Source organism: Clostridium sp. UMB9555A (genome assembly GCF_030222355.1).
In the GTDB taxonomy this organism is placed as follows: domain Bacteria; phylum Bacillota; class Clostridia; order Clostridiales; family Clostridiaceae; genus Sarcina; species Sarcina perfringens.
In genome coordinates, this window is the sequence record NZ_JASORQ010000002.1 from 807058 (window position 1) to 922400 (window position 115343).

At 26.8% G+C, this 115343-nt stretch carries 101 protein-coding genes and 2 other annotated features (2 of these 103 only partly in view); of the genes, 21 read left to right on the plus strand and 80 right to left on the minus strand.

Annotated features, from left to right (window positions below; all coding sequences use genetic code 11):
- The 7 genes from QP548_RS09005 to ahpC form a co-directional block, all read right to left on the minus strand.
- Positions 1 to 122, minus strand: partial view of a MarR family winged helix-turn-helix transcriptional regulator gene (locus tag QP548_RS09005; RefSeq protein ID WP_003480535.1) — the start only. It extends 322 nt beyond the left edge of the window; the window shows 122 of its 444 coding nt (coding positions 1–122); its start codon is at positions 120 to 122; its stop codon lies off the left edge, out of view.
- 102 nt (positions 123 to 224) lie between these two features.
- Positions 225 to 728: a hypothetical protein gene (locus QP548_RS09010; protein WP_061426756.1), complete on the minus strand. Its 504-nt coding sequence runs from the start codon at positions 726 to 728 to the stop codon at positions 225 to 227.
- A gap of 225 nt (positions 729 to 953) precedes the next feature.
- Entirely contained in the window at positions 954 to 1379 is a 426-nt protein-coding gene (locus QP548_RS09015) for a MarR family winged helix-turn-helix transcriptional regulator (RefSeq protein ID WP_003480533.1), read from the minus strand.
- A 261-nt stretch (positions 1380 to 1640) separates the two neighbouring features.
- Positions 1641 to 2570 (minus strand): 2-dehydropantoate 2-reductase, encoded by a 930-nt coding sequence (locus QP548_RS09020; protein ID WP_061426754.1) that lies wholly within the window; start codon positions 2568 to 2570, stop codon positions 1641 to 1643.
- A gap of 35 nt (positions 2571 to 2605) precedes the next feature.
- Entirely contained in the window at positions 2606 to 3664 is a 1059-nt protein-coding gene (locus QP548_RS09025) for a PTS transporter subunit IIC (protein WP_061426752.1), read from the minus strand.
- 496 nt (positions 3665 to 4160) lie between these two features.
- Positions 4161 to 5831, minus strand: coding sequence for an FAD-dependent oxidoreductase (locus QP548_RS09030; RefSeq protein ID WP_075837468.1), 1671 nt, complete (start codon positions 5829 to 5831; stop codon positions 4161 to 4163).
- 356 nt (positions 5832 to 6187) lie between these two features.
- The gene (gene ahpC / locus QP548_RS09035) at positions 6188 to 6751 is read right to left on the minus strand and encodes an alkyl hydroperoxide reductase subunit C (protein WP_061426749.1); all 564 of its coding nucleotides are present in this window, start codon (positions 6749 to 6751) and stop codon (positions 6188 to 6190) included.
- A 215-nt stretch (positions 6752 to 6966) separates the two neighbouring features.
- Here ahpC and QP548_RS09040 point away from each other — a divergent pair, with 215 nt between their 5' ends.
- Positions 6967 to 8187 carry an FprA family A-type flavoprotein gene (locus tag QP548_RS09040; protein WP_003453014.1) on the plus strand — a complete coding sequence of 407 codons (1221 nt, stop codon included), beginning with the start codon at positions 6967 to 6969 and terminating at the stop codon, positions 8185 to 8187.
- Positions 8188 to 8213: 26 nt separating this feature from the next.
- The gene (rd, locus tag QP548_RS09045; RefSeq protein ID WP_003452884.1) at positions 8214 to 8375 is read left to right on the plus strand and encodes a rubredoxin; all 162 of its coding nucleotides are present in this window, start codon (positions 8214 to 8216) and stop codon (positions 8373 to 8375) included.
- Between the two features lie 54 nt (positions 8376 to 8429).
- Here rd and QP548_RS09050 read toward each other — a convergent pair whose 3' ends face one another.
- Together QP548_RS09050 and QP548_RS09055 are read right to left on the minus strand one after the other, a co-directional pair.
- A complete protein-coding gene (locus tag QP548_RS09050; protein WP_061426747.1) occupies positions 8430 to 9140 on the minus strand; it encodes a Crp/Fnr family transcriptional regulator in 711 nt (236 codons plus the stop codon).
- Positions 9141 to 9358: 218 nt separating this feature from the next.
- Positions 9359 to 10105: an FAD-binding oxidoreductase gene (locus QP548_RS09055; protein WP_003461568.1), complete on the minus strand. Its 747-nt coding sequence runs from the start codon at positions 10103 to 10105 to the stop codon at positions 9359 to 9361.
- Positions 10106 to 10697: 592 nt separating this feature from the next.
- Here QP548_RS09055 and QP548_RS09060 point away from each other — a divergent pair.
- On the plus strand, positions 10698 to 10859 hold the full coding sequence (locus QP548_RS09060; protein ID WP_003453030.1) for a rubredoxin: 162 nt from the start codon (positions 10698 to 10700) through the stop codon (positions 10857 to 10859).
- 252 nt (positions 10860 to 11111) lie between these two features.
- Here QP548_RS09060 and QP548_RS09065 read toward each other — a convergent pair whose 3' ends face one another.
- The 6 genes from QP548_RS09065 to QP548_RS09090 form a co-directional block, all read right to left on the minus strand.
- Positions 11112 to 11822, minus strand: a complete 711-nt coding sequence (locus tag QP548_RS09065; protein WP_061426744.1) for a Crp/Fnr family transcriptional regulator — start codon at positions 11820 to 11822, stop codon at positions 11112 to 11114.
- Between the two features lie 152 nt (positions 11823 to 11974).
- Positions 11975 to 12673, minus strand: a complete 699-nt coding sequence (gene ric / locus QP548_RS09070; protein WP_061426742.1) for an iron-sulfur cluster repair di-iron protein — start codon at positions 12671 to 12673, stop codon at positions 11975 to 11977.
- Between the two features lie 41 nt (positions 12674 to 12714).
- Positions 12715 to 13527, minus strand: a complete 813-nt coding sequence (locus QP548_RS09075) for a DUF438 domain-containing protein (RefSeq protein ID WP_061426740.1) — start codon at positions 13525 to 13527, stop codon at positions 12715 to 12717.
- Between the two features lie 204 nt (positions 13528 to 13731).
- Positions 13732 to 14847: a helix-turn-helix domain-containing protein gene (locus QP548_RS09080; RefSeq protein WP_061426738.1), complete on the minus strand. Its 1116-nt coding sequence runs from the start codon at positions 14845 to 14847 to the stop codon at positions 13732 to 13734.
- A 165-nt stretch (positions 14848 to 15012) separates the two neighbouring features.
- A complete protein-coding gene (gene aspS / locus QP548_RS09085) occupies positions 15013 to 16302 on the minus strand; it encodes an aspartate--tRNA(Asn) ligase (protein WP_061426736.1) in 1290 nt (429 codons plus the stop codon).
- A 155-nt stretch (positions 16303 to 16457) separates the two neighbouring features.
- Positions 16458 to 16682, minus strand: a binding site (T-box leader).
- Between the two features lie 70 nt (positions 16683 to 16752).
- On the minus strand, positions 16753 to 17535 hold the full coding sequence (locus QP548_RS09090; protein WP_061426734.1) for an alpha/beta fold hydrolase: 783 nt from the start codon (positions 17533 to 17535) through the stop codon (positions 16753 to 16755).
- Between the two features lie 413 nt (positions 17536 to 17948).
- On the opposite strand from QP548_RS09090, the gene QP548_RS09095 reads away from it, so the two are divergent.
- Positions 17949 to 19328 (plus strand): GntP family permease, encoded by a 1380-nt coding sequence (locus tag QP548_RS09095; protein ID WP_061426733.1) that lies wholly within the window; start codon positions 17949 to 17951, stop codon positions 19326 to 19328.
- Between the two features lie 299 nt (positions 19329 to 19627).
- Here the strand turns inward: QP548_RS09095 and QP548_RS09100 are convergent, their stop codons facing one another.
- Positions 19628 to 21067, minus strand: a complete 1440-nt coding sequence (locus tag QP548_RS09100; RefSeq protein ID WP_061426732.1) for an FAD-dependent oxidoreductase — start codon at positions 21065 to 21067, stop codon at positions 19628 to 19630.
- 210 nt (positions 21068 to 21277) lie between these two features.
- Complete coding sequence (locus QP548_RS09105) at positions 21278 to 24316, minus strand: glycoside hydrolase family 2 TIM barrel-domain containing protein (RefSeq protein ID WP_061426731.1); 3039 nt, start codon at positions 24314 to 24316, stop codon at positions 21278 to 21280.
- 364 nt (positions 24317 to 24680) lie between these two features.
- Here QP548_RS09105 and QP548_RS09110 point away from each other — a divergent pair, with 364 nt between their 5' ends.
- Positions 24681 to 25520, plus strand: a complete 840-nt coding sequence (locus tag QP548_RS09110; protein ID WP_061426730.1) for an AraC family transcriptional regulator — start codon at positions 24681 to 24683, stop codon at positions 25518 to 25520.
- Between the two features lie 94 nt (positions 25521 to 25614).
- Here the strand turns inward: QP548_RS09110 and QP548_RS09115 are convergent, their stop codons facing one another.
- Both QP548_RS09115 and QP548_RS09120 read right to left on the minus strand, forming a co-directional pair.
- Positions 25615 to 26979: an MFS transporter gene (locus QP548_RS09115; RefSeq protein WP_061426729.1), complete on the minus strand. Its 1365-nt coding sequence runs from the start codon at positions 26977 to 26979 to the stop codon at positions 25615 to 25617.
- Between the two features lie 338 nt (positions 26980 to 27317).
- On the minus strand, positions 27318 to 27473 hold the full coding sequence (locus QP548_RS09120; protein ID WP_061426727.1) for a zinc-ribbon domain-containing protein: 156 nt from the start codon (positions 27471 to 27473) through the stop codon (positions 27318 to 27320).
- A gap of 307 nt (positions 27474 to 27780) precedes the next feature.
- On the opposite strand from QP548_RS09120, the gene QP548_RS09125 reads away from it, so the two are divergent.
- The gene (locus QP548_RS09125) at positions 27781 to 29136 is read left to right on the plus strand and encodes a DUF4317 domain-containing protein (RefSeq protein WP_075808118.1); all 1356 of its coding nucleotides are present in this window, start codon (positions 27781 to 27783) and stop codon (positions 29134 to 29136) included.
- A gap of 164 nt (positions 29137 to 29300) precedes the next feature.
- Here the strand turns inward: QP548_RS09125 and QP548_RS09130 are convergent, their stop codons facing one another.
- Entirely contained in the window at positions 29301 to 30104 is an 804-nt protein-coding gene (locus QP548_RS09130) for a MerR family transcriptional regulator (RefSeq protein WP_061426722.1), read from the minus strand.
- Positions 30105 to 30257: 153 nt separating this feature from the next.
- Here QP548_RS09130 and QP548_RS09135 point away from each other — a divergent pair, with 153 nt between their 5' ends.
- Positions 30258 to 30887, plus strand: a complete 630-nt coding sequence (locus QP548_RS09135; protein ID WP_061426720.1) for a GNAT family N-acetyltransferase — start codon at positions 30258 to 30260, stop codon at positions 30885 to 30887.
- Between the two features lie 234 nt (positions 30888 to 31121).
- Here QP548_RS09135 and QP548_RS09140 read toward each other — a convergent pair whose 3' ends face one another.
- Positions 31122 to 32075, minus strand: a complete 954-nt coding sequence (locus tag QP548_RS09140) for a hypothetical protein (RefSeq protein ID WP_061426718.1) — start codon at positions 32073 to 32075, stop codon at positions 31122 to 31124.
- 226 nt (positions 32076 to 32301) lie between these two features.
- Here QP548_RS09140 and QP548_RS09145 point away from each other — a divergent pair, with 226 nt between their 5' ends.
- Both QP548_RS09145 and QP548_RS09150 read left to right on the plus strand, forming a co-directional pair.
- Positions 32302 to 32997, plus strand: a complete 696-nt coding sequence (locus QP548_RS09145; RefSeq protein ID WP_061426716.1) for a YjjG family noncanonical pyrimidine nucleotidase — start codon at positions 32302 to 32304, stop codon at positions 32995 to 32997.
- Between the two features lie 202 nt (positions 32998 to 33199).
- Positions 33200 to 34579: a DUF2812 domain-containing protein gene (locus tag QP548_RS09150; protein ID WP_061426714.1), complete on the plus strand. Its 1380-nt coding sequence runs from the start codon at positions 33200 to 33202 to the stop codon at positions 34577 to 34579.
- A gap of 286 nt (positions 34580 to 34865) precedes the next feature.
- Here the strand turns inward: QP548_RS09150 and QP548_RS09155 are convergent, their stop codons facing one another.
- Positions 34866 to 35276: a peptide deformylase gene (locus QP548_RS09155; RefSeq protein ID WP_061426712.1), complete on the minus strand. Its 411-nt coding sequence runs from the start codon at positions 35274 to 35276 to the stop codon at positions 34866 to 34868.
- A 219-nt stretch (positions 35277 to 35495) separates the two neighbouring features.
- Entirely contained in the window at positions 35496 to 36074 is a 579-nt protein-coding gene (locus tag QP548_RS09160) for a hypothetical protein (RefSeq protein WP_061426710.1), read from the minus strand.
- 772 nt (positions 36075 to 36846) lie between these two features.
- Here QP548_RS09160 and QP548_RS09165 point away from each other — a divergent pair.
- On the plus strand, positions 36847 to 38046 hold the full coding sequence (locus QP548_RS09165) for a PucR family transcriptional regulator (RefSeq protein WP_061426708.1): 1200 nt from the start codon (positions 36847 to 36849) through the stop codon (positions 38044 to 38046).
- 109 nt (positions 38047 to 38155) lie between these two features.
- Here the strand turns inward: QP548_RS09165 and QP548_RS09170 are convergent, their stop codons facing one another.
- On the minus strand, positions 38156 to 39082 hold the full coding sequence (locus QP548_RS09170; RefSeq protein ID WP_003457034.1) for a DMT family transporter: 927 nt from the start codon (positions 39080 to 39082) through the stop codon (positions 38156 to 38158).
- A 48-nt stretch (positions 39083 to 39130) separates the two neighbouring features.
- Positions 39131 to 39886, minus strand: coding sequence for a creatininase (locus QP548_RS09175; RefSeq protein WP_003453056.1), 756 nt, complete (start codon positions 39884 to 39886; stop codon positions 39131 to 39133).
- 447 nt (positions 39887 to 40333) lie between these two features.
- Here QP548_RS09175 and codA point away from each other — a divergent pair, with 447 nt between their 5' ends.
- A complete protein-coding gene (codA, locus tag QP548_RS09180) occupies positions 40334 to 41596 on the plus strand; it encodes a cytosine deaminase (protein WP_061426706.1) in 1263 nt (420 codons plus the stop codon).
- Positions 41597 to 41688: 92 nt separating this feature from the next.
- On the opposite strand, the gene QP548_RS09185 is transcribed toward codA, so the two are convergent.
- A complete protein-coding gene (locus QP548_RS09185) occupies positions 41689 to 42183 on the minus strand; it encodes an NAD(+) diphosphatase (protein WP_061426703.1) in 495 nt (164 codons plus the stop codon).
- A 168-nt stretch (positions 42184 to 42351) separates the two neighbouring features.
- Entirely contained in the window at positions 42352 to 42786 is a 435-nt protein-coding gene (locus tag QP548_RS09190) for a helix-turn-helix transcriptional regulator (protein WP_224387240.1), read from the minus strand.
- A gap of 647 nt (positions 42787 to 43433) precedes the next feature.
- Here QP548_RS09190 and QP548_RS09195 point away from each other — a divergent pair.
- Both QP548_RS09195 and cls read left to right on the plus strand, forming a co-directional pair.
- Positions 43434 to 43616 carry a hypothetical protein gene (locus QP548_RS09195; RefSeq protein WP_242945111.1) on the plus strand — a complete coding sequence of 61 codons (183 nt, stop codon included), beginning with the start codon at positions 43434 to 43436 and terminating at the stop codon, positions 43614 to 43616.
- A 46-nt stretch (positions 43617 to 43662) separates the two neighbouring features.
- Positions 43663 to 45120, plus strand: coding sequence for a cardiolipin synthase (gene cls / locus QP548_RS09200; protein ID WP_061426697.1), 1458 nt, complete (start codon positions 43663 to 43665; stop codon positions 45118 to 45120).
- A gap of 135 nt (positions 45121 to 45255) precedes the next feature.
- Here cls and QP548_RS09205 read toward each other — a convergent pair whose 3' ends face one another.
- The 7 genes from QP548_RS09205 to QP548_RS09235 all read right to left on the minus strand — a co-directional run bounded on the left by QP548_RS09205 (position 45256) and on the right by QP548_RS09235 (position 52513).
- Positions 45256 to 45606 carry a hypothetical protein gene (locus QP548_RS09205; protein WP_236907334.1) on the minus strand — a complete coding sequence of 117 codons (351 nt, stop codon included), beginning with the start codon at positions 45604 to 45606 and terminating at the stop codon, positions 45256 to 45258.
- A gap of 26 nt (positions 45607 to 45632) precedes the next feature.
- Entirely contained in the window at positions 45633 to 46199 is a 567-nt protein-coding gene (locus QP548_RS09210) for a hypothetical protein (RefSeq protein ID WP_236907333.1), read from the minus strand.
- 51 nt (positions 46200 to 46250) lie between these two features.
- Positions 46251 to 46589 (minus strand): bacteriocin immunity protein, encoded by a 339-nt coding sequence (locus QP548_RS09215; RefSeq protein WP_003457030.1) that lies wholly within the window; start codon positions 46587 to 46589, stop codon positions 46251 to 46253.
- Between the two features lie 247 nt (positions 46590 to 46836).
- Entirely contained in the window at positions 46837 to 47358 is a 522-nt protein-coding gene (locus tag QP548_RS09220) for a GNAT family N-acetyltransferase (protein ID WP_003477060.1), read from the minus strand.
- 161 nt (positions 47359 to 47519) lie between these two features.
- Positions 47520 to 47885 carry a DUF6483 family protein gene (locus QP548_RS09225; RefSeq protein ID WP_061426695.1) on the minus strand — a complete coding sequence of 122 codons (366 nt, stop codon included), beginning with the start codon at positions 47883 to 47885 and terminating at the stop codon, positions 47520 to 47522.
- A 511-nt stretch (positions 47886 to 48396) separates the two neighbouring features.
- Complete coding sequence (locus QP548_RS09230; RefSeq protein ID WP_061426693.1) at positions 48397 to 51795, minus strand: FtsX-like permease family protein; 3399 nt, start codon at positions 51793 to 51795, stop codon at positions 48397 to 48399.
- 16 nt (positions 51796 to 51811) lie between these two features.
- Positions 51812 to 52513: an ABC transporter ATP-binding protein gene (locus QP548_RS09235; protein WP_003457044.1), complete on the minus strand. Its 702-nt coding sequence runs from the start codon at positions 52511 to 52513 to the stop codon at positions 51812 to 51814.
- Positions 52514 to 52909: 396 nt separating this feature from the next.
- On the opposite strand from QP548_RS09235, the gene QP548_RS09240 reads away from it, so the two are divergent.
- Positions 52910 to 53464 carry a TetR/AcrR family transcriptional regulator gene (locus QP548_RS09240; RefSeq protein ID WP_061426690.1) on the plus strand — a complete coding sequence of 185 codons (555 nt, stop codon included), beginning with the start codon at positions 52910 to 52912 and terminating at the stop codon, positions 53462 to 53464.
- A gap of 87 nt (positions 53465 to 53551) precedes the next feature.
- On the opposite strand, the gene QP548_RS09245 is transcribed toward QP548_RS09240, so the two are convergent.
- The 5 genes from QP548_RS09245 to trxA all read right to left on the minus strand — a co-directional run bounded on the left by QP548_RS09245 (position 53552) and on the right by trxA (position 58487).
- Positions 53552 to 53854: a hypothetical protein gene (locus QP548_RS09245; RefSeq protein WP_061426688.1), complete on the minus strand. Its 303-nt coding sequence runs from the start codon at positions 53852 to 53854 to the stop codon at positions 53552 to 53554.
- A 173-nt stretch (positions 53855 to 54027) separates the two neighbouring features.
- Positions 54028 to 55761 (minus strand): alpha/beta hydrolase fold domain-containing protein, encoded by a 1734-nt coding sequence (locus tag QP548_RS09250; protein WP_061426686.1) that lies wholly within the window; start codon positions 55759 to 55761, stop codon positions 54028 to 54030.
- Positions 55762 to 56293: 532 nt separating this feature from the next.
- On the minus strand, positions 56294 to 57505 hold the full coding sequence (locus QP548_RS09255; RefSeq protein ID WP_061426678.1) for a cytochrome c biogenesis protein/redoxin: 1212 nt from the start codon (positions 57503 to 57505) through the stop codon (positions 56294 to 56296).
- A 26-nt stretch (positions 57506 to 57531) separates the two neighbouring features.
- Entirely contained in the window at positions 57532 to 57864 is a 333-nt protein-coding gene (locus QP548_RS09260) for a winged helix-turn-helix transcriptional regulator (RefSeq protein ID WP_003457093.1), read from the minus strand.
- A gap of 308 nt (positions 57865 to 58172) precedes the next feature.
- Positions 58173 to 58487 carry a thioredoxin gene (trxA, locus tag QP548_RS09265; protein WP_042266153.1) on the minus strand — a complete coding sequence of 105 codons (315 nt, stop codon included), beginning with the start codon at positions 58485 to 58487 and terminating at the stop codon, positions 58173 to 58175.
- A 347-nt stretch (positions 58488 to 58834) separates the two neighbouring features.
- On the opposite strand from trxA, the gene QP548_RS09270 reads away from it, so the two are divergent.
- Together QP548_RS09270 and QP548_RS09275 are read left to right on the plus strand one after the other, a co-directional pair.
- The gene (locus tag QP548_RS09270; protein ID WP_003461479.1) at positions 58835 to 59113 is read left to right on the plus strand and encodes a CD3324 family protein; all 279 of its coding nucleotides are present in this window, start codon (positions 58835 to 58837) and stop codon (positions 59111 to 59113) included.
- 273 nt (positions 59114 to 59386) lie between these two features.
- Complete coding sequence (locus QP548_RS09275; RefSeq protein WP_003453093.1) at positions 59387 to 60049, plus strand: FusB/FusC family EF-G-binding protein; 663 nt, start codon at positions 59387 to 59389, stop codon at positions 60047 to 60049.
- Between the two features lie 158 nt (positions 60050 to 60207).
- Here QP548_RS09275 and QP548_RS09280 read toward each other — a convergent pair whose 3' ends face one another.
- The 3 genes from QP548_RS09280 to QP548_RS09290 form a co-directional block, all read right to left on the minus strand.
- Complete coding sequence (locus QP548_RS09280; RefSeq protein ID WP_061426676.1) at positions 60208 to 61539, minus strand: APC family permease; 1332 nt, start codon at positions 61537 to 61539, stop codon at positions 60208 to 60210.
- An 87-nt stretch (positions 61540 to 61626) separates the two neighbouring features.
- Positions 61627 to 62913, minus strand: coding sequence for a YeeE/YedE family protein (locus tag QP548_RS09285; protein ID WP_061426674.1), 1287 nt, complete (start codon positions 62911 to 62913; stop codon positions 61627 to 61629).
- Between the two features lie 105 nt (positions 62914 to 63018).
- Positions 63019 to 64719, minus strand: coding sequence for an FAD-dependent oxidoreductase (locus tag QP548_RS09290; RefSeq protein WP_061426672.1), 1701 nt, complete (start codon positions 64717 to 64719; stop codon positions 63019 to 63021).
- A 349-nt stretch (positions 64720 to 65068) separates the two neighbouring features.
- Here QP548_RS09290 and QP548_RS09295 point away from each other — a divergent pair, with 349 nt between their 5' ends.
- On the plus strand, positions 65069 to 65965 hold the full coding sequence (locus QP548_RS09295; protein ID WP_003457094.1) for a LysR family transcriptional regulator: 897 nt from the start codon (positions 65069 to 65071) through the stop codon (positions 65963 to 65965).
- A 214-nt stretch (positions 65966 to 66179) separates the two neighbouring features.
- On the opposite strand, the gene QP548_RS09300 is transcribed toward QP548_RS09295, so the two are convergent.
- From QP548_RS09300 to QP548_RS09380, 17 genes are all read right to left on the minus strand, one after another.
- Positions 66180 to 66878, minus strand: coding sequence for a diphthine--ammonia ligase (locus QP548_RS09300; RefSeq protein WP_061426670.1), 699 nt, complete (start codon positions 66876 to 66878; stop codon positions 66180 to 66182).
- A gap of 127 nt (positions 66879 to 67005) precedes the next feature.
- Positions 67006 to 67182, minus strand: coding sequence for a hypothetical protein (locus QP548_RS09305; protein ID WP_003452895.1), 177 nt, complete (start codon positions 67180 to 67182; stop codon positions 67006 to 67008).
- A gap of 355 nt (positions 67183 to 67537) precedes the next feature.
- Positions 67538 to 68002, minus strand: coding sequence for an N-acetyltransferase (locus tag QP548_RS09310; RefSeq protein ID WP_061415091.1), 465 nt, complete (start codon positions 68000 to 68002; stop codon positions 67538 to 67540).
- A 104-nt stretch (positions 68003 to 68106) separates the two neighbouring features.
- The gene (locus tag QP548_RS09315; protein WP_061426668.1) at positions 68107 to 68934 is read right to left on the minus strand and encodes an SDR family oxidoreductase; all 828 of its coding nucleotides are present in this window, start codon (positions 68932 to 68934) and stop codon (positions 68107 to 68109) included.
- A gap of 164 nt (positions 68935 to 69098) precedes the next feature.
- Entirely contained in the window at positions 69099 to 69905 is an 807-nt protein-coding gene (locus tag QP548_RS09320) for a helix-turn-helix domain-containing protein (protein ID WP_061426667.1), read from the minus strand.
- A gap of 409 nt (positions 69906 to 70314) precedes the next feature.
- Complete coding sequence (locus QP548_RS09325; protein ID WP_061426665.1) at positions 70315 to 71469, minus strand: cyclically-permuted mutarotase family protein; 1155 nt, start codon at positions 71467 to 71469, stop codon at positions 70315 to 70317.
- Positions 71470 to 71516: 47 nt separating this feature from the next.
- Complete coding sequence (gene nanI / locus QP548_RS09330) at positions 71517 to 73601, minus strand: exo-alpha-sialidase NanI (protein WP_061426663.1); 2085 nt, start codon at positions 73599 to 73601, stop codon at positions 71517 to 71519.
- Positions 73602 to 74266: 665 nt separating this feature from the next.
- Positions 74267 to 75289 (minus strand): spore photoproduct lyase, encoded by a 1023-nt coding sequence (gene splB / locus QP548_RS09335; RefSeq protein ID WP_061426661.1) that lies wholly within the window; start codon positions 75287 to 75289, stop codon positions 74267 to 74269.
- Between the two features lie 203 nt (positions 75290 to 75492).
- Positions 75493 to 76281: a Cof-type HAD-IIB family hydrolase gene (locus tag QP548_RS09340; RefSeq protein WP_061426659.1), complete on the minus strand. Its 789-nt coding sequence runs from the start codon at positions 76279 to 76281 to the stop codon at positions 75493 to 75495.
- A 132-nt stretch (positions 76282 to 76413) separates the two neighbouring features.
- Positions 76414 to 77178, minus strand: coding sequence for a DeoR/GlpR family DNA-binding transcription regulator (locus QP548_RS09345; protein WP_061426657.1), 765 nt, complete (start codon positions 77176 to 77178; stop codon positions 76414 to 76416).
- 187 nt (positions 77179 to 77365) lie between these two features.
- On the minus strand, positions 77366 to 78205 hold the full coding sequence (gene zupT / locus QP548_RS09350) for a zinc transporter ZupT (protein WP_061426655.1): 840 nt from the start codon (positions 78203 to 78205) through the stop codon (positions 77366 to 77368).
- A gap of 442 nt (positions 78206 to 78647) precedes the next feature.
- Positions 78648 to 79823: an AI-2E family transporter gene (locus QP548_RS09355; protein WP_061426653.1), complete on the minus strand. Its 1176-nt coding sequence runs from the start codon at positions 79821 to 79823 to the stop codon at positions 78648 to 78650.
- Positions 79824 to 79975: 152 nt separating this feature from the next.
- On the minus strand, positions 79976 to 80980 hold the full coding sequence (locus QP548_RS09360; RefSeq protein ID WP_061426651.1) for a glycosyltransferase family 2 protein: 1005 nt from the start codon (positions 80978 to 80980) through the stop codon (positions 79976 to 79978).
- A 54-nt stretch (positions 80981 to 81034) separates the two neighbouring features.
- A complete protein-coding gene (locus QP548_RS09365) occupies positions 81035 to 82237 on the minus strand; it encodes an alanyl-tRNA editing protein (protein ID WP_003477009.1) in 1203 nt (400 codons plus the stop codon).
- Between the two features lie 219 nt (positions 82238 to 82456).
- Positions 82457 to 83869, minus strand: coding sequence for a DUF4179 domain-containing protein (locus QP548_RS09370; protein ID WP_061426648.1), 1413 nt, complete (start codon positions 83867 to 83869; stop codon positions 82457 to 82459).
- A gap of 75 nt (positions 83870 to 83944) precedes the next feature.
- The gene (locus QP548_RS09375; protein WP_061426646.1) at positions 83945 to 84463 is read right to left on the minus strand and encodes an RNA polymerase sigma factor; all 519 of its coding nucleotides are present in this window, start codon (positions 84461 to 84463) and stop codon (positions 83945 to 83947) included.
- Between the two features lie 220 nt (positions 84464 to 84683).
- On the minus strand, positions 84684 to 85187 hold the full coding sequence (locus QP548_RS09380) for a GNAT family N-acetyltransferase (protein ID WP_061426644.1): 504 nt from the start codon (positions 85185 to 85187) through the stop codon (positions 84684 to 84686).
- 490 nt (positions 85188 to 85677) lie between these two features.
- Here QP548_RS09380 and QP548_RS09385 point away from each other — a divergent pair, with 490 nt between their 5' ends.
- Positions 85678 to 86820 carry an MGDG synthase family glycosyltransferase gene (locus QP548_RS09385; RefSeq protein WP_061426642.1) on the plus strand — a complete coding sequence of 381 codons (1143 nt, stop codon included), beginning with the start codon at positions 85678 to 85680 and terminating at the stop codon, positions 86818 to 86820.
- A 49-nt stretch (positions 86821 to 86869) separates the two neighbouring features.
- The gene (locus QP548_RS09390) at positions 86870 to 87343 is read left to right on the plus strand and encodes a hypothetical protein (protein WP_236907331.1); all 474 of its coding nucleotides are present in this window, start codon (positions 86870 to 86872) and stop codon (positions 87341 to 87343) included.
- Between the two features lie 56 nt (positions 87344 to 87399).
- Here QP548_RS09390 and QP548_RS09395 read toward each other — a convergent pair whose 3' ends face one another.
- From QP548_RS09395 to fsa, 21 genes are all read right to left on the minus strand, one after another.
- Positions 87400 to 88425 carry a phospholipase C gene (locus QP548_RS09395; RefSeq protein WP_061426638.1) on the minus strand — a complete coding sequence of 342 codons (1026 nt, stop codon included), beginning with the start codon at positions 88423 to 88425 and terminating at the stop codon, positions 87400 to 87402.
- A gap of 114 nt (positions 88426 to 88539) precedes the next feature.
- Positions 88540 to 89718 (minus strand): aminotransferase class I/II-fold pyridoxal phosphate-dependent enzyme, encoded by a 1179-nt coding sequence (locus QP548_RS09400; RefSeq protein WP_061426636.1) that lies wholly within the window; start codon positions 89716 to 89718, stop codon positions 88540 to 88542.
- Positions 89715 to 90197: an Lrp/AsnC family transcriptional regulator gene (locus tag QP548_RS09405; RefSeq protein WP_003453052.1), complete on the minus strand. Its 483-nt coding sequence runs from the start codon at positions 90195 to 90197 to the stop codon at positions 89715 to 89717. The genes QP548_RS09400 and QP548_RS09405 overlap by 4 nt, the downstream gene beginning before the upstream one ends.
- A gap of 92 nt (positions 90198 to 90289) precedes the next feature.
- Positions 90290 to 90631: a binding site (T-box leader), on the minus strand.
- 348 nt (positions 90632 to 90979) lie between these two features.
- The gene (gene bsh, locus QP548_RS09410) at positions 90980 to 91969 is read right to left on the minus strand and encodes a choloylglycine hydrolase (protein WP_061426634.1); all 990 of its coding nucleotides are present in this window, start codon (positions 91967 to 91969) and stop codon (positions 90980 to 90982) included.
- A 112-nt stretch (positions 91970 to 92081) separates the two neighbouring features.
- Positions 92082 to 93293 (minus strand): ABC transporter permease, encoded by a 1212-nt coding sequence (locus QP548_RS09415; protein ID WP_061426632.1) that lies wholly within the window; start codon positions 93291 to 93293, stop codon positions 92082 to 92084.
- 1 nt (position 93294) lies between these two features.
- Complete coding sequence (locus QP548_RS09420) at positions 93295 to 94185, minus strand: ABC transporter ATP-binding protein (RefSeq protein ID WP_061426629.1); 891 nt, start codon at positions 94183 to 94185, stop codon at positions 93295 to 93297.
- Between the two features lie 124 nt (positions 94186 to 94309).
- Positions 94310 to 95152, minus strand: coding sequence for a hypothetical protein (locus QP548_RS09425; RefSeq protein ID WP_061426627.1), 843 nt, complete (start codon positions 95150 to 95152; stop codon positions 94310 to 94312).
- Between the two features lie 227 nt (positions 95153 to 95379).
- Entirely contained in the window at positions 95380 to 96237 is an 858-nt protein-coding gene (locus QP548_RS09430; RefSeq protein WP_061426625.1) for a permease prefix domain 1-containing protein, read from the minus strand.
- Between the two features lies 1 nt (position 96238).
- A complete protein-coding gene (locus QP548_RS09435; RefSeq protein ID WP_049039995.1) occupies positions 96239 to 96571 on the minus strand; it encodes a PadR family transcriptional regulator in 333 nt (110 codons plus the stop codon).
- A 125-nt stretch (positions 96572 to 96696) separates the two neighbouring features.
- Complete coding sequence (locus QP548_RS09440) at positions 96697 to 97212, minus strand: hypothetical protein (protein ID WP_061426623.1); 516 nt, start codon at positions 97210 to 97212, stop codon at positions 96697 to 96699.
- A gap of 77 nt (positions 97213 to 97289) precedes the next feature.
- Entirely contained in the window at positions 97290 to 97730 is a 441-nt protein-coding gene (aroQ, locus tag QP548_RS09445; protein ID WP_003453023.1) for a type II 3-dehydroquinate dehydratase, read from the minus strand.
- A gap of 98 nt (positions 97731 to 97828) precedes the next feature.
- Positions 97829 to 98344 carry a shikimate kinase gene (locus tag QP548_RS09450; RefSeq protein ID WP_061426621.1) on the minus strand — a complete coding sequence of 172 codons (516 nt, stop codon included), beginning with the start codon at positions 98342 to 98344 and terminating at the stop codon, positions 97829 to 97831.
- Positions 98345 to 98597: 253 nt separating this feature from the next.
- Positions 98598 to 99413, minus strand: a complete 816-nt coding sequence (gene aroE, locus QP548_RS09455; protein WP_061426619.1) for a shikimate dehydrogenase — start codon at positions 99411 to 99413, stop codon at positions 98598 to 98600.
- Between the two features lie 833 nt (positions 99414 to 100246).
- On the minus strand, positions 100247 to 100540 hold the full coding sequence (locus tag QP548_RS09460) for a chorismate mutase (RefSeq protein ID WP_061426617.1): 294 nt from the start codon (positions 100538 to 100540) through the stop codon (positions 100247 to 100249).
- Positions 100541 to 100709: 169 nt separating this feature from the next.
- Entirely contained in the window at positions 100710 to 101783 is a 1074-nt protein-coding gene (aroC, locus tag QP548_RS09465; protein WP_061426615.1) for a chorismate synthase, read from the minus strand.
- 63 nt (positions 101784 to 101846) lie between these two features.
- The gene (gene aroA, locus QP548_RS09470) at positions 101847 to 103121 is read right to left on the minus strand and encodes a 3-phosphoshikimate 1-carboxyvinyltransferase (RefSeq protein WP_061426608.1); all 1275 of its coding nucleotides are present in this window, start codon (positions 103119 to 103121) and stop codon (positions 101847 to 101849) included.
- A gap of 248 nt (positions 103122 to 103369) precedes the next feature.
- The gene (gene aroB, locus QP548_RS09475; protein ID WP_061426606.1) at positions 103370 to 104422 is read right to left on the minus strand and encodes a 3-dehydroquinate synthase; all 1053 of its coding nucleotides are present in this window, start codon (positions 104420 to 104422) and stop codon (positions 103370 to 103372) included.
- A 120-nt stretch (positions 104423 to 104542) separates the two neighbouring features.
- A complete protein-coding gene (aroF, locus tag QP548_RS09480; protein ID WP_003476979.1) occupies positions 104543 to 105556 on the minus strand; it encodes a 3-deoxy-7-phosphoheptulonate synthase in 1014 nt (337 codons plus the stop codon).
- A gap of 165 nt (positions 105557 to 105721) precedes the next feature.
- Positions 105722 to 105853: a hypothetical protein gene (locus QP548_RS09485; RefSeq protein ID WP_003452864.1), complete on the minus strand. Its 132-nt coding sequence runs from the start codon at positions 105851 to 105853 to the stop codon at positions 105722 to 105724.
- Positions 105854 to 106027: 174 nt separating this feature from the next.
- Positions 106028 to 111085, minus strand: a complete 5058-nt coding sequence (locus tag QP548_RS09490) for an endo-alpha-N-acetylgalactosaminidase family protein (protein WP_061426604.1) — start codon at positions 111083 to 111085, stop codon at positions 106028 to 106030.
- 401 nt (positions 111086 to 111486) lie between these two features.
- Positions 111487 to 112134 carry a fructose-6-phosphate aldolase gene (gene fsa / locus QP548_RS09495; protein WP_003453088.1) on the minus strand — a complete coding sequence of 216 codons (648 nt, stop codon included), beginning with the start codon at positions 112132 to 112134 and terminating at the stop codon, positions 111487 to 111489.
- 608 nt (positions 112135 to 112742) lie between these two features.
- Between fsa and QP548_RS09500 the strand changes: the two genes are divergently transcribed.
- Both QP548_RS09500 and argH read left to right on the plus strand, forming a co-directional pair.
- Positions 112743 to 113954, plus strand: a complete 1212-nt coding sequence (locus QP548_RS09500; protein WP_061426602.1) for an argininosuccinate synthase — start codon at positions 112743 to 112745, stop codon at positions 113952 to 113954.
- Positions 113955 to 114045: 91 nt separating this feature from the next.
- Positions 114046 to 115343 carry the 5' portion of an argininosuccinate lyase gene (gene argH, locus QP548_RS09505; RefSeq protein ID WP_061426600.1) on the plus strand. The gene runs 103 nt beyond the window's last position, so 1298 of the gene's 1401 nt are visible here — the first part of the coding sequence; it begins with the start codon at positions 114046 to 114048; the stop codon falls past the right edge of the window.

The following is a 115343-nucleotide window of genomic DNA, read 5'->3' on the forward strand; positions in this document are numbered from 1 at the left end:
AATCCACTTTCCTTGATTGTCTGAAATTCTTTTTTATGAATAGTATGCTCTGCTCTTGTAAAGACAACCAATGTTGATAATTCTAATTCATTTTCTTTAATTAAATCTTTTATCTTATCCATGTTTTAAATTTATCACTAATTAGTGATATTGTCAACATTAAATATAATTATTTAAATAAAAAAGCTATATCAAACCAAGTAAAGATTTGATATAGCTTTCTCTTATAATCCGCAGTCTATTTCTACTTCATTTTCAAAATTATATTCTTCATTACCAAATATACCATTTAAGAAGTCTGGCATAAAATATTTTTTACTCATTTTCTTTAATTGGTCTTTATCAATTATATTATGTCTATTTAAGATTTCTTTAGCTGATTTTATATTATTATTCATTGCAACTTGAATAGATCTAGCCTCTTCTGAATCTAATTTTCCATTTCCATGATATAAAAACTCTCTTAAGCTTATTAAAGAATCTCTAAATTCTTCATTTAATTTTTCTATAGTTTCAATATCCTCTCTAGAAAGTTCTCCTTCCCCTATAGCTTCCTTTGGCTCAGCATATAATTTATCTTCAATTAAGAAATAAACCTCTTCAGATGAATTCTCAAAAAGATTTCCTAATTCACTTATTTCATAAGCTGAAATATTTTCTATATTATCTAAGTTAAACTTATTTTTAAATTCGTCTACAGTAAATTTCTTTATTCTTAATTCTTTCATATATGTATATCTCCTTTTTGAATATTTTAAATCATTAAATCAATATTCTAATCTCTTATTAAAAATAATAAGTTTATTATATCATTATTAATCTAAAATAAGTACTTATATATATAATAATGCACAGCTTGTTATAATTAAAATTGTAAGAAGTTGTGCATTACTACTTGTTTTAAAATAAATTGAAACTATAAGAACTTACTTTTTATTTTTTAAGGATATGTTTTATTCAGACTCTAATATTCTTGCAGAGTCATTTGTTAGTTTAGTTAAAAAATTATATTCCTCTTCTCCAAGTATCTCTTTATAACGATTATGTAACTTTAATCTGTATTTTTTAATATCCTCTTGTATATTTTCTCCACTTTCAGTTAGATATATATGAGATAATTTTCCCTCTGATCTTCTTTCCACCAATCCATTTATAACAAGTTTATCTATAAGTCTAGTTATTGTAGAAGGCTTCAAATGAAGTTCCTCACATAATTCTTTTTGAGTTATTCCTGGTTTAAATTTTACCCCAAGAAGTATATATACATATGTTGGAGACATTCCTAATGGTTTTAATTCATCTTCAGCTATTTTAGCTGCTATTTTTTTCAATCTGGTTACAGTAAAAAACAAGCACTGGCAAAAATTTTCTTCAAGCATTATATCAGTCCTAACCTCTTAAAATTTTGTCTATATATTATATTAAATATATATTTTTAAATTTGCAACTGAGTTCATTACATCATTTTTAAACAAATAAGGTTTTACTACGCTAATATTTAATAATGTATCTATAAAATATAAAAGATTGTTTTCTATATTAGAATAAGTATTTATACCAAGTTAAGTTATAAAATATAAAAAGTTGATTCTTATAAAACATAAAAATCAACTTTAAAATACTATATTTATTACATATTCTTATTTAATAAGTAATTGCTCTTTTGCATGAACAAGAGTAGTAAGTAAGTCATTATATGGTGTATTTATATTAAACTCTTTACCTTTTCTTGATACATAACCATTTATATAATCTATTTCTGTAAGACGATGATTTTGTATTAAATCTTGATGCATTGATGGATAGTGAGCGCCAGCTTGGCTTGGATCATATATTGCCTCTATTCCCCTTGCAACCTCTTCAACATCTAACTTTACTCCATATTTAGATGCAACATCAGCAAATTCTTTTATGATATTACGTATAAGCTCTGGAGCTTCTTTTAATTCACCAAATTCTTTAATATTACAATCTAAAATTGTACATCCACTATTTAAAGTTCCATTTACGCAAGCTTTACGCCATATTGAAAATAATACATTTTCACTATAGTGAGCTTTTAATCCAGCATTACTTAATATATCGCAAATTTCTTTTGCCTCTTTTTCCATACTTGGATCAATATTTTGAACTTCTAGGCTTCCGCTTCCTGTTAATACAACATGTCCTGGACCTTTTAACCCAGCTGTCCATAAAGTTACTCCCATAAGTATGTTTTTGCTATCAACATATTTTGCTACAGTTTCATTATGTCCTAATCCATTTAATAAGCATAATACCTTTGTATTTTTTCCTAATATATCTTTTATAGATTCTAACATTGGTTCTAATCCCATAGATTTAGTAAATAATATTATTAACTCTGGAATTTCTTTAGCATCTTGAGGTAGCATTGCTGGTATCTTTACTTTTTTAATTTCTCCATTTTCCTCAACAGTTAATCCCTCTTTGTTTATAGTATCTACATGATCCTTCCACCCATCTATTAACATAACTTCATTTCCAGCTTCATGTAACATATATCCATAACGTGAGCCCATTGCTCCTGCTCCAACAATTGCGATTTTCATTTAAATCAACTCTCCTCTTTTATCTTTTTTGTAAATTAAATATATTTAAAAATATTTTCATCATATAAATGTATAACTTTTCTACAGAACCATTCAATAATAAATGCTCCTACAAAAGGTATTACAAAGAATGCCATTATTACTCCAAATATAGCATTTGTAGCCCCTGGAGTATTTATAGCCGCTAAAGGTCCAACTAATCCAACTATACCAAATCCTGCACTATTAGGTGTACCTAATATATTAAATAAATAAGCTCCTATTCCACTTAGGATTCCATTTGCTATTATTGGTACTGCTATTATTGGGTATTTTACTAGGTTTGGCATCATCATTTTCATAGCTCCTAATAATACTGATAAAGTAACTCCACTTTGATTTACTCTTCTTGATCCTGCAACTAAAACTGCTGTACAAGCAGTAACTCCTATGGCAGCTGCCCCAGCTCCTAAGCCAGTTATTCCAATAGCTATACCTATTGCCACAGTTGAAATTGGTGAAATAATTAATATTGAGAATGAAACACTTATTAAAATACACATTAATAATGGCTGTAAAGTAGTAAAGTTATTCATTATATCTCCAATTACTATGGTAATTTGTCTTACATAAGGTAACATAAACATTCCTATTATACCAACTCCAGCGCCAGCTATAATTGGTAGTAATAATATAGTTAAAGATCCTAATTTATTTCCTATTAATCTAATAATAAATACAGCTATACAAGAAACTAACATTATATTTATTAAGTCTCCAATACCAACCATTTGTACTCCAGCTTCAGTAACCTTAAATGCCCCTGAACCTAAGAATACTGCTGCTCCAACTATAACTGATTGCATAGCATTTAATTCAAACTGTAATCCAACTAAGACTCCCACAAGCACAGGTACTATAAACTGCATAATATTCACGGCATTATAAAAAGTAGAAAATATAGGTGAAACCCCTATTAGCCCTTTAAAAATTGATCCTAATATTGCATTAGGAATTAACCCTACAACTATCCCTGTTGCAGTTCCTGCCAAAACTTTATTTAAATAATCTTTTGGTGTTAACTTATCTTTCTTTGAAACATTCTTTTGTGACATACCTCTCACTTCTTCCTATTTATAAAAATTTTTTGTTAGTTAAAATCTATAACAATACAAAATTCATTAAATATTATTTCTCTAAAAAGATTTATTATTCCAAGGCTTTGTTTATTTTTTATCATTTATATTTTTATAGATTTTTATTTCAAACTTCAAATTTTTATAAACTTCTAGCAATTCTCTGAGAATTAATTGTTTCAAAATATAAATACACACAAAAGTTAAGTTCATTTGTATATACAACTATTTTTCCTGCTATCAATATATCACAGTATAGGTATAAATTACAATACATTTAAGACATAGAGGTTAAAAATATAACAAATTATTTTACAAAATTCATATTTTAAAAATATTTTCTGAACTTTATATAATATTTATAACAAATTACCAAATCTATATAAATATAGAAATCAATTAAAAATATAGCTGTATGAAATCAACTTATAAAGCAATTTCATACAGCTTCTTTTTGTGGTGTTTTATAATAAAATTATTTTATTATCTCTAAAATTTCTTCTATTTTTTTGCTTCCAAAGTAAACATCTTTATTGTTTACTATTAGAGCTGGTACACTCATTATTTTAAATTCATCTTTTATATCTTTAAAATTAGCTAAATCAATCATTTCAGCTTCTATATTTTTATTTTCTTTTGCTATTCTTTGTGCACTAGCTACAACATCAGGGCATAAATGACATGATAGTGATACACAAACCTTAATATTAGTCTTTTTATCTAATTTCTTTATTTCATCAAGCACTTCTTTATCAATACCTTGACCTGGACCACCTAAGTTATATATAGCTAAAATAAATGAATTTAACTCATGTCCTCCTGGAACACCATGAAACTTAATTCCACTATAATTTTCATTCTCGTCTAAAAGTGCAACTATTGGATATTTATCAGCATTTATCTTCTCTTCAACATCTTTATTTTCGCCTCCATTAAATATCTTAGCATTTATTTTTTCTCCTAAATCTGATATATCTAGTACTAAGTCTCTAAGTTCTATAGATTTTGTATTATTTCTATCAACTATAGAAACTAAAGTTACTTCATCTTCTATTTTGCTTAAAATTCCTTTTAGCTGAGCTCTTAATCCATCATTTAATAGTGAACTTTTTCTTGATATATTTCCTAAATCATTATTTTCATCACTATTTTTTTCTTCTTGAATATTTTCCTCTTCTTCTAAATATTCATCTTCTATACCAAGCTTTTCTTTTAGCTCTTTAACGTATCTCTCTGCTGTAGTGGCAGCAATAGCCCCATCTGATACAGCTGTAACTATTTGTCTTAAAGATTTTGGACGTAAATCTCCAGCAACATAAACCCCATTAATATTAGTTTCCATATCTTCATTAGTTATAATATATCCTTGCTTGTCTAACTCTAAAATATCTTTAAACAATTCACTTTTAGGGGCATAACCAACGAATACAAATATTCCAAAGGCTCCATCCTCTTTTTTTGCTCTGTATTCAAAAATTTCTCCTGTTACATTATTCTTGAACTTAGCATAGTTTACCATATCTTTGCCCTTAGCTTCAATTATTTCAGTATTAAATTTCACCTCAATTTTAGGGTTAGAAAGAACCTTATCTGCTATAGATTTTGCACAAGTAAATTCTGGTTCTCTAGCTATTACAGTTACCTTTGATGCAAATCTAGTTAAGAATATTGCTTCCTCAGCTGCTGCAAAACCAGCTCCTATTACAAATACCTCTAATCCTTCAAAAAACTGACCATCACAAGTTGCACAATATGCAACTCCTCTTCCTGTAAATTCTTCTTCCCCTTTAAATCCAAGTTGTCTAGGTGCTGCCCCAGTAGCAATTATTACAGATCTTCCCTGAACTAAACCTTTATCAGTTTTTATTTCCTTAATATCTTCATATAAACTTACTTCAAGGACTTCTCCATTCATAAACTTAACTTTAAAATCCTCTGCCTGAGCTTTCATTTCACTCATAAGTTTAGTACCATTTGTATTTCTAGATCCAGGGTAATTAGATATATCGAAGGTTTTATTGACTTGTCCTCCTAATTCTCCCTTTTCTATTATCAAGGTATTCATCTTAGCTCTTCCTGCATATATACCTGCTGAAAGTCCTGCAGGCCCTCCCCCAATAATAACCAAATCATATATTTTACTCATAAATTTACGCCTCCTCCTTAGTCCTTACTATTCAAAATATTTTTAAACTATCTACTTTGAAATAACTTAAAAATGTTTTAACTTCAATTGATTAGCATTGAAAATTTGCCTAAAACAAATTCTTATAAAACTTACAAACAATATGAAGAGAATATCTAGATAAGCTTTAGAATTTAAATTATTACGGAGAAGATATTACGTTAAGAAGCTGAGACTGTTCGAAGCGAAGCAAGTTTCGAAGCTTTAGTAATATCTTCGGAGTAATAATTATAAATTCTTAGCGAAATCTAGTAATTCTCTGAATATGTTTGTAAGTTTATTGTTATATTTTTACAAAACCACTTTATTTATTTTTATTAAAGTTTTCCTATTAAATCTAAACTTGGTGCTAATGTTTCTTCACCTGGTTTCCATTTAGCTGGACAAACTTGATCTCCATGTTCTGCAACAAACTGAGCTGCTTGAACCTTTCTTAATAATTCTTCAGCATTTCTTCCAATTCCGTTATCATGGATTTCATATGCTTTTATCTCTCCTTCTGGGTTAATTACGAAAGATCCTCTTAATGCTAATCCTTCTTCTTCTATCATAACTTCAAAATCTCTTGCTAATTTTCCTGTTGGATCTGCTAACATTGGATATTTAATCTTTCCTATAGTATCTGAAGCATCTGCCCATGCTTTGTGAACAAAGTGAGTATCTGTTGATATTGAGTAAACTTCACATCCTATTTCTTTAAAGCTTTCATAATTGTTTGCTAACTCCCCTAACTCAGTTGGACAAACAAAAGTAAAATCTGCTGGATAGAATACGAATACTGACCAGTGTCCTTTTAAATCCTCTGATGTAACTTCTTTAAATTCTCCATTTTCATATGCTTGCACTTTAAAATCTGAAACTTTTTTGTTTATTAATGACATTTGCATTTCCTCCTTGATATTTATTTTCAATTGATTTTATTTATCATTTAATTCTTATAATTAATAATAATTATTATTTAATAAAAAGTCAATACTTTTTAGAAAAATTTTTATATTATTTTTATCATGTGTGTGCAATCACATTCAGATATTTTATTATGTTTTAAACTAAGGTTGTAGATTTTCACAAAAGAAATTTAATAAGGAGGGTACTTATGAATAAAGAAATTAAACTAAGAAATGATATTTACTCAGTAGGAGTAATTGACAATAGACCTGTTCCATTTCACAGATTAATATTAGAAAAAGGAACTACATACAATAGTTATTTATTAAAAACTAAAAAGCCAACAGTTATTGATACTGTAGATTTAATATATACAAAAGATTTTTTAAATAATTTAAAAGAGATTATTGATTTAAAAGATATAAGTTACATAGTTATTAATCATACAGAACCAGATCATTCAGGTGCATTAGGTGGACTAGCTAGACAAGCTACTAATGCTAAAATAGTTTGCAGTGAAAAAGCCGTATATCATCTAAAAGAATTATATAAATTACATGATAGAGATTTTATAGTAGTAAATGATGGGGATACCCTTGATATAGGAGGAAAAACATTATTATTTAAAATGACTCCTTATCTTCATACTGAGGAAACAATGATTACATATGATGTAGAAGATAAAATATTATTCCCTTGTGATATTTTTAGTACTCATCTTACTGCCAAGGAACATTTCTCAAGTAAATCAAATGAAGATATTACAGAGGACTTTTTAACTTACTATAAACTTATAATGGAACCACATAGAAAATACATTAGGCCACTGATTGATATATTAAAAGATTTAGATATAGAAGTTATTGCTCCATCACATGGTTATATACTAGATGAAAATATTCAGTCATATATTGATATATATGATAAATATAGTAAAGAAACTAAAAAAGGGAAAAAAGCTACTATAGTTTACACTACAATGAGAAATGCAACAAAAAAAATAGCTGAAAAATTCAAATCTGAATTAGAAAATGAGGATATTGAAGTTTATATATTTAATGCAGATAAAAGTACTAAAGAAGATATATTAGCTTCAATAAAAGAATCAGATTCAATACTATTTGGTACTTCAACTAAATATGGAGATTTAATAGGTTCTATTGAAGATATATTAAAAGAATTACCTAAATTAGATTTAAGCAATAAACTTTTAGGTGCTTTTGGTTCATTTGGATGGAGTGGTGAACCTATAGAAATAATTCAGGATTACTTAAACTCTACAAATGGTAATGTTTTAAATACCTCATCAATAATAAAATCTACTGGTATGATTGATGTTCATTTCCCAGTAAGAATTAGATTCTCACTAAATGAAGAATCAGAAAAAGAAGTTGTAAGAGCTGCTGATTATATCAGTTCAATAATATAATCGTTAAATTTTAGGAGGAATTAATTATGAAAAAATTTATATGTGATGTTTGTGGATACATTTATGATCCAGCTGTAGGAGATCCTGATAATGGTGTTGAACCTGGAACTGAATTTAAGGATATACCTGATGATTGGGTTTGTCCTCTTTGTGGAGTAGATAAATCTCAATTCTCTGAAACTGAATAATATTATATTAGTAAAAAGCCTAATAAATCATATAGATTTATTAGGCTTTTTACTTTACTCTGCTAAATCTAATAAAGCTTCTATATCCTTAATTATGATTGCCTTATTTCCATGTAAATTTATTATTCCTGTTTTATCAAATTTAGATAGTTTCCTACTTACAGTTTCTCTAGTAACACCACAGTAGTTTGCCATTTGTTCTCTATTAAGTGGTAACTTTACATATATTCCTTCTTCCTTTTCAATTCCATATCTATTCACAAATTCTACCAACACTGATGCTATTCTCACTTCTACATCCTTAGTTGCTAAATTTTGTGCTAAATTCTCTGCTAAGTTTATTCTATTAGCCATCTCTTCTATTATTTTTATTGATATTTCTGGATTTTCTAAAAGTATTTTATCTAAACTTTTTTTATTTAATACACACATCTTACCTGAAGTTATTGCATAAGCTGAAAAATTACTAATATTACTGTTAACAAAAAGATTATTTTCTCCAAAGAAATCTCCTTTAGATAGTATATATACTATTTGCTCTTTTCCTTCTTTAGTAATTTTACATATTTTCACTTCTCCCTCTCTAATTAAAAAAAGCTTGTCTGATATTTCACCTTCCCTACATAATGTATCATTTTCATCAAATTCCTTATGTTCTGTCATATGGACTATTTTGAATAGTTCCTCATCTGATAATGATGAGAAAATAGCTATATTCCTAGCACATGGTCCTTTATCTGATGCACAATTACATAATCTAATCACAAATTTATACGCTCCTTTTATCTTTTGGTATTTCATATCAATTTTAACAAATGCTATTAATAACTATCAATACATCATAAGTTTTTAAAAATATATGCATATAATATTATTAAAAACAAAAGTAGTTAATTCTTAAGAATTAACTACTTTTTATAACATTTTAAATCTAAATTTTTAATATACTAAGTGTTATTATATTAAAATCTAAAAAATAATTATTAAAACTCTTCTTTTCCAAAGAATTCAAAATTAATATTATCTTCTTTAACGCCTAAATCTTTTAAACTATTTCTTATACTTTTCATAAATAAAGTTGGTCCACAAAAGAAAAATTCTCCATTTAAAGGCAAGTTATTTTTTATCCATTCTTTTGTTATAAATCCCTCTTCATCAAAATCTTTACCTTTTATATCACTTTCTAATGGCTCACTAAATATCTTTATTTCCTTAAAATTCTTTACTTTTTTAATTCCTTGAACATCTAAATTTAAAGCTAGATTATCTGAGTTTAATACAGCCTCCACAAAGTATACATCTCTGCTTTGTTCCTTAGCTCCATATAGCATTGATAAAATAGGTGTTATTCCTATACCTCCTGATAGTAAAACTAAAGGCTTATTACTATCTTCTGTTAATGTAAATTTCCCAAATGGAGGCATTGCTAATATTGTATCACCTACATTAATAGATTCATGAAAATATCCACTTACCTTTCCATTAGGCACCCTCTTTATTGTTAATCTATAATAATCCTTTTTGGGATCACCTGATAAACTATATCTTCTCATTTCTTTTTTTATAACTTCATCATCAGTTTCTATTTTAAGAGGTAAAAATTGACCACATTTATATTCTTTTAATGGTTTACCATCAGTAGCTCTTAGGTAAAATGATTTTATATCCTTTGCCTCTTCTTCTATTTTAAATATTTCTAATTGTCTAAATCCATTCCAAACATTTTCCATATTATCACCTCATTACACTTATCATAAGTTTATAATTATTAAATAAGTAACAATATATGACTTAAATTAATACTTAATAAAACTTCATATATTGTTACTTACAGTTAAACCTATAATTTTTAATTTATAAATTTAATAGAGTAAGTAGAAACTAATTTATATTTGTACATCGAAATTCTTAATTTATAGGTTTTATATATTACTTTAGGGTTTTATAAAAATAAAAACGAAAATTATAAGTTTATTTAAATATTATATATATCAAGCTATTAATATGTGTTTATATGCTATTAATATTAACATCTTAGTCTTTACTTCTCTATTATAAAGTTATTATATCTACAATAATTGCTCTAAAATATGACTGGCATCACATTTAAAAATTATATTTACCCAAAACAAATCTTTGACTTTAATAATATACTATCCAAATACAAAAATTCTAATTCTTCTATACTCATTGGGATTTTTTAAATTAAATATATTATAATTTCTAATAAATCTAATACCAATTAATATTTTTAGACATAATTTATTTAATAATTAAACATAATAAAATAACATATCTATTAATTCTAAGGAGGTTTTAATAATGGAAAAGTTTGTATGTGATGTTTGCGGATATATTTATGATCCAGTTGTAGGAGATCCTGATAATGGTGTGGCTTCTGGTACCGAATTTAAAGATATTCCAGATACTTGGGTATGTCCACTTTGTAAACTAGATAAAACTCATTTTTCTAAAGTTGAATAATTTAGAAGTCTATATAAGACTTAAGAATACATTCTTAGACTAAAACAGTATATCTAATTAGTTCTATTATAAAAATCAAAAGCTTTATAAAGATTATTATTTATTTAAAGGCTATATTTTAAAGTAAATTTGATTGAAGCTATAAACCACTTATTAATAACTAAATCATTAAGTGAGTCTAAAATCAAATCCGACTTAAAAATATAGCCTTGTTAAAAATTTTCAACTTACTAATATATAATCTCCTTTTAACTATTCAGCTAAACTAAATAAAGCTTCTTTGTCCTTAACAATAAGACCCTTATTCCCCTGTAACTTTATTATTCCTAACTTATCAAATTTTGAAAGTCTTCTACTTACAGTTTCTCTTGTTATACCACAATAATTTGCTATCTGTTCTCTATTTAGAGGTAAACTTATGTATATTCCTTCTTTATTTTTCTCACCATACTTATCCATAAATTCTATTAATACAGTGGCTAATCTTGCTTCTACATCCCTAGTAGCTAAAGTTTGTGCCAAATTCTCAGCAGAATTTATTCTATCTGCCATCTCTTGTATTATTTTTAATGATATCTCTGGATTTTTTATGAGTATTTTTTCTAAATTCTCCTTTTTTAAAATACATAACTTTGCATCTGTTATTGCATAAGCTGAAAAGTTGCTAATATTATTACTAGTAAAAAGATTATTTTCTCCAAAGAAATCACCTTCAGATAATACGTAAACTATCTGTTCTTTTCCCTCTTTAGTTATTTTGCATATCTTTACTCTTCCTTCTCTAATTAAGAAAAGCTTATCTGATTTTTCTCCTTCTCTACATAAAACATCATTTTCTTCAAAACTTTTATGTTCAGTCATATTAACTATTTTCAACAACTCCTCAGTGGATAATGTTGAGAAAATAGATATATTTTTAGCACAAGGTTCTTTACATGATCCACATGTACATGTTTTTTCCATTTCTATCTTCCTCCTTACTATTTTATTTATCCTTTTTCTTTATTTAATATTCTACTATAAAACTTAACATTTAATAAAAAAAGAAACATAAAATAGTTTCTATGTTTCTTTCAAACTTAAAATTTATAAAATTATAATAATGTTTATAACTATTAATATCTTGGGAATAATATATTATTTTCTTTATGAATATGTATGAATAAATCTTTTTCTAAGTCGTGTAAATAATCATATAGTAGTTTAAAACTTATGCATCCCCATTCTGGAACTTTATAATCATCGGTTACTTCTGCTAATTCTTTTAATATATCACCAGCAGATTCATGTTCATTAACTATGATTCTTATATCCTCTTCTATTTCTTTCTTTTCTTCTTTATCTTTTGCTTGGTCATACTTAATCATTAATGGGAATAAAATATTCTCTTCTTTAAGTAAATGTTCTTCTAATTCACATTTTAGCTTTCCAAAAAGGCTATGAACTTTCATTAAAAGTTCTGGATCATGTGAAAAATGTACTCTAAATACCTTAACCATCAATGAATCTATTTCTTTTAATAATCTGAAAGTCTCTGCATGATGAGTTTCAACTATATGACTTATTAACTCTTCTGAAGATTTTTCTCTCCAATCTACATATTGAGAGTTTTCAAATTTAAACTCTTTGAATTCTTTATTTAAATCTTCAACAAATTTATCAACATCAACACCTTTTTCTTTAAGTGCTAATTCTAAACTTTTACTTCCACCACAGCAATAATCTAATTCCATATTATTAAATTTCTTAACAACGGCTGGGTAAATAGTAACAACCTCTCCTAAACTATAATCTTTTCTAATTAATTTTTCCATAGTGATTTCCTCCTAATTTTTAATTACATATTTATAACAAACTATTTTTCTATACATTCTTTTGGAGTAAATGGACAATATCCTATGTCATCACATTTCTCTCTCATATTCTCCCAAAGTTTTTCATCTTTTATAGCCTCTAAAGCTGTTGGATATAGAATATAATTTTCTTTAAATATATGATCCTTAAGCTCAAAGCAAATCTCTTTAGATAAAGATTGAAGATTATCTTTAAAGTCTTCAAAATCAAGATATTCAACTACTTTTATTAATTCCTTTAATCTTCTCTTTTTTTCTCTTAATTGATCATGTTCTAATCTCATTATTCTTGTTGGACCAGTAATCTCTCTCTTTTCTAACTCTGGAAATAATACATCTTCTTCTCTCTTATGATGAAGTTCTGCATCTAAAATACCTTGTACTATTTCTAAAGCCTTTGAAAATTCTTCCTTTTCCTTATTATACTTATCCATTTTTACTATCTCATTAGTAACTGCTTCAAGATCTTCTAATAATGCTAATATCTTTGTATGCTCTTCAACTAAAGTATCTAAGACATGCCCCCTTGATATATTGCTTTTTAATTTTTCAAGTTCATCCTTAAGAATCTCCATATGTATATCACATAAATGTCTTAATTCACTAGGCTCCATACCATCATCTATTAAGTTTTGCTCTGCAATTGATAATTCTAAGGGATCAATTGACTTTACAATATCTAATCCTTCTTCTCTTAATTCTGGAGTTATACCTTCTTTATTTATTCTTCTTAAAAAGTCAGTTAACATTTTGATTCTTTCAGAATCAATAACCTTTGCTTGTCCATTTTTTAATATTACTTTTTTATTTTCCATATATAAATTTCAATAGCATAATAAATTTATGCTAACTACTTCCTCCTATAAATAAAAATTTCTTATTATTTATTTGGCTTGTTGCCTCTCTCTTATGATGCTATTATAATTTCAAAGTGCTTATCTTAAATATGACCGGGGTCACATTGAAAAAATTAAATAAAAAAACTGTAGAATATTTAATCTACAGTTTTACCTTTTATCTTATTTTCGTCCATACGTAATAAATAATGATGGAACCTTCAAAAATGATTTTCTTAAATTATCCTCTTTAAAAAATTCTGATATTTTTGATTGAATTTTTATATAATTCTCTGCATCAACTCTATTAATCCCCCTATTCATAAATAAAGCTATTATTTTTTCTTTATTTTCATCACTAATATATTTGTTCCATCCATTTATTGTTTTAAAATCCTCTAGTTTTTTACAATAATCATTCATATTAGGATTTACATATATTACTTTATCATTCATTCGAATATTTATGTCCTTTAATCCTAACTTTTCCATGTAGAAAGGTAGTTTTATTCCTATAGAGTAATCTCTTCCTTCACACTCTAATTCCTTTTCCCATAATTTATGAAAATCAAAAGATGTACAAATTTCACTATAACTAATTCCATCAATAAATAACCCTTTTTCTTCAAATTCACGATTAACTTCTATACATATAATTAATCCATTAATCTTCACAGAATCAATCATATTCTTTAATATACATATTGGATTATTCATATGTCTTAATGCAGTTTGACAAATAGCTAAATCATATTTTTTATTTTCTTTAAAATTATACAAATTTAATTCTATAAATTTAAAACTAATATTTTCAGCTTTGATATTTTCTTTAGCTTTTTGAACAAAATACTTATTATCAACTCCAGTATATGTACTTCCCTCTGGTAAAAGTTTCATCAAATCCCTACCAAAAGAACCATCTCCACACCTAAAATCAATAATATCAATAGGTCTACTTATATTCCAAACATTATCAATAAGAAACTTCAAATAATCCTTATTCCAAAAATATTTCTTACTTATATCCACTGCATTAGAATTTTCATTCCAATACTCCCTATGATCTGTATTTCTTCTTATATATTCTTCACTTTCTAATGGTTTTAATCCTAATAATTGATCTACAGAAACATTAAAAATTTGAGCTATTTTAGGTAATAATATAATATCAGGCATACTAATCCCATTCTCCCACTTGCTTATCGACTGAAATGATATTCCTAATATATTAGCTAATTCAAGTTGAGATATTCCTTTCATCTTTCTTAATTCTAAAACTTTAAGATTTATATCACTCATATATACCCCTCCCTTAAATTCAATATCCTAATAATATCATTATTAATTCATCATACCAATAAACTAATAGTAGAATTAATTCTACTATTAGTTGAATGTATTTAATTATTTTATATACTTAACTCTTATAGTAATCTTAGTGATAAAATAATGTTTTTATTATATCTATGGAACAAGCCTTTTTCTATCCCTAGTAATTAAGGTTGCTTCTCTAACATTTTCTAACCCTAAAATTCTTGCTGTTATTCTTTCTAGACCAATAGCCAATCCACCATGTTTAGGCATTCCTAATTTAAATAACTCTAAATAACTTTCATAACTATTAGGGTTAAGCCCCTTATATTTCATATTTTCTACTAGCATTTCATAGTCATGTATTCTTTGTCCACCTGTTGTTATCTCTATTCCCCTAAACAATAGATCAAAACTATGAGTTCCCTCCTCTCCTTTAGGCATTGTGTACATTGGTCTTTTTTTTCTTGGATAATTAGTCAAAAATAGAAAATCGCTATTTAGTTTTTCTTTTGCATACTTATATAAAAGTTTTTCTGCTTCTGGGTCTAAGTCACCATCTAAGTCATTTTTATTATACTGTTCTTTTAATATCTCTATTGCCTCATTAAATTCTATTTTAGGTATTTCCTCATATATAACAGGCAATTCAACTTGTAATAACTCTATATATTCTTTTCCTTTAATTCTTAAAGAGTTTAATATAAATTTAAGTAAATTTTCTTCTAAATTCATAATGTCAAACTCATTTTCAATAAATCCCATTTCTAAGTCCATACTTACATATTCATTAAGGTGTCTATTGGTATTATGCTCCTCAGCTCTATATGCATGACCAATCTCAAAAACTCTTTCAAAACCTGCACCAACCATCATTTGCTTATAGAATTGAGGACTTTGTGCTAAATATGCTTTATTTTCAAAATATTTCACTTCAAAAACTTCTGTTCCACCTTCAGCTCCCTCTTTAACAATCTTAGGGGTATGAATTTCTGTAAAACCTTCTTTATTTAAAAACTCTCTGAATGAGTCTGTTATTATATTTTGAACTTTAAAAATAGCATTTATCTTTTTATGCCTTAAACTTAACATTCTGTTATTAAGCATAGTATCTAAAGTTATATCTAAAGTTTCTTTATTTACTTCTATTTTTAGCTCTTCTTTTGCCTTATTTATAATCTCTATATTTTCTATCTGTATTTCAAAGGAATTTAATGAATTTTTACTCTCTTTTAATGTTCCTTCAATAGAAACTACAGATTCTACAGTTAAATTTGATAAATCAAGTTTTTCATTTTCAGCAACACACTGAACTAATCCAGACCTATCTCTTATAATAATAAACGTTATAAATTTTAATCTTCTAATTTTATATATCCATCCCTTAATACACACATTTTCATTCAAATGATTTTTTAATTCATTTATTAAACTTCTTTTCATAATTTTTACCTCCAAAAAAATATCCCCTTGAGTAAAAACTCAAGGGGCAAAATAATTTCGCGGTACCACCCTTTTTAATAATGTTTAATTGAATTAAAATAAAAGCACTATATAGAATGAGCTCTTTTCTATATAAAAAAAGCACTCACTCCCATAATAGGAGCGAATGCATATATTCACGATGCCATCCTAATTCAACAATGTATTAATACATTATCATCTCAGATCCCTTTAACGGAGGAAAACCGTCTCATCCTACTTGACACTTCAGATAAGCTTCTCCAGAATGTCTTTCAATATTACCTTTCTCATAGGCTCACACCAACCCTACTCGCTTTGCATACTAAGTATATATTTACTCTTTCTTTCAAAGAATTTACTTTTTTGTATATTTTATTAGAATAATTTCAATTTGTCAATATTTATTTTTCTACTAAATATATATTAATTTTATTTAATATTTACTTTATTATTATAAAAAAATTCTTTGCTTATTTTAATGAACTTCTCATAATTTGAAAACATTGCAGGATGTCCACCTTTTTCAAAAATGTAATATTGACCATTTCCTATCTTTTTAATAAGATCTTTATATACATTCTCAAAAAAGTCTTTATTATTTAAGCTTAAAATATCATCTTCTCGACTTCTAGTCATAAGTATTTCAGCTTTTAATTCATTTAAAGGTTTATGAAAAAACTTACCTATTTTCTTTTCATGCTCTAAAGTCATTTCAGTATCTTTATCCACTATGCTTTCCCAATCATCTCCATTCATGTATTCATAAAATCCTCTAGCGTTTTCATCATTTTTAGAAAGTTCTCTTTCTTTGACTATGTTTTCAGTATATGCTTTTAAAGGTACTTCTCCTTCAAAGCTATCAGTAATCAATTTATCAACTAGATCTGGTGCCTCTAAAGCAACATTAATTGCTGCTAAAGCTCCACCACTACTCCCTATTATGTAAACATCTTTATATTTCTTTTGTCTTAAAAACTCAATAACTTGCTCCCCTTGATCATACCAAAAATCTATTGGAAATTTATCAAGTCTATCTGATTTTCCATGTCCTAAAAAGTCTAATAAAATCACCTTATAATCTGATGAATACTTATCAACAATAAAAGAAAACATCTTTGAAGAAGCTGTATTACCATGCAAAAATAATAACGGTCTTCCTTCTCCTATTTCTTCATAATAACAAGATTGATTTTTATATTTAAAATATGCCACACTTAAACACCCTTTATAATACTTTCTTTAAAAATAAATCGCTTATAAATAACTTTTATACAATAATATTATAACACATCTTAGTAAACGATTAATAAAGAAGCTATTTGCCATTATTCACCTCTTAACCTTATTTAATACAAATTATTATATGATATAATATTTTAACTAATTAAAATTATTGAATTAATTTTATGAATTTATAAATATAAAATAGAAAAAATAATAAATGAATTTAACTAAAGAAAGGAGATAGGGCTGTATAAAAATATAACAAAAAAAATCATAAAAAGTATGAAGAGAATATATAGATGAGCTTTAGAATTTAAATTCTTGGTAAAATCTAGTAATTATCTTAATATGTTTATTAGTTTTATAATAATTTATTTTTTAGATGCAGCTATTTAATCATAATGACAAATATCTTAGGTTTAATATTATCCTTAATACTTATAATGTATCTTGCTTATAAAGGGTACTCAACAATAATAACAGCTCCCATTGTAGCATTGGTAACTATACTTCTTACTACTGGATTAAATGGACATTTAATGGCTAGTTATACTGAAATATATATGTCTGGCTTTGCAAGTTTTATAAAAAATTATTTCCCTCTTTTTATGACAGGAGCAATTTTTGCAAAGTTAATGGAAGAGGTAGGTTATGCTAAATCTATAGCTCACTTTATAACTAAAAAACTTGGAAAAGAAAAATCAATATTAGCCGTTGTTCTTTCTGGAGCATTGCTTACTTATGGTGGTGTTTCCTTATTTGTAGTAGCATTTATTCTTTATCCAATTGCCTCTACATTATTTAGAGAAGCTGATATTCCTAAAAGACTTATACCTGGAACAATTGCTCTTGGAGCATTTACTTTTACAATGACTGCTCTGCCAGGTTCACCAGAAATTCAAAATGTTATACCAATGAAATATTTTGGTACAGATACTTTTGCAGCACCACTTATAGGATTATTAGCAAGTATTATGATGCTAACTCTTGGCATGATATGGCTTACACGACGTGCAAAATCAGCTAAAGCTAAGGGTGAGGGATATGGAAATCATAATGATTCAATGGTTAATGAAAACTACGAAAACTTACCTAGTATATTTAAAGCAATAATTCCTATAATAATAATTTTTATAGTTAACTTATTCTTTTCAAAAGTTTATTATGAAAATATAGATGGAAGTTACCTTAAAGAATTTAATACCACTTTAAGTAATGTTTCTGGAACTTGGAGTGTAATAATTGCTATAGTTTTAGCAGACTTATTTTTAATAATAACTAACTTTAAAAAAATAAAAAACTTAAAATCAGTATTAGATAAAGGAGTTACTAACTCATTTAAACCACTATTAAATTCTAGTGCCATAGTTGGATATGGAAGTGTAATAAAGTCACTAGCTGTGTTCACTCTTATACAATCAGTTATATTTGGAGTTTCATCAAACCCAATAATCTCTGAAGCTTTATCGGTTAACTTAATATGTGGACTTACAGCCTCAGCCTCTGGAGGACTTGGAATCTCTTTAGATGCTCTTGCTCCAACATACTTACAAATGAGTCAGGCTATGAATATTTCTCCAGAAATCCTTCATAGAATAGCTTCTCTATCTTCTGGAGGGTTAGATACTCTTCCTCATAATGGAGCAGTTATTACTACTTTAGCCATTTGTAGTTTAACTCACAAAGAAGCCTATAAGGATATGTTTGTAACCTCTGTCCTTATTCCTATATTTACAACAGCTATAATAGTCTTATTAGTTTCTATGAAATTTGCTGTTTAATACTAAAAATTTAAATATTAATTTTTTAAAACTTACAAATATATTTTTAAAATTACTAGCTTCATATAATAATTATATTAATTTACATATATTCATAAATCATAGCTAGAAATTCTATTTATCATATTTGTAAGTTTTATTTTAATCTCAATTATAATATTGATTCAAAGTCTTTTACTATTAGCCATAATAGTTTTCAATTAGTTAAATATTAACCAATTGAAAACTATCTTGAACTTATCTAGCCCTTGAAGTAGTACCTTCTTGGTTAGTATTCTTATTTACATTCATAATATTTATTAATCCTCTACAAGGTCTTTAGTAGCTGGACTTCCTATTAACCTTCCTTTATAATCAAATCTTGACCCATGACAAGGACAATCCCATGTTAATTCATCTGCATTCCAACTAAGTTGGCATCCTAAATGGGTACACTTTGTTGATACAAAAAACTCTTTTCCCTCTTTATTTTTATAAATCCCAACCTTCTCACCATTATATTCAATAATTCCACCATGCCCATTTTTAATATGCTCTATTTCGCTACTTGGAATAGATACTTTTTGAGCAATAAAATTCTTAGCTGTTTCAATTAAATCATTAGCAATATTGTTTATTGATAAAGATAAATCAAATCTTCTTGGAGAAAATATTTCTGAAAAATCATTCTCTTTTTCTAATATCATATCTGATATTATCATTGCTGAAACCATAGAACTTGTCATTCCCCATTTATTAAATCCTGTAGCAACATATATATTTGGAGTTTCACTAGAATATCTTCCTATGTAAGGTATTCCATCTATAGTCATACAATCTTGAGCTGACCAATAATATTTTTCCTTTGCCTTTGGATATAACTTTTTAGCAACTTTTCTTAATTCATCATAACTTCCACCCTCTTCATTTTCTCCTGTCCTATGACTTATTCCTCCAAGTAATAATAAATTATTATAAGTTCTGAAAGAATAGCCCTCTTTATTAAGGTCTATATACATTCCATCAATTTCACTTGTATTTTCTAAGGCTAAAACATAGGATCTTTCTTGATGCATTTTCATAAAATAATATCCAGGAGCATTCATTATTGGATAATGAGTGGCTACTACTATATTATTCGCAGTTATGTTTCCTCCACTTGTAACTACTAAATTTTCTTTTATTTCTAAAGCTCTAGTATTTTCATAAATAATTAATTCATTTGAAATACCTTTTAAAAATTTAAGTGGATTAAATTGTGCTTGATTATTAAATTTAACAGCTCCATTAATCTTAAAAGGTAAATTTGCCTCATCAACAAATTCAGCATCAATTCCAAGATTTTTAGCAGCTTCCACCTCTTCTTTAAGAACATCTATTTCATTTAAAGAATAAATATATGCTGGTTTTTCTTCAAAATCACATTCTATTCTCTTATCTTCAATGATTTCTTTATATTTTTTTATAGCAAGCTCATTTGCCTTTGCATACTGTCTAGCTTTTTCTTCTCCAAACTCTGCTATTAATTTACTGTAAATTAAATCATGTTGAGATGTAATCTTCGCTGTGGTATTTTTTGTATTACCACTTGCTATTTCAGCTGCATCAATTACAACTGCCTCTCTCCCATTTTGCTTTAACATATATGCTGTCAATCCCCCTGCTATTCCAGCTCCAATAACTAAAACATCAGTTTTTATATCTTTATTTAAAGCTTCTCTCTTTCTAAATTTACAACTTTCACTCCATACAGATTTCATAAGTTCACCTCATTTATTTTTATAATATATAAGATATATTTTGCATATTTACATAAATATATTTAAAATCCCACAAAAATTTAATAAGATATTCAAAACCTATATACGGAAATAAATTTAAATTTGGTATTAAGACTAAAATAAAAAATGCTATCTTATATAGTGTTTTCAAGCACTATATAAGACAGCAATTAATTTAAAACATTATATTTAATTATCCTTTATATTATCTTTTACAAATTTTAAGTAAAAATCATAAGAAAATTCTTTTTCATTTAGTCTATATTCTTCATCTAAATCAGGGCCACAACTATTTGATCCTATACCACTTTGTTTGTAATCTACAATTAAATAAGTTGCATCCTCTTCATGAAGCTCAAAATTATGATTTGCATTAGTTAATTGATTTAGAGAAAAGTGTGAAACATTAAAGGCAAAGTCATTTTCTGATAAAACATAAACCTTTCCTTTTTCATTATTAATAGCTACTTCTCTACAATAATGATGTGCCCCATTTTCTTGAGGTCTTATATAGTCTTCATGCATTTCAGAAACCTTAGAATTAAATCTTCCTAAATAACAAGATGAATTTTTATCTACGTAATTTTCATATGGTCCAAATCCAAAGTAACTTACCCCTTCATAGTATTTATTCAGCTTAAGCTCTACACCAAACCTTGGTAAATAAGGTGTTTTCATATTTTTATCCCCTTTAACATGGCACTTAATTAACCCCTCTGAATAAATACTCCATGTTACATTAATATCAAGGACTCTTTCTCTATATGGTGGTATCAAGCTTAAATCACTAGTTATCTCCACCCTATTTGAAAACTCTTTAATTTTACTATTATACACTCTTGTAGTAATTTGATTAAAGCCAGCTTCAATCCACAGATTTTTAATCTTTCTATCATTATCTGTAGGTGCTCTCCAAATAATAAATTTCATTGGATCATCTATAAACGTTTCTCCTAATGACTGAATAAAATCAAAGGAACCTGTATTTTTATTATAATTATAAATAAACTCATTATTTATAACTTTAATCTTGTTAACTGTTTCTTCTACATAAAATTTTTGTTCATCAATAGTACTTTTTATGATTTTATCAACAGATGAGATATTATCTACCCCATTTTTTATAATAAAATTGTCAAAGCCTAGAACTTCACCTTTTTCATACAGATGATTATTATTTTTTACTTTATACTGAAATAATATAGTTATAATTCCCTTTGGCAATTCTGGCATACTTAAATCATACCATTTTTCTTCTTTTGCTTTTAAGCTTTCTAAATCTATATCATCTCCGAAAATTATTTCTCCATCTAAAAACAATTTATAAGTAACATCTAAGAATTCACCAGCATCCCTAAAATCAAGCATATTTTTAAGCTTAACTCTTTTCTCAACTTTATCAAATTCTATGGCTCTTATAGGTCTATTGATATTTTTATATTCTAATAATCCAGTATGAGGAGTTCTATCTGGGTAAACTAAACCATCTACACAGAAGTTTCCATCATGATTTTCCTCTTCAAAATCTCCTCCATATCCATATGCTTTTTTACCATTAACATCTTCCTTAATAAGTATTGCATGGTCACACCATTCCCAAACATATGCCCCTGCAAACTGGTCATACTTTTGTATCATTTCATCATAGTCTTGTAATCCACCAGGACCATTTCCCATAGCATGTGCATACTCACATAATATTAATGGCTTGTCTATTCCTTTTTCAAAATAATCTTTGATTTCCTCTATACTTATATACATACGACTAATAACATCAATATTTGTAAAGTCATTTTCTCTTTCTTTGCTAGCATAATGAGCACCTTCATAATGAAGTGGACGTGTAGGATCTAAATTTCTAGCATATTCTAATCCTCTTTCAAAGTTACATCCAAATCCTGACTCATTTCCAAGAGACCACATGAAAATACAAGATTTATTCTTAAAAGGAACTATAGATGAATTAACTCTATCAATAATAACCTTTTCATAAACTTTATCATCAGCTATCATATTATAATTATCTAAATATCCTAATCCATATAGTTCAACAACCCCATGAATTTCAATATCAGCCTCACTCATAACATAAAAACCATATTCATCACATAACTCATAAAAAATCGGAGATTTAGGATAATGAGCTGTTCTTATAGAGTTAACATTACACTCTTTCATTATTTTTAAATCTAGAATCATATCATCATATGTCATAACATATCCCTTAGTTGGATTACTATCATGATGATTAACTCCTCTTAACTTTATTGTTTTATTATTAATTTTTAAAATAGAATTTTCTATTTTAATTTCTCTCATACCTATTCTTTCTTTTATAACCTCATGCTCTGTTTCAACTAATAAAGTATATAAATTAGGTATTTCTGCACTCCAAAGTTCTACATTTTTAATATTGATTTGGACTTTATTATTATCTATATTTCCAGATGCTATCATATGATTATTAGGATTTAACAAATAATATTTTCCTTTTGGATTTCCTATATTAGATAAAACTTCAAGGTCTAACTTTCCTTCTTTAGCTGAAAAATCTATACTTTGAGTTATTTTATAGTCAACTATTCTTTTCTTTGCTCTTCTTAGTATATATACATCTCTAAAAATTCCAGACATTCTAAACTTGTCTTGATCTTCAAAATAAGTTCCATCACACCATTTTAAAACTAAGACTGTAATTGTATTTTTACCCTTTACTAAAAATTCTGTAATATCAAACTCAGATATGCTATGAGATATTTGGCTATACCCAACAAAGTTATCATTTATCCAAAAATAAAAGCAGGAATCAACGCCTTCAAAGTTTATATTATAATCATAATTTTCAGGAAGTATTTCAATTTCAAAATCTCTCTTATAAATTCCACATGGATTGTTTATAGGAACAAAAGGTGGATCAAAAGGAATTGGATATTTTACATTAGTATATTGATTATAATCATATCCATTTAATTGCCAAAGAGATGGCACATCAATATTATCTGAAAAACTAATTTGATTTATATCATCAAACTCTTTCACTTTTTGTAAGCTATCAAAGTAATTAAATTCCCATTTACCATTAAGTGAAAAGAAGTTAACTTGCTTACTTCTATCTTTAATATTTAAAGCTTCATCAGTATCCACAAAGGGAACATAATAACTTCTTCTTGGCATCATATTTACATGTAGTTTAGAAATATCTTCATGGTATTCATTTTTTAATATCATTTTACCCTCCCAATACGTTTAAAATAATTATGCATTCATGAAACATGATTATATATTTAAGAAACATAATTCCATATAAATCATTTTTCAAAATAGTTTTCACCCATAATTAAATGTTAATATGTAAATTAATCTTTTAAAATAGTTAAAAGGTTCTAAAATATGTTATAATGTTTCTTATAATCTTATAGATTTTAATAACTAATATATAAAAATGTTTCTTTGAAATATTCTTATAGTTAGAAGAATTTATTTTAAAATAAAAAAGATTTTATATGGATAGATTAATTTGAAAAGCTCTCATGTAAATGTTTAATATAAGACTAATATAAAATTAATTAATTTTATAGGTTAGGAGGTACAAATGCAAATATTATGGAAAAAATATATAAAAGAAAACTTTGAAATGAATGTAGATGAATGTGGTATAGAACAAGGCATACCAGGATTAGGATATAAATATGAAGTATTAAAAAATGCTGTCATTCATTACGTAACTAAGGGATATGGAACTTTTAAATTTAATGGTAAAGTATATACCTTAAAACAAGGTGATATTTTTATACTACTAAAAGGTATGAAAGTTGAGTATGTGGCTTCTATTGATGACCCTTGGGAATATTACTGGATAGGATTTAGTGGCTCAAATGCTAATGAATATTTAAATAGAACTTCTATTACTAACTCTTATGTTGCTAATTGTGAAAAAAACTCAAAAATTCCACAGATAATATTAAATATGTGTGAAATCTCAAAGACTTATAATCCCTCAAGCTCTGATGACATACTATTACTAAAGGAACTTTACTCATTATTGTACACACTTATAGAAGAATTCCCAAAACCTTTTGATTACAAAGATAAGGAATTACATACATATATTCAAGATGCTCTTAATTTCATTAATTCTAATTACATGAATAGTATAACTGTTCAAGAAATTGCTGATTATGTAAACTTAAGTAGAAGTTATTTATATAAAATGTTCATAAAAAACCTTGGAATTTCTCCTCAAAGATATTTAATAAATCTTAGAATGTACAAAGCTACCCTTTTATTGAAAGGCACTAAACTTCCTATAGGAGAAGTTGCAAGTCGTATTGGTTATAGTGACTCCCTGTTATTTTCAAAAACTTTTTCAAAACATTTTTCAATGTCTCCATTAAATTACAGAAATAATCAAGTAAATAAACCAAGTATATAACTTTAAAATCCCTCTTTAAAACAAAAAAATTTAAAAAATAAAAAGTATAACAGAGGTTTTAATTTACGTCTCTGTTATACTTTTTATATTAATATTAACCTACTCTTGTAACACCATTTTTCAAGTCATCAACTATAGCTTCATATTCTGCCTCAGATAAATTATATCTTCTTAGTAGCATAAAGCTTATTATTACAATTGCACATGGAACTAAAGTCTGTATTAAATGAATTCCGTTTAATGTAAAAGTAGATTGACTTTCGTTTGCTGTATAACCAATATACGCTAAGATATATCCACATAAGGATCCCCCAATAGCACTGGCAATCTTACTTTTAAATATATTTAATGAGAATATCATTCCTTCTGATCTCTTTCCAGTTTTCCATTCACCATATTCAACACAATCTGCAACCATTGAAGTTAATGTAATATAACCTGCTCCATCAAAGATTCCACTTATAAAGTTTATAACTATCATTAAAGGTAGTGAAGAGTATGATAGTAAAAATACTAAAAATGATCCCGCTGCACCAGCTAATAATCCTAAAAGGGCAGTATTTCTTTTTCCTAATCTTTTTGTTAAAAATGGTGACATTACTCCACCTAATATACTTGCTCCCATACCAACTGAACTAACTACTGGAATCATCATTTCTGCATTAAAATTATATTTTACATAATATATAGCTATTGTATTTTTTATTGCTCCACTTAATTCTAAAACTAACATTGATAATAAAACTATTCTTAAAGGCTTATTTGTCTTTAATAGATTTATAAATTGTTTAAACCCTTGCTTTTCCTTTTTCTTTGCCACATTATCCTTAATTTCTCTAATTCCAAAGGCTGTAACCCAAGTAAATATAGTAGCAAAGCAAACATATATTATAGCCACAGTTTGCCAGTTTCCAATTATTGATACAAGAGGAATTGTTGAAGTTAAAATTATAAAATTACCTACATAGGCTACTGTTCTTGCTGATGTAACAATCTTAGTTTTTCCTGACGAAGATCTTGTAATATTTGCAGATAATGACCAATATGGTATATCCATTGCAGTAAAGGATATTCCCCAGAAAATATATGCTATGTATATCCATATTATTTTACCACTATAACTTAAATCTGGTGCTGAAAAACACATGATTGTTGCTATTCCCATAAAGATAGGAACGATAAATAAATAGGGTCTACTCTTTCCAATTTTAGTATTAGTGTTATCAACTATAACCCCCATTATAGGATCTGTTATTGCATCTATAATTCTTGCAACCAAAAACAATGTTCCTATGGCAGCTGCCCCTACTTTAAAACTATCTGTTAAAAAAATTAAAAGGTAAGAACTAATCAATGCATATATCATATTGTTTCCTAAACTTCCCATACTATAAGTAATTAAAGTTTTTATAGAAACATCATCACTTTTTTCTACTTTTTTATCTCTTAATGTATTCAAACCATCACCTCTATATTCCAATAATAAAATCTTATAAATACCCGTTTAATTAAACTATTAAAAAGAAATCGATTTCTTAATCTTCGTTTATATTATTACAAAATTTTTCTATTAATCAAATAGAATTAAGTTTCTAAAATATTGATTTATATTTCCTAATTAATTTACTTTTTGAAGTTTTCACACAATTATTTTTAATATAGACCTTTGTAAGATTTGTTTTTAGAAATGTATTTAAAAATCAATTAAATAATGATAAGTGTATTGTTAATGAAGCTTAACTTATTAAAATATAAAAAAGGCTGTAGTTTAAAACTACAGCCTATAACACTTCAAAATTATCTTCTATTTTGTTGTTGTTTCTTAGCTCTTCTACAAGACATACATCTTGTTGGCTCGTTATCGAATCCTTTTTCTTTGTAGAATTCTTGCTCTCCTACTGAAAATACGAATTCACTTCCACAATCTCTACATGTTATTATTTTATCTGTCATAAATATTCCTCCTGAAATTAAAGATTCTAAATCGATATAATAATCTCTAATTTACGAGAAACTATTTACCTAAATGAAACTTTTTTTGTTAGCATCTTTGCTACTCTCTTATAGTAACACACTATTTACTTTAATGCAATTGTTTTTTAAAAATAATTATTAATAAAAAGTTTTTTGCCATTTTATATTTATCTAATATGTTGTAATCTACATAGAATTCATTTAATAAAATCTTTAATTAATGTATAAAAAATACTATACTTAATAATGAAAATATATTAATTAGTTTAGATTGAGGAGTTTATATATGCGAAAAAAAGATATACTTGAATTAAAAAAACGTCTTAAAAAAGACCATTGCACTTTTACTAAAATGTGTGGATGCTATGTCAATGGAGAAAAAAATATTATTTTAAACTTTAGGGAAACTTTTCTTAACTTAGATGAAGATGAATACTTTAAGTATTTAGAAATTGCTAAAAAAGTAATATCTGGAACTATTGGAAACAATATTTTAGAACTTAACTTTCCACTAAATGATTATCTTGTTAATGAGAGACAAGTTTCTCTTATGCAATTAAAAAATAGTCAATTAAAGGATGATGAACTTCTTAATGATTTTTATAAATTAGTCATAGATAATTATGATTACACAGGTAACTTTTTAATACTTCTTTTCCATGATGCTTATGATGTTATCACTAAAACTAAGGATAACCTTAAGGTAGATGAATCTGAAGAAGTATATGAATATATTTTATGTGCAGTATGTCCAGTTTCTCTTTCTGGTCCTGGTCTTAGATATTTTGAAGAAGAAAATCAGATAAAAGCACGTATTAGAGATTGGGTGGTTGAAGCCCCTGCTAATGGATTTGTATTCCCTGCTTTTATAGATCGTAGCTCAGATGTAAATTCTGTTATGTATTATACTAAAAATGCTAAGGATACTCATCCAGAATTAATGGAGAATGTATTAGGTTGTACTTCAAAACAAACTGCTACTATTCAAAAGCAAACCTTCCAATCAATTATTAAGGATTCTTTCTTAGATGAAGAAAAAGCAGAAAAAATATTTATGGAAGTACAAGAAAATTTAAATAATATGATAGAAGAACATAACTCTATGTACGAAGATACTCCTGACTGTGAACCTATATCTTTAACAGATAAGGATGTTCAAAATATATTAATAGAAAGTGGAATTCCTGAAGATATTACTAGCCAGATTGAAAAATCTTATGTGGAAAGCTTTGGAGAAGATCTTCCTTTAGCTGAAAACTTAATTGATAACAAAACTCTAAAAGCAAATGAACAGAGAAAAAAAGAGGAACATCTTGAAAAGCAAGTGGCAATACTAAAAACTAGACTTGAAGAAGTGAAAAAAGAAGCTGCCATGGACAAGGAAGAAGATGCTCTTACAGAAAATGATGATTTAGTTTCTGATGAAACTTCAGAAAGTAACTCAGAAGAAATTTTAGAAAGTAATTTAGAAGAATCTAAAGATAATACTGATATTAATAGTGAATATGATATCATACTTCAAGTAAAACCTGAAAAAATACCTGAAATAAAATCTCAAATAATTGATGGTAAAAAGTGCATAGTTATTCCTATTAATGAGGATGAACAAACTACAGTTAATGGATTAGATGATTTAATTTAGGTTAGTTGAGAATAATGTGATATGAATTTAATACCCTAATATTGGTTATATAACTGGAATTTTATTTCCAGTTATATTTTTATCCTTTTTTTCAACTATCATTTTTTACTGTAAATAATGTCATATATCAAAAGTTATTTTAAAATAGCCAATAATTCACTATCCTATAAACTTAAGTATATTCTTACAAAGTACTTTACTTCCTCTCTTTTTTTAGGCAAGTAAAATTCATATTCTATAAAGGCATAATTATTTTTATTCCCTTTAAAATATTCATTAATACTAAGTATATAATTATCAATTTCTTCTACAGTTCCATAAAAATCTACTAAAGCAAACTTTCCCTGTATATTTTTAAAGGTAATTTTATCTTTATTCTTTGATTTTTCTAAAAATCTTTCTATCTTTTCATTAGATTTTATAAAAAGTAAGTTTTCTTCTTCTATAATGTATTTATTATCCTTTATTTCATAGAAATATAAATATGCTTCATCTTTTAATTCTATTAATTTTTTCTCCACCTTAGATTCATTCTCTAAATCTAAAGCACTTCTTACCTTAACTTCATAGAGTTTTAAATCTAAATTTTCTACATTGAGTTTAGAAAAATCATACTGATTTTTAAAATTCATTATTCTATTTATTACTTGTCCACTATTATCTAAGGATTCTTCTAATTTCTTTAGCTCTAGAATCCTCTCTTTTATTATATTCTTTTGCTTTTGCATCAAATAATAATAATCCTCTATATCCCCATCTTCTGTAATCTCCTTGATTTCACTTAATGAAATTCCTAAATATTTTATTCCTAATATTAATCCTAATTGCTCTAAATGTCTTATATCATAGAATCTATAACCATTTTCTTTATTAACCTCTGGTGTTAAAATTCCTATTTTATCATAGTATCTTAATGTATCTTTACTTATATTAAATAATCTAGCTACCTCACCTATAGATAACTTCATATTCCCACCTCTTATACTCATTATATATTTAATTATATCTCATTAAATTATTCATATGAATATATTTTCAAAATAGGCATTGACATTGGAGTTACTCCATTCTTTATACTTTCTTATTGTAGATAATATTTAATTGGAAAGGATGATGTATTTATGAAAGATGTAATATATAGAGATGTAAAAAAAGAGGATTTAAATCAGTTTGAAAACTTAATTAAAAATGTCTTTAACTTTGATAAGTTTATTCATAATAAAGCACTTTTGAAGATAATAACCAACTCTTATCTTAAGGAAAGTATTTGTGAAAGCTCATTTATTAAAGTTGCTTCTAAGGATGATAAAGTTTTAGGATTTATATTATGTAAAGCTAATGGAGATTCAACTAATTATAACCATCTTTTTAATCCTTTAGAGGAAGAAAAATATCCAACTACTCTTCCTATAGAAAATATTAGAGATGAAAATGAAATCGGTGAATTTATTAAAATAAAAGAAGCCTACTCTGAATTATTAAATGGGAAAGAAAATCTTTTTGATAGTTGCATTAATTTATTTATTGTATCTGAAGAAGCTAGAGGTCTTGGAATTGGAAAAACTTTATTAAATTATTCTTTAAAATATATGCAATCTATGAAATCCTCCTCTCTTTATTTATTTACAGATGATAGATGTAATTATGGATTTTATAAGAGCCAAGGTTTTAATTGTTTAAATGAAGTAGATGTTTATTTAAAAACTGTAGACTCAAATTTAAAAACATTTTTATATACCTATTCCTATTAAAAGTTCTCTTAAAAATAAAAAAATACAAATGAGGTTAAATCCATTAAATATCTGATTTAAAGTCAAATAAATCCACCTTAAAATTTAGTGATGACTTATAAAAATTTCTTAAAATAAGGTGAAAGAAAAAATTTTATTAAATCAAAACTTACTAAAAAATCTCATTTGTATTTATATTTTTATATAAATCATATTTTAATAAGTTAAATAATTTTTATTTACTAAGTATAAACCTTAATCTACATCTTCAAAATTATTATTTAAATATTTAACTGAAGTAACTATGCCATTATCATTAAGAACTAAAGTCGTGTTATAATAAGATATGCTATACTCTTCTTTAGTGTTAAATCTATACTTACTACCAATTCTAACATTCCTATTACCTTTTTCATCTAAAAATTCCTCATATATAGTACTGCCATCATAATCTCTTTTTAATTTACTTATATTTTCTTTAATAGTCTCAATATTTTCACCTATTATATTTACATCATCATACTTAACTATATTTCTTTCTATAGAAGCTTCTTTCACCCATGTTTCTTTTTTATTAAATTTAATTACTATACCACCAAAATCGTAAGTTTGATTTCCTAAATAATTAAACACTTCATGGCTAAATTTTTCCTTTGCACTCCATGGTTTTAAATCCTCATAATTAGATTCTTCCCTTATATCAAAATCAGGATTTTCTAAAAAGTTAGATTTTCCATAATAATAACAATTGTTAGGAGCATTATGATGTACATCCTCAATATCACTATTCTTCATAACAATAGAATTTATAGGTTCATAAAAACTTATCCTTGAATCATGTAATCCATCACTAGAAGCAGCTACTACTAATCTTCCTTCTTTATATGCTAAAGCTTCCACTCTTGAAATTAAAATATATGGTGCTAAAACAAAAATAAACGTTATAATAGCACTTATAAAAAAAGATATAAGAGTAAAAAACAACTTCATTTCTTTTCCTATCTTTTTTCTCTTCATAATTATTCTAATAATTAATATATTCAACATTATTACAAATACAAACTTATCCCACGCAATAAATTCTATAACACTTTCTCTAAACTCCATACCATAGTTTAATAAAATATTGCTTGAAACCAAATAAACAATATAAATTAAAAAACTTATTATTAAAATAACTCCTGAAACACTTAATTTCTTCCCCTTCATGTAACTCCTCCCCCATAAAAATATAAATAACTTAATATAGCTTAAGTGTTATATTTTACAAATATATTATTTTATTTATATAAATTTGTAAATAGATATAAATAAAAAACTACTTTAATAATCATTCCTTTTAATGTAAAATATCATAAAAAGATAAATAAAAAATCTTTGATTCAATTAATAATGAAACTATTTATATAAAAATACAAAAGCTGGAGGATATATTATGAAATATGAAGTTATACTATTTGATGCAGATGAAACCCTATTTGATTTTAAAAAATCTGAAAAGGAAGCCTTTAAAAATGCTATGCTTGACTTTAATATAGCATATGACGAAAACTACCATTTAAAAGTATATAAAGAAATAAATACTGCTATATGGAAAGAGTTTGAGCAAGGACTTATTACGCAAAAGAAATTAAAAATAGAAAGATTTAAAAGATTATCAGATAAATTAAATATAAATTTTGATGCAGCTAACTTTGCTAAATCATATATGAATCATTTAGCTGATGCTTCTTTTTTATATGAGGATAGTACTGACCTTATAGAAAATCTTAATAAATCTTATAAACTTTCTATAATAACTAATGGTCTTATTTCTGTTCAAGATAAAAGAATAAGACAATCTACTATAGCAAAATATTTTGACCCTATAGTAATTTCTGAAGAAATACTAATATCAAAACCTGATCCAAAAGTCTTTGAGCACACTCTAAAACATATGAATTTTTCTGATAAGAGTAAAGTATTAATGGTTGGAGATAGCTTAACTTCTGATATACAAGGTGGTATAAACTTTGGTATAGACACTTGTTGGTACAACCCTAACAAGATAAAAAACGAAACCTCAATAAAACCTACTTATGAAATTTCTAGCTTTGATGAATTAAAGACTTTACTATTAAACAATAAATAAATCTAAGAAATTTATGGTATTTATACTATAAAAATTTCTATAGTGTTTTAGTTAACTAAAAAAAATATTCATAGCAATATTAATAAAAGTAATCATAGTAATTTATATAAAAATTAGTTATAAAAAATATTTTTACATTAAGAATACAAAAGATTAAATATAATATTTGAAAATTAGTAATTATTTATTTAGGGGGTAAACTATGATAAATAAAGATAAAAAAAGTAAATACTTTGTATTCTTTAGCTATGAATATAATTCTATTAGAGAGTACTTAGAGGAAATGGCACTGAAAGGTTGGCTATTAAAATCTATAATGGGATATAGCTTTAAATTTATAAAGACTGAACCTAAAAAACTAAAATATTTAGTAGAGCCAATTGATAAAAATTCTTCATCAGAAACTCAAAATTTAAGTTCTTCTATTCCAAGTAGAGAATACTATGAAAGTGCTGGTTGGAAATATATATGTGAAAAAGGCAATTTAAATATTTTCTATTCAGAAGAAAGTTCTAGTTTATTACCAATTAACAGAGATGAAAATGAAAAATTTAAATGTCTTTTTAAATCATCATTATTTGAAATCTTTCCTAATTTGCTAATTATATTGATTTTATCTTTTAACATATATAATCAAATTTCTAATGGAAGTATAGTATATCTACTAACATCTAATTTAAGTTTACTATCAATAATTGCATTAATCCTCTTTACTATAACTAATGTTATTGAAATTATATTCTTTATTTCTTGGAGCATAAAAGTTAAAAAAGCAATAAATAATGGACTAGCTATTCCCTGCTCTTCATTTAAGAAATTCAAAAGAAAAAATCTAATAAAGAAAGTAATCAATATAAGCATTATATCTTTGATTTTAATATTTTTATTTGCAGATATTATAGGAAAAAATAATTCTTTAAATGAACCTATATCAATATTATTAGCTATATTAATGTTTTTTGTAATATTCTTAGTAGATATTTTCACTAGAAAATTGATAGAAAAAAATAAGTACTCAAAAAGAACAAATATTATTATAAGATCTATAAGTATTGTGTTCTCTTTTTTCTTAGTTATTTTTGTTACATTAAACACCATTACAGGCATAGCAGGTGATGGATTTATAGGTAATATTCATATGTCAGAAACTACACTTCCTTTAACTTTAAATGATTTTAAAATATATAATAATGAATCTAATGACATATATGTAAATGAAAACAGTAGTATCTTAGCAAAACAAATATATTATTCTAATTACATAGATGTTGATAATACCTTAAATTATTTATTTTTTGAAAGTGACTATAAATTTCTAATATCTGCTGTTGAAAAATCTTTAATTGACTTTAAAACTAAACTTAACCTAGAACATAATCCAAACTTTGTTATTAAAGAACCCTTAATAGTAGATGGAATAAAGATATACTCACTTGAAAATCCTATAAATAGATTTACTTTTGTTTCAAACAATAAAATCATTGACATTGAAAACTCTTTTAAAGACATTAATAATGAAGATTTTATACAAATAATTCTAAAAAATATCTTCAATAAAAATGTAACTCTACCTAATAATTAATATATTAAAAACAATAATCTATTTTATAAGAATATTTTCATTATAAGTATTCATTAAAAACTAAATTTAATAATTAAAAAGTAGATGATTCTATGTAAAAATAAAATCATCTACTTTTTTATATCTTTTAAACTTATTATCCTTTACTATTAAAACTAGCTAAATCATTATGAAAATATTTAGATTTTTAGTTTTTAAGTTTTAAAAAAATAAGCTCAATCTGATACAATAAAAAATGCTGAACTTAAAATACCAAATTCATATTAGCCTTTTATTACTCATCTTACTATATTATTATGCCCTCAAAATGATCAACTTCATGTTGAATAATCTGTGCAGTAAATCCTGAAAATGTTTCTTTGTGTTTCTTGAAATTTCTATCAAGATATTCCACCTCAATTATTTCATATCTTGTTGTTTTTCTGAAGCCAGTTAAAGATAAGCAACTCTCTTCAGTTTCATAACTTTTCTCTTTTTTTAGTATAACTGGATTAACCATAGGAACTATAATATTTCCTATACTAAATACAAGTATGCGCTTTTTCACCCCTATCATATTGGCAGCCATACCAACACAACTCTCTAAATTTGCTCTTAGGGTATCAACTAAATCATCAATAATTCCTATATCTTCTTTAGTTGCAAGTTCTGATTTTTGCCTTAAAAATAATACATCCTTAACAATGGGTCTTATCATATTTATTCCAACCTTTCTATATATATCAATACACTTTTATTTTACTAACTTTACACATAGACTACATATAATTTATCTAATCTATAATGAAATTATTTTATGATTATAATTATCACACAATTTCTTTGAATTGCGTACTAAAAAATACCGCATATTCTTTTGAATAATACAGTATCTTCATTAATTAATATTTGATTTTATGTCAGTGATATATTAATATTACGACTTACTTTCTTTAGTTTTGCACTCATAATTTATTTTTATTATATCCATGATTTGTTTGACAATTTCAGCTAACTGCATACTGCCATCTATAACATAATCTGAATTTGGAAGAATAGTATTTAACATTTCTTCATATGCAATTCTCGCATATTTCAAATAAAAACTCATGTCTTCCCTGATTTCATCCCCAGTACTATTATGCATATCACGTAATACACGTCTTGCCATTGCTATATCTAATGGAGTATTAATAAAAATCGTACAATCTATAAATGGTTTAATCAAATTATTTTTATATGCAAATGGATAATCTAATAAAATGTATTGAGTCTCATTATCTCCTTTAAATTTCAATATATCTTCTTTTAGTGGTTCTAAATTCCATACATTATAATCTGCTCCATTAATCACCCATTGATAAAAATCTTCAACTTCTCCTTCAAAATCATAATCATCAAAATGAAGTGATTTAGCACTTTTTATATTTTTTTTAAGTTCGTTTATAATAGTTGTTTTTCCACTTGCTGTAACACCTGACACTGCTATTATTACTGTTTTATTTATAATAATCACCTTCTCATATACACTAATATTTACTTCGCATAGTAATACTATTAGGAATCAATTATAACATATCTTCCCAATACCATACTATTCAATTTTCAAAGAACATTTTTATTGCTTAATACACAATATAATCAAATTGTGTATATTACATTTTTTCATATAACTTACCTATAAGGATTTCTAATTGTTCTTTAAGTTTTTTATTTTCTTCTACTAATTGTATAGCTTGTTGTTTTAAACTATCTTCAATTAACTTCTCCAGCTATAGCCTAACGTAACATCTTTACTTATTCTTCAGTTAAATATGGTATTTTTTCTAAAAGTAATTTATCGAAATAATCTGCTTTTGATTTTGCTAAGTCTTTTATGTTATCTTTTATACTATATTTTTCCTCAACAATATTCTATATTTGTTTAGCTGTTTTAATTTCTTCTTCATGCTGATCTAGCTTTAGTTTTTGTTCTACCATTTCTTTTTTCTTAGCTATATATTGAATAATAACATCTTCAACACTTTTAATAATAGCTAAAATAACTCCAACTATTCCTAAAGTTAAAGCTGTTAATATTGGTTCTATTATCTTTTCAATTTTAATATCATACTCTCTTAATTATTAGCCCTAATAAGGTCTAAAATTAACAATCTTTTAAAAAAATCATACTTAAAATACAAATGTAATAAACAAATATGTAAATATATTAATTAATATTTAATATATTTATAAAAAATGGTAAAATAAATAAGATGGAATGAAATGGGATTAAAAGGAGTGACTTTATGAGTTTTTGTTGCAAAGATTTATTTCAACTTAAGTATTTTTCAAAAGCAAAATTGTTAGCTGGAGAAAGTGGACTAAATAACCAAATTTCTTTGCCCTATGTAAGGACAACAGAATCTATTTCAAATTGGCTTTATGGAGGAGAGTTACTCTTTGTTATTTATAAAGATAATGATGAAAATCTCTCACTTTTACTAGAAGAATGTATTCAAAAGAAACTTGCAGGTATTGTTATTTTAATTGATGATAAAAATATAGATAAAATAACAGATACCATGATTGATAGAGCAAATAATGAGGCTCTTCCCCTATTTATAATGCCTTGGGATATAAAATTAATTGATATTATACAGGAAATTTTTCTAAAAATAGAACAAAAAAGAGAAGAGTCAAAAAATGGTAAGCATTTTCTTGAATCACTTCTTTTTTCACAAGATCAATTAAGTGATGATATAAACGCCCTGGCGGAATTTTATAATATAAAGTTAAGACCCTTTCATTATATTTGCATACTGAAAATGAGAAAATCCTCAAATATTCCTTATGATACAGAGAATATTAGCAAGCACATAACTAATTCCTTAGATGATGGCTTAAAAGGGAAAAATTATACTTTAATCCATATGGAGTATGCAAATTATCTATTGAGTTTGGTATTTGCTAATGATTATGAAGAAGCAAAAAAATCCTTAGAATATATTGAATCTGGTTTTAACCTTATGTGTTCTAGATATTCAGAAAATATTGAAATGAACTTAGGTTTTAGCCGTATAAGAAAAACTAATTCTGATATTAAAGCAAGTTATAAAGAGGCCTTTAAAGCTTTATCCATGATTGACATGTATGATAACGATTCAAAAGTTATTAAATATAACGAACTAGGCATTATAAGATTGTTTATTGAGTTAGCTGAAATTAAGGACGTTGAACAATATTGCTATGAAAACATAGGTCCTATTTTAGAATATGATAAAAGTCATGGAATGAATTTATTAGAAACTTTAAAATGCTATTTTAAAAATAATAGACATTTACTAAAAACTTCTCAAGAACTTTTTATTCATAGGAATACTTTACTTTATAGATTATCCACAATAAAAAATCTTTTACAAAGGGATTTAGATGATGCTATGACTGACTTAGAACTTTTTAATAGCATATTGATTTTTGAATTTCTTAATTTACAAAATAAATTATAAATGTGGACTACCCTTTAAATAAAGATTAATAATTATATATTTAAAATATTAAAATGGACTATATAAAAATTCTACAAACAATTTTTATATAGTCCATAGTTTATTGCAATTAATTGGTAACTGATTCTTTTATTTTTATATTAGACTTTGACTTTTCTTTTGCAAAGGATAGTATTAATACTCCTGCAAATATTAATGAACATGCAATTATTTTCATTAATGTTATTTCTTCACCTAAAAGTATTGCTCCAAAGATAACACTTGTTATAGGTTCAAATGTACTTATAACCGCAGCTTCACTAGCACCAATATATTTTATACCCACTTGTAATAATGATAATGCTACAACTGTACATAAAAAAGCAAATATTGCTGATAATCCCCATGCTTTATGTGTCAATGAAGATAATACAAGTTCCTTTGTAAGCATTCCATAGATAAACATACCTACTGTTGAAGCTATTGCTACATAGAATGTTATTTTAAAAGGTGGCTCACTTTTTAAACCACTTTTATCCATAAATATAATATAGAATGCATAGAACATTCCAGATGCAACGGCTAAAATTAATCCTAACAATGTACTTTTTCCAAAAGATGCTGAATTTAACGCTGTAATAAAGAAACATCCTATACCTGACATAGCAATAATTAATGCAAAGACTTTTTGTTTACTTAATTTTTCGTGGAAGAATATTACACAACCTAATGTTACAAATATTGGGTAAGTAAAATGTATAGGTGTAACTATTCCAACATCTATGCAAGCAAATGCCATATTTAACATTAAAGTTGTTATTGCATTCCCAACGAAACCAAGTATTATTAGATCTCTAAGTTGTTTCTTTGTTACTCTTAAATCTATTTTTAAAAGTAAAATAATTACTAATAAAAATGGCAAACTTAAAAAGTTTCTTAAAAAAGTTAATGTCACAGGGTTGCTTCCTTCAAGACCATAGGTCATTGGCCCAAGTGTAAAGGCAAAACCAAAGGTAATTGAAGATAGCATAGTTAAAATAATTCCTTTTAATTTCATAGTATCCCCTACTTTTTCTGCTTAAATTTATCAAATACTAATTTAATATTATTTAAAAGCTTTGTCAATAATTTCGATAATGTTTGGAATAACATCATCAACTATTATTTTTCCTCTTTCAGCTGATGAAGATTTAGCTGATGCAAGTATTCCAGTTTCAGGAACAATATCTTTTTCTATTGGGTATCTATAATAAGTTGCAGGGCTAGCATTTTCTGTATCCATGATCTTATCTTCTCTAACAAGTTCTGGTGCAAAATACATCATTAATGATGTTTCTGTAACTGCAGCATGTTCTAAAGCCCAACCTGGGAATGGTACTTCATCAAATACCTTATCAATTACGTCAGGTGACATTGGATCCCACCAGTTAGTAAGAAGTAATTGTACTTTATCTCCATATTTTGCGGAACATAAATCCATAGCTTCTACTATGAATGCTTCATTTTCAAAGTGAGCACTTAATATAAATATTTTTGTAAATCCATCACGAACAAATTCGTCTATTATATCCATTACTAAAGCTTGTAATGTAGCTCCATTTAAATCTATAGTTCCTGGGAATAATGGGCCACCACCACTTAATGGTTTTGATTTATATCCATATGATAAAGCAGGAGCAACTACCCCATTTATTTTTTCAGCAATTCTATAAGCAAATCCATTTGCTATTACAGTATCTACACAAGTTGGAAGATGAGGTCCATGTTGTTCTGTAGATCCTATTGGTAATATAATTACATCATCTTTTTTCTTCGCAAATTCTCTCCATGTCATGTTTTCCATTTTTACATTTTCATACATAATAAATTCCCCTTTTCTTGTCTTATTATTCAGCTTATCTTTATTAAAGATTGATTTTTAGCTAGAACTATAAGAAGCATTTCTACAAAAGTAATCCTTTGCAAAATTAAACACACCTAAAGATCTAGCTAAAAATCAAAACTTCATTAAATGTAGCTTTAATTGAAAATTCTTTATGTGAATTTTGCTATGCTCTCAGTATACAATGAGTATTTTTTGGTGACAATGTACTAAAAATACAAATCTATTTACCAAAATATGTTCTTTATGTGCACAGTAATCTTAAACTATTCTTGTATATTTGATACAATGACTAGATAAATCTTTCATGCTAAACTTTCCTTATTGACAAGTCATTACTAAAAATAATAGAAATTTCAATTTATTAATAATGATATAAGTAAATTTTTTTAGTAAAATACCAAAAACTGAAGGGAGATTATTTAAATGAAAGCTATTTTATTTAAAAATGCTAGATTAAAAGGAAATGAAACACTAGTTGATTTACTTGTTGAAAATGGAGTTTATAAGGAAATAGGTCCAAATCTTTCTGAAAAATATAAAGATGTAGAAACTTATGATTTAAAAGGAGATCTTGTTGTACCACCTTATGTTGATCCACATATTCATTTAGACTATGTATATACAGCTCGTATGCCTGGTGCAAACAATGGAACAGGAACTCTTTTTGAAGGAATTCAAAGATGGTCTGAAACAAAAGGAAACATGACAATAGATGAAATTAAAGAACGTGCAAGAATAGCTCTTAAAAAAGAGATTTTATATGGTACTCAATATATGAGAACACATGTTGATGTAACAGATCCTAAGTTTACAGGATTAAAAGCTATTATGGAATTAAAAGAAGAATATAAAGATATTATAGATATTCAAATCATAGCTTTCCCACAAGAAGGAATGTATTCTTATAAAGGTGGAGATGAATTAGTAGAAGAAGCTTTAAAAATGGGTGCTGATGTAGTTGGTGCTATTCCTCACTTTGAATTCACAAGAGAAATGGGAGAAAAATCAGTTAAGAAAACTATAGAACTTGCAATGAAATATAACAAATTAATAGATATTCACTGTGATGAAACTGATGATGATCAATCAAGATTTGTTGAATTATTAGCAGCAGAATCTTATTTAAATGGAATTGGAGAACTTACAACTGCAAGCCATGCTTGTGCTATGGGTTCATATAATAATGCTTATGCATTTAAATTATTCAAACTTTTAAAATTATCAAAAATGAACTTCATATCATGTCCAACAGAAAATATTCACTTACAAGGAAGATATGACACTTATCCAAAGAGAAGAGGTCTTACAAGAGTTAAAGAATTAAATGATGCAGGAATTAATGTTTGTTTTGCTCAAGATTCAATCTCAGACCCATGGTATCCATTAGGAAATGGTAACCTAATGAATATCTTAGATGCTGGTATTCATATATGTCATATGATGTCTGTTGATGAAATTAATAATGCCTTAGATTTAATCACAACAAATGGTGCTAAAACTCTTCATATCCAAGACAAATATGGTATAGAAGTAGGAAAAGATGCTAACTTCATAGTTTTAAATGCTAAAAATGAATTTGATGCAATCCTTGAAAGAGTTGGAGTTAACTGCTCTGTAAGAAGAGGAGAATTCCTATTTAAGAGAGAACCAGAAGTAATAGATACAAAAATAACTCTATTAAAATAGTCACCATATAAATTAAGGATATACTTTAAAAGTATATCCTTAATTTTATTTCTTTATATTACACTAGCTTTTTCTATAAGGTTATTTAAATATTATATGTAATTCATCTTTTTGAAGGCATATATTAAAAATTCCTCAGCTAAACTTTTGCTTTTAATATTTTTTAATACCTCTTCAAAAGAAAACCATTCTGCTTTATCAACTTCCTCATTAATTTGACTTAAATCTTCACTATCTACCACACAAATAAAATTACACATTAATGTATTAGTTTTTTCATAATAACTGCTCTTCATATATTGATAATCTTTAACATTAAGACCTGTCTCTTCTTTTATTTCTCTTACTAAGGTCTGTTCTGCATTTTCACCCTTACTAATGTATCCTGCTACAAGTATATTATCTTTTCTTCCATATTGTTGTATAAGCAACACTTTATTTTTATCAGGATTTAAAACAATTGCACTTATAGCTGAACTAAATGTTGGGAAATGAAACATTTCACACTTATTGCAATATGGAACCTCCCCCTCATTATTACATTGTTTATTTATTAATTTAGTGCCACACTGAAAGCAATAATTCATATTCTTTACTCCTTATATCTAGTATATAGATTATACTAGTTGATTTATCCTTAGTCTCTTATTTCCCCACTACAGTGAGAATTTACCTTTTATTATATTTCTTTTCTATAGCTTAGTCAAAAATATATAGTATAAATAACATACATCAGATATTAAATATATTTTCTCTTATTTTTTTACACTTTCTAATAAATATCCTATACCAATGCCTATAAACGCTCCAGCAGTCCCCCACATAAAATTTTCTGTAACTAATCCAATACCAATTCCTATTATAAATCCACCCAAAATCAAATTAACCGAAAATTCCTCTGCTTCACTATCTATATCTTCAAATATTCCTTTTTCACTACTTTCTATTAACTCTTGTTTAGAATTATTTTCTTCTACCTTCTCCTCTTCTTCCATAATCAACTCATCTAAACTAACACCAAATATTTTTCTTAATAAAATAAGATTGTCAATATCCGGATAAGCTTTACCTGATTCCCATTTTGATATTGCTTGACGAGATATATTTAACTCCTTAGCAAGCTGTTCCTGTGATATATTTTTTTCTTTTCTTAATTCCTTTAACTTATTATTAAACCCCAAATTGCTCACCTCAAATATAATTATCTCTATATCCCTATACTTATTCAAGCATCTAGTAGTTTACACATTGTAAACCAATAGTTTCTATTAATTATTAGCGTAGATTTACTTGTTTATAAACCAGACCTTTCTTTTCAACTTATATTTTCATGTTAAAATAGTATATAATATTAGTAATTCTCATGATTCTAAAAGCCACTAGATTTTCTTATTTAAACAGCAATTTTTATAATTTAACTTGCTAAAAATTTGCTAATGGAAAATATATTGAAATTCTCATTAATATAAAAATTTTAAAATAAGGGAAGTGAATTATTACGAAAAAGAAATTGTTTACCATAATTATAATTTTTTTAGTAATTACTATTTCTTATTTTTATTTATTTAAAAATAAAAATTTAAAGAATAATGATAAAATAGAACAACCTATATATAATCTTTTAACTGAATTTTTTGAAATTGATTATAATAATAAGCCTTTAGATTATTCAAATGTTGTAAATAATCATAGATTAATTACTTTGCTAACTTTAAATAAAAATCGTTTTCTTGATTACAAAAATAAATATAAAAAATTTAAAGTTAAAATAAATAGTATATATGAAAAAGATTCTAATAATTATATAGTGGAGTTACAGGTTTTACAGGGAGAAAAAATGGACATTAAAACAGATTATACTTGTTTAATCCAAAAAGAAAATAATAAGTATTATATTAATAGGATTATTAATAATATCTTGCTAGAAGATAGAAATCCAGAAAACTTTATAACTAATGATAATTTATATAATGATTATATTAAAAATTTTGTATATTCAATTCAAAAACAAAATAACTAAAATGAATTTATAAAATAATAAGAACTATAGAAAGGATTTATTAATTATGATTTTTACTTTTTTCTCTAATTTAGTTCATATTGTAAACTTATTAACTATTTTTTATATGATTTTTAAAGAGAATCGTTCTTCTAAGAGTATAATTTCTTGGACATTAGTATTAATTATATTACCATACATAGGCTTTATTCTATTTTTAATGCTAGGAAGAAAAGTTAATACTAAAGATATTTTTATAATGAAAAAATCTGAACTTACTCTCTTTGATAAATATATAAAAAAATTAAAAAGTGCTGATAATTCAAATGATGATTTAAAAAGAGCCAAGCATTCTGATATGATTAAAGCTATTGAAAGTATGGAGTACTCACCTTATAGAAAAGATGTGGAAACTAAAGTATTTTTTGATGGTAAAGAATTATTTGATGATATTTTAGAAAGCTTAAAGAAAGCAAAAAAAAGCATAAATATAGAATTTTACATATTCAAAAATGATGATATTGGTTCAAAGATCTTAGATATCCTTAAAGAAAAAGCTAAAGCTGGCGTTGAGGTAAGATTATTATATGACTCTGTAGGAAGTAGAACCACTAATAGAAAAAAACTTCAGTCTGCAATTGATGCTGGTGTAAAAGTTGGTGAATTCTTCCCTTCCCTACTTAGATTAATAAACATAAACATGAACTTTAGAAACCATCGTAAAATAATAGTTATAGATAATAAAGTAGGCTATGTTGGTGGCTTTAATGTGGGAGATGAATATTTAGGTAAAGATCCTAAGTTTGGTTACTGGAGAGATACTCATATAAAATTCATGGGTGACTCAGTAAGAGACTTAGATTTAAGATTTTGGGCTGATTGGAGATATGCTACTAAGGAAGATATTGATTTAAGCCACTTAATAGATTATAAAAATGAACAAGCCCCTTCTACAATGGCTAATTATTCAAAGTGTGGTATGCAAATAATATCTAGTGGCCCTAACCCTGATAACTTTTATGAAATCAAATTATCATATTTAGAAATGATTCAAAAAGCTAAAAAATATATTTATATACAATCACCATACTTAATTTTAGATAACAGCATAGCTGATAGTTTAAAACTTGCATCTATTTCTGGAGTTGATGTAAGAATAATGATACCTGGTAAAGGTGATCACCCCTTTGTTTATTGGGCAAATCTAAAATACGCTGGAGATTTACTAAACTTTGGAGTAAAAATATATCATTATGACAAGAATGCTTTCCTTCACTCTAAAACCTTAGTTATAGATGATGAAGTATGTTCAATAGGAACTGCCAATATGGATACAAGAAGCTTTGAACTAAACTTTGAAGTAATTGCTATGCTATACTCAGGTGAAATAGCAAAAATACAACGTAAACAGTTTGAAAAGGACATGCTTATTTCAAAAGAATTGACTAGGGAAGAGTATCTTAAGAGAGGAACTTCCGTTAAAATTAAAGAATCATTTTCAAAACTCTTCTCAGCTTTACTTTAATCTAAAATAAAGCTTAATAAAAGTATCTATCTTTATAGGATTCTTTTAATTATTCAAAAGAATCCTATAAAATTATTTTTTAATTCCAAGGTTAATTATAATAACTTTTTTCATATTAATAAATTCAATAAAATATTATTTATCTATTTTATCATCAACAAACTTCTTTAATTTTAATAATGATACACCTGTTATATCACTAATAATTTCTATAGGTATTCCTGCTTCTATAGCCTTTAAAGAAATTTTTATAGATTGATCACTTAATTTATTTATACATTCATCTAAATGATTAAAATATATATCAAATAACTTTGAATTATTATTACTATATTCAATATAGTTATTCTCATCTAATTTTGTAGTATATTCTTTTAATTTAAAATAATTCATTAATAAAAAATATACACTACTTTCTAATTTACTCTCTTCAGAAATTTCATTTATATTTCTAATTTTTTCAAGAATCTCATATTCATTTACCATTAATATATTTCTAAATTCAAATTCCCTTATATTACTTTTTTAAAGCTACTATTTATTTCTAGTAATCTCAAATCATAATTAACATAAATGTAAGCATTATATTTGGTATATATACTATTAGGTTCACAAATTAAGGATTCTAATAAATAATTCATCTGGATATCTGTTAGTTTGTATTTATATTTGTATTCATCTAAATTTTCTACCATATCATTAGAATTTATTATATTTATAAATTCCTTTGTCATACTAATATCGGAATTTTCGTTACTATCCATATCTTTAAAAATTAATTTATTTATATCTATGTACTTTCTCCTATCTTTTGATAAAAACTCTAAGTCGTAAAGTTTACATCTTAAACTAATTAAATAGAAACCCTCAAAAACTAATAAAAGTGGTATGATCATTGTTTGCTTGACTAAAATTAAAGTTATTAAAAAAATAAAAATTACTATGGGCCCTACTAATACCTTTCTAATTTCTTGACTTTCTATTATATATTCTCCTTCAACAACTATATTTTTCAACTTTAAAACTAATATCAAGTTTATTAAATTTACTAAAACACATAATATTTCTATTAATATCATAATAGAGATCCTCCAAATTTCTTTTTAAAGTAACTAGAGTAATTTTCAATTTTATTGAAACCAAAGTTTAGTTGCACATAAACCAATAGCTAAATTTTTCTCAAATAGTCCTGTAGTAGAAATGTCCATATAAAACTTACTAACTTCATCACTAAGTTTTTCTTTATGTTTAAACTTACTAAGTGCTAATTGTCTTAAAGTTTCTGCTAATTTCATTGTTTCTAATTGAAAATCTTTTCCACTTTCAACTGCATTTTTAAATTCAACTAAGTTACTACGTTCTTCTTCAGAAGTTTGTTCATTTAGAATTAAATCATAAACTCGTGCTAATAAATTATTTTCCACTAATTCTCTTTTTTCTTTTCTGCTTAATTTCTCTGAATTTTCCATAAAAATACCTCCTAAAACTCCTTAGAATATTGCATCCATAATGCAATATCCTTGAAATAGTTTTTTATACTCATAAAATCAAGATATTATAAAAATAATCAGCATATTTATCATAATTGCTGATTATTTTTTAATATTTATTTATCAATATCTATTTTATTTGTTAATAAAATCAAAACACTTAATAGTATAATTTTAACATTAATTTCATAATTTTAGAAGTCTTGCATTTTAAAAATTTTTATTTTTATCTAGTCCACTCATTTTTTCTATAAACATATTCAAATGACTCAAAAGTTTTATCAAGTGATTCTGAGTAAAATGATCCTTCATTTTCTAAAGTAAACCCACACTTTTCAATTAAACCTTTAGATGCCTTATTATTTTTAAAACAACAAGCATACACATATTCTATATCATTAATGAATAAATAATTAAGAATTTCATAAACCACTTCTGTCATTATTCCTTTATTCTGATAATTTCGATTCAATACAAAACCAAGTTCCTTTGTGTCATCTCTTCCATCCTCAGAATCCTCATTTATTGATATATGACCTATTACCTTGCTGTCTTTTTTATGCTCTATTGCAAAAATATTCGTATTTTTAATATTCCTATATAATGCTTCCTTTGAAGTTAATAAATCGCTGTGATGTTTCCACCCAGCCATTTCTCCTACTCCCTCCTGACTACAATATTCATGAAAATCTTCTAAATCTTCCTCCTTAAAATTACGAAGAATTATTCTATCAGTTTCTAATCTCATAATACCATCCCCTTTTAACAATTCGCTTAAAAATAAATTAAATTTACTTATTTTTTAAAGAATATATTAAAATTTCATCATCTGAACTTTAACTTTTAATTAATCTTCAAAACTTTCACCACTTAAGGATTAATATGTTCTATTTGTAGTTAATCAAAAACTTATCTAAATGTATTTTTAATTTCATTTAACCCATCTACTATTTCTTCCCTTGAAAAATTAAGTTCTTTTAATTTCTCATCACTATAGTCATTTATATGTTTATAAAAATCTAAAGCAATTTCATAACTCTTTTTAGTTTTGTGAATTTTTATAGCTTCAAAAATTATATTTTCAGCTTCATTTATATTTCCTTGATCAACATATTTTTTAACCATAATCTCTAATAAATCATCTTCTGAAATTTTCATATCATAATTATTATCTTCTATATTACTTTCAATAGCATTCTTACTAGTCACAATAGCAACACACATTTTCCCTATAGAATCTATAACTCGTTTAATATAATCCTGTTCAAAGCGCATAATAAATCCCTCCCAGTATTTATATTATATCACCTTACAAACATTTAATTACATTTTTTGAATTTTATAGCTTTCAAATTAACTAAAGAATTCTTATATATTTTCTTAGTTATAAGCAATTAAAGCAAAAGGGCGTATACAAAAATAAACATTAATAAAACTTACAAACAGTATGAAGAGAATATCTAGATGAGCTTTAGAATTTAAATTATTATGGAGAAGAGATTACGTTAAAAACTGAGACTGTTAATTTCTTAGGAATACAATCTCACAAAGTTCGATTGCATAAGTTCAAGATTCCAAATTAAAAATTTGGGCTTTCACTTAAGTTTCTAAGTTTTAGTAATATCTTCGGAATAATAATTATTAAAATGACTCCAATGTAACCAAAGTTCCATTGGATAAGTTCAAGTTTCCAAATTAAAATTTGGACTTTCACTTAAAATCTAGTAATTCTCGGAATATGTTTGTAAGTTTTATTTTTATACCTCAATACATCCTATTTTCTTTTTTATTCATTTGATTTCAATGCATCAATCATATTAACTTTTCTTAACTTAACATGCATAAGTATCATAACTATTACTGTGAAAAGTATAGTTATTAAAGCTGAGAATATATAACTTGATATATGTATCTTAGGATACATCATCATAGTATCTGTTTCTGATGTCCTTATTATGAAGGCATGTAGAACCTTTCCTAAAACTGATCCTGCCAATATTCCTAATAAGGTTAAGATTATATTTTCCCTTAATATATACATTGTAACTTCATCATCAAAGAATCCAAGAACTTTTATGGTTGATAGTTCTCTTATACGCTCAGATACATTTATATTGTTTAGATTGTATAAAACTACAAAAGCTAATGATCCTGCTGATAATATTATTACTAGCATTACTACATTCATGTTAGCTGCTGACTCTTTAGTTGTCTTTTCTATTTGTGATGTCATTGTTACATTCACAACGTCCTTGCATTCCATAAGTTTTGAGGATATTTCATCTTCATTGATCTTACTCTTATCAAAGTTTATAAGATCTGTATTATAATTAGCCTTCTTCCCAAAGACTTTTTCATAATATTCTGGTGACATATACATTGAATGCATAAGATAATTTTCAGCTATCTCCTCTACTTTCACCTCATGAGGATTATTATTTTCATCCTTAAAGGTTATTGTATCTCCAATGGATACCCCTAAAAGTTTTCCTAATTTTTCATTAATAATAACACCCTCATCTGGAATCTCATATTTTTCTCCTGAAATTCTATCATTTAAAAGTGTAAACTCATCTAGCTCACCTTTATTTTCAGGTACATATAGACTAACTGTTTGCTTATTCATTCCTTCTTTGCTAAAGGTTACTGATTCTTGGTGCATTCTTAAATTATTTTCATATCCAGGTAATTCTTTTAAAGTTTCATTATATTTTTCAATCTCTGTTTCTGTAGGATTATCTCCAAAGACTACCATAGTTTCATATTTCCATAACTTATCAAATTGCTTTTCAACCATTCCAGTATTTGAATCCTTAAGTCCAAAACCAGTAACAAGAAGTGCCATACATCCTGAAATACCAAAGATAGTCATAAGCATACGCTGTTTATATCTAAATATATTTCTAAATGTTACCTTTTGATTAAAGTTTAATCTTTTCCAAATCGGTGTAATTCTTTCTAATAATATCTTTTTACCTAGTTTTGGAGCCTTTGGTCTCATAAGATTTGATGGCTTATTTTTAAGCTCAACTCTTACAACAAATAAGGCTGCTCCCACTGTACATAATATGGATATTACTAAAGCTTGAATTATATAAGATGGATAGTAATAAGTATCTATACTTGGAAGAGCATATACACTTGTATAAGCATTACTTATTATTTTAGGAAGAATATTGCTTCCAACTAATATTCCAAGTAGACATCCTAGAATACTTGCTAAGGCTGCATATATTACAAACTTTAAGGAAATTTCAAAATCTCCATATCCTAAAGCCTTCATAGTACCTATTTCTATTCTCTTCTCCTCTACCATTCTGGTCATTGTTGTTAAACAAATTAAGACTGCCACTATAAAGAAAAACACAGGTAATACTGATGCAATGCTATCTAAACTATTAATAGAATCCTTGTATCCTGAGTATCCTGGATTATCCGTTCTATCAAATACGTAGTAATTACATTCATCCAAATCATTTAAGGTTGATTTTTCTTTTTCTTCAATTTCTTTTCTTCCTTCTGCTAGTTTTTCCTTATTTTCTTCTATTGCTTTTTGGCCCTCTTTTAACTTTTCTTCTGATTCATCTAACTTCTTCTTTGCCTTTTTAAGTTCTCTTTCTCCTTTAGCTTTTCCTTCCTCAAGAGATTTTTTTCCCTTAGCTAATTCTGCCTTACCATTTTCTAATTGTTTTTCAGCTTCATAAAGTTTACTTTTACCTGCATTAAATAAAGCCACTTGAGTTTCATACTGATTTTTTCCTTCTTGATATTTAGTTATTCCATCTAATAATACTTGTAATTTTAAAGTATTATCATTAGTTAATTTAACACTTTTATCTAGAGAATCAGAAAGTCCTAAAGCAATATTTTTATTTTCTGGATTTTTTTCTAAGTCCTCTATTGCTCCACCTAACTCATTTAATCCTAAGTTAGCTACTATGCCTTTCCAGTACTGAATCTTTTCTGCTGGTATTTTTTCATTTTCTGAAAGATTATTAACTGTATTTTTTATATCATTAGATAGAGAAGTCATTGTTTTAGATAAACTTTTTAGATTTTCTATTTTCTCTTTTAATCCATTTGTACTTTCATCTGGATTAATTCCCTGATTTAAAAATTCTTGTCTACTATTATGAAGGGTAGTTTTTGCATCATTTAACTTTGCTTCTCCCCCTTCCATATTAGACTTTTGCTTCTTAATTTCAGCCTGCCCTTCTTCTAATTGCTTTTCACCCTTTAGAATATTGGCTTCTCCTTCTTTAATTCCCTTTTCAAACTCTAACTTTTTATCACTATATTGTTTTTTCCCTTCTGCTAATTGTGCTTTCCCCTCTTGTAATTCTTTTTCCTTATCTAAAAGTAACTTTTCATTTTCATTTAACTCTTCATAAGCCTTATTAAACTCTTTTTTTGCTTCCCCTTTTATCTCTTCAACTCTTTCTACTTCTCTATTAGAGTATAAATCTTCAAGATATTTATTATTCTCTTCCATTAATTCCTTGTACTCATCTCCATAAGCATCAAGACCTTGTACATTCTTAAATCTTACATATATTTCAGTGTAAGCATCCATATTTATATCATTGCTATTTAATACACCAAAGTAATCAATAGTTCCTTTTCCAACAGTAGTTGATCCTCTTGACTCTTTTTCAATATACATTGGACTTTTTACAATCCCAACGATTTTAAACTTACTTTCTTTAAAGTTCTTCATTGTATTTTCATCAGTCTCAATTTTAAAATCATCACCGATTTTTAAGTTTTTATTAAGCTTAAAAGCTCTTTCATCTAAAGCTATTTCACCACTTTTTTCTGGTAACTTACCTTCTAATATAACTAAATTATTTATATTGTTCTTTCCATCATACTCCATAAACTTAACCACATTGCTCATATTAGTTAAGTTTGCATCTATACTATGAGTACCATAATAATCTAAAATCTTAGGATCATTCTTAAGTAAATCCAAATCTTTATCACTTAATCCTAAAGTTGAAATAATCTTGCTATCCATAAGATTTTCACTATTATAAAACTTATTTATGGTTTTATTCATATCTGGGCCTGCTGATTTTATTCCAGAATAAAAGGCAACCCCTAAAAATATAATTACCATTATAGAAAAGAATCTGGCTTTTGATGATAGAATTTCTCTTACTATAGACTTTTTATATGCCTTCATCTAAAACTATTCACTCCTACCACTCTATTTCTTCAACTGAGATTGGATTAGAATTAATCTCAATACTTCTAACTTTTGCATCATTAATCTTAATAACCTTGTCAGCCATAGGTGCTATTGCTGAGTTATGAGTTATTATTATTACCGTAGTTCCTATCTTTCTACATGTATCTTGAAGTATTTTTAAAATTTGCTTACCTGTACTATAATCTAAAGCTCCTGTTGGCTCATCACAAAGTAAAAGTTTTGGATTTTTTGCAATGGCTCTAGCAATAGAAACCCTTTGTTGCTCTCCACCAGATAATTGTGCTGGAAAGTTATCCTTTCTATGTCCAAGTCCAACTAACTCTAATGTTTTCTCAACATCTAAGGCATTATTTGAAATTTGAGTGGCAAGTTCCACATTTTCCTTTGCAGTTAAGTTTTGTACTAAATTATAAAACTGAAATACAAATCCAACATCATATCTTCTATACTTAGTAAGCTCTCTATTACTAAATTTAGATATATCAGTTTCATCAATGATTATTTTACCTTCATCACAGCTATCCATTCCCCCTAAAATATTAAGAGTAGTTGATTTTCCTGCTCCACTTGGTCCTAAAATAACAACAAATTCTCCCTTATCAATAGAAAAATTAATTCCATTATTAGCAACAACTATGTTTTCCCCAATTTTATATCTCTTGTGAACATCTATCACATCTATATATGCCATCTTATTCCTCCCTAAACTAACAATTACATCATAAAAAATTTACTATATACTCAAAGTTATTAAATAGACACTTTGTTCGTTTAATTTTATAATAAATAGTATAAGTTAAGAAAATATGCTAAACAATAATCACATAATTTCTTAACGTTATTAAATGAACATTTAAAATTAATTTGTTGATTTAATAACATTTAACATTAAATTATCTAAATTATGTTTTAAGGTAAAATTTATTTTCAAATTTAGCTTAAAGACAAGTTTTAATATATAGTAAACACTCTTTTAAAGATTACGTAAGTCTAAAAATTTCTTTAAAATCAATAACTTTTTAAAATATATAAACTAAAGGAAATATATTGTCATTATATAAATGAGATGTTAAAAGGAGAGGTATATATGGCTGGTGTTAGTAGAAATCGTAGAACTTTATATACTAAGAAGGTTATTAAGGAAAGCTTAATAGAACTTCTTAAAACTAGAGAAATTCATCAAGTTACTGTTACTGATATTTGTAAAAAAGCTGATATTAATAGGGGAACATTTTATACTCACTATAAAGATGCCTTTGACTTATTTCAATCTATGGAAGACGAGTTATTCCATCAAATTTTAAAATATATAAAAGAAATTCCCATAGAAGAATATAATAGTTTACTGCTTCTTAAGGTACTTGAATTAATTAAAGAAAATAAAGACTTATGCAAAGTTCTATTTTGCAATCAGAGAGATAGTAGTATATTAAATCGTATTTTAAATATTGCAGATCAAATAGATGTAATGGAACTATTTAATAATCATAATTTAATAAATAAAACCATTGCTAATTACTATATGAGATATTCTGTTGGAGGGTGTATTTCAATCATTGAAACCTGGTTAGAAAATGATCTTCCTGAATCTCCAGAGGAGCTTGTCCAAATAATTAATGGTATAAATCAAATGAGTAGCTAAAATATATTCAAAATAATTGAGACTATAGTAAGCTTTCCATAAAACAAAACTTTCTATAGTCTCAACCAATTTCTATATCTTCTTTATTTATCTGTAATATCCATACTCACAAAGAAGCTCATGGCAACTATTTACTTCCTCATCTGTGAAAAGTTCGTTGTATTTACTTTCAACAATAGTAGCTTCCATGGTAAGATCTAAACGATTTGCCTTTTGTAATTTATCAAAACCATCTGAAACTCTACCTTTACGTAAAATTTCTTGAACTGTTCTCACTCCACCAAACTTCTCTATTGTTAATAAAAGTCTTTTTTGAGGACAACCACACTCTTTCTCTGCTATTTCACATTTCTTAATAAGCTCTTTTTCAAAAATCTTTTCTAATGACATAATCTTTACTCCATTAATTTAATTTCATTTCCCTTATAATACTATATTTATTTATATAATTCTAATATAAATTTAAAATAATAGAGGGAATTATGAGTTTTATTATTAATCATTTGCTTTCCTATTCGTTTTTAATAGCTTCTTCTAATTCCTCAAGTTCTACAATCTCACAATTACAACTTAAAAGAGTTTTTATTGCCTACAGCGTCTAAAAACTCTTTTATAATTTCATTTATTGTATCTTCTGCTTGAGGATATATTCCAAGGTTATCTAAAAACGCATGGTTTACCCCTTCATATCTTATTATTTTTGTTTCTACTCCTGCTTTGTGAATAAGCTTACCATAAGCTTCTCCCTGTACTCTTAAATAATCGTATTCAGAAACTGCAATTAATGTTTTTTTAGCCTTTGAAAGATTTTTATTAAATATTGGTGATAAATCTTCTCTTCTAGGATCTAACTCTCTTTGTATGTAAAGTCTTTGTACTAAATCTTCACAATTTCTCAAAGAATTAATAAAATTATATATTTTTTCTTCCTTATATGGATTCTCATATAAATCTATATCCCAATTAAAAAATGGATTTTTCTCTACAAAAGTAACTACAGGATATACAAGCCCTTGAAACTTTATATTTGAATTCTCATTAGCCACAATTGTTGCTAAATTAGCTCCTGCACTTTCCCCTACTATTCCTATTTTTTTCTTATCTATTCCATATAAAAAATTATTTTCTTCAATATATTCAACAACTTTTCTACAATCACTTAATCCTAGAGGATATGGCTTTTCTGGTGCCAAGGAGTAATCAACGCTTATTACAACTCCATTAATACCCTCAGCTATAAGCTTACATGGATTTTCAGAAACATCTAAGCTGCCTCCAATAAAAGCACCTCCATGTATATAAACTATGCATGGTAAATTTCCTTCTAATCCTTCTTTCTTATAACCTCTGCAATTAACTCCATTTATATTTTCTTTACTCATCACTATATTACTTTTACAGAGATTTAAATTTAATAATCCCATATTATCTCTCATATCTCCAACTGCTTCCCCTGCAAATACATAAGGATTTCCTGATCTTTTAGGTCTTTTGTATTCATCAAAATATTTAATTCTTCTATCTATTCTTGTCCCTTTAACTGGATCTGGTATTGGCTTAACTAAAATATCAATACCATCTTCATTAATAAACCTTGAATTCTCATTCATAGCTTTTATTAAATCACTTTGGCTCATGTGGTCAAGCTCAAAAGGTTTAAGTCTTTCTACAATATAATCTAAAGAAATATTTTCTGCCATATATTCTTCTAATTCTTTATCATAATTAATCTCTTTCTTATATTTAGAAACATCTAGTCTCTTTTCAACAATTTTGTCTAAATCTAAATATCCATCTAAAAATGTACTCTTTCTAATCCAAGAGTTTATCTCATTTCTTACATACTCTAAATTTTTATTTTCACCACTAAATGGAGGTATTGTTGTAAATATAATTCTCGCCCTATTCTTATGAGCAATCTCTATTAATCTCACAAATCTTTTTATAATTAGATTTAAATTGTCCTCATCTTCTTTTAATTTATTGCTCTCTAACCTAATTAAGTCATTAATACTATTTACAACTAAAACTAAATTAGCATTATTTTTATTGAAAACCTCTTCATCAAATCTATCAGATAATACTTTTTTAAATTTTATTTCTGAATTATCAGTACCATAATATTTATGTAATCTCTTTAAAATTCCTAGAGATAAATAAGAATTTTCATCTACTTCTTTTCCCCAAAGTACTAGGTTTCTAATTCCATGTTCAGTATTAAAATTTGCTTTAGCTATTCCAGTTAAGTTGTCCTCTGTTCCTTTAATCCCATTAAAATTCTTTAAATTTTTGTCCATCTAACCTCATATCCTCTCTTTATAAATAAAACTATTAACCTTTTAAATTATTTAACCACCTTAAAACTATTTTATTATACCCGTTTAGTTAAAGATGATTTTTTAGCACTATACTTAAGTCTTACGATTAATTTATTATAACTAATCTTTATTTAAGTATAATAAAAAACTGTACCAAAACTCAATTATAAAACCTATAAATTAGTATTAAAAAAATTTTTATTATCATAATATATAGGTTTTATTAAATTGTTTTGATACAGTACTTTTACATTTTAAAATATTAATATAAAGATTTTAAATTCACATAACTATAAATTCTTAATAGTTTTAACCCACTATCTAAATATAACTATTTAAGATATAAGAAACTACTTAAAATCTTATAAACTCTATTTCTATATAATTTTTTAATCTCTTTTATATAATTATCTTAAAATTTAATAACAATAAATTAATTAAGATATCCAAATAAGATTCTAAGTTCAATAAATTAAACTTGAAACTTAATAATACTGTAATAATACTCTTATTATCTTTCACTTTCAATCAAAGTTTTCATAGTTTCCTTTGTCATTGCACCTGGAATATATTTAGTTATATATCCTTCCTTATTTATAATGAAAGTTGATGGGAAAGCATTTATTCCATATTGATAAACCATAGATCCATTTTCATCAAGTACAACTGGGAATACATGATTTTCTTCTTTCAAGAAATTCTTTATATGCTCTTCTGAACCTTCTCTTCCTAAATTAGGTGAAGCTACTCCAAGGATTACAACATCATCTTTATTTTCATTGTATTCTTTGTAAAGCTCATCTATATAAGGCATTTCTCCTCTACATGGAGGGCACCAAGTTGCCCAAAAATTTAAGAATATAGTTTTCCCTTTATATTCACTAAGAGTATGTTTATTTCCATATTGATCATATAAAGTAAAATCTATTGGAGGAATTTTATTTTCCTCTTCTTGCTTCTTATTGTTACTTTCATTTTTACTATCTTTATTTACACTTTCGCTCTTATTTATCTGAGGGTTATTATTAATCTTTATCTCATTATTCATATTTCTTATTCCACCTACAAGCATTATTAAACCAGCTATTATGATAAAAATTCCACTTATTTTCTTAATTAAGTCCATATGCTTCTTTATTCCATCGAACTTTTTGAATAACTTACCATAGAATAATGATGCTATTATAAATGGTAATATAAAACCAATTGTATAAACTAGTATTAATAAATTAGACATTAATAAATTTTTTGAACTTGATGCCATTACAAGAACTGATGCTAATATAGGACCTATACATGGTGTCCATCCAAAACTAAATGTAAATCCTAACACAAAGGCTGATACTGGTGACATATTCTTATATTTAAAATTCAATCTTTTTTCTCTGTTTAATATATTTAAGTTTATTACACCTAAATAAAATAAGCCCATAAATAATATAATAACTCCACCTAAAATCATTATAATATTCTTATTAGTATTAAAGAATGAGCTTAAAGCACTTATTGATGAACCTAATATAAAAAATGTAGTTGATATTCCTAAAGTAAAGAATAATGTGTTTCTTATTAAAACACCACTTTTAAAATTAGAATCCCTTATATCCTCTACACTACTATTAGATAACATACTTAAATATATAGGTAATATTGGCAATATACATGGCGAGAAAATTGATAAAATTCCCTCTATAAAAACAATAAAGAAATTAATATTTTCCACTAAACCTTTTCCCCCTTTATTTCTACTTATCCCTCACAAGATAAATTTATGTTTCCCCAAGATATCATCTTCTCTAAAATAGGTAATAACAACATCCCAGATTCACTTAAATAATAAGTTGATTCAACTATATTATTTATAGTTTTTTTATCATTAATTATTATGTTATTTTCCATTAATAATTCTAATTGTTGACTTAGCATCTTTTTGCTACATCCTTTTAATAATCTTTGTAATTCTCCAAACCTAACCTTATTATCTTTAATTCCCCATATTATCTCAGCAACCCATTTTCTTCCTAAAATATTTGATAAGGCTTCAACTGGACACTCATAAGTATCATTCTCTACTTTATACATTTTTATCCTCCTCAATTCCTTATAAAACATAATTAAAATTTAACCTAAAATTACTAAAAGTATATGTAAATATTATGAATTTATTTTAAATAAGTCTATATATTACTTATGGCCTTGTATTAGCTATTAGTTAAATTTGATAAATTAACTTCTTCCTAAAACAAAGCCATATTTACTAATTAAATCAATATCTTTATTAAATTTAATTATATAATCTATTTCAAAGTAGTTTTGACTAAGTAGATTAAAAAATATCTTAATATCTAAAAGACTATCCAAAATAAATATTTATATAACTTAATACCTAATTATAATGTTTTTTCTATCATCTCTTTTAATAAATTTTTAGGTACAAATCCTACATTTGTAGTAATCTCTTCTCCATTTTTAAATATTTTTATTGTCGGTATATTTTTAACTCCATATTCAGAAGCCTTATCTGAATTTTCATCTATATCTATTTTAACTATTTTTACATTCTTCATTTCATCTTGTACTTCATCCAAAACTGGTGCTAGCATTTTACAAGGACCACACCAAGTTGCAAAGAAATCAACAACAACTACTCCTTCTTCATTTAATACTTCCTTTTCAAATTCATCTTGATTTATATGTTTTACCATTTTCATGCCTCCATTTTTAAATTAATATTTCATCTCTAAAACAGAATCTCTTTAATCTCTAACTTAATTCTATCAACATATGATTTTTTAACAATTAGGCACTTTTTAGTTACCACTTAAATTTAATGTGATATAATACACATTAAATAAAGGAGGTGTTTTTCTTGAAGGTAAATAATACATTCAGTTATAAATCATCTTGCTCCTTGCAAAGATTACTAAGAGTAAGCTATGCTTTGTTTGGAGCCTAATGTATTGAGTTAGCTGAATATAAATTAGGTTCTGTGACACATAGCTTTTAGTATTCTTTGCTTCAATAATATTACGTAAATTAAAGGAGCAAGGAAATGAAATATGTAAAAGCACAAGATGTGTTACCAGAGGAAATCATTGAAATATTACAAAAATATGTGGATGGAAAATATCTTTATATTCCAAGAAAGAATGAAAATCAAAAGGCTTGGGGTGAAAACAGTGGAATAAGAAAAAGCCTTAATGCTAGAAATACTGAAATATTCAAAAAATATAAAGACGGAACCTCCATAAATACTCTTGCAAAAGAGTACTTTCTTTCTGAGAAAAGTATAAGAAGAATTATAAGTGACAAAAAGAAACTATGCTCATAATCATTACAGAATTAATTATTAGATTGAATACTTATTTTAAAAGATGTTATTATCTCATTAAAGCAGTACTTAAAGTAATAACATCTAAATTTAAAACAAGCTATTAAATAATATGATTATGAATATATTACATTTTAAATATAGATGATTATTATTTCTCTACTTTGAGTAATAATAATCATTTTTTATTTTAGTTATTATTTAATTTTATCTATGAATTTAATAGTTAATATATAATATAAAAAATCAAATTTCTAAAAGGAGGTATATTTAATGAAACCTTTTATAAAAAAAGAAGATTTTAATTTTATAAAAAAATGCATCACTGATTTACATGGTACCCTAAGAAACTGTACTGACCCTAATATTATAGAAACAAATAAAGCGTATATAAATGAAAAAATATTAAGTAGATTTTCAGAATTATCTAATGAAGAAAAAGAATTAATTGATATTAATAAAATAACTGATCCACTACATATTGATAAATATTTAGAGGATTTAAATGAATATGTCTATGGAATGACTGCTATTAAAAGCAATGCAATTACTAAATTATTTAGAAAAGAAAAAAAATTAAAAATTCCTAATTTAGACTTTGAAAGCTCAAAAAAAGTTTACTTAGGATGGATTGATGAGGGAAGTAGAAAGTTATTTATAGCATATAACTTAAATGGTAAGCTTACTGGTATGGCATGTAAAATACCAAGCTATAATTCAAGCAATAATCACATTTGTACTCTTTGTAACCATATTGGAAATGATACTGAAGTAGCGTTTGTTTCAGCTATCTGTAAAACTTCTAATCCAGAGCAAGGAACTTATAGATCAATAGGTTTTGATATTTGCCTAGACAGTGAAAAATGTAATGAAAGAATTACTTCAACTGATAAGCTTGAAAAACTTTTGAAAGATGTTAATAATATTAAGAAATAATTGAAATCTTACAAAGTGTAATATTGATAATATCAAAAAATAACCTAAGGCTTATAATACTTACCTTAGGTTATTTTCATGTTTGTTTCAAGATGATATTTTCTATTTTAAATATTAACTAAATAACTTTATATGTTTTATTTATCATAAAATAAAGGTTATGCTTCTATATTATCCTTTTGAATTTTATAGTATGCAATAAAACCTATTATACACCATGCTATTAAAGCTATTAAAGATTCTTTAGACAAGGCTGCTGGTGAAATAGGTAAAATTAATAAAAGCATAAAAATTATACTTATTATCACTCCTATTCCCGATAAAATTTTATCTTTAGTATTTTTAGATTCTTTTAAAACTATAAAAGAAACATAAAAATATGCAACTGATGCTCCTAAAGAGGACATATCTACAATCCAAATTATTGCTTGTCTCCCAAACCAAGGGGCTATTAAACTTACTATAGTTATGAAAATTATAGCATTACTAAAGACTCCATTTTTATTTATCTTTCCCATCTTAGAAGGAAGCATTTTATAATTTGCTATAGATCCTAATAATTTAGAACTACAAATCATAAATCCATTTATTCCACTCCACACAGCGGCAGTTAAAGCTATTATAAGTAAAAAGAAGGCTCCTTTGCCTAAAGTTCTCAATACAGCACTTCCTGCTGCCCATTCTAAAGAACTTGCTTGTTCTGGTGAATAAGCTAAGGCAGTTATAATATTTAATATATTATAAATTAATGCACCCATAACTAAGGAAATCACTGCTACCCTTGATGCCTTTTTCTTAGAAAAGTTTAATTCTTTACTTAATTGTGGAATAGCATCAAAGCCTATAAAAGCAAAAGGTGTTATAGCAAATACTTTTATTATTTGACTTAAATCAAAAGAATATTTATTAATATATGTATTAATAAAATCTATTCTGTTTCCTTTAATTATCATGCCAACTAAAACAATAAAAGTCATTGATATTAAGCTAAAAATTATTAAGTTCTGAACTTTACTTGTTTTCTTTATACCATTTAAATTTAATGCTGCAAAAGCAATTATTATTATACTTGATGTTAATATTTCTCCTAGATAAATATTATATCCAGCTACATTATATAAATAACCAAATTCTAAAATCCCACCAAATATCTTCTTGATTACAAGTGGAAATGCAGTTGCATTTAATGGAATCATTGTAAAATAAGCCAAAGTTAAAAACCATCCAACAATAAACCCATGTTTTTTCCCTAAATTATTATAAGTAAAAGAGAATTCTCCTCCCTCTTCATCGTGAGTTTGCATCATTATTAAATAATTTTTTTCAATAATAATTATACATATTACCCCTAAAAAAATCCCTAAGAAAGTATTTATTACTCCAGACTCCTTTAAAAATTTAGTTCCAGGTAGCATAAATGATCCCCATCCAATTATGGCTCCCAAAACTATAGAAAATATATCTATTCTACTTAGTTTAATTTCTTTCATCATTATCTCCATCCATTTAAGAAAATAAAGCTATAATTAGTTTATTTTATATTAACCAATTATAGCTTTTTAAACTATTTTTTATCTCTATTTATTATTAACTTCTACTTTACAACACTTATTACCCATAATCTTTTTATAAACTATATTTCCTAAAACTCCTCCTACTACTAAGAATACAAGGAATATCCAACCTGATAATGAAAGGTTAGCTATTGGTGTATAAAGTGCTCCTACGTTACATCCATTTGATAATCTTGTTCCGAATCCCATGGCAAAACCACCAACGATGTATAATAAAGCTTCTTTAAAACTTATTTGTAAACCAGCTTTGAAAGTTTTCTTGAAGCTTCCAGCTAAAAGTAACGCAACTAATGTTCCTAATATTATACCAAAGTTTTGTACATTCATTCCATTTGAGAAAAATGGAGCCGTAAACATTTCTACTGGTTTTCCTGCAAAAGTTGCTACACTCTCTGGTGAAACTCCAACAGCTACAAGTGCTCTACCAAACCAGAATCCATAAGGTGTTGATGCTCCCCATCCTGCTTTAGTTACTCCCATTAATAGTATGAATATACCTCCTATTACTAAAGCTCCAGTAGCAAGAGTCCATGGTCTTACAAATAACTTTTCATATGTAGCTTCACTAAATAATTTAAATTCACCTTTTTCTTCATGTTTCTTTTCTTGAAGAATTTCTGTGTCAACTCCAGTATAAGTATTATTTGCTTTTCTCTTTTCTTCATATAACTTTGCCACCCAAATTGTTAAGCAAGCTAAGATAATAGTTACTATTATTGCTCCTAAATATCCTTCTAAACCATCCCATTTAAATAAGTCTGGTAAGAATACACCATTTTCAAATGTTCCTGTACATATCATTGTATCTTTTACCCAAGATGCTGAGTTTTGAACTGGGAATCCTAAATATACTCCCATTCCAAAGAATATTAATGTTATGAAAGCACGTGGTAATCCTGTTACTACGTCAGTAAGAACCCCTGATGCACAACAACTAGAGAATGCCATACCAAATCCGAATAATAATCCACCTAATATAAGTCCTAAGTTAATTGGATTAACCCATAAGTCATATTCTGTAGGGTCTTGTCCTATAAAGAAACAAACACTTACTATTGCTGTTCCTACAAATAATATCATTAACATTCTCATTAATTTTGTAGATCCTGTCTTATAACTTCTATTTACTCCACCAGCAAATCCAAAGAATGATCTTGTAAGAGCATATCCTAATCCTAAGCCTGCAAGTAATCTAAAAAATAGCATTGAACTACCAAGATTAATTTTACCTATTATTATTATTGCTGCTAGTAATATAAATCCAATAATATACTCCGTATATTTCTTCACCTTAATTCCCCCTATTAATTTGTTAATTAACAAACTATCTTATTTTTAATAATATTATTTTATATCATGGTGTTTTAAAATTAATTAAAACACCATGGATTTTCTTTAATTAAAATTGTATTCTGTAACTATAGGTTCCCTATCTTGAACTTTATCATTATAGTATTCATAGAAGCTTATTCCCATGAATCCGCCTGATACATTATAAATGTTATCAAATCCTAAATGTTGTAATGCTAAACATGCATTATAACTTCTTTGAGCACTTCTACAATGTAAGTAAACTGGTCTATCAGTTGGTATTTCATCTAATCTATCTCTTATTTCACTTAAAGGAAGATTTTTAGCTCCTTTTATATGTCCTGCTTCATATTCACTTACTTCTCTAACGTCTATTATACATGCTCCGCTTTCAACTAAATCCCTTACTTCATGTACATAAACTTGTTTAAATGTTCCTTCTAAAAGATTTGATGCAACTAATGCAGCATGATTTACTACATCCTTAGCTGTTCCGAAAGGAGGGGCATAACAAAGCTCTAAATCTTTTAAGTCTTCTACAGTTCCACCCATTTTTATTAAGGTAGCTATTATATCAACTCTCTTATCTGCATTTCCTTTACCAATTGCTTGTGCTCCTAAAATTCTTCCTGTTGGAACTTCAAATATTAATTTAAAATGTAATGGCTCACTACCTGGCATTAATCCTACCTTATCTTGAGGTATAACCCTTACAACATCATAGTTTAAGCTTAAGTTCATAGATTTTATTTGACCTTCTGTTAAGCCTGTTGAAGCTCCATTATAATCAAATATTTGAACACATGATGAACCTATATATCCACTATTTCTTGACTGTCTTCCATGTATATGATCAGCTACTGCTCTCGCTTGTTTTTGTGCTGGTCCCGCTAATGGTAATCTAGATATTGAGTTTGTTAATGAATTATAAACTTCCACAGCATCTCCAACTGCATATATATCCTTATCGTTAGTTAGATAATTTTGATTAACTTTTATTGCTCCAGTTTGTCCAATTTCTAAACCAGCTTCTCTAGCTAAATCTGTTTCAGGTGCAACCCCTATAGCCATAACAACTGCATCTGAATTTATTTTCTTTCCTGATTCTAATACTACTTTTCCACTTTCAAAAGAGCTTACTTTATCTCCAACTATTAAATTTACGCCCTTATCATACATTTCTTTGTGTAAAACTTGAACCATATCATAATCAAATGGCTTCATTATTTGATCCATTGCTTCTATTAAAGTTACATTATATCCAGCTTCATGTAAATTCTCTGCAACTTCAACTCCTATAAATCCTCCACCTATTACTGATATGTTTTTACTATTATTATCCTTTATAAAAGAATTTAATTTTGCTATATCCACAACATTTCTTACTGTAAATACATTAACATCTTCAATTCCTTTTATTGGTGGTACTATAGCCTTTGCTCCTGGTGAAAGAACTAACTTGTCATAGCTTTCAGTGTATTCTTGTCCACTTACTACATTTCTTACTGTTACTTCTTTAGCTTTTCTATTAATTGATACCACTTCTGTATAAACTCTTGCATCAATTCTATATTGGCTATAAAATTTTTCAGGAGTCATAAGAACTAAATCTTCATGATTTTCAACTTTTCCACTTAAATAGTATGGTAGGCAACAATTTGAAAAGGATACATGAGGACCTCTTTCAAACATTATTATTTGATTATTTTCATCTAATCTTCTAAGTCTTGCTGCTGTTGAAGCTCCACCTGCTACTCCTCCAACAATAACTATCTTTTTACTCATTATATTTCCACCTTTCTTAGTGAATATCTAAACAAATTTTCTTTGTTAAATTTTTATCTAACATGTGCATAATTTAATTACCTCTACTTGATGGTATCATATAACTAGGTTTATGCCATAATAAAAGTATGTTATACTTAATAACACTTTGTTATATACCTTGCTTTAAACAAAGAATTTACTTTAAAATTGACTTATATAATACTATTTATTTTTTAATGTTAATTATTTTAACAAACTAAACTTTTAAAATTATCTAGAAAACTTCATTATTTTTATATAAAAGTATGAAATAATAAAAAGACTACCTTTAATATAAATAGTAATACAATATTTAGGAGGTGAACTCATGAATTTAACTTATCTTAGATCTTTCTATACAACAGTTAAGTGTAATAGTATTTCCAAAGCTGCAAAACAATTGCATTTAACTCAGCCAGGAGTTAGTATGCAAATTCAAAAGCTTGAAAATGATATAAACTTTAAACTTTTAAATAGAAGTAATACAGGAGTAAGTTTAACAAGTGCTGGTGAAATAATCTTTGAATTTGCTGAATCAATGTTATCCATAGAAGATAACCTACAAAAAAAATTAGATGAATTAAAAAATATTAATTCAAAACTTATTATTTCTTGTTGTAAAAGTTTAGGTGAGCATGTAATGCCTTGCAGTATATATACATTTAAAGAAATTCATTATAAGACTGATATCTCTATGGAAATAGATAATACCTCAGATATATTAAAAAAATTAACTAATCATGAAACAAATATAGGTATTATTCAAGGTAAACCTAGTGATTGTAAAAACTTAGAACTTATTCCATTGATGACTGATAAGCTAGTTTTAGTTGGTGGTAGAAATACTTCATTTAAATCAGTAAATGTTGAAGAACTTTATAAACTTCCTTTAATAACAAGAGAAGATGGATCAGCTAATAAATTATTGGTAGAATCAAGCTTAAAGAAAAATAAAATTAATATAGATAATCTTAATTTTGTTTTATCACTTAATTCTCCTCAATCAATAAAATCTTCTGTATCTTTTGGACAAGGATATTCATTTTTACCTGCAATTTCTTTAAACCATGAATTAAGAAGTGGTGAATTAAAGAAAATAGATATAAATGATTTAAAACTTCCTTTCCAATACTATATTGCACTTAGAAAAAACTATAAATTAGATTATTATGAACAAAAATTTGTAGATTTTCTAACATCAAAAAAAAGATGCTTTTGCTATTAAAGAAAAACATCTTTTCAGATAAATAAAAAAGTTAATCCATTATTTAAAAGAACTTATAGTATTATTAGGCATAATTCTTAATTATTAAAAGATACTGGTTATAAATTTGTTTAAACTATGTAAAAAGATATATTTAAAATCATATTTTTTATTATTTAATTATAAAAAGTCAAGGCAAGTTTAATTTAGCTTACCTTGACTTTTATTTGATTCCTTATTCATCTGCCAACTTAAAATCATCTAACTCTAAAGTTAAATACATATAATTTCCCTCTGTTATAATTTCTCCATGTTTAACTCTTAATTCTTTTTTAAAAAGTGGACCACCTATAACTGTTGTATGAAATTCACCTGCTTCACCACAAGGATCAATTCCTCTTTCTTCTAACTCTTTAATATAATCAAAGGTAAGAATCCTTCCAAGGTCTTCTTTTTTCATTCCTTTACTTAGGTTAACAGTAACAATTTTTGTTACAAAGCCTAAATTTATAAATTCTTCCACTACTTCTTTATGATTCTTTCTCCAAAGTGGCATACCTAGTCCAAGTCCAATACCACTAGTAACCCTTTCATGCCAACAGTACTCTTCTGGAACATCAATATCCCCTGTAACAAGCACCTCTGCCCCTAAATCTTTTGCTTCTTTTAATTTCTTAACAAAAATTTTTTCATAGTCCTCCCAATTTGTAGCTGCTGTAAACAAAGGTAATCCAATTGCCTCTGCTTGTGCTTTCAATACAGATGGAAATAGACTATGTGCTCTTGATCTCTCTCCATCTTCCTCCATCATTACAATTATCCCTATAGCTGTTCCTTCTTGCATAGCTTTATATAAAGCTAAAGTACTATCTTTACCCCCACTATATGATGCTACAAACTTTTTATTCTTTGCACCATTACTCCATTTTTTCATACTTTACTAATGCTACTAAAAAAATATATTATCTATTAAGTAGCTTCTCCTTCCTTATAGAAAAATAGTTTTTTAAATTAAATTTCCTCTAAACTCAAAATTCCTTTAAGTATAAAACCTATTTTTATTAATCATCACTACATACGCAGAAAGAGTTTTGAACTTCTATGTACTCTTCAGGAGTTAAAGAAAGTATGTATTTATCAAAATGATCTTCACTACAAAAATATCCTACTTTATTTTCTATATAATTTTCTTTTGGTTCTTTCTCTAAATCTTTTCCACAATATAAACATTTTTTCATTTTTCTCTCTCCTTTTTATATCTCATGTATTTCATAGCCTATTTATATATCATGAATTTCATAACCTAAGTCTATATTTTACTTAATTTATGCATAAATGCTTTATAAAAATATAATAATAAGATTTATTTTTATACATTCCATATAATCTTTCCTATATATAAATTATTGCACAATTACACTACATATTTCTATATTCATATAAAAAGTTATCAATTAAACCACTTAATTAATTAGATTTATAAATTTTTAATTTCTAATCACTTTTACCTCTTTCTAAATCTAATTTCTTCATTATAAATACTAACAAAAAACACCTAAGCCCATTTACAATAAACTTAAGTGTTAATAATTTTTATTGGTTCTTACTACTATTTTTAGAATATGACATTAAATATTCTAAATGACCTGAATCCTCATTTTCTTGCTCTTTTATTATTTTAAAACCATGTTTCTTATAAAACTCAACTGCCTTTTTATTATCTTTATAAACAGCTAATTCTATATTTTCATATTTATTTTTAACGTATTTCACTAAACTTTTTCCTATTCCACTTCCTTGACTTTTAGTGTCAACAAATAAAGCACCTATAAAATTACTATCTATTATACTTATAAATCCCTTTATTATCCCTTCATCACAGTAAACAAAAGTTTTAGCCATTGGAATATAAATATCTCTTACAACTTCATAATTTTTCTTCCAATATTCTTCTTCAATAAAATAATGAGCTTCTACTGTACTCTCCAACCAAATTTTCATAATATCATCTATTTCACAATTTTTAAGTGCTCTAATTTCCACAACTCTTTCCCCCATACTATTCCTATAACATCTTTAAATTATTAAATCCTTTATAAAAAATATCTTCTTTATACTTTGTATCTTCATTTTATAAAAAATTTATTAGCTTATTCAACATCTTATCTTAAAAATGTTTTAATCATTAATTTATCTATTGCTGAATTCCCTAAAAATCTTTTTATTAATTTACACAACTTACAATCAATGTTTATAGAATACTGTTTTTTAGGTTTTTTCTTAGAAATTATTTTTGCTACAACTTTAGCTACCTTTTCTGGAGGTGGTGAACTGAGAATTAATTTAGTAGAGTTCTTCCTGAAAAATTCAAACTCTTTCTTATAAACCTCAGCATTTTTAGCTTTTGATGCTTTATTAAGTGAATTCATAAAAGGGTTAATAAACTCTGTATTAATAAATGAAGGTTGTATTTTAACTATTTTAATTCCACTTTCCTTATTCTCCATTCTAAAGCCATCTATCATTCCCTCTAAAGCATGTTTGGAAGCTGGATAGAACGACATCATAGGTGTTGAAACTATTCCAGCTAAAGAAGAAGTCACAATAATATATCCATGTTTTTGTTTTCTCATTTGAGGCATTACAGCTTTAATCACTCTTGCTACCCCAAACAAATTAACATCAAATTCTTCCTTTGCATTATCTATATTTATAGTTTCTAATGCCCCTGCACAGGCATATCCAGAGTTAGCAAAAACGGCATCTATTCTAGATTCCATTCTAATTATTGTATTTATAACTTTTTGTACTGCCCGTTCATCCCTAACATCTAAAAATATTACTTTTCCACCTAATCTTTTAAGCTCTCTCATATTTTCTACTCTTCTAGCAGTACAATATACTATATGTCCCTCTTCTAATAATAATTTAGCAGTTGAATAACCTATTCCCGAACTTGCTCCAGTAATTAAAATAACTTTCTTATTCATTTTATCCTCCTACTAAAAATATTAAGTATATAAATGTAAAACCTTACTAAAAATCACCTTTAATAACCATATTACTTACTTCATATAATGAAATTATTTTTCCTATAACAACAAATTCTATACCTATAAACTAAAAAACCAATAAATGAATTTAATAAAATTCTCTAATTTTCTATTCTAATACACCTAACAAAAAATTTAACTTTATTTATAAACCATTGACCTAAATTAGGATATTCACGTTTAATTAATTCTTCTATCTCTTCTCCTGACGTACCTAATGGAATTAAATTTAATCCTTCAGTTATATTTCCTATGGCTATATTAGCTTTTGCATAATCTCCTATAGCTATATCTGATGCTATTGCAATTGCACCTATTGAATATTTTCCTACAGCTATTGCACCAATTGAAAAAACTCCTAATGAAATAGTACCTATTGAAAGTAAAAATCCGATTGCTAAAAGTGCAATACTGATTAACCCTATTGATAAAAATCCTAAACTAAAAATTCCAAGGGAAATAAAACCTATAGATATAATTCCACAAGATATATTTCCTATAGCAATTATTCCCTTTGCCCTTCTCAATCCTCTTCCCAAGTTAATATGAAGAAGAGGTAGCCCACATATAGTTTTTTTACTCTTGTATTCATATTCTAAAGAATATTTATTATTAAAGTGAATAATCAACTGTGTTTCTTTATTCCCTAAGTTTTCTCCATCTTGTTTTCCTGTGTTACCTATTTCTTTTCCTTGACGCCCCTCAAATTCGTAAGTTTCTTTAACTAGATAATCTATTGTAACATTATATAATTCAGAAAGTATTATTAGCTTGTTTAGATCTGGTACTGATTGACCTGATTCCCATTTTGAAACAGCTTGTCTTGATATACCTAATTTTTCTGCTAAATCTTCTTGAGATAATCCTTCACGTTTTCTCATTAATTGTAATTTTTCAGCTAGCTTCATATTTTTCACCTCCATGGAAAACTATACAAAATTCATATATATCAGTCTACCAACTAACAATTTCTTTTTGTCAACTATTAGTTGCATCCCTTTATTTATCAGCTTTTAGATATAAATTATACTTAATAAAAATATTCTTAATTATAATATCTATGGTCATTATTATACTTGCTATTTTTTAGCTTTAATATTATCCTTAGGAAAATTTTACAAAATATTATTTTCTCTTAAGTTATCCATTAAAATATTAAACATTATAATCGAACGACTAAAAAGGCATGTATCAAAATAAATTCCTTTAAAACTTACACACATTCTAAAGCTAATTTAATAACTATTAAAAATAGCTGTAAGTTTTATTATATTTTGATACACGCCTATTTTGTTTATTTTTTCACTCTCATTTTATTTACTTTTTATAGATTAATTCACCTGAGTAAATTTTATTTGTTCTAATTCCTGGTTTGATTTCTCCATTTATTGAGAAGATATTATCTCCATCTAATATTAATGCTTCTCCACATGGAGCATTAAATGGTACATCTCCAATTGACTTCCACTCGTTATTCTTTGAGTTATAAATTAGAACTTTTGTATTCCAAGCAAAATCTTGAGGGTCTCTTCCAAAATACTCTTTCTTGAATTCAGCTAGACTTTCATCTTTTAGTGTGTTTAAATTTTTTACAGCATCATCATAAACTGCTTTATTAAATCCACCTATAACAAGCATTTCATCTTCATTTAATTTAACTGAATTAGCACCTAAAAGTGAAATTTCTTCATTTCCTATTTTAACATCAGCTACTTGAGTCCATGAATTATCTTTAATACTATATTTATACCCATCTGTGTAAGCAATCTTATCTCCACCACTAAATACATATATATCATCACCTAGTAATTGAGCAACGGCTTGATTTCTAGTAGGTTCTCCTGGTATTTCCTTTAATTCTTCTGTTTTTCCTGTTTCAACATTAAATTTATAAACCTTATTACTAGCTTTTCCATCTTGTTTTCCAAGGCCTAAATAAATATCTTTATCTTTTTTAACTGCAAAGCCATCACTAAATGTAAAAGGTAAATCTCCAATATGCTTTAAATTAACTTTTCCCTTTTCATCAGTTGTAATAAGAGAAACGTTATTTCCTTCTTCTTCATTAGGGCTTCCACCTACATAATAAATTCCTTCCTCAGTAGTTATTGAACTTCCATACCCTATTTCATAATCCAATGTTGTATGATCTACTTGCTTCAAATTTCCATTTTCATTTTTTAATACATATATATCAGGATAAAGCTTTTTAGCTCCTCCTTTTGCTACTGGCTCCTCTGGAAAGTTTGCTCCACCTCCCACAACTATATAATCTTTTGTTTTACCATAAAGTAAACCTGCTGTTCCTATATTTTTGCTTTGACCTTTTTGAGCTTCTAACTCTCCATCAACAGTCCACTTAATTGAAGTAATTTCTTTATTTTTATTACTATCCTCTGCAGGCTTATTTCCACATCCCGCTAAAACTAATGGTAATGCAAGTAGTACCCCATACTTCCATATCTTTTTCATAATCTTTTACCCCTTTCAAACCATAAAATAATATTTTTAATAATTTCTTATTTATTAGCTCCACTCTCTAAATATTTTAAATTCATTTCAATATAAGACATTTCTTCACTTGGTGTACCCTCATATAATAATCCAATATTTCCATTGCTTAATTCTGTTAAGCAAGAATAAGCATAATACCCTGGTTTAACTAATTTATTATATTTCCAATCAAATTCATATTTAGGTTCACCATTTTCATATGTTCCAACTTGATTAATCAATCCAATTCTCACAGTACCATTTGATCTACTTCTTGCGTTTGGATTTGAGAAGATAACAGCATCCTTTCCATCTATCTTTTGACTATAATTTATAACACTTAATTGGCAATATGGCTCTAAAACATTAGTATCTTTCTCTACTGTCTCGTCCCAAGTAGCTCCCCCATCAAAACTTGTAGCAATATTTAAATATCCACTTAAATTTCTCATAAATAATTTTAATTGACCATTTGGCATTTCTACTACTTGACATTCAGTTAATTGAGGTGCATCATCTGATAAGGTTTTAGAATTTATTATTTTTCCATTTTCTAATTTTCTATTATCATTTGGAGATTCTCCTATTGTCCAATTCTTACCACTATCATCACTATATATTACAGCACTAGATTGTTTACCTTTTTCATTTGTATAGTAAACAGGAACTACTATTCTTCCTTTATGTTCTCCATTTTTTATTTGTATTCCCCTACCTGGAGCTATTCCTAAGAACTTCATCCAATCCTTTTTAACTTGGAAATTAATATTTTGTGGCTCACTCCAAGTCTTTCCATCATCATCACTATACACAAGATTTATATAGCTTGTCCCTTTTGCTTTTAAAGGTGATGTACTAGAATTTATATTATCTATCTTAGTTTCATTTTTAAATAAATCTCCTAAATCATTTGTTGTATATTCTGTTTTATTGCCATCTTTGTCATATACTACATTTTCTCTTACAGTAAATTCTTTACCTGATGAATCGTAAAGACATAGATATTCTTTTCCATCAATATTTTTAAATCCACTTCCTAATCCAGCATTCCAAAAACCATATTTTGAAGGGAAATGAGTTACTAACAAGAATATTCTTCCTGTTTCATCATCTTGAATTAAAGTTGTATCTATAACAGAGGATTTATCAGGATAGTCCATTATTATTTGTCCTTCATCCCAAGTTTTCCCTCCATCTTCACTTCTTCTAACTGCTGTATCTATATCATTGTTAGGAGCATCGGCCCCACCATGTCTTCTTGCATCTATTGAAGCTATTAAAGTTCCTTCCTTTGTTTTAAATAAGGCCGGTATTCTGTAATTACTAGAATTTAAAAATCCTGGATGAAATAAATCCACTGGCTCTGTCTTTACAGCTCCCTCTACAAGAACTTCTTCTTTAGCTTTTGTCTCTCCAGTCTTACTAAGTAAATAATCATCGCCTAAAGGTTCATTATATATATTCATAAAACCTATATTGCCCTTAAAATTATATTCATTAGATTGTCCATATCTATTAGTTTTTCCAATAAAAGCACTATCTAAATTTTCTATATTATTTAAAAACTTTGTATTTGTATCTTTAACTTCTTTTATGATTTTTCCATTAAGGAAAAGCTTATAACCTTTATTTTTTTCAATCTTTAAGGCAACAGTATTATCACCATCATTTAAAGCAACATCTTTATACATATGTACTAGATTTTCAGTTCCACTTTGTGTATTCCCCTCATTTTTTTGATTTCTAAGCTCAAAACCAACTCTTGAATTAGTAACATAAAAATTAAAATATCCATTTTTAGTTTTGCTATTACTTATTCCTAATAAGCTTTGTATTTTAGAATCTTTAGAATTAAATCTTACAACAATAGTACCTTCATCTAAATTTTTATATTTTTCTAAATCATAAGTAATATTAGAAGCATTTGAACTTTCTAAATTTATATCCTTATATTCTCCTAGTGAACTTAAATTTTCACTATTATTTACTTTAATCTCATACCCACTATTATTTTTCCCTGAGTCTAAAGTACTTCCTTTAACCAATACATAATTACCACCACTTATAACCATAGCAACTGTTAAAATTAAAGTTATCCCTTTGTAATTCATTTTACATCCTCCCATAAATAATTTTTTATTATTTTGAAATAGTATTAATTTAAAATACTATGACATACGAAGTAAAATTTTTATTATTGTATTTGTAACTTTGGATTTATAACATAGAATATCTTAAATGCTTCTTTTAGTAGAATTTTGCTTTAATTTGAAAAAAAGATTTTTTACTCTTAGCTCTCCTTAAATCTTTTATGAATATACTTCTTGAAATGCAACGATTAAAATTTGAATACTAAAATATTTCATTTTTATGAAAAGTATTTTCAAAATAAGAATAATTTGAAAATATTTTTCTTATATTTAACATTGTAATACTTTTCTAAAGAAATTTCAATATAATAAAGATATTTTTATGGTAAGTTTTTCTATAAAATTTTCTTATTCTTTCTTACTATTCTTTAATTATTAATATCTAAATTTTATTTCAAAATACTTATCATCTGACTTTCCCACTATTCAAACAGATATCCTTGTATTTAAACCAATAAAATATTTCTTAACTCTAAATAAAAAGAAAATTATTTTCGCAAATAAAATTTATTGAAAATAATTTTCTTAAAACTTAAAGGTGTTTTTTTAATTTCTTTTAATTTTTAGATACTTTAAAAAATTATACTAAACAAACTCATTTTAAAAACTCTAAGTGTACTAATTTTTTAAATAATATATTTTATTTCACTCATTGGAAAATATTTATCTATTATTTCCATAAAAAACTCTTTTATTTCATGTATATCTTCTTTTTTATAAACATATTTTCCATAACCAAATTGACCATATTTAAAAGTCCTCTTTTCATCATCCATAGGCAACTTATTATCTGGAAATATATCCATTATTATATTTTTAGCCCTTGTAGTATACCTATGAGAAATAACCTCAAAAGTTAATTTGTGTTTTAAATCACTTGGTAATTTTTCTTTTAAATCCTTTAATAAGTTCTCATAATCCTCTTTCCATCCCTCATATATAAATACTGGAGCAATTATAAATCCTAATGGATAATTAGCCTTAGCTATTTTCACACTTGCATTTATTCTTTCACAAAGAGATGCTGTTCTTCTCTCATAATTATTTATTACAAAATCAGTATTTATAGTAAATCTTACTTCCGTCTTGCCATTATGATCTAAACCTAATAATGAATCAACATCTGTATATTTTGTTACAAACCTAAATCTTGCAAAATCATTATTTGCAAAAAATTCTATTGCTCTCTTTAAGGAATTTGTATATGGCTCAACTGGTATAGGATCAGATGTAGCTGAGCCTTCAAATATGGTGATATTAGGTTTTCTTTCATCAATATATTTCTGAGCCTGATTTAATATATCCTCTACATTAACATTTATTTTTACATAAGGTTTATCCCCTAAATTAGTATTTAAATAACAATATTGACAATTGCCAACACAACCACTTAGTAATGGTAATTGCCAATGTGCTGATGGTTTACATGACTGAAATTTTCCTACTCTCTTAACCCCAACAACAATTGTACTCTTTCCTTCTTTGTAAAATTCCTTTATATTATCTCCAGGTATATTTTGCTTTATTCTATTATTTTTAAGCTCAATAATCTCTATATCTTTATATTCCTTAAAATAATTATAGATATTTCTTCCCATTTCATAATTTAATGAATTTTTCTCAAATAAAATTCTTTTTGGCTTAAACATAAACATTATCTCCATTCATAATACTTTTTAAATTTACTAAATATAAAAAAATAATAGTAGTAAACACTACTATTATTCTTAATTTTCATATATAAAATGTATTATATTTTAGATGACATATAGAAAATTTCAACTATAGAGTAAATACTATTAATGGTATTAAAATAAAAAAGAGTTGCTTTAATACAACTCTCTAATTTATTCTATAATCCTATAACTTCTTTTATTTGATGCATAACTCCATCTTCATCATTATTTTTATGAGTTATAAATCTTGAAACCTTCTTTAAATCTTCATGAGCATTTTCCATTGCATAACTATGATAAGCACTTTCCATCATTTCTAAGTCATTTAAATAATCTCCAAATACCATAGTTTCTTTAAAGTCTATATCTAAAAGATCTTGAATTTCTTTTATGGCCACTCCTTTATTAACTCCTCCAGCAGTTATATCTAACCATATATCCCCTGAAACAGTTACTTGAAGCTTCTCTCTATACTTATCAAAATATTTATTACTATTTTCTTCTGAACCATTAAAATCGCACATAGTAACTTTTAAAACTGTATCATCTACTTTTTCTAAATCATCTACTATTTCACATCTTTCATAGTATTTTCTAACTTCTCCTAAGAATCTTTCATCACTACTTTCAACATATGCTGAATTCTTTCCACATAAAACTACATTTGAATTTTCTATAGTTCTTCCTATTCTTATAAGTTCATTAGCTAATTCCCTATCTAATCCATTAACAACAAGCTCTTTTCCTTTATAAACAACGAAAGTTCCATTTTCAGCAATAAATAACATGTCATCTTTTATATCATTAAACTCTTTAGCTAAAGTATAATATTGTCTTCCACTTGCAGCTGCAAAAAGTATATTTCTTTTCTTTAGTTCCTCAAATACATCATAGAATTCTGGACTTAACTCTTTCTTACTATTTAATAATGTTCCATCCATATCTGTTGCTATAAATTTTATCATATATATACATCCTCCTAAGTAAAAGTATAAATTAAAGTTAATTTTATGTTCAATTCTATATATTTAATATAAATTCTAAAATAATTTATTTAAAATAATCAAAGTATAAATTTAGATGTAAAGTATTAAGTCCTAGTATATTATAGAAATATTTCTTTCTTTTAAAAGCTTTAAAATTTCTTCATTAGGCTTTTTATCACTTATTATAAAATCAATATCCTCACATTTAGCAAATTCACAAATACCATCAGTATAAAACTTTTCATTTTCAGCAACTAAATAAGTTTTTAAACTAGATTTAATTATAGCATTTTTCATACTAGCTTCTTCTAAGTTAAAGTTACTTATAAAGTCTTCTACTAAGTTTATTCCTCCAACCCCTACAAATGCCTTATGAAATCTATAACTTTTAACATCCTCTATAGCTTTACCTCCTATAGTTCCACCTAAGTTTTTATTATAAATCCCACCAATACAAATTACATCTATAGATGAATGTGAATTAAAAAGTATTGCTATCCTATTCATATTTGTTACTACAGTTACCTGCTTTTTTGTGTTTAAAAGCATACTAGCAATTGAATAGTTTGTTGTTGATGCATCTAAAAATATAAAATCTCCATCTTTAATTTCATTTAATGCTAATTTTGCTATAATGTCCTTTTCGCCTAAGTTTTTCATTAATCTAGGCCTTATATTATCATCATGAATAGTTTGCCTCTCTAATATAGCCCCACCATAAGTTCGTTTTAATAGTCCTTCTTGTTCAAGTTTTTGTAGATCTTTTCTTATCATTCCTTCAGTAACATTAAATTTAACACTTAAATCTTTAACTAAAACTTTTCCATCCTTTTTTAATATTCTTAAAATCTCTTCTAATCTTTCTTCCATAAACATTACAATATACCGCTATTCCTTTACGCTTAAGTAACCCCTTATTAATAAGAACAATCTTTTATTATTTAATATCTTTTATTATCATTTATTCTTATTTATTATTATATTCTTTTATTTTCGAAAAAGCAATAATGAATAAAAACCTCCGTTGAAATAGCTCTTTAAATCAACGAAGGTTTAAATTAATCTATGTAAATAATAATAAACTAACTGCCATAACAACCATTCCTGCAATCAGACCATATATAGCCAAATGATGCTCCCCGTACTTTCTTGCTGTTGGCAATAATTCATCTAAAGATATAAAAACCATTATTCCAGCCACTGCTGATAATAATATTCCTAAAGTTATATCATTAAAAATATTTCTTAATAAAGTATATCCTATTATCGCTCCTATTGGTTCTGACATACCTGATAAGAAAGAATATAAAAAAGCTTTCTTTTTATCTCCAGTAGCATAGAAAATAGGAACTGATACTGATATTCCTTCTGGTATGTTGTGAATTGCTATTGCAATAGTTATTGGAATTGCTAAGCTTGCTCCTTCTAGTGCAGAAACAAAGGTAGCTAATCCTTCTGGGAAATTGTGTATGGCTATAGCTAAAGCCGTAACTATTCCTGTTCTCATAAGAGTTTTATCTTTAATATCTGCTTTGCCCTCTTTATTTTCACCTTTATATTCCTCAATTTCATTTTCCACTTCTTCAACACTTCTAACCTCATGAGGATTTTCTTCTTCAGGTACAAATTTATCTATTAAAGCAATTATTGCTATACCAGCAAAGAATGAAATAACAGTAATCCAATTTCCTGCTTTAATACCCATAACCCCAACAAGGGATTCCTTAGCTGTTTGAAACATTTCTATCATTGAAACATAAATCATAACTCCAGCAGAAAAACCTAAACTTACACATAAAAACTTTTTATTAGTCTTCTTTGCAAAAAAAGCTATGCAACTTCCTATTCCAGTAGCTAATCCTGCTAATAAAGTTAATAGAAAAGCCATAAGTACATTATTCATATTATCTCCTCCTTTCATACTTACTCCGTAATCAATTGATAATTATTTTCAATTATAAACTATAACTATACATTTGTCCACTTATTTAATTCCTCTCCCATAAAACCTTCTTTTAAGATACTATATGCAAAAAATAAAAAGAAGGAATTATATCAAGACTTTATTATAAAGTAAATATATCAAAATAAAACTTACAAACATATTCCGAGAATTACTAGATTTCGCTAAGAATTTATAATTATTACTTCGAAGATATTACTAAAGCTTCGAAACTTGCTTCGCTTCGAACAGTCTCAGCTTTTTAACGTAATATCTTCTCCGTAATAATTTAAATTCTAAAGCTTATCTAGATATTCTCTTCATATTATTTGTAAGTTTTATTATTAATTTTTGATATAATGTATTATTTTAAGTTACTTGATATAATCTCTTCTTTTATTATTTATACGTGAATTTTTCCACTATCTTCTATTTCTTCTTCATCTATTTTTATACCTTTTTTGCTTAATCTCTTATTAGTAACACTTCCAAATACGCAGTATATAACAGCCGCTGTTGGAACTCCCACTAACATTCCAATAAATCCAAAGGCACTACCACCAATCATAATTGCAAGCATTACCCATAAGGATGATAATCCTACAGATCCTCCTACAACTCTTGGATAAATTAAATCTCCTTCAACTCTTTGAAGACAGAATATAAATACAATAAACCAAAATGCCTTAATAGGATTTATTATAAATATTAAGAAAAATGAAGGTATTGTTCCTATAAATGCTCCTAAAATAGGAATTAAACTTGTTGTACCAACAAGAACACTTATTAAGAAAGCATATGGCATTCTTAATACTAACATACCTAAAAAGCATAAAGTACCTATTATCAGTGCTTCGGTACATTGGCCAATAATAAAGCCTGAAAATACTCTATTAGTAGTTTGTCCAACTTCTAATATTTTATCTGCTATATCTCCTCTAAGATATGCATACATAACTTTCTTTATTTGACATATTAATTTTTCCTTGCTTGAAAGCATGTATATAGCTAATACAAAAGCTAAACAAAAATCAATGATAGCTGTTGTTACATCAACTGTTAAACCAACAAGGTAGGATGCAAGTCCACCAAACAAATGAGTAACTGTTTTTAATATTTCTTGCCAAGCATTCATAACCTGATCCCAAACTTTACTTAAAAGTACTGTTGAATCAGCATAATTATTCATATTAACTTCAAAGGATTTTAAATAACTAGGAATACTTTCTGTAAGTTTAACTACACTTGAAGTTAGTTGAGGAACAACAAATAAGATTATGGCACTTATGGCTCCAACTAAAACTATTATTGTTACTGTAATAGCTAAAGGTCTTTTTGCACTTCTAACCCATGATTTCTTACTATATTCTAAATTTCTAAATAACTTTCTCTCAAAAAACTTCATAGGTATATTTAATACAAAGGCTATTGCTATACCTAAAATTAATGGTTTAACAAGACTTGTAATATACCCTAGTCCCCCAAATACTGTAGAGTATTTCATAAAGACAAAGTGTAAAATAATAGCATAAGTAACAACTATTAGGGCTCCTTTTAACTTTTTATCATTAAAAAACATATTTTCACTTCCTTATTTTAAGATATTTTTCATCTTTTCTAAAAAAATAATTTTATTATTAATGAAAATAACTTATATCTACTTAAATATACCACATTGTTAATTTTTTGTTAATAACATTTTCTTTTATCCTTAATAGAATATGTACTTCTCTATTTTCCTGTATTTTTTAAATATGTTTTTATAAATAAATTTGGAAAATATGCAGCCATCTTCATATAAGTGTACATACTTCTTCCATATCTATTTGTTTTAAGAGTTGCTTTTTTTAAGTACTTTTTAACATTTTTATTTTTAAGAACCCTTAAAGTATCTTCCTTTGTTTCACTATTTAAATATCCTAATATTTGATACATAATATGCTCACAAGTAAATTCTTTTTCTATAGCTTCTTTAAGCTTTTTATCTAATTTATTTTCATCAATAAATTTAGCTACATCCTCCATTGATTCTACTACAGTTATATTCTTATATATGTCTGGATTATTAGTTAAAGAATCTCCCCTTTGGCAATAAAACACTAAACTATCTTCTATTCCTCTAACCTTCTTTGAACTTAAAAGTGCTTTAAATATAAAGTTTAAATCCTCTGCTCCATGAGCTCCTTCTAAAAATCTAAGCTTATTTCTATTTAAGAACTCCTTATTATAAATAAGACTTCCAGTCCAAAGTCTTATTTTATTATCCTTATAAGCATTAAAGACTTCTTCACCTGATTTTATTTTTCCAAACTCAAAGTTTTGAGCTATATTCACATTTACACTGTCATCCTCTTTGATTCTTTTATAATCAAAAAATACTATATCAGGTTCATTAAACATATTTCTTTCTAAAATCTGAACTAAATTATTCTCTGCAAAATCATCTGAATCTAAAAATAATATATATTTTCCTCTTGAATAATTAATCCCAATATTTCTAGCAACACTCTGTCCACTATTTTCTTCACATCTAATCACTCTATGATTTATTTTAAAGTTTTCTAAACAAGCTTCACTTACTTCACAGGTATTATCTGTTGAACCATCATCAACAACTATCACTTCAAAATTATTTGATGTTTGTCTTGATAAAAACATAAGATTTTTTTCAATATACTTTTCTGAATTATATGCAGGAATTACTATACTTAAAAACTTATCACTCATTAATGCCATCTCACTTCAACTCCATTATAGTTTTTAAATTAAGCTTATAAATAGTTTTAAAATTTAAAGTAAAATATTTCTTATTTTATTAGTAGCATAATCAATTGCAACTTCTGTATTTCCATTATTTTTCCCTCCACCTTGAGCTGCAAACTGATTTCCGCCACCTCTTCCATCAATTAAAGTTATGGTATCTTTTAATATATCACTCATATTAACTTTTTTCATATCTTTAGAACTATTAAAAATTAAATTTACTCTATCTCCATTTTTCACTGCAAATAAAACTATTGCTTCATATTCCTCAGTTATTTTATTAGCTAACTTACCTATATGTTTTGTATCCTCACCATCAAAAATTTCATTAACTAAAGTTATACTTCCTATTCTTTCTGATTTATTTAACATCTCTTTTATCTTGTAATCACCTATTTCAACTTTAACTTTTCTGTTTTCATCTACAAGATTTTTATTATTTTCTAAAAGATTCTTAACAGCGTTTAAAGTATCACCTTCTCCTGATTTTAAAAGCTTGCATATTTCTCCTAAAATTTCATCCTTAGTGAAAAAGTCAGATACAGCTCTATTTCCAGCTACATATTCTATTCTTGTAGCATTTTTATGCTTTTCCCATCTTCTTATCTTTATAACTTGAAGATCTCTAGTATTTCTTGGATGAACTCCACAACAAGCATTTAAATCTAATCCTACAATTTCAACAATTCTTATTTCTTCATCAGTTTTAGGCAATGCTCTTCTAGTTTTTACTTTCTTTAATTCTTTTTTGCTTGGAGCATAACTTTTTACTTCTAAATTCTCAAATATTAATCTATTTGCCTCTTTTTCAGCTTCTCTTATAGTTTTTTCATCTAAAAAACCTACAATATCAACTGTACTTATTTCTTTTCCTAAATGAAAACCACAAGTATTTGCACCAAATAAATCATAAAAACATCCAGAAAGTAAATGCTGCCCTAAATGCTGTTGCATTCCATCAAATCTTCTTTCCCAATCTAATTCACATTGTAGATTTTTCAATTTCTTAGGCTCTTTTTCAAGAACATGATATACTTTTCCTTCTTCTTCATAAACATCAAGCACTTTAATTCCATCAATAAGTCCTAAATCTCCCATCTGTCCTCCCCCTCCTGGGAAAAAGGCAGTTTGGTCTAAAAGAACATGGAATTTTCCATCAATTTCTTTAACCTCAATTATTTCTCCTTTAAACTCCTTTATATATTGATCTTCATAATAAAGTTTTGTCATTTTATATCAACACCTCAATTGTCTTCTTAATAATAAGAGCTTAAACTTAACTTTTATAAAAATTAGCTCTAAAATAAATTATATCATTTATTTATTAAATTAAAACTTATAAATATTTACTAAATTCAAACTTCTAAACTAAAAAATTAATAATTATATTAATTCATAAAATTATGAAAAGCCAGAGAATTTAAAAAACTCTCTGGCTATTTAATAAAATTATTTTAAATCTATTTTAATACTCTCACCATATGGCTCATAATTGCTCCTGTCTAAAAATACAACTGTATAATTATTTCCTACTAATTCTTCTTTGAAATCTATATAGAACTCATTTCCACTTACGTACTTAATATTATCTGTATATCCCCACTCTTTATTTCCTATAGGTTCAATTTTCTCTCCAGTTTCATTATTTATAATATAACTAGGTGCTCCATATATTGAATACTTAGATTCATAATATAATCTTGTTCCCTTTTCAACACTTTCTATTTTTTTTATTTTAGAACAGATTTCTCCATTATCTAATTTAATCTCTGTTTCTCCATTTAAATTTAATTTTTCTTTAAATTCCTTAGGGAAAGTAACTTCATTAGAATCATCTTTCTTATTCATATCCTCCTTTTGAATATATGGAATTATAGTTAAACTCTTGCTATCATCATAGACCTCTTTAAAATTATAACTTGTGAATAGCTTAGAATTTTCATTTTTACTAGCATCTCCAATTCCAGTACCACTTTTTGAATATAAGTATCTTCCTTTATCATCAAAAATAACAAAACTTAAGGTGCTATAATCATGTAAATCCCTTGTCTCTGTAACTTGCAGAACTGTATTTATAGGTGTTTGTATTAATTTATTTAATTCTACACCATTTAATTCATCTCCTAAATTTATGTTAAGATTTTGTTCTTTTATATTTTCTCTAACTAACTCATCACTTATAGGTATATTAAAATTCCAATCTCCCTCTATCTTAACATCCTCTGTAATATTTCCTAAACTACTTATATTTATGTTTAAATCAAAATTATTAGGAATTTTTATATCTTCTCCTAATATATTTTTCTTAATCTCTCCTTGGGCAAACTTTTCACTAGCTATAGAGTAATCTTTAACACCAACATAGGTAAAGTCATCTACCTTTTCTCCTCTACCACCAAACCCTGGACTTATAAAATTATTATTTATTCCTAACTTAATATCTAATAAATCTAGTCCATCTTCTAAAGGTTTATCTGATTGAATAGTATAAAAAACCTCTAAATCTAAGGTATCATAAACAATTTTATTTATTGTAACCCTATACCCATTACTTTCTTTAGTAATATTTAAATCTGAAGCATATTTATCATAATTTTCATATATTCTGCTGTCAAATCTCTCAAATATTTTCCCTAAAATCGGAATGTTTTGTGCATATGTGGGCATTGTTACTCCAAAAATAATAGTTCCTGCTATACAAGCTGCACATATGCCTGAAGCTTTTTTATAATTTCTTTTTCTCTTTCCTAAATTATTTATGGTGTCATCTATTTTTTTATTAATTTCCTCTGGTACTTTCATATTTTCCATTTTTAATCTATTTCTAATATCTTTATCAAATAAATCATCATTATTTTTCATTAATTAACCCTCCATAAAATAAGTTGATTAAAATTTAGTTTAATCTATTAAATAGCCATTTTTAATATAATTATGTTATATAAAATCTCTAAGCTTTTCTCTTGCCCTAGCCAGTCTTGATCTTACTGTTCCTTCAGCTATATTTAACATTTCTGATATCTCTTTAGTAGACATATCTTCAAAATAATATAATACTGTAGTTATTCTTAAATCCTCACTTAATGAATTAACTACAGATGTTAACTCAATATTCCCATAGTCATCACTATAAGACTCTTCATTTTCTAACTTATCTAAAAATATGGTCTTTTTATTTCTTCTTAATATCAAATTACACTCATTTATCAAAATCCTTATTATCCAAGTTTTAAAGAATTCATCCTTTTTTAAAGTTCCTATCTTCTCATAAGATTTTATTATTGTATTCTGAAGTACATCTTCTATGTCTTCCTTGTTATTTAAAATTCCCCTAGCAACCCTATAGATGCTTAATCTATTCTCATCTATAAGACTTAAAAAGGCGTCCTTATCTCCTTTCTTTGCTTGAGAAACCATTGAAGTTTTTCTATGCTCTAAAAATGATAATAACTCCACAACTTTCCTCCTAAATTTTAATAACTTAGCTAAGCTTTATACTTATTAGATGGTTTAATTAATAAAAATGCTCCCTAAAAAAATAATTTTTTTATAATTTAAGAAACTTAACTCAATAAAAAAAGATAAAACTTATAAATATATTCTTAGAATTAATGAAATCTACTAAGAATTATAAGTTTTATCTTTATATTTTATTTTTTATATTATTTTATATATTCTAGTAATTTTGATCGTACTGAAGTCTATATCTAAACTTTTCTAATTTATAGTTTCCATTCTTATCTAGTTCTTTAAGATTATATTTATGATTAAATCCCATTTTCTTATAAAAATCACAGGCCCTAGTTGATGATTTAACTTCAACTCTTCTTGCTCTTATATAATATTCATCCCTTTCTAGGGTCTCCATAATTTTTTTGCCTATTCCCTTACCTTGAAATTCTGGTAAAACAAATATAGGTAATAATATACTTTCATCTTCTTCCCCTAAAAAACTAGCTATAGCTCCACAACCAACTATTTTATTTTTTAAAACTGCTACATACATATGTGAGTTTTTAGCCATATTCAAAATTTTATTTTCAGTATAGTTAGAAGCTAAATTTCTCATATCTTCTTTTGAATAATCTTTTATGTTTGTATCTAAAAAATTTTTTTCAATAAGTTTAGAAACTTCTCCCCCTTCATTTTCTTCAAATCTTCGTATTTTTAAATCCTCCATTAAACAATTCACCTGACTTCCTAAATTAATAATTACCCTAAAATATATTAATTGAGTTTTTTAACTTATTTTAAAATTATACGTATTTTAGATTTATTTTAATTTCAAACTGTTTTTAAAGTTAAGAAAACTCTCTATTAATACCCAATTTAATGTAAATTTATTACTTTTAGATAAATTTACGAACTTCTCTCTTATGATAAAATTTATTATACACCTTTTCTCTTTATTGTAAACATTATGAAACTAATAGTTTCATGCTACAAATTGAGTATTCATGCCAAATTCATTAACACATCTTATCAAAGATAATAATTTATTTATTTAAAGCTATAACCATAAAAATCTTTATAATATTTAAGCTTTAAATTTAACTGAATTGCTTTATTGTTTATTCAAAATTTATTTACATTTTTAATATTTTCTTAATCTCCTTAGAGGATTTTTCTGTTAAAATTTATCAAAAGATACTTAAAAAGGAGGGTTCATTATGAAGGTTATAATTTTTTATGCAAAAACTGGTGGTGGACATTTATCTGCTTGTAAATCATTAGAGGAAAGTCTAAATTCACTGAATATACCTGTAGTAACTTTAGACTCTCTAGAATTTGCAGGTCATCTTGTATCTAAAGAAGTATGTTCTGCTTATACTTATATAGTTAAATCTGTTCCTGAACTTTTTGGTGCTCTTTATAATGCCGGCGAAAAAATTAGTGATCATAATAAAAAATCTATAATTTATAAATTAAATTCTTTTTATGCCGACAATATATTAACAGTCTTAGAGGAGGAACAACCTGATATAATAATCTCAACTCATATCTTTGCTACTCAAAGTATTAGTTATTTAAAGAAGAAAAACAAAATAAAAGCTTTAACAGCATCAATAGTAACTGATTATACTTGTGCACCATTTTGGGAAGAAACTGATTTAGATTATTATTTCTTACCACATAAAGATTTAATAAAAGAATTTGAAGATAAGGGCTTAGACTCTTCAAAACTAATAGCTTTTGGCTTACCTATTGATTCTAAATTTAAAGTAAAGACTCCTAAGGAAAAAGCGAAAGTTAGCTTAGGTCTTGAAAAAAATAAACCTCATATTTTAATAATGGGTGGAAGTATGGGAGCTGGCTCAGTTAAAGATACTACACTTTATATAAGTAAGCATCTTAAAGAATGTAATATAACTACTATATGTGGAAACAATAAAGAATTATTTAAAGAAATCTCTGAAATAGAAAAGTTAAATCCTAGAATTCACGCACTTCAATTTACTCATGAAATGAATAAACTTATGGATTCTGCAGATATATTAGTAACTAAACCAGGTGGCTTAACCTCTACAGAGGCTATGAATAAGTCACTTCCAATAGTAATGATTAATCCTATTCCAGGAGTTGAAAGTGCAAATTGTAACTTTTTTATGAAGCATAACTTAGGTGTCAAGTCTAACTCACTTCATGAAACTTTAAAAATTTGCGAAAAACTTATTGCTGATAAAAAGTTCTATGAGGAAATCGTATCCTCTCAAAAACTTAATTCTAATATAAATGCCTCAGAGGATATATGTAAATTTTTAATAACAAAATACCATGAAATTCAATACAATAGTGACAATAATAGTCTTTGACTCCTTGAAAAAATTATTGTAAACTTATAAATAAAATCTAAGAATACAGGTGATTCTATTGGCATTTATTATTTTAGGAATATATATTTTAATAAATATAGTTTTACTTCATGGAACAAAAAAAGCTAGAAAAGGCAAGAAGACCGTAACTATAAAAATAATGAGCCTTATTTCTATAATTATGTTTATATTGTCATTGCTAATACTTTTATTCGGTGGTATGTCTTATTTACATCATAAGAACATGCTAAATTTAATAATATCAATTATTTATTTATTTGTTTTAGTTTTTATATCTTATAAATTATCATGTTTTTATATAACTGAAGATTCTATAATCTATGGATATAATTGCTACAACTTTAAAGATATACAAAAAATAGAAATTGAAAAGATTAAAAATAAATTTACTGTAACAATATACATAAAGGGAGCAAATACATTATATTTTAAGCTAGATTATCTAAAAAAGAAAAAGCTTTTAAATGCTCTTCACGGTAAGGTTCTATGTATAAATTTATAAACAAAAGACTATCTAAACACACTACAAATATTAATGTGTTTAGATAGTCTTTCTTATTAACTTACTCCTAAACTTAAATTATATAATTTTAATTTAGGTTCAACAAATCTTTCTTCCTTAAGATTATAGTTGCAGAAATAATATAAAAATCTAGCTAACTGAATCTCTGCCATATTAAGTGCCCTAATAGCTGCTAAGGCTTGTTCTCTAGTATCATCCTTAAAGGCATCATGAATTAATTCTTTTGCATACTCTGAACTTTCATTACCTAAATATCTACAATAATCATCAAAATCAAGATTACTATTTTTATAATATATATCTAAAACCTTTTTCTTATCATCTTCATTAAATACCTTGTTACAATCTTCCTTTAGTATATAAGAGAAGATTTCTCCTTTAGTAGGTACTCCTTTTAAAAGAATATTTTCATCTTTATCCTTATTTTTATCTAATAAAAGAGTTATATCTTCATCTCCCTTTATCCAAGCTTGTGCTAAGTTTTCAAACCTACGATGATTAGAAAAATTCCCTTTTCCTATTTTATTTATATCAAATTTTTTTAATACATTCATTATTTTTTCATTTGGACTAGCAATGTGATGAGTAACATGATGTGGTTCACTCATATCAGCTAAATAGTGACAAGAATAACTTAAATACTTCATGCATTTTCTTCTCTTACCTTTATCCCTATACTTTAAGGCTTTTCGTCCGAAAAAAATAAATTTACACATTGCTGTTTTACCTTTTCCAATTCTTCCAAAGTAATTATCCTTATTTTCACCATGATAAAAATGAAAAGAAAATAAGGTTACTACTGACCTAAGCATTATATCTGGCTTTCTAGAATATGAGGGCCTAATCCATCCTAAGCTCTTACTAACATTGTAATTAAGTTCAAGTATATCCATACACCATTTAAGGGATTTAGAAAACCACTTATTATTTAAATACAAATTATTATCATTAATCACCATTCTATTGGCTTGTTCTAATAATACATCATGGGTATTAGATTTTTTAAAAGATTTTTTCATAACCTTTGGCATTTTCTTTAATATCTTTTTCATGTTATCCATGACCGTCGCCTCCCACCTAAATACAATTATAGCACCAGCCATAGAAAATATTTAACCTTAAAAAAGGCAGTAAAAGCTAAATTTAAGCCTCTACTACCTATTAAAAAGATTTATCTATTTCCCTTGCATATTATTTCTTTCAACAAATCTTCTTATTCTCTTTATAGCCTCCATTATATCTTCCATTGAAGCTGCGTAACAAGCTCTTATAAAACCTCCTCCACACTCTCCAAAAGCATTTCCTGGAACAGCTAGTACCTTCTCTTCAAGAAGAAGTTTTTCACAAAATTCATCTGAACTCATACCAGTTGACTTTATACATGGGAATACATATAAAGCTCCTAATGGTTCAAAGCAATCTAATCCCATACTTCTAAATCCATCAACTAATACTCTTCTTCTTCTATTATATTCCCTTGCCATTTCAAAAACGCTCTCATCACCATTTTTAAGAGCCTCAATAGCAGCATACTGAGCTGTTGTTGGTGAACACATTATTGCATACTGATGTATCTTTTTCATAGCATCTATTAAAACTTTATGAGCACATACATATCCTAATCTCCATCCAGTCATAGCATAAGCTTTAGAGAATCCATTTATTACTATAGTTTTTTCCTTTACCTCTTTGAAACTAGCTATTGAAACATGGTCCTCATCATAGGATAATTCTGCATATATTTCATCAGAAATAATTATTACATCCTTATCCTTTAAAACATCCACAATCTTTTGAAGCTCTTCTCTATTCATTATTGCTCCAGTAGGATTATTAGGGAATGGAATTATTACCACCTTTGTTTTCTCAGTTATAGCCTCTTCTAAAAGTTCTGGAGTTAATTTAAAATCATCACAAGCTCTTAAATCTATTGTCTTGGCAGTTGCTCCTGTAAATGCTGTACATCCCTTATAAGCTACAAAGCTTGGTTCAGGTATTATAACCTCATCTCCAGGACCTACTAAAGCTCTAAGGGCTAAATCTATCCCTTCACTTCCCCCAACAGTAACAAGTATTTCATCCTTTGGATTATATCTAAGAGAAAATCTTCTATTTAAATACTTTGATATCTCTTCTCTTAATTCTATAAATCCTGCATTTGATGAATAGTGAGTATGTCCTTGCTCTAGAGAATAAATCCCAGCCTCTCTAACATTCCATGGAGTTACAAAATCAGGCTCCCCAACCCCTAAAGAAATAACATCCTCCATTTCATTTATTAAGTCAAAATATTTTCTAATGCCTGAAGGTGGCATATTTTTCACATTATCTAATATCATATTCTCTAGTATCATATAAATAACATCTCCCTATCATCTGTTTTCTTTTCTCTAAATATTGTTCCATGATCTTTGTATTTTTTAAGTACAAAGTGAGTTGCTGTTCCTGTTACATATTCTTGAATTGAAAGTTTATCTGAAACAAACATTGCCACTTCTTTCATTGTTTTTCCTTCTACAATAACAGTTAAATCAAATCCACCTGAAGACATTAAATAACAAGCCTTAACCTGTGGAAACTTATATATTCTCTCTGCAACCTTATCAAAACCAACACCTCTTTGAGGAGTTATTTGTACTTCTATTAAGGCTGTAACTGTCTCTCTTCCTGTATTCTCCCAATTTATAAGAGTAGTGTAACCAGCGATTATGCTTCTTTCTTCATAATCTCTTATGGCTTCTCTAACCTCTTCCACAGTTTTCCCTGTCATAACTGCAATTTCTTGATCTGTATACCTACTGTTTTTTTCTAAAACTTCTAAAATTTCTTCCATGACACATTGGCCCCCTTTGTTATTGCTTATTTTCTATTTAAATTGTTTGATTGTGTTTAGCATAATTAATAAAAAAAGTTCCTTCATCCCTAAAAAGGGACGAAGGAACTACTTCGCGGTACCACCCTAATAAGTAAAATTACTTTTACTCACCTCAGTTAGAAATCTTTAATAGTATGGCTGAAATTTAATAAATTTATGCCCTACTTACTACTTAATTTCTATCCTCTTTAACGGGAGGAAATCGTCTTAATCTAATTAAAAGTTATGTACATCTTAATTTTAAAACATACTTACTAAAATACTCTATTTAACCTTTAGTTCTCAACAAGAAACTCTGAGACTGCTTCAATTAAGCTTTCTTACTAAATCTCACCAAACTTTAGCTCTCTGAAAAGTCCACCTAATTTACTCTTTCTCTTCACTGTTTTTCATGATTTTTCGTTTTTTATAATTATATACACAAATTTTAATAAATTCAATATTTTTTTATAAAAATTAATGCAAATTTGTTTTTTCATATAAAAATAGGGCTGTATCAAAACAACTTTTAATAAAGCTTACAAACAGTATGAAGAGAATATCTAGATGAACTTTAGAATTTAAATTATTACGTAGAAGATATCACGTAAAAAAGCTGAGACTGTTCGAAGCGTAGCAAGTTTCGAAGCTTTAGTGATATCTTCGAAGTAATAATTATAAATTCTTAGTGAAATCTAGTAATTCTCGGAATATGTTTGTAAGCTTTATTATTAAGTTTTGATACACACCCATGCAACAAACTAATTTACATGATTAATACTTAAAGTTTTGTTGTATTTATATGTTTTAATTTCATTTCCATCTAAGTTTTCTTTATTCATGTCTATTGCATTAATTTGATTATTTTCATAGGTATTATAATAATAAATTCCTTTTTCTAAACACATGCAACTTGTATATTGAGTAAGATCACTTTTTTCTTCTACAGTTCTAATTGATCCTCTTACCATAGCAACATTATTTAATATATGGAAAAATTCAATTAAGTCTATTGAATCTCTATCATTTTTTATCATTGCATCTCTTAAAAATGCTACTCTTATAAATCTAGATGCAGGTGTAAAATCCCCTGGTAATCCTACTAAACCAGTTCCTTGACCTAGAGCAGTTAAAGATTGACCTCCTAACTTAAATTCTTGAACTTGATTATATCTCAAACCTATATATTGATTTAAATTTGCTACATGCCAATCAAAAGTAGGTGAATTAGTTAGTACTCCTATATTATTATCAAATACATTTAATTTTTCCTTTGTTTGTTCAACTACAATAGACTTTCCTGTTATATCACTTATCATCCAATGAAGAGTTGTATTAGGAATATTTTTATTAATAGGTATATCCACTATATTAGCATTTTTCAATGCTTCCTTTACCTCTTCTACTGAGCTAAAATTTGCTAAAACCCATAATAAGAAATTATATACTGGAATATTCGTTTTACCTTCTATATCTTCTTTAGAATAGCTAACATAAATAGGGAAATTTAAGCCAGCACATCCTAATCCCTTTTCATTCATACCATCTGCAAAGGTAGGATAATCATCAAAAATAGTTCCCATTCCAAGAACAGCATATTTTGTTGTTAATTCTTTTTTGTTTGATTTGTTTACACATTTAAAATTTCTAGGAATAAATATAATAGATTGATTAAATGAATATTCAATATCCATATTTCTTCCAAACAAATGTAATCCGTCTTTTGTTTCTAGGGCTAATCCTGTACACATAAATACTCACTCCTCATTAGATTTTATATAAGTAAATAATACTATATTTGTTTTTAGTTTACATTATACTTAATTATTATATTTCCAAGAATTTATGTCTTTTATTAAAATTTTATTCCTTACCTCTTATAATTTTTATTAATGAAGCCTTTTTACCATAATGTAAAGTTCCTTTTTTATATAATTTGCTACTAAAGAATCCAACTAAGATTATAAATCCAACATTGATAATAGTAGTTATTAAAATTTCCATAAAAGTAACTTTTGATAAGACTATTCTCTCAAACATTATTAAAGGAGAAGCAAAGGGTACATAACTAAATACCTTAGCTAAAGTTGACTCAATATTAAACATACAGTTTATTGAAAGTAAGAAGACTCCAACAAAGACTAAGGTAATTGCTCCCATTGATGAATTGACATCTTGAGCACTTGTAGCAAGTGAAGCCACTGCTGCATAAAGCATTGAGAATGTTAAATATCCTAAAAGGAAATAGGCAACAAATGCAAATATTATGCTAGCATTTAAATTTAATGAACTTAAAACTTCTAAACTTGTACCTGATGTTTTAAGCATTATTAAGCCAGCCCCTAAAATCACTGCTATCTGTGTAAGACCTACGGCACATACTCCTAATACCTTACCAAAGAAAAGTTCCATTGGTTTAGCCATAGTTATTAAGGTTTCCATTATTCTGTTACTCTTTTCTTCTATAACTGAATTAGCAACCATAGAACCAAAAGTAAGAGTTATTATATAAATTCCAAAAACAAGGGCATAAACTAAAGTCATTCTCTCATGTGAAGCATTCCCCGTTTGAACTACATCAAGCTGAGCTGGAGTCATTATATTAGCATACTCTTCTGGTGTTATATTAAACTTCTCCATTGAAACTACAAATTTAGTGTTATTTAAAATTGTATTTACTTTCTTCATTAAAGAATCTCCAGGTAATTCATTAACATATAACTTTCCTGATACCTCTTTACCTGTTGAAACTTCAAGTAAAGCCTTATAATCTGACTTTCCATTTTCTATTTCCCTTTTAACCTTATTAGTTTCTTCTGAATCTTTGCTTAAAACAATTTTAAAATCATCATCATTTAAACTTTCTAAAGTATTAGAGTCAAAAAATTTATTATTGGCTTCTGTGCTTATCATTATTAAATCTTTAGATCCTTCTCTATTAAACAGTCCTACTATTTTATCCATATTAAAGAATCCTAGCATTGCAATTAAAGTAATTATTGTTGATATTATAAGAGCTTTATTTCTAATAGTTTCTTTATAGGTAAAACTAAAAATACTCCAAAACTTTTTCATACTAATCACCTAACCTTTCTATGAAAATATCATTTAAGGATGGTCTTTCAAAATAAAATCCCATTATATCTAAATCTGTGTTAGTGATTTTTCTTAAAAGTTCTTTTCCTTTTTCTAAATCCTTAAGATTTACTCTATAACTTCCCTTTTTAAATTCTAAAGCTTCAAAGCCTAATTCTTTTAAGAAATCTTGTACTTTTTCTTCACCTTCAACTACAAGACCTTTAATTCCATAGTCTTCTTTTATCCTATTAAGATTTCCTTGAAGTATTGTTTCTCCTTTTTTAAGCATTATTATATCATCACAAAACTCTTCCACATCAGCCATTCTGTGACTACTAAAAATTAATGTTTTGCCTTTTGATAATAGTTCTCTTATTACAGTTTTAAATAATTCCACATTTACAGGGTCTAATCCACTAAATGGCTCATCTAAAATTATGACTTCTGGATCATGCATTACTGCAACTATTAACTGTATTTTTTGTTTATTCCCTTTTGATAGAGTTTCAACCTTTTTATTTAGATACTCACTTATTTCAAATTTTTCAAGCCAATACTCTATGCTACTTAATGCCTTTTTTTTCTTCATTCCATAAAGAGAAGCAAAATGCATAAGTTGACTCTTAACTGTGTATTTAAGATATAATCCTCTCTCCTCTGGCAAATATCCAAAAGCATTTTCATCAAAGCTTAGCTTCTTATTATCCACTAAAACCTTTCCCGTATCACTTGGTAATATTCCAAGTAATATTCTTATTGCAGTAGTTTTTCCTGCTCCATTTCTTCCTAATAACCCTAAAGCCTTTCCCTTTTCAATGACAAAGCTTAAATCTTTTAAAGCTTGTACCTCTCCAAAGGTTTTGCTTATATTTTGAGCCTCAACTCTCACTAAAAGTCCCCCTTTTCATTTTAATAAACATGTTAAATTTTACTGTTACATAAAATATTACCATTTTTCATACTATTTTTAAACATATTAAATAACATAGCACTAAAATATTATCTTCTAAAAATCAATAAATTTTTGTTTCTTCATTGGTATTTTTATTAACAACAAAAAGCTCAAAATTATTAAAATCAATTGAATCTACATCATATAATAAATCAACTATAAAAAATTCTACAAGCTTAGTATCCTTATTTATTTTATTCCATTCAATAACATGCTTTACAGCATTACCATCAAGCCCCATAATCTTTCTTATTTCATATGTTTTATTAAAATCATTTGATTTTAATTTAACACTATAATTTTCATGAAAATTTTCAACTTCTTCATTTTCTAAGTTTTCAGTAAATAAATTTAAAATAGATCCAAATTCAAAATTCCCTAAATTGCTAACAGTTAAATTTATATCATCTATTTTAATTTTTTTATTTAAACGTGTATAATTTTCATTACTTAAATTAACAACTCCTTCTTTTTTAATCTCCTTAGTTCCATCAATATACTTTCCAGCTAAGGCATGTCTAATTTTTACTTTTTCTAAGGGATTTTCTATTGCAGCAACAAAATCTATACTTATTTCTTCTTTAATTTTATTATCAATTACTTTTGATGAAATAATATGTGGTCCAAAACTAAACGCACTATCATATTTAGTTATGAATGTAGATAAATTTGCTTCAGTTTCGCCTATATAAGAACCATCTTTTCTCCTTATCTTATATTTAGTCAATAAATAATTATCATAAAGCTTAGAATACTCAATTTCAATGTTGTAATTATCAACCTCAAACTCATAAGGAAAACTTATAGTTTCATTTTCTTTAACTAAGTCAGTAGAACCAATTCCCACAAATATAATTCCAATAATTATAAATATCCAAATTACTTTTTTGTTAATTTTAACCATTTTCAACCTCCTTTTTTCTATTTTAACATCCTAATAAAACCCATAAATACCAAATAAAAAAAGTTAATACTTTATTCAAATCAAGAATAAAGTATTAACTTATACTTTTATTTTCAACTTTTTAATTTTCTCTAATCTATTTTAATTTATATCTAAAATTACTAATACATATTTAGTCTAACTTTTAATCTATCTTACTTTTTATTTAAATACGCTCTATTAAAAATTTAAATATGTTTTTTAGCTACTGAATTATATAAAAAATAACCAAGTAAAACTCCAATTATACTTATTAACCAATAATCTATTCCAATATAAATTATTGGTACAGAAATCAATCCAAAACTTAATATTAATTCTAATATTGGAACTATAAGATAAACTACAGAAGCTATTAATACACAGCCGGCTATATTATTAAATTTTCCTTTTAGAAATGCTGGATAAAATCCTAAAGGTATAAATAAAATCAATCTAATAATTATCCATTTCATAAGATATCCTATAGTTATTCCCATGTTCATTAATTCAATATAATTTTTAAAGGGAATTAAGTCTACTTGAAAATTAACATTTGAACTTCCTCCAACTTCTATAGGGAATATATACCATCCAACTAGAAATATAAAATAATTAGCAAATAAAAATTTATATAATTCCTTTTTCCAATCTATATTATATTTTATACCCTTTACTTTATAATATATTAAAACTCCACCTCTAATTATTATATACATTGGAACAGCAATAATTATTAAAGCTAGCAATTTTATATAATCAAATCTCATAAATATTAAATGGGTAAAGAAAGCTATAAGTATTATTAATGAAATTCCCACTGTATATAGCAGTGGTTTTACCCCTCTTTCCACTACAGTTTTTAGTTCTCCTCTAATTTCATTTATTTCTCCAAATCGTTCTAAAGCAATCTTAATACTCTCTTTTTCACTAAATCCTTCTAATTTTAATTCTTCTACAGATTCTATTAAATGAGTCCTCATAGTTTCCTTTATCTCTTTATTTTCTTTTGAAATTCCATCAATATTCTTATATAAAGAGTCAATATAATTATCTATCTCTCTCATTTTATTCTCCCCCCAAAAAAATATTCATAATACTCTTTAGAAATTCCCATTCACTCTTTTTTTCTTTTAGATAATTAACTCCATCCTCTGTAATTTTAAAATATTTTCTTCTTCCACCACCACTTTTACAATCACCCCAATATGATATTACAAAACCTAATTTTTCTAACCTTTTTAAAACAACATATAAGGTTCCATCCTTGACCTCAAAGGCTTCTTTACTATTTTCCCTAATTAATTTTGAAATCTCATAACCATATAAATCTTTTTCTTGTAAAAGTGATAATATTATACTTTCCACATGTCCTTTTATAATCTCTTTATTAAGTTCCAATATTATCCCTCCCAAGTATAATTATACCATAAAGTACTCTATAGTATAGAATACTTTATGGTATAATTCACAAAAACATAATAAAAAAAAGCTGTATTCCAAATAAGAATACAACTTCTTTTATATTAACTATTAACTTTATCTGACTTTAAACTTTTTTCTAACTTTCTAAGAGTTATTTGATGAAGATAATATCTATACATTTGAATTATTTCTAAACTATTATATTGGCTTAATTCATCAATGGTATTTTTATTATTACCATTAAAAAGTAGTCCTAAAGAATATCTTAAATAAACATTGCAATAAACCTCAAAATATATAAATTCATATTTATATTTTTCTTCACCATAATCATATTTTGGATCATTCCATAAAAACTTTGCTTCTTCGGATAAGCTTGACCATATTCCTACAAAATCATTATAATCTTTTGGAAAGTTTTTTTTCTTAAAAAATTCTTGAAATTTTTCTTCTACTAAAGCTCTCAAACATTTTAAATATCTTACTTCCCCATGTAAATTTTCTGATACAGACATTCTTAACCTTAAGGAATCTCTTAAATCTCCCTGAATTTGCTCATCTGTAGATGCTAAAATATTTTTTATTATTCTCTGTAAGTTCTCAATTCTCTCCTCCATAAAAATCCCCTTTTAACCATTAAATTTATAACTGAAGCATTCATATTATTAATTTAAATAGATTTTATTTTTTAATCTTATTTAGATTTAATATGATTTTTTAATGCATTCATTGCCATAATATATCCATATTCACCAAATCCACTTATCTGCCCAATACAAGCTGGGGCTGTAACTGATTTATGTCTAAACTCTTCTCTTTTGTGAATATTACTTAAATGAACCTCAACAGTTGGTATTTCAACCCCTTTTAAAGCATCATAAATAGCTATGCTATAATGTGTGTATGCTCCAGGATTTATAATTATCCCATCATATTTTTCAAAGTATGCATTATGAATAAAATTAATTATTTCTCCCTCTATATTGCTCTGAAAGCAGTTTACCTCTAACCCTAATTCTTTTCCTTCTTCTTTTATATAATCAATGACCTGATTAAAATCTTTAGCACCATAGATTTCTTTTTCTCTAATCCCCAAAAGATTTAAATTAGGGCCATTTATAACCATTATTTTCATAATATCTCTAACCAAATTATTAAGTTTTACTTTGGTTAAAATCCACCTACTTTCCATTTAGGTTTTTTAGCTGAAAAAATTCTTATCTATTAAAAAAACTATTCTTTCTCTTTTAAACTCCAAGCAGAAATTGATTTGACTATTTCTCTAATAGCCTCTTCAACAGTACCATCATTTATAATTTCTATATCACTATGCTTTTTATATAAATCAATCCTATCTCTATATAAATTAGTAAGTCTTTCTTTACCATCCCATAAAAGAGGTCTTCCTTCTGTGTCTATATCTTCCATAATTAAATCTAAAGGCCTATTTATAAAAACAGTTATAAACTCTTTAAAATTCCCCATATTTTCTTCTCTTGTAACTATTCCGCCACCAGAAGATATAACTACATTTTTTAAGGTTGATAAAAGTTCACAACTTTTACTTTCCAAATCTCTAAAAACCTCTTCTCCCTGAGCAAAAAGTTCTTTTATTTCTTTTCCTGTACTTCTTTCTATGAATTCATCCATGTCTAAAAAATTCATTTTTAATACCTTTGAAAGCTCTCTTCCTATGGTTGTTTTTCCTGCTCCAGGCATTCCAATTAAAAGTACTCCTCTTTTTTTCATATACTAATCCCCTTTTTGTATTTTACCCAATAATATTATTTAAACTTTTAAAATTCATTTTAGTTTTTATTTCTATTTTAAATCCGTAATTATTTCTAATTATACATAGAAATAATTACTGTTTTAAAAGAAACTCTTAATTCTATTAATTATAAAATTAAGTACAATTTAAAAATGTAATCTATACTTATTTTATATCATATTTGGCTAAATTTAGTATTCGAATTAACATTTTCTTATTACAAAATTAACTTTAAAATCTACATTTCAATTCTTCATATATATCTTCTTCTGTAGACTTATCTACTTTTATTCCATTCCAAATCTCTTCAGCTTTAACCCCTTGTCCAACTAACATAAATAATCCATCAACTGTTTTAAGACCATTATCCTTTGCCATTTTTAAAAACTTAGTTTCTAAAGGATTATAAACTATATCCACAGCAACCTTAAATTTTTTAATTACCCTTTCTGAAACAGCTACTGAATTTATATTAGGATACATTCCACAGGGAGTTGTATTAATTAAAGCAAACTCCTCATTAATTTCTTCAAGGTCACCATAACTCATAAAATTAATATTGAAATCTTTAAATTTATCAAAAGCTTTCTCTTTGTCCCTAGAAACCAAAACTATTTTTTTAGCTTTGCTATCCTCTAAATATTTTAAAATACTTCTAGCTGCCCCTCCTGCTCCTAAAACAAAAAAGCTATTTCCTTCAATATTAACTTTTGCTCTTTCTAGCATCTTACCAAATCCATAATAATCAGTGTTATAACCATAGGATTTTCCATCTTTTATTAAAATAGTATTTACTGCTCCTATAGCTTTAGCCTCCTGTGAAATAATATCTAGCTGATCCATAACATTCTCTTTATATGGTATTGTAACATTAGCTCCCTTTACTCCTAAGCATTTTAGGCTTTCCACAATATTATTTTTAAACTCTTTTTTTACAGAAAAAAGATTATATAATCCATCTATATTATTATCTTTAAAAACTTTATTATGTATCTCTGGAGACAAACTATGTCCTAACTTCTCACCTATTAATCCAAATAACTTCAAAATTCCACCTCCTTAATCTTTACAATTTAATTCTAACAAAAAAATTAAATAAAGATAAAACTCTTACACTATACAATAATTAATATTTAAACTTTAATAATAAAACTCCATAATTAATTCATAATTCTATGATTAAATTACCATACAAAACTTATAATAATTAAACTAATAATCTTTTTACATCCCCTGTTGAAAGATTAATAATAATTTTAAGTTTTTTGTTTAAATATCCAAAACCAAATACACAAGTTCATGTAAGACACTTAGTTACCCTACTAGGTGTCTTTTACATTTTAAATAGTATTTTATAAAAAGTTCTAGCTTTATAAGCATAGAATGTTTATTAAGTAAATTATTTATATATTTTTCACCTTATAAAATATAATAATAAAAATTACTTCCACAACAATTAAAAATGCCCTTATGGCAAAATTAGTAGTAATTAACGTATATATAAGAGTTATTATCATTACCAATTTTAAAAATTTAATTAAAGCTTTAATTTCCAAATTTGATACCCTCTTTTTCTATAGTAATTATTTGTTGATAGTCATTATTCTACTCTCTTATCCATTTTCTATAGGGTATTTCAAAAAAAGTTTATGCTTTATTAAAACAAATGGATGTCTTGTTAATTTGACGCCCATTATTATTAACATTTTAAAATTACGCTTTTTTATAACATACTAAAATCCTATAATCGCCTATTGAATCTCTTAACCCCTCTAAAATATCTTTTTTCTATAATTCTAATTAAATTATGCTCTATTATTCAATTAAGGCCTCTTCTCTAATTAATCCTTCTCCCACTAAAAATACAATTTTATTTCATTTTACTTAATAAAATTTTCTCTCATCCCTATTTTATATTGTTGATATTCTTTACTTATATCCATTAATGCATGAAGCATCTCCTCTGCATAAGGTGAAAGTTCTTTATTTTTTACTCGACTTAGATTTTTCTCTATAACTTGATTTTCTCTATCTTTATGAAAAATTTCCATATTATTTTCTTTTTTGTATCTTGCAACATCCAAAACAACATTCATTCTTTCTTCAAAAAGTTTCATAAGTTCCCCATCTATTCTATCAATTTCTTCCCTACATTGAGCTAACTTGTCACTCAAAAATTTCACCTCTTTTCTTTTAACTTCTTTAATCTTTTTTAAGTAAATATTAATTTAAGCTAGAACTTTTCCAAAGTGTATCACTTTGAAATATTTTAAAATATAGTAGACAAAGATTAATTTTAATTAATCTCCCATTCTCATAAAAGTCTACTATACTTTAAACTTTTTATTTTATTAACTCTAATATAGAAATAGCTGCAATGGCTTCTATAACAACTAAGGCTCTTTGAACTATACAAGGATCATGTCTCCCATTTACACTTAGAACTTCCTCTGTCATGTTTTTTATATTTATTGTTCTTTGTTCTTTAGAAATAGATGGTGTAGGTTTTATTACAACTCTGAATATAACTGGCATTCCATTTGATATTCCACCAGTTATTCCTCCATTATTATTAGAGTATGTCTTAACTTTTCCATCTTCTATGAAATATTCGTCATTTGCTTCTGAGCCTTTCATATTTGCAAAGTCAAAACCTGCTCCAAATTCAATTCCCTTTACAGCTGGCACTGAAAAGGCTAAATGAGCTATTGTACTTTCTAAAGAATCAAAGAATGGATTTCCTATTCCAGCCTCTAGTCCTACTATGGCACACTCAACAATTCCTCCAATAGAATCTCCTTCCATTCTATATGAAGTAATTTCTTCTTTAATATCTTCTATTTTATTTGTATCTATTACTGGAAGTTCTTTAGTTAAAAGTTCTTCTAAATCTTCTTTATTTAAATTTAATTCATCAAAGTAAGAATCCTTAACTTTTCCAACTTGCTTAATATGGGACCCAATAGTTATACCTTTTTCCTTAAGTATTTCCTTAGCTAAGGCTCCAGCAAAAACTAAAGGCGCTGTTATTCTTCCCGAGAAATGTCCTCCACCTCTATAATCATTAAAGCCATTATATCTTACATACCCTGGGAAATCTGCATGGCCTGGTCTCATTACATCTTTTATTTTTGAATAATCCCTAGATCTTTTATCTGTATTTCTTATTATCATTGAAATAGGAGCTCCTGTGGTGATTCCATTAAATATTCCACTTAAAATTTCTGGTTTATCCCCTTCTTTTCTCTGAGTTGATAAACTATTTCTTCCTGGTGCTCTTCTTTCCATATCTTTTTCTATGTTATCCATATTTATTTTTATTCCAGGTTCTATTCCATCTATTACTATCCCTATTCCTTCTCCGTGGGACTCTCCAAATATAGATAATTTTATTTTATTACCCCAAACTCCTCCCATTTCTTTGCTTTTAAAGATTATTATCTCTAAAAGCTACCTCCTTTCTGTCAAATATTTTATATATTATTCTTCTCTTAAAATTCCACCTAAGCTCTTAAAATCTTCCCAAAATCCTGGATAAGATTTTTTAACACAATCTGGTTCTCTTATAATAACCTCTTCATTGCATCTTGTAGAAGCAATAGCCAAACTCATAGCTATTCTATGATCTTTATGGCTATATACTTCTCCTCCTATTAACTCTTGAACTCCATTTATTATAAGACCATCTTTTAATTCTTTTATATCTGCCCCTAGTTTATTAAGCTCCGTACAGATAGCATTTAATCTATCACATTCTTTTATTCTAAGTCTTTCTCCATTTATAATCTTAGTTTCTCCCTTACTTAAAGCAGCAACCACTGTTAAAACTGGAATTATATCTGGGCATTGTGAAGCATCTATAATTGTTCCATTTAAATCCCCATGAATTATACTTAAAGACCTTTCTTGACTTTCTATAAGCCTAGCACCCATACCCTCTAATATTTCAATGCATTCCTTATCCCCTTGATAAGAACTTAAATCTAAATCAAGACAATTTATTTCTGAGCCTAAGGCCCCTGCTGAAAAATAAAAAGCAGCCTGTGAGTAATCACCTTCAACCTTATAATTCATAGGCTTATAACTTTGATTTCCCTTTATTAAAAATTCTCTATAATTATTATTTTTTATTGTAACTCCAAACTTTTCTATCATATCTAAAGTTAAATCTATATATCCTTTAGATTCAAGTTCTGTAGTTATTATTATTTTAGAATCCTTTTTTAATAAAGGAAGAGTAAATAATAAACCACTTATAAATTGAGAACTTATATTTCCCTTAACTTTGAATTCTCCACCTTTTAAGCTTCCTTCTATATTTAAATCAAGCTTTTCTTCCTCATAGGAATACTTAATTTCTTGATCCTCAAAAATTTCATAATAAGTTTTTAATGGTCTTTTCCCTAAATTTCCTCTACCGATAAAACTAACTTTATTATCTTTTATTAAGGAAATTGGAACTAAAAATCTTAAAGTGGAACCTGATTCATTACAATCAATAACTTTATAATTAGAGTCCTTTAAAATATTTTCTCCATTTATAATTAGTTTATCTTTTTCTACCTTTATATTTGCTCCTAAAGATTTCATGCCTTCCATAGTTGCAATAATATCTTCTGAAAAATCTATGTTAGAAATAACACTTTCTCCTTTGCTTAAAGAAGCACAAATAATAGCTCTATGAGCCATACTTTTAGAAGGTGGTATCTTTACACTTCCCTTTAACTTACTAGGAGTTATAATTACCTTTTTCACTTTTTACCCACTCCCTATACTTATTTTAAAATTACACTATAAATTTTATCCTCTGTTTTAAACCCATATTAATTTCAAATATAACCCTAAAGCCTTTCTAAGGAAATTCTTTAGAGAATTAATATATTTCTAAATTTAGAAACTAGAGAAACAGTTAAATTAGCCCTAAATTCCTTTATGAAACCAAGTTATCAAGTTATTTATAAAGTAATAACTTTAAATTAATGTTTACTTAACCCCCTATGCCTTTATTCAAAAAATTCTACAGTTGTATTATATATATAACCTTCCCCAATATCTTTTAAAAGGATAACATTTAAATTTCCATTTAAATTCTTCTTATCTAATTTTATAGCTTCTCTAGCTAATCCATTATCTTCAATATTAACATCAGTATTTAATCCATACTTCTTTAATAAACTCTCAATTCTTTCTGCTGTTCCTTTTTTAGTAAGTTCCTTTTCTTCTGCAATCTTGCTTATCATATTCATTCCTATAGCAACTGCTTCCCCATGAGAATAAGTTTCATAATTATAAATTTGCTCTATGGCATGACCTAAAGTATGACCAAAGTTTAGAACCATTCTTTCTCCTAAATCTTTTTCATCATTTTCAACCACTTCTCTTTTTATATTGCAACATTCATAAATAATTTCTCCAATATTCTCTTTTAGATCCTCTTTATTTTCAAAGCCCTCTAACTTTTCAAATAACTCTTTACTCTTAATGCATCCATATTTTATCACCTCTCCAAGGCCATCATTAAAATATTTTTCTGGAAGTGTTCCAAGCATATTTGGATCTATTAATACTAATTCAGGATGATAAAAGCTTCCTACTAAATTCTTACCTCTTTCTAAGTCAACAGCTACCTTGCCACCAACACTAGAATCAACTTGAGCTAATAATGATGTAGGTATTTGTATAAAGCTAATTCCTCTTAAAAAAGTTGAGGCAACAAAACCTGCAAGGTCTCCAACAACACCGCCACCTAGAGCTATAATTAAATCACTTCTAGTTAGTTTAAAATCTAAAAGTTTATTATATATTTCTGGTAATGCACTAAAAGACTTACTCTTTTCTCCTGGTGTAACAGAAATAACTTCAACTTCAAATCCTTCATTTTCTATGTTTTTCTTTATAGCCTCTCCATATATATCATTTAAATTATCATCAGTTATAATAGCTACTTTTTTCCCATCAAATACAGTTTTTATGTATTCTCCAAAGTAATCTTTTAAATCCTTTTGAATTACTATATCATAACTTTTTTCATCTAAATTTACTCTTAAAACTTTCATTTTTATCACTCCAAACCCTTTAAATTTATGTTTTATAAAAATATTAATTTTATTATGTTATTTCTATTTAAGTATAAATTTAATGGGAGTTTAAACACTCCCACTAAATTAAATAATATTCTATAACTCTCTACCAACAGCCTTTGCGATAGCTCTTAAATCTTCTAAAAGCTTGCCGTACTCTTCTGGTTTAATTGACTGTTGACCATCACATAAGGCATTAGCAGGGTCATTATGTACTTCTATTATTAATCCATCTGCACCTACAGCTATGGCTGCCTTTGATAATGGTTCTACCATCCATGACTTTCCTGCTGCATGGCTTGGATCAACAATTACTGGTAAATGACTTAGTTTTTTAATAGCAGGTATTGCACTTAAGTCTAAGGTATTTCTTGTATAAGTTTCAAAGGTTCTAATTCCTCTTTCACAAAGAATTACATTTTCATTTCCACCGGCCATTATGTACTCTGCTGACATTATAAGTTCCTCTATTGTAGCTGACAATCCTCTTTTTAAAAGAATAGGTTTTTTTGTCTTTCCAAGCTCTTTTAAAAGATCAAAGTTTTGCATATTTCTCGCTCCAACTTGAATAACATCAACATCTTCAATAAACTTTTCTATCATACTAGTTGACATTATTTCTGTGACTATAGGAAGGCCTGTTTTTGCCTTAGCCTTTTTTAGAAGCTCCAATCCTTCAAGTTCTAACCCTTGGAAACTGTATGGTGAAGTTCTTGGTTTAAATGCACCACCTCTTAAGAAGCTTGCCCCTAATGCCTTAACTTCTTTGGCTATTTCAGTTATTTGTTCCTCACTCTCTACGGAACAAGGGCCAGCTATTAATGCTATTTTCTTATCACCAATTTTATTTCCTAAGACATCAATTATAGAGTTCTCTGGATGGAATAATCTATTTGCCTTTTTAAAGGGCTCTTGAACAGGCATTATTCTCTCTACATTTTTGTTTGCTTCTACTTTAGCAGGATCTATTTTACTTGTATCTCCAACTAAACCAATTACACACATTTCACTTCCAGAAATTCTTTGAGTCTCAACTCCAAGTGATTCTATCTTTTTTATCAATTTTAAAATCTCCTCTTCCTTTGTTCCTGGTTTTAATATAACTATCATAATTCGCCCTCCTTTTTTATTTTAACCTTTTTATCTAAAATAGTCTAAATGTAAAATTAAACTGTTTAAATTATACTATTGCAAAAAAATAGAACCCACTTTAATGAGTTCTATCAAATAAATTATAATACAATATTACTATAATATTAATATCTATCACGTTAATTATACAAACCCATTAGTTAAAAGAGCATAGTTTTTGTTGCACATAAAAGATCCAGCGCTAAAATGAAAGCCCCAGCTAGAGTAAAAGCTATAAAATTGTGCTACTAATCCCTTTACTAATAAATTTAGCATAACATCCTCCAAAAAATTTTTAAACAGTTATTTCTAAACTTTTTTAAATTTATTATACACTTTGTAATTTCAAAGTCAATAAAATTTAAAACAAAAGTAGTATAAGACTCTATATAAAATCTTATACTACTTGCTTAAAATTTACTTCAATCTAATTAAAATAATTAAAACTTATTATCTTGCAGTTCTAACAGTTATTGATTCCTTAGTTGAAAGTTCACCATTAGAATATTTAGCAGCAATCTTAAAGTTATAAATAGTGTGTCTGTTTAATCCATTAAATGTAAATTCAGTTTCGTCAGCACCTATTTCTTTAACTTTCTTACCATCTTTATAAAGAACATAGCCTTCTAATCCATAAGTTTTTTCTGGTGCTTCCCAGTCTACAGTTACATTCTTCTTAGCCTTATCAGTAACCTTAAAGTCTCTTACTGGATTTACTACAACTTCTTCTTCAACTTGTGGATTTCCAACCTTAACTCTTACTGTATTTGAGGAAACTTTATTTCCATTAACAGTAACATTTACTTGAACATCAGCAAATCCTTCAGAAGCTCCAGTCATCATTCCATTTTCAATAGTTAAAACCTCTGGTTTTGAAACTTTATATTCAATCTCAGCTTCTTCTAAATTAATACTTGCACCATTATTCATTAATGCATTTATAGCAAATGGAACGCTTTGTCCAACTTCTAAATCATGCTCTACTGTATTTAAGTTTACATGAGCTAATTCAGGAGATTCAATTGACTTATCTATTTCTTTAACATAAAGGTTATCTAAGATTACCTCTTTAAATCCTTCACCTTTTTCTAATGTGATGTAATAATCTCCATCAAAATCACCAGTTGTAAATTCATGAGTTACAGACTTAGTTTTAGTGAAAATATCTTGTGCATAATTTGAACCAGTAGCCTCTAAAGGAATACTTACAACCTTTTCGCCATCTCTATTCTTAATATTAACAGTATATCCTGGAGCAGCATTTTCTAATGAATATAAGAATCCAAATTCATAAGTTTTATTTGGTTCTAATTGGAATGATGAAACATCTGTAGTTAACATTTCACCTCTTTCATTTGGTTGTTGATTAGATTTTAATGAGAATCTTCCATCAAGTACCCAGTTCATTCTTTGATTAGCATCTATAGATATATCCTTCTCAGCTAAGTGAGATCTATTTGAATGTCCTCTTCCTGGAGCTAAATAGAATGGTGATATACCTTCATCTACGTTTTCAAAATCTTCGTAGAATACATATCCATCCCTATTAGTGTGTCCTGGATGATCCCATATTCTAAAGTCATCAACTAGTACAACTGATTCAGCATCTCCTTCTGAAGCCTTTAAGTAAACATCAGCTGAATTTACTCCTTTAGGTACAGTAAATTCTACTTCCATTCTCACGAAAGTATCGTCAATATACTTAACACCTTCTCCTTGTCTTACTTTACCACCACTTGTTATTACGTTAGTGAAATCTTTTCCACCAACATTAACTCCTAGTGTAACTTCTCTATTATTATCATTTTTAACCCATGCAGATACTGAATAAGTTACTCCTTCTTCTAATCCACTTATGCTTTGAGAAATTTTAGCATCAGCGCCTTCATTTCCACTTATTTTAAGAACATCATTACCTAATCTTTTTTGAACACTTTCATTTTCAATAGTTATATGATCTGTATTTTCAGCAGTAGATTCTTTATTCCACTTGTCAAAAGTTTGAGAGTCAAATCCTGGATCAGCTATTTCTGAGCCATATCCCCAATCCTCTATTCTCTTCTCTTCAACCTTTTCCTTAGTAACTATATAAGGAGTATCTTGTTTTACTTCTAAATTAACTTTTCCATCTACAACTGGTACTTCCTTAACTAAAGTTCTTCCTAAATCTGATAATTCATATAAATAAACTTTGTCATTAGAGGTCCATCCTTCTGGTAAAGTCCATTCTGAAGTAGTTCCTAATGGATTCCAGTGATATATCTTCTCACTATTTGCCTCATCAACAGGATTCCATGGTAAGAATAATTGGGTATCTCCTATACCTGTATCTCCAATTGAGTTTTCTGGAGTAGTAGCAACTAATCTATCATTTCTATAGTAATTTATATTAGAGTTTTCTCTAACAGCCTTAACTCCATTTTCAAATAATACTTCATTTTCACTCATCTTAGTTATTGGGAAGTGTTGTAAATACTTAGTAGGTAATACTTGATTATAGAATACTTCTGTACCATAAGTACCTTCTATATCATGTCTAGTTCCCCATCCACCTGATAATAAATGCTTATTACCTTTTACTAATGGATCTGCTAAGAATGAATCTTGAGTATCATTTTTCATAAATCTCATTATTTTACTTGCATTCCCTTTATTTGGATACGCAGGATCTCCACCCCAGTGAGTCCATGGAACATGTTGCTCTAATGGTCCATTCATTTCTGTTGCAATCATAATTCCATAATCATTTATCTTTTCTCCTAATTGATGAGCATTCCATCCATTACCTGTATAAACGTCAACGTAAATCCATCCTAGTTCTGGTGCATCTTCCATTAACATATCAAGTCTTCTGAATAATTCACCACTAGTTATATCTCCTCTTTGATTTACATAATAAGCTTGGTCTAGCCATCCCCATCCTGGAGCATTTTCGTTAACTAATTCAGTTGGATATTCAAATGCATCCATAGTATATTCAGTTGCATTTATATGAACACCTATTTTAGCATTATATTCCTTACCTTGCTCTATTAAAGTATTGAAGTCTTCCTTACCACCTTGTCTCATACCAATATGTCCGCCATAGTCTGGATGAGAGTCGTCATGTCCTTCTGCTTGATATCCCTTATGAAGAACTAATTGTCCAAATCCATCTGTATAATTTGAAAGCTTTTTAATTGTATCTAATGATCTTAGGAATGGATTTTGAGTGTATCCAATATTAAAATCAATATATGACATTTGATTTTTTATTTCTTCTCCCCCTACTGGAATTTTCATGTTTTTTCTATATTGAATAGCACTGTCTTGCCAATCTACTTGACCATCTTCATTCTCATCTCTTGCTATAATTACTTCTGACCATGGCTTTTCACCTTGATATAGCTTACTTCCTTGGTCTGTTGTCTCTTGAAGAATTTCTTTATAAGTCCAAGTACCATTTGAAATTCCAACTTTTTTATAGTTTGTATTGTCAGGAAGAGTATCATTTTCTGTTGTTAATACAACCCTATTTCCTCCTTCAATAGTATTATTATTTATAGTAACAGCAAACTTATCATCATTTATAAATGCATAAGTTTTACCCTTAACTCCTGGTCTTAATTTAGCAACATCTGTAAACTCTTCATTTATGTTATTCCAGTCACCAGTTGTTAGAACAGAGGCTGTTTTACCATTATTTAAACTGCTTACTGAAGCTAAACTATGATTTGGGAAATTTAATGTTTGAAGTTTAACATCTCCTTCTTGAATATCAGTAACTTCCATTCTTAATTTATTTTCATTAACAGTCATCTTTAAAGTAATAATCATTCCTATATCTTCAAAGTTTAATGTATATATACCTTCATTATTTGCAAATTCACTAGTTACTTTTGGAATTCTCTTCTCACCATTAATTTCAACCATATATTGAGCTTCTAAATCATCTACAGATGCTCCTGATAAAACATCCTCAGTTCCTTTCCACTCATATCTAACAACAGTTGGGAATCTATTATCTAGAACAACTTTCATAGAATCTGATTCTATAGTTTGCTCTTCTAATGGACCAACTTCTGGTGCCATTATTCCACCTAATTCCTCAACAACAAGATTATCTAAAGTAACATTTTTATTTCCAAACCATCCAGTTAAGCCAACTTTTCCTCTTGCATCTGGTAAATTAGATACTGCAACCTGACCTATTTTTTCACCATCAACCCACATAGTAATATTTGTATCTTCTACTTTAAGCTTTATTCTATAAGTTTTTCCTGGCTCTGGTGTAAATGAACCTGGGAATGCACCATATTTACCATCTCCAGTTTTCCATACCCAAGAACCATTGTCGTAACAAACAGCTCCCCACTCAGTTTCTGATACATATCTAAATAATAGACCTATTCTTCCTCCATTATTGTCAACAGAAAAATCAGTTTCATAAGTAAAGTTCTTAACCTCTGGAGAATTCATATCAACAGCTATTGATACTCCATTCATAGGTATTTTTACTTTACCCTCTTCATAACTTGGAGATCCTCCTCCTTGTACAACTTGCCAGTCTCCCCTTGTTTCTTCTGTGTCAAAATTAGTTTCATAATATGCCAAATCTGAACTTACAGTTACATTAGCTATTGCTTTTACATCTGTACCTTCAACTGTACCTTCAACTTTGAATATACCTGGCTTTGAATAACTTTCCTTAGGTATATAATTCCAAGAAACATCTTTAATACTAGACATACCATTTTCATGATTTACTGTAACACTTGATGGTAAAATAGGCTTAACTCTTGGATAAGTTTCTACATTTACTTCATTTATTGATACTATAGGTCCCTTATCTATAGTCATAGGAGCATACTTAATATAATCAAATTTAGTGGTTTTAGAGCCACCCCATCCTCTATATCCAACTTTACCTGCTTGTAATGGAATTAAATCTGATTCTTTATCATAAATAGTTTCAAATTCTCCTCCATTTACAGAAACATTAACAGTTAATTTTTTCTCAACAAAAGTAGCCTTAACTGTTACCTCATCTCCATTATTTAGTTTTGGGCCTGAAATATCCTCCCACTTACTTTTATTTTCTATAACCCAGCCAGTACCTGAGTTATAGTTAATCATTCCATAGTTTGACTCAGTTGCTCTGAATATTATTCCAGTTTGAGGACCTCCAACTGTAAATTTACTTTCTAACTCACCATTTTTTATATTAGGCGATTGATCTTCCACAATTCTATAGTCTCCATTATTAGTAACTGATAAAAATCCATCAGTCACCTCAACACTTCCTGAGCCTGCTAATTTTGTCCAAGTAATCCCCTCTGGTCTATCATAGTTTTGAATATAGGCCTCAGCCTCTTCATCACTATTAGTTACAGTTTCAGCTGATTCACTATTAATCTCATCTCCAGCTTCATTAACAGGTGTAGCAAGTACTGAAATTGGTAATTGTCCAACAATAACAGCAGCGGCTATTATTGCGGCAATCTTTTTATTCATGCATTTTCTACCCATTTTTTCTTCCCCCCTAATTTCATGTTAAATGTTTACATTTATAATTTTATCCTTTAATTACAATAAATAACATGTACATTTTATACTTTATTATGTATTTTATTTACGGATACTTTATTTAAGATTAAATTATTTTTATAAGCAAAAAGAGTTATCAAAAATAGATAACTCTTCTTCATAGGATGTAATATTAAAATTTAAACAACTTAATATAAACTAAACTTATTATTAACACTTAATTATAAAAATTTTATTTAGTATAAAGCCATAATACATTTTAAAATAAAAGAACTATCTAGTTTAGATAGTTCTTTTAAGGGTTAATTGTTGACTATAAGTAAAATATATTCTTTTATAAATATAATTTAATGTATTAATTTATATTGTAAATGCAGATTATATTATTTATTGAAAGCTTTGTTATAATCTTCAATGAATTTTTTCATACCAGCATCAGTTAAAGGATGTTTTACCATTTGAAGTATAACATTATAAGGAATTGTTGCAATGTGTGATCCTGCCATAGCTGAATCTAAAACATGCATTGGGTTTCTAACACTTGCAGATATTATTTCAGTGTCTATTCCATGTAAAGCAAACATTTCAGCGATTTGAGTTACAATTTCAATTCCTGGATTTCCGATATCATCAAGTCTTCCTAAGAATGGACTTACGAATGATGCACCAGCTCTAGCTGCTAATAAAGCTTGTAATGGTGAGAAGATTAAAGTAACATTTGTTCTTATTCCTTCACTAGCTAATACTTTTACAGCTTTTAAACCTTCTTCACACATAGGTATTTTTATAACTATATTTTTATGTATTTTAGCTAATTCTCTTCCTTCTCTAACCATTTCGTCGCACTCTAAAGCCATAACTTCAGCACTTATTGGTCCATCTACTATGCTACATATTTCTTCAATTACTTCTTTAATATCTCTGCCTTCTTTTGCTATTAATGAAGGATTAGTTGTTACTCCAGCTAAAACTCCTAATTTACTAGCTTTTCTTATTTCTTCTACATTGGCAGTATCGATAAATATTTTCATTTCATAATCTCCTTTTCATTACTTTAAAAATATTAATTTGAATTCCATACTTTTCTATTAATCGTTTCCACAGATAGATATTAACATTCCAAAAAGAATTATTCAATATTTTTATCTAAAGTTTACATTTTGTTAATTTATTTTTTCTATATATTATGCTATAATATAATATTTTAGAACTTTAATATATCATATTAAATGATTAGAGTATCACTTATGTAACCTTTATCATTTAAAGTATATACAAATAATACAATTAATCTTCTCCGCTTTATTCTGTGTAAAAATCATAAATACTATTTAATCTAAATTAATTTTCAATTCAAAATCTCATCTCCTAAACCTATTTTCAAAATAATATCTTAAAATAAAATCTTATATAAGATTTTAATATTAATTAAAAATATATTTTAAATACCTACTCTCAACCTCTAAACCTCTAAATTCTATCCCCAATTATAACCCAATGATTTTATGCATAATATTTCATTATAAAATGCATAAATAAATAATTTTATTTATTTTTTAAATAAATATTGCATAAATATACTTTAATATGTATAATTATTAACAAGCAATAAACAATAAATATTAAAGGTGGAATGTATATGAAAAAATTTAATAAAGTAATTTTAGCTTATTCAGGAGGGTTAGATACTTCAATAATAATTCCTTGGTTAAAAGAAAATTATGGTTGCGAAGTTATTGCAGTAGTAGGAAATGTTGGGCAATCTGAGGAATTAGTTGGGTTAAAAGAAAAAGCTATAAAAACTGGGGCATCTAAAATATATATTGAGGATCTAACTAAAGAATTTGTGGAAGATTACATCTTTCCTACCATACAAGCTGGGGCAAAATATGAAGGAAAGTATCTACTAGGCACTTCTTTTGCTAGACCTATAATAGCAAAAAGATTAGTAGAAATTGCAAAGCTTGAAGGTGCAGATGCTATTTGTCATGGATGTACTGGAAAAGGAAATGACCAAGTTCGTTTTGAATTAGCAATTAAAACTTTTAATCCAGAAATGCAAATTATTGCTCCATGGAGAACTTGGGAAATTAAATCTAGAGAAGAAGAAATACAATATGCTATAGACAATGAAGTTCCAATAAATATTACTTATGAAACAAATTATAGTAAAGATAAAAATCTATGGCATTTAAGCCATGAAGGTTTAGATTTAGAGTTTCCTGAAAATGAACCTAAATATGATAAAATTCTTGAATTATGTAATACCTTAGAAAAGGCTCCTAATGAAGCTGAATATATTACTTTAGGTTTTGAAAAAGGAATTGCAACCTCATTAAATGGCGAAAAACTAGATGGAGTCACTCTTTTACAAGAACTTAATAAAATTGGTGGAAAACATGGTATTGGTGTTATAGATATGGTTGAAAATAGATTAGTTGGTATGAAATCAAGAGGAGTATATGAAACTCCAGGAGGATCTATTTTATATAAAGCTCATAAAGATTTAGAAGAATTATGTTTAGATAAGGAAACTTCCCATTACAAAGAAATAGTTTCCTTAAAATTCGCTGATTTAGTTTATAATGGTCAATGGTTTACCCCTTTAAGAGAAGCCTTATCTGCCTTTATATCAAAAACTCAAGAAACTGTAACTGGCGAAATAAAATTAAAATTATATAAAGGAAACATAATAAATGCTGGAATGACATCACCATATTCTTTATACAGCGAAGAATACGCTACTTTTGGTGAAGATGGAATATATAATCAAAAGGACGCTGAAGGCTTTATTAATCTTTTTAGCTTACCATCTATAGTACAAGCTAAAATGGCTCAAAAGTTAAATTAAGGAGATAACTATGTACTTAATACATAGCTAATATTAAATTAGAGCTAAATATTTTATGCTCTAAACACTATATAAATGAGGTGAATTTATTATGAAATTATGGGGCGGAAGATTCACTCACCAAGTTGATGATCTAGTTAACACTTTTAATTCCTCTATTTCTTTTGATTCAAGAATGTATAAGGAAGATATAATTGGAAGTATCGCTCATGTTACTATGCTTGGTGAAGAAAAAATTATTCCAAAGGAAGATAGCAAAAAAATTGCTTCTGGTTTATATGAAATATTAAATAAATTAAATCAAGGAGTATTAAAAATAGATAACTCATCAGAAGATATACACAGTTTTATAGAAAGTACTCTTACAGACTACATTGGTGAAGAAGGAAAAAAGCTACACACTGGTAGAAGTAGAAATGATCAAGTAACCTTAGACACAAAATTATATTTAAAAGGATATATTAAAATTTTAATATGTGAAATTTTAAACCTTGAAAAAACTCTATTAAATCTTTCTTCAAAAAATAAAGAAACTATTATGCCAGGATATACCCATATGCAAAAGGCTCAACCTATTACCTTTGCTCATCATATTTTAGCATATAGCGAAATGTTCAAAAGAGATATATCTAGATTACTGGATTGTTATAAAAGACTTGATGAAATGCCTTTAGGTAGTGGTGCTTTAGCAACTACTACTTACCCTATAAATCGTGAAAAAGTTGCAAATCTACTAGGCTTTTCAAAAGTTACACTAAATAGTTTAGATTCTGTTTCTGATAGGGACTATGCTATTGAAACACTTTCTTGCCTCTCTTTACTTATGATGCATCTTTCTAGATTTTCAGAGGAAATAATCATCTGGTCTACTGATGAATTTAAATTTATTGAATTAGATGATAGTTATAGTACTGGAAGCAGTATTATGCCACAAAAAAAGAATCCTGATGTTGCAGAATTAGTAAGAGGAAAAACAGGGCGTGTTTATGGAGATTTAATCACACTATTAACTGTTATGAAGGGACTTCCTTTAGCTTACAATAAGGATATGCAAGAAGATAAAGAAGCTTTATTTGATGGATTAGATACTACTCTACTTTCCATAAAAACTTTTAATGGAATGATAAAAACAATGAAAATTAATAAGAGTATTATGAAAACTTCAGCTTCTTCTGGATTTACTAACGCCACTGATGTAGCTGATTATCTAGTAAAAAAAGGTGTAGCTTTTAGAGATGCTCATGAGATTGTAGGAAATTTAATTCTTTATTGTATAGATGAAGGAAAATCTATTGATAACTTATCTTTATCTGAATTTAAAACTTTCTCAAATAAGTTTGAAAATGATATATATAAAGCTATTAATCTTTTAACTTGTATAGAAGAAAG

Bases quoted from the DNA above. Each gene is read 5' to 3' on its own strand.
- QP548_RS09140 (WP_061426718.1), bottom strand. From the start codon at position 32,075: ATGAAGGGGAAGAAATTAAGTGTTTCAGGAGTTATTTTAATAATAAGT.
- QP548_RS09205 (WP_236907334.1), bottom strand. From the start codon at position 45,606: ATGGTAAATGAATATGAGATTCTTGAAAAAATTAGAAATATAAATGAA.
- QP548_RS09230 (WP_061426693.1), bottom strand. From the start codon at position 51,795: ATGAAGGCATATAAAAAGTCTATAGTAAGAGAAATTCTATCATCAAAA.
- rd (WP_003452884.1), top strand. From the start codon at position 8,214: ATGAAAAAATTTATATGTGATGTTTGTGGATACATTTATGATCCAGCT.
- aroC (WP_061426615.1), bottom strand. From the start codon at position 101,783: ATGGGAGGAGTTTGGGGTAATAAAATAAAATTATCTATATTTGGAGAG.
- QP548_RS09500 (WP_061426602.1), top strand. From the start codon at position 112,743: ATGAAAAAATTTAATAAAGTAATTTTAGCTTATTCAGGAGGGTTAGAT.
- QP548_RS09260 (WP_003457093.1), bottom strand. From the start codon at position 57,864: ATGTATAAAGTAGAGAATGATACTTATGAGTGTCCAGTTGAAGCCTTA.
- QP548_RS09055 (WP_003461568.1), bottom strand. From the start codon at position 10,105: ATGGAAAATGTTTGGAATGGATTTAGACAATTAGAAATATTTAAAATA.
- bsh (WP_061426634.1), bottom strand. From the start codon at position 91,969: ATGTGTACAGGATTAGCCCTAGAAACAAAAGACGGATTACATTTGTTT.
- aroF (WP_003476979.1), bottom strand. From the start codon at position 105,556: ATGATAGTTATATTAAAACCAGGAACAAAGGAAGAGGAGATTTTAAAA.
- ahpC (WP_061426749.1), bottom strand. From the start codon at position 6,751: ATGTCATTAATAAACAAAAAAGTTTCAGATTTTAAAGTGCAAGCATAT.
- QP548_RS09370 (WP_061426648.1), bottom strand. From the start codon at position 83,869: ATGAAAAATAATGATGATTTATTTGATAAAGATATTAGAAATAGATTA.
- QP548_RS09060 (WP_003453030.1), top strand. From the start codon at position 10,698: ATGGAAAAGTTTGTATGTGATGTTTGCGGATATATTTATGATCCAGTT.
- QP548_RS09170 (WP_003457034.1), bottom strand. From the start codon at position 39,082: ATGAAATTAAAAGGAATTATTTTAACTATGCTATCTTCAATTACCTTT.
- QP548_RS09215 (WP_003457030.1), bottom strand. From the start codon at position 46,589: ATGGAAAATTCAGAGAAATTAAGCAGAAAAGAAAAAAGAGAATTAGTG.
- QP548_RS09415 (WP_061426632.1), bottom strand. From the start codon at position 93,293: ATGAAAAAGTTTTGGAGTATTTTTAGTTTTACCTATAAAGAAACTATT.
- aroQ (WP_003453023.1), bottom strand. From the start codon at position 97,730: ATGAAAATAATGGTTATAAATGGCCCTAATTTAAATCTTTTGGGGATT.
- QP548_RS09120 (WP_061426727.1), bottom strand. From the start codon at position 27,473: ATGACAGATAAAATAATAACATGTAGAGATTGTGGAAGTGAATTCGTA.
- QP548_RS09315 (WP_061426668.1), bottom strand. From the start codon at position 68,934: ATGAATAAGAAAGTTATTTTAATTACTGGAGCAAGTTCGGGAATAGGT.
- QP548_RS09290 (WP_061426672.1), bottom strand. From the start codon at position 64,719: ATGAGTAAAAAGATAGTTATTGTTGGAGGAGTAGCAGGTGGAGCTTCA.
- QP548_RS09275 (WP_003453093.1), top strand. From the start codon at position 59,387: ATGAAACCTTTTATAAAAAAAGAAGATTTTAATTTTATAAAAAAATGC.
- QP548_RS09360 (WP_061426651.1), bottom strand. From the start codon at position 80,980: ATGGCATTAATGAGTGATAAGTTTTTAAGTATAGTAATTCCTGCATAT.
- QP548_RS09025 (WP_061426752.1), bottom strand. From the start codon at position 3,664: ATGTCACAAAAGAATGTTTCAAAGAAAGATAAGTTAACACCAAAAGAT.
- QP548_RS09310 (WP_061415091.1), bottom strand. From the start codon at position 68,002: ATGGGGGAAAGAGTTGTGGAAATTAGAGCACTTAAAAATTGTGAAATA.
- QP548_RS09380 (WP_061426644.1), bottom strand. From the start codon at position 85,187: ATGGAGGATTTAAAAATACGAAGATTTGAAGAAAATGAAGGGGGAGAA.
- QP548_RS09110 (WP_061426730.1), top strand. From the start codon at position 24,681: ATGCAAATATTATGGAAAAAATATATAAAAGAAAACTTTGAAATGAAT.
- QP548_RS09080 (WP_061426738.1), bottom strand. From the start codon at position 14,847: ATGAGTGATATAAATCTTAAAGTTTTAGAATTAAGAAAGATGAAAGGA.
- QP548_RS09030 (WP_075837468.1), bottom strand. From the start codon at position 5,831: ATGAGTAAAATATATGATTTGGTTATTATTGGGGGAGGGCCTGCAGGA.
- QP548_RS09430 (WP_061426625.1), bottom strand. From the start codon at position 96,237: ATGAGAGAGATAGATAATTATATTGACTCTTTATATAAGAATATTGAT.
- QP548_RS09100 (WP_061426732.1), bottom strand. From the start codon at position 21,067: ATGAAATCTGTATGGAGTGAAAGTTGTAAATTTAGAAAGAGAGAAGCT.
- splB (WP_061426661.1), bottom strand. From the start codon at position 75,289: ATGTTTAAGCCAAAAAGAATTTTATTTGAGAAAAATTCATTAAATTAT.
- QP548_RS09175 (WP_003453056.1), bottom strand. From the start codon at position 39,886: ATGTATGAAAATGTAAAAATGGAAAACATGACATGGAGAGAATTTGCG.
- QP548_RS09150 (WP_061426714.1), top strand. From the start codon at position 33,200: ATGATAAATAAAGATAAAAAAAGTAAATACTTTGTATTCTTTAGCTAT.
- QP548_RS09385 (WP_061426642.1), top strand. From the start codon at position 85,678: ATGAAGGTTATAATTTTTTATGCAAAAACTGGTGGTGGACATTTATCT.
- QP548_RS09270 (WP_003461479.1), top strand. From the start codon at position 58,835: ATGAAATATGTAAAAGCACAAGATGTGTTACCAGAGGAAATCATTGAA.
- QP548_RS09280 (WP_061426676.1), bottom strand. From the start codon at position 61,539: ATGAAAGAAATTAAACTAAGTAGAATAGATATATTTTCTATAGTTTTG.
- QP548_RS09065 (WP_061426744.1), bottom strand. From the start codon at position 11,822: ATGGAAAAAACATGTACATGTGGATCATGTAAAGAACCTTGTGCTAAA.
- QP548_RS09210 (WP_236907333.1), bottom strand. From the start codon at position 46,199: ATGATATTAATAGAAATATTATGTGTTTTAGTAAATTTAATAAACTTG.
- QP548_RS09250 (WP_061426686.1), bottom strand. From the start codon at position 55,761: ATGGACAAAAATTTAAAGAATTTTAATGGGATTAAAGGAACAGAGGAC.
- QP548_RS09235 (WP_003457044.1), bottom strand. From the start codon at position 52,513: ATGGCATATATAGATGTGATAGATGTTCACAAGAGATATAAAATTGGG.
- QP548_RS09340 (WP_061426659.1), bottom strand. From the start codon at position 76,281: ATGATAAAATTTATAGCAACAGATATGGATGGAACATTATTAAATAGT.
- QP548_RS09075 (WP_061426740.1), bottom strand. From the start codon at position 13,527: ATGGAAAATAAAAAAGTAATATTAAAAAATGGACAAGCAAAGGTTATT.
- QP548_RS09155 (WP_061426712.1), bottom strand. From the start codon at position 35,276: ATGATAAGACCCATTGTTAAGGATGTATTATTTTTAAGGCAAAAATCA.
- QP548_RS09395 (WP_061426638.1), bottom strand. From the start codon at position 88,425: ATGGATAACATGAAAAAGATATTAAAGAAAATGCCAAAGGTTATGAAA.
- QP548_RS09135 (WP_061426720.1), top strand. From the start codon at position 30,258: ATGAAAGATGTAATATATAGAGATGTAAAAAAAGAGGATTTAAATCAG.
- QP548_RS09320 (WP_061426667.1), bottom strand. From the start codon at position 69,905: ATGAAGCTAGCTGAAAAATTACAATTAATGAGAAAACGTGAAGGATTA.
- nanI (WP_061426663.1), bottom strand. From the start codon at position 73,601: ATGAATTACAAAGGGATAACTTTAATTTTAACAGTTGCTATGGTTATA.
- QP548_RS09355 (WP_061426653.1), bottom strand. From the start codon at position 79,823: ATGTTTTTTAATGATAAAAAGTTAAAAGGAGCCCTAATAGTTGTTACT.
- QP548_RS09145 (WP_061426716.1), top strand. From the start codon at position 32,302: ATGAAATATGAAGTTATACTATTTGATGCAGATGAAACCCTATTTGAT.
- QP548_RS09020 (WP_061426754.1), bottom strand. From the start codon at position 2,570: ATGAAAATCGCAATTGTTGGAGCAGGAGCAATGGGCTCACGTTATGGA.
- codA (WP_061426706.1), top strand. From the start codon at position 40,334: ATGAAAGCTATTTTATTTAAAAATGCTAGATTAAAAGGAAATGAAACA.
- QP548_RS09105 (WP_061426731.1), bottom strand. From the start codon at position 24,316: ATGATATTAAAAAATGAATACCATGAAGATATTTCTAAACTACATGTA.
- QP548_RS09220 (WP_003477060.1), bottom strand. From the start codon at position 47,358: ATGAGATTAGAAACTGATAGAATAATTCTTCGTAATTTTAAGGAGGAA.
- cls (WP_061426697.1), top strand. From the start codon at position 43,663: ATGATTTTTACTTTTTTCTCTAATTTAGTTCATATTGTAAACTTATTA.
- aspS (WP_061426736.1), bottom strand. From the start codon at position 16,302: ATGAAAAGAAGTTTAATAAATGAATTAAAAAATCATTTGAATGAAAAT.
- QP548_RS09400 (WP_061426636.1), bottom strand. From the start codon at position 89,718: ATGATACTAGAGAATATGATATTAGATAATGTGAAAAATATGCCACCT.
- QP548_RS09425 (WP_061426627.1), bottom strand. From the start codon at position 95,152: ATGGTTAAAATTAACAAAAAAGTAATTTGGATATTTATAATTATTGGA.
- trxA (WP_042266153.1), bottom strand. From the start codon at position 58,487: ATGGTAAAACATATAAATCAAGATGAATTTGAAAAGGAAGTATTAAAT.
- QP548_RS09345 (WP_061426657.1), bottom strand. From the start codon at position 77,178: ATGTTTATGGAAGAAAGATTAGAAGAGATTTTAAGAATATTAAAAAAG.
- QP548_RS09125 (WP_075808118.1), top strand. From the start codon at position 27,781: ATGCGAAAAAAAGATATACTTGAATTAAAAAAACGTCTTAAAAAAGAC.
- QP548_RS09130 (WP_061426722.1), bottom strand. From the start codon at position 30,104: ATGAAGTTATCTATAGGTGAGGTAGCTAGATTATTTAATATAAGTAAA.
- QP548_RS09015 (WP_003480533.1), bottom strand. From the start codon at position 1,379: ATGCTTGAAGAAAATTTTTGCCAGTGCTTGTTTTTTACTGTAACCAGA.
- QP548_RS09300 (WP_061426670.1), bottom strand. From the start codon at position 66,878: ATGAAAAAATGGAGTAATGGTGCAAAGAATAAAAAGTTTGTAGCATCA.
- QP548_RS09010 (WP_061426756.1), bottom strand. From the start codon at position 728: ATGAAAGAATTAAGAATAAAGAAATTTACTGTAGACGAATTTAAAAAT.
- QP548_RS09450 (WP_061426621.1), bottom strand. From the start codon at position 98,344: ATGAAAAAAAGAGGAGTACTTTTAATTGGAATGCCTGGAGCAGGAAAA.
- QP548_RS09305 (WP_003452895.1), bottom strand. From the start codon at position 67,182: ATGAAAAAATGTTTATATTGTGGAAAAGATTTAGAGAAAGAACCAAAA.
- QP548_RS09040 (WP_003453014.1), top strand. From the start codon at position 6,967: ATGAATAAAGAAATTAAACTAAGAAATGATATTTACTCAGTAGGAGTA.
- fsa (WP_003453088.1), bottom strand. From the start codon at position 112,134: ATGAAAATATTTATCGATACTGCCAATGTAGAAGAAATAAGAAAAGCT.
- QP548_RS09095 (WP_061426733.1), top strand. From the start codon at position 17,949: ATGACAAATATCTTAGGTTTAATATTATCCTTAATACTTATAATGTAT.
- QP548_RS09325 (WP_061426665.1), bottom strand. From the start codon at position 71,469: ATGAAAAAGATATGGAAGTATGGGGTACTACTTGCATTACCATTAGTT.
- QP548_RS09485 (WP_003452864.1), bottom strand. From the start codon at position 105,853: ATGCTAAATTTATTAGTAAAGGGATTAGTAGCACAATTTTATAGCTTT.
- QP548_RS09405 (WP_003453052.1), bottom strand. From the start codon at position 90,197: ATGGAAGAAATTTTAGAAGTTTTAGAAAAAAACAGTAGGTATACAGAT.
- QP548_RS09365 (WP_003477009.1), bottom strand. From the start codon at position 82,237: ATGACAAAACTTTATTATGAAGATCAATATATAAAGGAGTTTAAAGGA.
- QP548_RS09225 (WP_061426695.1), bottom strand. From the start codon at position 47,885: ATGCGCTTTGAACAGGATTATATTAAACGAGTTATAGATTCTATAGGG.
- QP548_RS09245 (WP_061426688.1), bottom strand. From the start codon at position 53,854: ATGTCATTAGAAAAGATTTTTGAAAAAGAGCTTATTAAGAAATGTGAA.
- QP548_RS09185 (WP_061426703.1), bottom strand. From the start codon at position 42,183: ATGAATTATTGCTTTCAGTGTGGCACTAAATTAATAAATAAACAATGT.
- QP548_RS09295 (WP_003457094.1), top strand. From the start codon at position 65,069: ATGAATTTAACTTATCTTAGATCTTTCTATACAACAGTTAAGTGTAAT.
- QP548_RS09195 (WP_242945111.1), top strand. From the start codon at position 43,434: ATGGACATTAAAACAGATTATACTTGTTTAATCCAAAAAGAAAATAAT.
- QP548_RS09490 (WP_061426604.1), bottom strand. From the start codon at position 111,085: ATGGGTAGAAAATGCATGAATAAAAAGATTGCCGCAATAATAGCCGCT.
- zupT (WP_061426655.1), bottom strand. From the start codon at position 78,205: ATGAATAATGTACTTATGGCTTTTCTATTAACTTTATTAGCAGGATTA.
- QP548_RS09440 (WP_061426623.1), bottom strand. From the start codon at position 97,212: ATGGAGGAGAGAATTGAGAACTTACAGAGAATAATAAAAAATATTTTA.
- ric (WP_061426742.1), bottom strand. From the start codon at position 12,673: ATGGAAAAATTAATTAGAAAAGATTATAGTTTAGGAGAGGTTGTTACT.
- QP548_RS09165 (WP_061426708.1), top strand. From the start codon at position 36,847: ATGAGTTTTTGTTGCAAAGATTTATTTCAACTTAAGTATTTTTCAAAA.
- aroB (WP_061426606.1), bottom strand. From the start codon at position 104,422: ATGAAAGTTTTAAGAGTAAATTTAGATGAAAAAAGTTATGATATAGTA.
- QP548_RS09240 (WP_061426690.1), top strand. From the start codon at position 52,910: ATGGCTGGTGTTAGTAGAAATCGTAGAACTTTATATACTAAGAAGGTT.